The sequence below is a fragment of the Cronobacter sp. HA18006 genome (assembly GCF_011605445.1).
Taxonomy (GTDB): Bacteria; Pseudomonadota; Gammaproteobacteria; order Enterobacterales; family Enterobacteriaceae; genus Cronobacter; species Cronobacter sakazakii.
Genome location: NZ_JAANQB010000002.1, coordinates 1 through 89000, shown reverse-complemented (window position 1 = coordinate 89000; position 89000 = coordinate 1). Strand labels below are relative to the sequence as shown.

77 protein-coding genes and 6 tRNA genes are annotated in these 89000 nt (G+C 57.6%); 22 read left to right on the top strand and 61 right to left on the bottom strand.

The features are described from left to right. Positions 1–165: 165 nt before the first annotated feature. From hemG to pepQ, 4 genes are read right to left on the bottom strand one after another with little or no spacing between them, the layout of a single operon-like run. Positions 166–699: a menaquinone-dependent protoporphyrinogen IX dehydrogenase gene (hemG, locus tag G9X48_RS00820; protein ID WP_097641362.1), complete on the bottom strand. Its 534-nt coding sequence runs from the start codon at positions 697–699 to the stop codon at positions 166–168. A gap of 10 nt (positions 700–709) precedes the next feature. Next, the gene (gene trkH, locus G9X48_RS00815) at positions 710–2161 is read right to left on the bottom strand and encodes a Trk system potassium transporter TrkH (protein ID WP_012126021.1); all 1452 of its coding nucleotides are present in this window, start codon (positions 2159–2161) and stop codon (positions 710–712) included. Between the two features lie 39 nt (positions 2162–2200). Further along, the gene (locus tag G9X48_RS00810; RefSeq protein WP_097641361.1) at positions 2201–2812 is read right to left on the bottom strand and encodes an IMPACT family protein; all 612 of its coding nucleotides are present in this window, start codon (positions 2810–2812) and stop codon (positions 2201–2203) included. Beyond that, positions 2812–4143, bottom strand: a complete 1332-nt coding sequence (pepQ, locus tag G9X48_RS00805; protein WP_014729798.1) for a Xaa-Pro dipeptidase — start codon at positions 4141–4143, stop codon at positions 2812–2814. Before pepQ ends, G9X48_RS00810 begins: the two co-directional genes overlap by 1 nt. A gap of 189 nt (positions 4144–4332) precedes the next feature. On the opposite strand from pepQ, the gene fadB reads away from it, so the two are divergent. From fadB to G9X48_RS00790, 3 genes are all read left to right on the top strand, one after another. After that, positions 4333–6522 carry a fatty acid oxidation complex subunit alpha FadB gene (gene fadB, locus G9X48_RS00800; RefSeq protein WP_097641360.1) on the top strand — a complete coding sequence of 730 codons (2190 nt, stop codon included), beginning with the start codon at positions 4333–4335 and terminating at the stop codon, positions 6520–6522. A 10-nt stretch (positions 6523–6532) separates the two neighbouring features. Further along, positions 6533–7696: an acetyl-CoA C-acyltransferase FadA gene (gene fadA / locus G9X48_RS00795; protein WP_054625291.1), complete on the top strand. Its 1164-nt coding sequence runs from the start codon at positions 6533–6535 to the stop codon at positions 7694–7696. 135 nt (positions 7697–7831) lie between these two features. After that, positions 7832–8179 (top strand): hypothetical protein, encoded by a 348-nt coding sequence (locus G9X48_RS00790; protein WP_004385506.1) that lies wholly within the window; start codon positions 7832–7834, stop codon positions 8177–8179. A gap of 27 nt (positions 8180–8206) precedes the next feature. Here the strand turns inward: G9X48_RS00790 and fre are convergent, their stop codons facing one another. Both fre and ubiD read right to left on the bottom strand, forming a co-directional pair. Next, positions 8207–8908, bottom strand: a complete 702-nt coding sequence (gene fre / locus G9X48_RS00785) for an NAD(P)H-flavin reductase (protein ID WP_004385507.1) — start codon at positions 8906–8908, stop codon at positions 8207–8209. 45 nt (positions 8909–8953) lie between these two features. Beyond that, on the bottom strand, positions 8954–10438 hold the full coding sequence (ubiD, locus tag G9X48_RS00780) for a 4-hydroxy-3-polyprenylbenzoate decarboxylase (RefSeq protein ID WP_014729800.1): 1485 nt from the start codon (positions 10436–10438) through the stop codon (positions 8954–8956). Positions 10439–10621: 183 nt separating this feature from the next. On the opposite strand from ubiD, the gene rfaH reads away from it, so the two are divergent. Then, positions 10622–11110 (top strand): transcription/translation regulatory transformer protein RfaH, encoded by a 489-nt coding sequence (gene rfaH / locus G9X48_RS00775; protein WP_004385510.1) that lies wholly within the window; start codon positions 10622–10624, stop codon positions 11108–11110. Between the two features lie 47 nt (positions 11111–11157). Here rfaH and G9X48_RS00770 read toward each other — a convergent pair whose 3' ends face one another. From G9X48_RS00770 to udp, 10 genes are all read right to left on the bottom strand, one after another. Next, a complete protein-coding gene (locus tag G9X48_RS00770; protein ID WP_004385511.1) occupies positions 11158–11490 on the bottom strand; it encodes a glycine zipper family protein in 333 nt (110 codons plus the stop codon). A gap of 123 nt (positions 11491–11613) precedes the next feature. Next, on the bottom strand, positions 11614–12417 hold the full coding sequence (tatD, locus tag G9X48_RS00765; RefSeq protein WP_171964758.1) for a 3'-5' ssDNA/RNA exonuclease TatD: 804 nt from the start codon (positions 12415–12417) through the stop codon (positions 11614–11616). 28 nt (positions 12418–12445) lie between these two features. Further along, entirely contained in the window at positions 12446–13207 is a 762-nt protein-coding gene (gene tatC / locus G9X48_RS00760) for a Sec-independent protein translocase subunit TatC (protein ID WP_004385513.1), read from the bottom strand. Position 13208: 1 nt separating this feature from the next. After that, positions 13209–13769 (bottom strand): Sec-independent protein translocase protein TatB, encoded by a 561-nt coding sequence (gene tatB, locus G9X48_RS00755; protein WP_004385514.1) that lies wholly within the window; start codon positions 13767–13769, stop codon positions 13209–13211. A 3-nt stretch (positions 13770–13772) separates the two neighbouring features. After that, positions 13773–14036 carry a Sec-independent protein translocase subunit TatA gene (gene tatA, locus G9X48_RS00750; RefSeq protein ID WP_007704573.1) on the bottom strand — a complete coding sequence of 88 codons (264 nt, stop codon included), beginning with the start codon at positions 14034–14036 and terminating at the stop codon, positions 13773–13775. Between the two features lie 78 nt (positions 14037–14114). Next, positions 14115–15755 carry a ubiquinone biosynthesis regulatory protein kinase UbiB gene (ubiB, locus tag G9X48_RS00745; RefSeq protein ID WP_007891403.1) on the bottom strand — a complete coding sequence of 547 codons (1641 nt, stop codon included), beginning with the start codon at positions 15753–15755 and terminating at the stop codon, positions 14115–14117. Next, a complete protein-coding gene (locus G9X48_RS00740) occupies positions 15752–16357 on the bottom strand; it encodes an SCP2 domain-containing protein (RefSeq protein ID WP_097641359.1) in 606 nt (201 codons plus the stop codon). The genes ubiB and G9X48_RS00740 overlap by 4 nt, the downstream gene beginning before the upstream one ends. Before the next feature lie 11 nt (positions 16358–16368). Further along, on the bottom strand, positions 16369–17124 hold the full coding sequence (gene ubiE, locus G9X48_RS00735) for a bifunctional demethylmenaquinone methyltransferase/2-methoxy-6-polyprenyl-1,4-benzoquinol methylase UbiE (RefSeq protein ID WP_097641358.1): 756 nt from the start codon (positions 17122–17124) through the stop codon (positions 16369–16371). Between the two features lie 89 nt (positions 17125–17213). Further along, the gene (rmuC, locus tag G9X48_RS00730; RefSeq protein WP_007891401.1) at positions 17214–18647 is read right to left on the bottom strand and encodes a DNA recombination protein RmuC; all 1434 of its coding nucleotides are present in this window, start codon (positions 18645–18647) and stop codon (positions 17214–17216) included. Between the two features lie 146 nt (positions 18648–18793). Continuing rightward, positions 18794–19549: a uridine phosphorylase gene (gene udp, locus G9X48_RS00725; protein ID WP_004385520.1), complete on the bottom strand. Its 756-nt coding sequence runs from the start codon at positions 19547–19549 to the stop codon at positions 18794–18796. Between the two features lie 259 nt (positions 19550–19808). On the opposite strand from udp, the gene G9X48_RS00720 reads away from it, so the two are divergent. Next, complete coding sequence (locus G9X48_RS00720) at positions 19809–20627, top strand: dienelactone hydrolase family protein (protein ID WP_097641357.1); 819 nt, start codon at positions 19809–19811, stop codon at positions 20625–20627. A gap of 129 nt (positions 20628–20756) precedes the next feature. On the opposite strand, the gene metE is transcribed toward G9X48_RS00720, so the two are convergent. Next, positions 20757–23018 carry a 5-methyltetrahydropteroyltriglutamate--homocysteine S-methyltransferase gene (metE, locus tag G9X48_RS00715; protein ID WP_097641356.1) on the bottom strand — a complete coding sequence of 754 codons (2262 nt, stop codon included), beginning with the start codon at positions 23016–23018 and terminating at the stop codon, positions 20757–20759. A gap of 324 nt (positions 23019–23342) precedes the next feature. On the opposite strand from metE, the gene metR reads away from it, so the two are divergent. Continuing rightward, a complete protein-coding gene (gene metR / locus G9X48_RS00710; protein ID WP_012126034.1) occupies positions 23343–24296 on the top strand; it encodes an HTH-type transcriptional regulator MetR in 954 nt (317 codons plus the stop codon). Here the strand turns inward: metR and G9X48_RS00705 are convergent. From G9X48_RS00705 to pldB, 3 genes are all read right to left on the bottom strand, one after another. Beyond that, complete coding sequence (locus tag G9X48_RS00705) at positions 24184–25083, bottom strand: carboxylate/amino acid/amine transporter (RefSeq protein WP_097641364.1); 900 nt, start codon at positions 25081–25083, stop codon at positions 24184–24186. The two genes, metR and G9X48_RS00705, sit on opposite strands and share 113 nt — an antisense overlap. Before the next feature lie 112 nt (positions 25084–25195). After that, a complete protein-coding gene (gene yigL / locus G9X48_RS00700) occupies positions 25196–25996 on the bottom strand; it encodes a sugar/pyridoxal phosphate phosphatase YigL (RefSeq protein ID WP_004388405.1) in 801 nt (266 codons plus the stop codon). Positions 25997–26045: 49 nt separating this feature from the next. After that, positions 26046–27038 carry a lysophospholipase L2 gene (gene pldB, locus G9X48_RS00695; RefSeq protein ID WP_004388406.1) on the bottom strand — a complete coding sequence of 331 codons (993 nt, stop codon included), beginning with the start codon at positions 27036–27038 and terminating at the stop codon, positions 26046–26048. A gap of 109 nt (positions 27039–27147) precedes the next feature. On the opposite strand from pldB, the gene rhtB reads away from it, so the two are divergent. Then, positions 27148–27768, top strand: a complete 621-nt coding sequence (rhtB, locus tag G9X48_RS00690; protein ID WP_004388407.1) for a homoserine/homoserine lactone efflux protein — start codon at positions 27148–27150, stop codon at positions 27766–27768. Here the strand turns inward: rhtB and rhtC are convergent, their stop codons facing one another. The 3 genes from rhtC to pldA all read right to left on the bottom strand — a co-directional run bounded on the left by rhtC (position 27769) and on the right by pldA (position 31215). Then, on the bottom strand, positions 27769–28389 hold the full coding sequence (gene rhtC, locus G9X48_RS00685) for a threonine export protein RhtC (RefSeq protein ID WP_069683048.1): 621 nt from the start codon (positions 28387–28389) through the stop codon (positions 27769–27771). 59 nt (positions 28390–28448) lie between these two features. Beyond that, positions 28449–30278 (bottom strand): ATP-dependent DNA helicase RecQ, encoded by a 1830-nt coding sequence (gene recQ / locus G9X48_RS00680; RefSeq protein ID WP_007872621.1) that lies wholly within the window; start codon positions 30276–30278, stop codon positions 28449–28451. A gap of 67 nt (positions 30279–30345) precedes the next feature. Beyond that, complete coding sequence (pldA, locus tag G9X48_RS00675) at positions 30346–31215, bottom strand: phospholipase A (protein WP_004388410.1); 870 nt, start codon at positions 31213–31215, stop codon at positions 30346–30348. Positions 31216–31395: 180 nt separating this feature from the next. Between pldA and yigI the strand changes: the two genes are divergently transcribed. The 4 genes from yigI to G9X48_RS00655 all read left to right on the top strand — a co-directional run bounded on the left by yigI (position 31396) and on the right by G9X48_RS00655 (position 33852). Continuing rightward, positions 31396–31866 (top strand): acyl-CoA thioesterase YigI, encoded by a 471-nt coding sequence (gene yigI / locus G9X48_RS00670; protein ID WP_004388411.1) that lies wholly within the window; start codon positions 31396–31398, stop codon positions 31864–31866. Positions 31867–31918: 52 nt separating this feature from the next. After that, positions 31919–32812 carry an EamA family transporter RarD gene (gene rarD / locus G9X48_RS00665; protein WP_097641355.1) on the top strand — a complete coding sequence of 298 codons (894 nt, stop codon included), beginning with the start codon at positions 31919–31921 and terminating at the stop codon, positions 32810–32812. 189 nt (positions 32813–33001) lie between these two features. Next, positions 33002–33388, top strand: a complete 387-nt coding sequence (locus G9X48_RS00660; protein ID WP_097569821.1) for a hypothetical protein — start codon at positions 33002–33004, stop codon at positions 33386–33388. A 59-nt stretch (positions 33389–33447) separates the two neighbouring features. Further along, a complete protein-coding gene (locus G9X48_RS00655) occupies positions 33448–33852 on the top strand; it encodes a DUF2628 domain-containing protein (protein ID WP_004388413.1) in 405 nt (134 codons plus the stop codon). A gap of 57 nt (positions 33853–33909) precedes the next feature. On the opposite strand, the gene corA is transcribed toward G9X48_RS00655, so the two are convergent. From corA to G9X48_RS00620, 7 genes are all read right to left on the bottom strand, one after another. Further along, on the bottom strand, positions 33910–34860 hold the full coding sequence (gene corA, locus G9X48_RS00650; RefSeq protein ID WP_004388415.1) for a magnesium/cobalt transporter CorA: 951 nt from the start codon (positions 34858–34860) through the stop codon (positions 33910–33912). 479 nt (positions 34861–35339) lie between these two features. Then, positions 35340–37502 (bottom strand): DNA helicase II, encoded by a 2163-nt coding sequence (gene uvrD, locus G9X48_RS00645; RefSeq protein WP_004388416.1) that lies wholly within the window; start codon positions 37500–37502, stop codon positions 35340–35342. Positions 37503–37641: 139 nt separating this feature from the next. Beyond that, positions 37642–38358 (bottom strand): 5-amino-6-(5-phospho-D-ribitylamino)uracil phosphatase YigB, encoded by a 717-nt coding sequence (gene yigB / locus G9X48_RS00640; RefSeq protein WP_097641354.1) that lies wholly within the window; start codon positions 38356–38358, stop codon positions 37642–37644. Then, positions 38358–39263, bottom strand: coding sequence for a tyrosine recombinase XerC (gene xerC / locus G9X48_RS00635; RefSeq protein WP_004388419.1), 906 nt, complete (start codon positions 39261–39263; stop codon positions 38358–38360). Before xerC ends, yigB begins: the two co-directional genes overlap by 1 nt. Further along, a complete protein-coding gene (locus G9X48_RS00630; RefSeq protein WP_012126043.1) occupies positions 39260–39964 on the bottom strand; it encodes a DUF484 domain-containing protein in 705 nt (234 codons plus the stop codon). The genes xerC and G9X48_RS00630 overlap by 4 nt, the downstream gene beginning before the upstream one ends. After that, the gene (gene dapF / locus G9X48_RS00625) at positions 39961–40785 is read right to left on the bottom strand and encodes a diaminopimelate epimerase (RefSeq protein ID WP_004388421.1); all 825 of its coding nucleotides are present in this window, start codon (positions 40783–40785) and stop codon (positions 39961–39963) included. Before dapF ends, G9X48_RS00630 begins: the two co-directional genes overlap by 4 nt. A 32-nt stretch (positions 40786–40817) precedes the next feature. Continuing rightward, the gene (locus G9X48_RS00620) at positions 40818–41021 is read right to left on the bottom strand and encodes a lipoprotein (RefSeq protein ID WP_004388423.1); all 204 of its coding nucleotides are present in this window, start codon (positions 41019–41021) and stop codon (positions 40818–40820) included. 166 nt (positions 41022–41187) lie between these two features. Between G9X48_RS00620 and cyaY the strand changes: the two genes are divergently transcribed. Continuing rightward, complete coding sequence (cyaY, locus tag G9X48_RS00615; protein ID WP_007704482.1) at positions 41188–41508, top strand: iron donor protein CyaY; 321 nt, start codon at positions 41188–41190, stop codon at positions 41506–41508. Here cyaY and cyaA read toward each other — a convergent pair whose 3' ends face one another. Beyond that, positions 41509–44055, bottom strand: coding sequence for a class I adenylate cyclase (gene cyaA / locus G9X48_RS00610; protein WP_097641353.1), 2547 nt, complete (start codon positions 44053–44055; stop codon positions 41509–41511). A 282-nt stretch (positions 44056–44337) separates the two neighbouring features. Between cyaA and hemC the strand changes: the two genes are divergently transcribed. The 4 genes from hemC to hemY are packed head-to-tail and all read left to right on the top strand — an operon-like array spanning position 44338 to position 48429. After that, positions 44338–45279 (top strand): hydroxymethylbilane synthase, encoded by a 942-nt coding sequence (gene hemC, locus G9X48_RS00605; RefSeq protein WP_007872586.1) that lies wholly within the window; start codon positions 44338–44340, stop codon positions 45277–45279. Then, complete coding sequence (gene hemD / locus G9X48_RS00600; protein ID WP_097641352.1) at positions 45276–46016, top strand: uroporphyrinogen-III synthase; 741 nt, start codon at positions 45276–45278, stop codon at positions 46014–46016. The genes hemC and hemD overlap by 4 nt, the downstream gene beginning before the upstream one ends. A gap of 20 nt (positions 46017–46036) precedes the next feature. Beyond that, positions 46037–47233 carry a uroporphyrinogen-III C-methyltransferase gene (hemX, locus tag G9X48_RS00595; RefSeq protein WP_014729815.1) on the top strand — a complete coding sequence of 399 codons (1197 nt, stop codon included), beginning with the start codon at positions 46037–46039 and terminating at the stop codon, positions 47231–47233. After that, positions 47233–48429 carry a protoheme IX biogenesis protein HemY gene (gene hemY, locus G9X48_RS00590; protein WP_007704461.1) on the top strand — a complete coding sequence of 399 codons (1197 nt, stop codon included), beginning with the start codon at positions 47233–47235 and terminating at the stop codon, positions 48427–48429. The genes hemX and hemY overlap by 1 nt, the downstream gene beginning before the upstream one ends. 692 nt (positions 48430–49121) lie before the next feature. Here hemY and G9X48_RS00585 read toward each other — a convergent pair. The 19 genes from G9X48_RS00585 to trxA all read right to left on the bottom strand — a co-directional run bounded on the left by G9X48_RS00585 (position 49122) and on the right by trxA (position 70568). Next, positions 49122–53402 carry an Ig-like domain-containing protein gene (locus G9X48_RS00585; protein ID WP_234451535.1) on the bottom strand — a complete coding sequence of 1427 codons (4281 nt, stop codon included), beginning with the start codon at positions 53400–53402 and terminating at the stop codon, positions 49122–49124. Beyond that, positions 53288–54706, bottom strand: coding sequence for an Ig-like domain-containing protein (locus G9X48_RS21340; protein WP_237728441.1), 1419 nt, complete (start codon positions 54704–54706; stop codon positions 53288–53290). The genes G9X48_RS00585 and G9X48_RS21340 overlap by 115 nt, the downstream gene beginning before the upstream one ends. A 628-nt stretch (positions 54707–55334) precedes the next feature. Further along, positions 55335–55411: transfer RNA gene (locus G9X48_RS00580), tRNA-Pro, on the bottom strand. A 36-nt stretch (positions 55412–55447) separates the two neighbouring features. After that, a tRNA-Leu gene (locus G9X48_RS00575) sits at positions 55448–55533 on the bottom strand. Between the two features lie 22 nt (positions 55534–55555). Next, positions 55556–55631, bottom strand: a tRNA-His gene (locus tag G9X48_RS00570). 54 nt (positions 55632–55685) lie between these two features. Continuing rightward, positions 55686–55762 (bottom strand) — tRNA-Arg (locus G9X48_RS00565). Between the two features lie 102 nt (positions 55763–55864). Beyond that, positions 55865–57250: an amino acid permease gene (locus G9X48_RS00560; RefSeq protein WP_097641351.1), complete on the bottom strand. Its 1386-nt coding sequence runs from the start codon at positions 57248–57250 to the stop codon at positions 55865–55867. A 225-nt stretch (positions 57251–57475) separates the two neighbouring features. Further along, positions 57476–58216: a lipopolysaccharide N-acetylmannosaminouronosyltransferase gene (wecG, locus tag G9X48_RS00555; protein WP_029039575.1), complete on the bottom strand. Its 741-nt coding sequence runs from the start codon at positions 58214–58216 to the stop codon at positions 57476–57478. A 15-nt stretch (positions 58217–58231) separates the two neighbouring features. Then, on the bottom strand, positions 58232–59596 hold the full coding sequence (gene wzyE / locus G9X48_RS00550) for an ECA oligosaccharide polymerase (RefSeq protein ID WP_032988507.1): 1365 nt from the start codon (positions 59594–59596) through the stop codon (positions 58232–58234). After that, positions 59593–60669: a TDP-N-acetylfucosamine:lipid II N-acetylfucosaminyltransferase gene (locus G9X48_RS00545; RefSeq protein ID WP_097641350.1), complete on the bottom strand. Its 1077-nt coding sequence runs from the start codon at positions 60667–60669 to the stop codon at positions 59593–59595. Before G9X48_RS00545 ends, wzyE begins: the two co-directional genes overlap by 4 nt. Beyond that, complete coding sequence (gene wzxE, locus G9X48_RS00540; protein WP_004386373.1) at positions 60666–61916, bottom strand: lipid III flippase WzxE; 1251 nt, start codon at positions 61914–61916, stop codon at positions 60666–60668. The genes G9X48_RS00545 and wzxE overlap by 4 nt, the downstream gene beginning before the upstream one ends. 1 nt (position 61917) lies before the next feature. Further along, positions 61918–63048 carry a dTDP-4-amino-4,6-dideoxygalactose transaminase gene (gene rffA, locus G9X48_RS00535; protein WP_032988508.1) on the bottom strand — a complete coding sequence of 377 codons (1131 nt, stop codon included), beginning with the start codon at positions 63046–63048 and terminating at the stop codon, positions 61918–61920. 5 nt (positions 63049–63053) lie between these two features. Then, positions 63054–63737, bottom strand: coding sequence for a dTDP-4-amino-4,6-dideoxy-D-galactose acyltransferase (gene rffC, locus G9X48_RS00530; RefSeq protein ID WP_004386376.1), 684 nt, complete (start codon positions 63735–63737; stop codon positions 63054–63056). A gap of 21 nt (positions 63738–63758) precedes the next feature. Next, on the bottom strand, positions 63759–65021 hold the full coding sequence (gene wecC, locus G9X48_RS00525) for a UDP-N-acetyl-D-mannosamine dehydrogenase (protein WP_004386379.1): 1263 nt from the start codon (positions 65019–65021) through the stop codon (positions 63759–63761). Next, positions 65018–66148, bottom strand: coding sequence for a UDP-N-acetylglucosamine 2-epimerase (non-hydrolyzing) (gene wecB / locus G9X48_RS00520; protein WP_004386380.1), 1131 nt, complete (start codon positions 66146–66148; stop codon positions 65018–65020). The genes wecC and wecB overlap by 4 nt, the downstream gene beginning before the upstream one ends. A gap of 57 nt (positions 66149–66205) precedes the next feature. Continuing rightward, entirely contained in the window at positions 66206–67255 is a 1050-nt protein-coding gene (gene wzzE, locus G9X48_RS00515; RefSeq protein ID WP_004386381.1) for an ECA polysaccharide chain length modulation protein, read from the bottom strand. Between the two features lie 17 nt (positions 67256–67272). Next, entirely contained in the window at positions 67273–68373 is a 1101-nt protein-coding gene (gene wecA, locus G9X48_RS00510) for a UDP-N-acetylglucosamine--undecaprenyl-phosphate N-acetylglucosaminephosphotransferase (RefSeq protein ID WP_012126056.1), read from the bottom strand. 250 nt (positions 68374–68623) lie between these two features. Next, entirely contained in the window at positions 68624–69883 is a 1260-nt protein-coding gene (gene rho / locus G9X48_RS00505; RefSeq protein WP_004386383.1) for a transcription termination factor Rho, read from the bottom strand. 355 nt (positions 69884–70238) lie between these two features. Next, positions 70239–70568, bottom strand: coding sequence for a thioredoxin TrxA (gene trxA / locus G9X48_RS00500; RefSeq protein ID WP_004386384.1), 330 nt, complete (start codon positions 70566–70568; stop codon positions 70239–70241). 117 nt (positions 70569–70685) lie between these two features. Here trxA and rhlB point away from each other — a divergent pair, with 117 nt between their 5' ends. After that, positions 70686–71951, top strand: coding sequence for an ATP-dependent RNA helicase RhlB (gene rhlB, locus G9X48_RS00495; protein WP_007872554.1), 1266 nt, complete (start codon positions 70686–70688; stop codon positions 71949–71951). Positions 71952–71956: 5 nt separating this feature from the next. Continuing rightward, entirely contained in the window at positions 71957–73441 is a 1485-nt protein-coding gene (gene gppA / locus G9X48_RS00490) for a guanosine-5'-triphosphate,3'-diphosphate diphosphatase (RefSeq protein WP_007892208.1), read from the top strand. Positions 73442–73508: 67 nt separating this feature from the next. On the opposite strand, the gene rep is transcribed toward gppA, so the two are convergent. Next, positions 73509–75530: a DNA helicase Rep gene (gene rep, locus G9X48_RS00485; protein WP_007872551.1), complete on the bottom strand. Its 2022-nt coding sequence runs from the start codon at positions 75528–75530 to the stop codon at positions 73509–73511. A 118-nt stretch (positions 75531–75648) separates the two neighbouring features. Between rep and ppiC the strand changes: the two genes are divergently transcribed. Further along, positions 75649–75930 (top strand): peptidylprolyl isomerase PpiC, encoded by a 282-nt coding sequence (gene ppiC, locus G9X48_RS00480; RefSeq protein WP_001140255.1) that lies wholly within the window; start codon positions 75649–75651, stop codon positions 75928–75930. Positions 75931–76285: 355 nt separating this feature from the next. Here ppiC and ilvC read toward each other — a convergent pair whose 3' ends face one another. Next, positions 76286–77761 (bottom strand): ketol-acid reductoisomerase, encoded by a 1476-nt coding sequence (gene ilvC / locus G9X48_RS00475; protein ID WP_105629624.1) that lies wholly within the window; start codon positions 77759–77761, stop codon positions 76286–76288. Between the two features lie 260 nt (positions 77762–78021). Between ilvC and ilvY the strand changes: the two genes are divergently transcribed. Continuing rightward, the gene (gene ilvY / locus G9X48_RS00470) at positions 78022–78915 is read left to right on the top strand and encodes an HTH-type transcriptional activator IlvY (protein ID WP_004387273.1); all 894 of its coding nucleotides are present in this window, start codon (positions 78022–78024) and stop codon (positions 78913–78915) included. On the opposite strand, the gene ilvA is transcribed toward ilvY, so the two are convergent. The 6 genes from ilvA to ilvL all read right to left on the bottom strand — a co-directional run bounded on the left by ilvA (position 78912) and on the right by ilvL (position 85461). After that, positions 78912–80456: a threonine ammonia-lyase, biosynthetic gene (gene ilvA, locus G9X48_RS00465; protein WP_097641363.1), complete on the bottom strand. Its 1545-nt coding sequence runs from the start codon at positions 80454–80456 to the stop codon at positions 78912–78914. The genes ilvY and ilvA overlap by 4 nt on opposite strands. Positions 80457–80458: 2 nt before the next feature. Next, positions 80459–82309 (bottom strand): dihydroxy-acid dehydratase, encoded by a 1851-nt coding sequence (gene ilvD / locus G9X48_RS00460; RefSeq protein WP_007892212.1) that lies wholly within the window; start codon positions 82307–82309, stop codon positions 80459–80461. Between the two features lie 64 nt (positions 82310–82373). Next, a complete protein-coding gene (locus G9X48_RS00455; RefSeq protein WP_004387276.1) occupies positions 82374–83303 on the bottom strand; it encodes a branched-chain amino acid transaminase in 930 nt (309 codons plus the stop codon). 20 nt (positions 83304–83323) lie between these two features. Further along, positions 83324–83581 (bottom strand): acetolactate synthase 2 small subunit, encoded by a 258-nt coding sequence (gene ilvM, locus G9X48_RS00450; protein ID WP_004387277.1) that lies wholly within the window; start codon positions 83579–83581, stop codon positions 83324–83326. Then, positions 83578–85224: an acetolactate synthase 2 catalytic subunit gene (ilvG, locus tag G9X48_RS00445; protein ID WP_004387278.1), complete on the bottom strand. Its 1647-nt coding sequence runs from the start codon at positions 85222–85224 to the stop codon at positions 83578–83580. Before ilvG ends, ilvM begins: the two co-directional genes overlap by 4 nt. A gap of 138 nt (positions 85225–85362) precedes the next feature. Then, complete coding sequence (gene ilvL, locus G9X48_RS00440; protein ID WP_071601137.1) at positions 85363–85461, bottom strand: ilv operon leader peptide; 99 nt, start codon at positions 85459–85461, stop codon at positions 85363–85365. Between the two features lie 351 nt (positions 85462–85812). Here ilvL and G9X48_RS00435 point away from each other — a divergent pair, with 351 nt between their 5' ends. Next, positions 85813–87333, top strand: coding sequence for a YifB family Mg chelatase-like AAA ATPase (locus tag G9X48_RS00435; protein ID WP_097647808.1), 1521 nt, complete (start codon positions 85813–85815; stop codon positions 87331–87333). 79 nt (positions 87334–87412) lie between these two features. On the opposite strand, the gene G9X48_RS00430 is transcribed toward G9X48_RS00435, so the two are convergent. Beyond that, positions 87413–87751, bottom strand: coding sequence for a DUF413 domain-containing protein (locus G9X48_RS00430; RefSeq protein WP_004387280.1), 339 nt, complete (start codon positions 87749–87751; stop codon positions 87413–87415). A 107-nt stretch (positions 87752–87858) separates the two neighbouring features. On the opposite strand from G9X48_RS00430, the gene hdfR reads away from it, so the two are divergent. Further along, a complete protein-coding gene (hdfR, locus tag G9X48_RS00425) occupies positions 87859–88692 on the top strand; it encodes an HTH-type transcriptional regulator HdfR (RefSeq protein WP_087600399.1) in 834 nt (277 codons plus the stop codon). A gap of 98 nt (positions 88693–88790) precedes the next feature. Here hdfR and G9X48_RS00420 read toward each other — a convergent pair. Together G9X48_RS00420 and G9X48_RS00415 are read right to left on the bottom strand one after the other, a co-directional pair. Next, positions 88791–88866 (bottom strand) — tRNA-Trp (locus tag G9X48_RS00420). Positions 88867–88874: 8 nt separating this feature from the next. After that, positions 88875–88951: transfer RNA gene (locus G9X48_RS00415), tRNA-Asp, on the bottom strand. Positions 88952–89000: the final 49 nt, after the last annotated feature.

Here is an 89000-nt window from a genome sequence, read left to right as displayed (position 1 = left end):
AGTCAAGCGTTTATTTTCGCTTTCGTCTGCCTGACGGGCCGGCTCGTTTGCCGTTGTGCCGTGTCAGTGGAGGCGCATTATAGGGAGTTCTTTCCGCCTGACAACCCCTAATTTCAAAAAACTTTTCGTTCGCTTAATTTCCAGGCAATGCGCCGGAAAATGATACTAATCGCGGCTCAGACGGGCGATTTCCTGCGCAAAAAGGGCCACCTGAGGCCAGTCCGTGTAGACCACCTCTTTTGACGTATCGGTTTCCCCGCCTGTCATTTTCATAATCAGGCGAATCATGAAGCGGTCAAACCAGCGATAACGCGGATAACGCAGCGCGCCTGCAAAGACAGCGCAATGATCAGGCTGCCACGGCGAGTTCAACAGAAACTTGCGCGTATAGCTGTTGGTCTGCGGTGTGCGCTTCTCTGGCTTACGCGCCACAAGGTTTACCGAAAAGAACGCGCCCGGCAGCGCATTAAGCGCCTGTTGATACTGCTTCACAAACGCGTCCAGCGTCGGGTGAAAATGGCCGTAGCGAATCGACGCGCCTATCACCACCTTCTTATATTGCGTCCAGTCTGGCACTTCGGCGCGATGCAGGTTAACCACATCCACCGCCTCGCCCATTTCCTGTAGCTGGGACGCGATATAAAAAGCGATTTCGCGCGTTTGTCCGTCGCGGGTGGAAAACAGAATTAAGGTTTTCACATTTATCTCCTTATTCGCGCCAGAAAGTCGGGGTGAACAGCACCAGAAGCGTAAACACCTCCAGACGCCCGAAAAGCATATTGGCAATGAGTATCCACTTAGCGACGGGATTCATACTGGCGAAGTTATCCGCCACGACGCCAAGACCAGGCCCAAGGTTATTGAGCGTCGCCACCACAGAGGCGAATGCCGAGAAGTCGTCCACGCCGGTCGCGATAATCGCCAGCATGCTGACCAGAAACACCAGCGCATACGCCGAGAAAAATCCCCACACCGCTTCGAGGATACGTTCCGGCAACGCGCGGTTGCCAAGCTTAATACTGTAGACCGCGTTCGGGTGGACCAGTCTTTTCAGCTCGCGGTTGCCCTGTTTAAAGAGCAGCAGAATACGAATAACCTTGAGACCGCCGCCGGTTGAACCCGCGCAGCCGCCAATAAACGCCGAGCAGAGCAACAACACCGGCAGGAAGAGCGGCCACTTCGCGATGCTGTCCGTCGTAAAGCCTGCGGTCGTCGCCATCGACACCACCTGGAAAAACGCCTGGTTGAGCGTCGTTATCGCCGAATCGTAGGTATCGTGGAACCAGAGCACCAGCGTACAGATAAAGACCAGCGTCAGCTGCACGCCGATAAACATGCGAAATTCCGGGTCGCGGGAATAGACCTTCAGGCTACGCCCGCTGAGCAGCGAAAAGTGCAGGCCGTAGTTACAGCCGGAGATCAGCAAAAAGATAGCAATGATGGTGTTAATGGTCGGGCTGGCGAAATACCCCACGCTTGCGTCATGCGTGGAGAACCCGCCGATAGCGATAGTGGCAAAGCTGTGGCCAATCGCATCAAACGCGGGCATTCCGGCAAACCACAGCGCCAGCGCGCACGCCACCGTCAGCAAGACATATATCAGCCACAGCGTTTTCGCCGTTTCGGCAATACGCGGGCGCATTTTGTTGTCTTTGAGCGGCCCCGGCATTTCAGCGCGGTATAGCTGCATCCCACCGACGCCGAGAATAGGCAGAATCGCCACCGCCAGCACGATGATCCCCATCCCGCCGAACCATTGCAGCATCTGGCGATAAAAAAGAATGGCATGCGGCAGAGAATCAAGGCCCACCAGCGTCGTCGCGCCCGTGGTGGTCAGCCCAGAAAAGGATTCGAAAAAGGCGTCCGTAATGGTGAGGTTTGGCCGCTCGGAAAAGATAAACGGCAACGCACCGACGCTGCCCAGCACCGTCCAGAAGAGCACGACGATAAGAAACCCTTCGCGCGATTTCAGCTCGCGCTTCTGATGACGGTTCGGCCACCAGAGCGCCGCGCCGATAGCCAGCGCGACAAAAAAGGTTTGAGTGAAAGCGCGTCCCGCGCCGTCGCGGTATAGCAGGGCTACCAGGCCGGGAATGATCATTGTCCCGGAAAACAGGATAACCAGTAGACCAACGATTCGGGTAATGGCGCGAAAATGCATCTGCCGTTTCCTTTGGAATCAAAATGAAGGAGAGGATTATTATTCAACCGACAACAAATGCAATGCACCACGGCTAAAGTCGGCAAGCTTTGCCGAAAAAGCCGCCACCTGCGTATGCGGAAGCGCCACGCGCAACGCCACATTGGCCTGAAACGCGCTTTCCACCACCTTGCCGTTAAACTGACCGAGCAGCCCTTCCACACCCGCGAGCTGCGCGTAATCGCACAGCAAAGTATATTCCGTCAGCGTCACTTTGAGTGTCGTTTCAAGCCGCGTTAACGCCTGTTGAACGCCGCCACCATAGGCTTTGACCAGCCCGCCGGTGCCAAGCTTGATGCCGCCGAAGTAGCGCACCACCACGGCGGTAATCTCGCCGACGCCGCTGCCCATCAGCTGCGCCAGCATCGGTTTTCCGGCCGTGCCCGCCGGTTCACCGTCGTCCGAGAACCCGAGTTGCTGCGAATCATCGGGCGCGCCCGCTACCCACGCCTGACAATAATGCCGGGCATCCGGGTAATCGGCGCGCGCCTGCGCAACGAACGCTTTGGCCGCTTCCACGCCCTCGGTATGGTCGAGCAACGTAATAAAGCGGCTCTTTTTGATCTCTTCCGTAAAGATCACCGGCGAGGCCGGAACAGGCCAACTCTCCATCAGGCGAGCTTCAGATCCCGGGTCATGTTTTCCACGCCGTGCTCGTGAATCACCACGTTATCCTCAATACGGATACCGCCGAACGGCTTCAGCGCCTCGATTTTCTGCCAGTTGAAGTGCTTGCTGAACGGGCCCTCGCGCCACGGCGCCAGCAGCGACTCAATAAAGTAAATCCCCGGCTCAATCGTCAGCACCATACGCGGCTGCAATACGCGCGTGCAGCGCAGATACGGATATTTCGCCGGTGCAGCCAGATGCGTGCCGGTATCGTCCTGCATAAAGCCCGCGACATCATGCACCTGCAAGCCCAGCGGATGCCCGATACCGTGCGGCATAAACGGCCCGGTAATGTCGGCTTCCACCATTGCTTCTTCGCTGATGTCCGTGACAATCTGATGACGGCGCAGCAGCTTCGCGATGCGCTGATGGAACTGAATGTGGTAGTCGATATAACTGACGCCCGCTTTCATGGTGCCAATCAGCGCCAGCTGTTCTTCATTCACGTCTTTAATCAGGGCGGCGAAATCGCTGTCGCCGTCGGCCGCCCAGGTGCGGGTTAAATCGGCCGCATAACCGTTATATTCGGCGCCCGCGTCCAGCAGGAAGCTGCGCATCTCAGACGGCGCGCGGTGATCGAGCCGGGTGTAATGCAGCACGGCGGCGTGCTCATTAAGCGCCACGATATTGCTGTAAGGCACATCGGTATCGCGATGGCCGGTCGCGGTCAGGTACGCGAGGTTAATATCAAACTCGCTCATGCCGGACAGAAACGCCTCATGCGCGGCGCGGTGGCCATTAACTGCCGTCTTCTGCGCTTCACGCATGCAGGCCAGCTCGTAATCCGTCTTATACGCGCGGTAGAAATGCAGATAATCAATCACGCCTTTAGGGTTAATTTTATCCGCAGGGACGTCCAACTTCAGCGCGCGTTCCGGCACCGGGCCGATATAGGCTATGTTGCCACGCGCGGCAGGCAGCTGACCGCCGATGTCATCGGCTTTCGGCAGCGCGATAATGTCTATCTCTTCCGTCCAGAACGCGCTCGGCAGCGGCTCGACGTTATGCCAGTAATCCACCGGCAGATAAAACCACAGCTTCGGCTTGTTCACGCCATCCACCAGCAACCAGCAGTTTGGCACCTGCGTCACCGGCACCCACGCTTTGAACTGCGGATTCACCTTAAACGGATAGGGATGATCGTCTAAAAAGACGTTAAACAGCTCCCCGGAGTGGATAAGCAGCGCGTCCAGATTAAAGCGGGCAAGCACGTTGCGGGTACGCTCCTGGAGCGTATCCAGATGATTTTTATAGAGGGTGGTCAGCGAATCCATACTTTACCTTTAAAGTTTGAGCTCTCAACTCCGGCATCTTAGCACACCGGTTTATTCCCTGAGCGTTTTCCACCATCCGTGATCGCGTTTGCAAATATTTAAACAGTAATTTGCATTTCATTAACATCAACTCCACACTCCGCTTCATCTGGTACGACCAGATCCCCTTGCTGGATTCAGGAGACCGACATGCTCTACAAAGGCGACACCCTGTACCTTAACTGGCTGGAAGACGGCATTGCCGAACTGGTGTTCGATGCCCCCGGCTCGGTGAATAAGCTTGATACCGCGACCGTAGCAAGCCTCGGCCACGCGCTTGATGTGCTGGAAAAACAGCACGATCTCAAAGCCCTGCTGCTGCGCTCGGAAAAAGCCGCGTTTATCGCCGGCGCTGACATTACCGAATTCCTCTCGCTGTTCCAGGTGCCAGCTGAGCAATTAAGCCAGTGGCTGCACTTTGCCAACAGCGTATTTAACCGTCTTGAAGATCTACCGGTGCCGACCCTTTGCGCCATTAACGGCTACGCGTTAGGCGGCGGCTGTGAATGCGTGCTGGCGACCGATTTCCGTCTCGCCACGCCGGACGCCCGTATCGGCCTGCCGGAAACCAAACTTGGCATCATGCCAGGCTTTGGCGGCTCGGTACGCCTGCCGCGCCTGCTGGGTGCTGACAGCGCGCTGGAAATCATCGCGGCCGGTAAAGACATCACCGCCGACGCGGCGCTCAAAGTGGGCCTGGTTGATGCGGTCGTGAAACCGGAAAAACTGATCGAGGGCGCGCTGCGTATGCTGCGCCAGGCCATCGACGGCGAGCTCGACTGGCAAGCCCGCCGCCAGCCGAAGCTTGAACCGCTGCGCTTAAGTAAAATCGAAGCGACTATGAGCTTTACTATCGCCAAAGGCATGGTGATGCAGACCGCGGGCAAACACTACCCGGCACCGATGACGGCGGTGAAAACCATCGAAGCGGCCGCAGGGCTGGGCCGTGATGAAGCACTGGCGCTGGAGAATAAAAGCTTTGTGCCGCTGGCGCGCTCCAGCGAAGCACGCGCGCTGGTCGGCATCTTTTTAAACGACCAGTACGTCAAAGGCCTTGCGAAAAAACTGACCAAAGAGACCGAGACGCCGAAACATGCCGCGGTACTGGGCGCAGGCATTATGGGCGGCGGCATCGCTTACCAGTCCGCCTGGAAAGGCGTGCCGGTCATTATGAAAGACATTAATGAGAAATCACTGACGCTCGGCATCAGCGAAGCCAGCAAGCTGCTGAATAAACAGCTGGAGCGCGGCAAAATCGACGGGCTGAAGCTCGCAGGCGTTATCGCCACCATCCATCCGACGCTGGATTACGCCGGCTTTGAGCGCGCTGACGTGGTCGTCGAGGCGGTGGTCGAAAACCCAAAAGTGAAAAAAGCGGTGCTGGCGGAAACCGAAGAAAAAGTCCGCCCGGATACCGTGATTGCCTCCAATACCTCAACGATTCCTATCAGCGAGCTGGCAAGCGTGCTGAAGCGCCCGGAAAATTTCTGCGGCATGCACTTCTTTAACCCGGTGCACCGTATGCCGCTCGTTGAAGTGATCCGCGGCGAGAAAACCTCCGACGCCACAATTGCGAAAGTGGTGGCCTGGGCCAGCAAAATGGGCAAAACGCCGATTGTGGTGAATGACTGCCCTGGCTTCTTCGTTAACCGCGTGCTGTTCCCCTACTTTGCCGGTTTCAGCCAGCTGCTGCGCGACGGCGCTGATTTCCGCCAGATAGACAAAGTGATGGAGAAACAGTTCGGCTGGCCGATGGGCCCGGCGTATCTGCTGGATGTTGTCGGCATCGACACCGCGCATCACGCGCAGGCCGTGATGGCGGCGGGCTTCCCGCAGCGCATGCAAAAAGATTACCGCGATGCTATCGACGCGCTGTTTGACGCTGGTCGCTTCGGACAGAAAAACGGTAAAGGTTTCTATGCCTATCAGGAAGACAGCAAAGGCAAACCGCGCAAAGTGCCGGATGACGCGGTGGATAGCCTGCTTGCCGAAGTGAGCCAGCCGAAGCGCGCGTTCAGCGATGAAGAGATCGTGGCGCGCATGATGATTCCGATGGTCAACGAAGTGGTGCGCTGCCTGGAAGAAGGCATTATCGCAAGCCCGGCCGAGGCGGATATGGCGCTGGTCTACGGTCTCGGCTTCCCGCCGTTCCACGGCGGCGCGTTCCGCTGGCTGGATACGCAGGGCAGCGCGAAATACCTCGATATGGCACAGCACTATCAGCATCTCGGCCCGCTTTATGAAGCGCCGGCGGGGCTTCGCGATAAAGCGAGCCACAATGCGCCTTATTATCCCCAGGTTGAACCCGCCCAACCGGTGGGCGAACTGCAAACGGCTTAAGGAGTGACGAATGGAAAAGGTTGTAATTGTTGATGCTATCCGCACCCCGATGGGCCGTTCCAAAGGCGGCGCGTTCCGTCAGGTGCGGGCAGAAGATCTCTCCGCACACCTGATGCGCAGCCTGCTGTCGCGTAACCCGCAACTGGAAGCCAGCGCTATCGACGACATCTACTGGGGCTGCGTGCAGCAGACGCTGGAGCAGGGTTTTAACATCGCCCGCAACGCCGCGCTGCTGGCGGAAATTCCGCACAGCGTGCCCGCTGTGACGGTCAACCGTCTATGCGGTTCGTCAATGCAGGCGCTGCACGACGCCGCGCGGATGATCATGACCGGCGATGCCAGCGTTTGTCTGGTGGGCGGCGTGGAACACATGGGCCATGTGCCGATGAACCACGGCGTCGATTTTCATCCGGGTTTAAGCCGTAACGTCGCGAAAGCGGCGGGCATGATGGGGCTGACGGCGGAGATGCTTTCACGTATGCACGGCATCAGCCGTGAAATGCAGGACGCTTTTGCCGCTCGCTCGCATCAGCGCGCCTGGGCCGCCACACAGGCCGGGCATTTTAAACAGGAAATCATTCCGACCAGCGGCCACGACGCCGACGGCGTGCTTAAGCGCTACGACTTTGACGAAGTGATCCGCCCGGAAACCACCGCCGAAGGGCTGTCGCAGCTGAAACCGGCGTTCGACCCGGCAAACGGTACGGTCACGGCGGGCACCTCGTCAGCGCTCTCCGACGGCGCGGCGGCGATGCTGGTCATGAGCGAATCGCGCGCCCGCGAACTCGGCCTGACGCCGCGCGCGCGCATTCGCTCAATGGCGGTAGTGGGCTGCGATCCGTCGATTATGGGTTACGGTCCGGTGCCCGCCTCCAGGCTGGCGCTGAAAAAAGCCGGTCTGACCGCGAGCGATATCGATCTGTTTGAGATGAACGAAGCCTTTGCCGCGCAGATCCTGCCCTGCATTAAAGATCTGGGCCTCATGGAGCAGATCGACGAGAAGATCAACCTTAACGGCGGCGCGATAGCGCTCGGCCACCCGCTTGGCTGCTCCGGCGCACGTATCAGCACCACGCTGATTAACCTGATGGAACGCCGTGACGCCGAGCTTGGCCTTGCCACGATGTGTATCGGCCTGGGCCAGGGCATCGCGACGGTCTTTGAGCGGGTGTGAGTCAGACAACGCGCCTGGTATCAGGCGCATTGGTGAAAAGTTTAGTTGCCGTTCTTCCCGCCTGTCAGGGGCGGGTTTTTTATTTTCCACATTTGTGCCAGGCTTTTTTAACGACTCTACACTTCAGGGAAAACCATGAAGGGATGCTTTATCTTCGCGCCGCTTGCCGCTGCGCTTTTTTGCACCACTTCTGCACGGGCAGAGCTGTCAGAGGAGACGCTGGCGCAGCGCTGCCTGACCTCGCTTATCAACACATGGCAGGATCACGCGTATATGCAAAAAGTCCTGACTGAATCGCGCGTTGTACCGGAAAGCGTGGTGGTGGAACGGTATGACGAAAACGTCGGCCAACAGCATATCGCGACCCAGCTCACCGCGAAGCTCGATCATCCAGTGCGCAAAAACATTACGCTGCTTTGCCTGCTGGAAAACGATAAACCGTTATATGTCTGGTCAGGAAAGGAGATTGCCGCCAGCCCGTAAACAGGGCTGGCGTTATGCGGACACGACTCAGATAAACGCAAAGGCGTCGCCGAACAGGCGGTCTTCGCGCGCGCCGCGCTCATTGCAGAACAGGTCGCGGGCGATCTTCGCCATCTCGAAACGTCCCGCGATGTAGATATCGTGTCCGGCAAGCGTACCGAAATCCTGCATCACTGCCGTCAGTACCGTGCCGCTGCGACCGCGCCACGTCTCATCCGGCTGCTCGACCACCGGAACAATCTTCAGGTTCGGGTGGTCAACCGACAGCGCTTCCAGCTCTGACAAATCGTAAAGATGTTTCTCTTCGCGGCCGCCCCAGTAAATCGTGATATCGCGATTCGGGTTGCGCGCCAGCGCCGTCAGCAGAATCGAACGCGCGTAGGAGAAGCCCGTCCCACCGGCAATCAGGATCAGCGGACGCTCTTCGTCGTCGCGCAGCCAGGCGTCACCATGCGGAATATCGACCACGATTTCACGCTCTTTGAGAATGCGATCCATCACCGCCATCGCGTAGAGGTTAAGTTCCGACGCGCCGATATGCAGTTCGATAAAGCCCTGCTCATCCGGCGTGGAGGCCATAGAAAAAGGGCGCTTGTCCCGCTCATCCATTACCACCATCAGGTACTGACCTGCGCGAAACGAAAAGGCCGCTTCCGGCACTAAACGAACGCGATAAACGGTATCCGTGATGGCTTCTACCGAGGTCACTTTACAGCTTAAGGTTGTCATGCGTTCCCTCTGTCGGGTCAATAATGCAACTGCAACGGCGGCGCGTCAGGCGCCTTTTCCGTCATGAAAAATAGCGAGCTCATCCCAGATGGCGTCGATACGCGCCGTCACGCTGGGATCTTTCTTGATGGGGGTTCCCCACTCGCGCTGCGTTTCGCCCGGCCATTTGTTGGTCGCGTCGAGGCCCATTTTGGAGCCAAGTCCCGATACCGGCGAGGCGAAATCCAGATAATCGATCGGCGTGTTCTCCACCATCACCGTGTCGCGCGCCGGATCCATGCGCGTGGTGATCGCCCAGATCACATCGTTCCAGTCGCGCGCGTTAATGTCATCATCACAAACGATCACGAACTTGGTATACATGAACTGGCGCAGGAATGACCAGACGCCCATCATCACGCGCTTCGCGTGGCCCGCGTACTGCTTGCGCATTGTGACCACGGCAAGCCGGTACGAGCACCCTTCCGGCGGAAGATAGAAATCCACGATCTCCGGGAACTGTTTTTGCAGGATGGGCACCAGCACTTCATTGAGCGCCACGCCCAGCACCGCAGGTTCATCTGGCGGGCGGCCCGTATAGGTCGAGTGATAAATCGCGTTTTCACGCTGCGTCACATGCGTCACGGTAAAGACCGGGAAATTATCTATCTCATTATAGTAACCGGTGTGATCGCCATACGGGCCTTCCGGTGCCATTTCGCCGGGTTCAATATACCCTTCCAGCACGATTTCAGCGCTGGCCGGGATCTCAAGGTCGTTAGAAAGACACTTCACCACTTCGGTTTTGGTGCCGCGCAGCAGGCCCGCAAACGCATATTCGGAGAGCGTATCCGGCACCGGCGTCACCGCACCAAGAATCGTCGCCGGGTCAGCGCCCAGCGCGACAGCGACCGGGAAGCGTTCGCCCGGATGCGCCTGGCACCACTCCTGGAAATCGAGCGCGCCGCCGCGATGCGACAGCCAGCGCATAATGAGTTTGTTTTTGCCGATTAACTGCTGGCGATAGATACCCAGATTCTGGCGCTCTTTATGCGGGCCGCGAGTGACCGTCAGGCCCCACGTAATAAGCGGCGCGGCGTCATCCGGCCAGCACTGCATGATGGGAATGCGGTTCAGGTCGACCTCATCGCCCTGCCACACTTTCTCCTGGCAAGGCGCGTTACGCAGGCGCTTCGTCGGCATGTTCAGCACTTGCTTAAACTGCGGCAGCTTGTCGAAGAGATCGCGGAAACCGCGCGGCGGCTCCGGCTCTTTCAGGAACGCCAGCAACTTGCCGACTTCACGCAGCGCGGAGATATCCTCCTGCCCCATACCCATCGCCACGCGTTTCGGCGTGCCAAACAGGTTGCAGAGCACCGGCATGGTATGGCCTTTCGGGTTCTCAAACAGCAGCGCCGGGCCACCCGCGCGCAATGTGCGGTCGGCTATTTCCGTCATCTCCAGGTAAGGATCGACAGGCAATGTAATGCGCTTGAGTTCGCCTTGCTGCTCCAGCAGCGCCAGAAAATCGCGTAGGTCGTGGTATTTCATGCAGTTATTCGTGGCTTTAAAATAAGCTTTTTATTATACGGTGTTCGCCGCAGGCATGCCGTAATTTTGTTAAATTAACGTGAATCACCACCACAGGCTATAGCACTGCGCGGTATAATGCCCTTAGCGATCCTGAGGTGGTTTTGTTATGCTGGCGCGTCCGGCCATGTAAGAAGAGTCATTATGCAATCCTGGTATTTACTGTACTGTAAACGCGGGCAGCTTCAGCGCGCTAAAGAGCACCTTGAACGACAGTCGGTGAACTGCCTTACGCCAATGATTACGCTTGAAAAAATGGTACGAGGCAGACGCACCTCCGTCAGCGAGCCGCTGTTTCCGAACTACCTTTTCGTTCGCTTTGACCCGGAAGATATTCATACCACGACGATAAGCTCCACCCGCGGCGTCAGCCATTTCGTTCGTTTTGGTTCGCACCCGGCCGTGGTGCCGCAGACGGTCATCGAGCAGTTGCTCGACTGGCACCCGGAAAACGTGACTGATCCGGATACGCCGCATACCGGCGATCTGGTGGTGATTACCGAAGGCGCGTTTGAAGGGTTGCAGGCAATTTTTACCGAGCCCGATGGCGAAGCCCGTTCTATGTTGCTGCTGAATTTGCTGAACAAGCAGGTGCTGCAAAGCGTGAAGAACACCGAATTTCGTAAAGTCTGAGGCACAACGCAGACAGCAAAACGGCGGCTCAGTGCCGCCGTTTGTCATTAGTGCGTCGCTTCGCCAATAACGCCGCCCGCGCCTGCGCCAACCGCTGCGCCTTTCAGCACGCTTTTCCCGGTTGCCGCGGCAACGCCCGCGCCCACGACCGCACCCGCAACGCCACCTTTACGCGCCGCTTTGCCTTTATCGCCCTTTTTCAGCATCGCGCCGGTGCCTGCGCCAATGACCGCGCCGCCCACGGCGCTTTTGACATCTTTGCCTGCAATGGCACCCGCTGTCGCGCCAAGCACCGCGCCGGTCGCCGTTTTATCCATCGCCATCACCGGCGCGCTGGTGAGCAGCATCAGTGTCACAATGCCCGTAATTGTCTTTTTCATTATTGTCCCTCAGCTGTGTAATACAGGGGAAATCCCCGGCGGGAAGCATATCACCGGGCTTTGAGAGGGAAAGGCACCAGCAGCGTGCAAAAATCCACACTCTGCCGGTTTCAGCAGGCAGCGTTACGCAGGCGACGCGTTTTTCAGAAACAGCCGTGCGGCATTGGCATCCGTCGTGGCCTCAAGCCAGGCGGGATCTTCACCGCGCCACTGAGCGACTTGCTTAAGAATATGCGGCAGCCAGCATGGCTCGTTGCGACGCGATTTTGGCCTGGGGGCGAGATCCCGAGGCAGCAGATAAGGCGCGTCTGTTTCCAGCAGCAGGCGATCGGCGGGAATAACCGGCAGCAGGGCGCGTAGTTCAAGCCCGCGACGCTCGTCGCAAACCCAGCCGGTAATACCGAGGTAAAGCCCGCGTGCCAGTGTCTCCCGCGCCTCCTGTTCGGTGCCGGTAAAGCAGTGCAGTACCGCGCCCGGCAGTTTATCGAGCCACGGTTCGAGCAGCGCCAGAAAGCGCGCATGGGCATCGCGACAGTGCAAAAACACCGGCAGCGCCAGCTCTGCCGCCAGCCGCAACTGTTCTGTAAAGGCATGCTCCTGTTCGGCTGGCGTTGAAAAATTCCGGTTGAAATCGAGCCCGCATTCGCCAATCGCCACGACCTGCGCCTCTCCTGCGAGCGCACGCAGCCGCGCCGCGCTCTCATCATTCCAGGTACTGGCGTCGTGCGGGTGAACGCCCGCGGTCGACCAGCAGCCCTCGTAACGCCTGGCGAACGCGCAAGCCTTTTCGCTTTCCTCAAGCGACGTGCCGGTAAAGAGCATATTGCTGACGCCTGCCGCACGGGCGCGGGCAATCATCTCATCCCTGTCATGGTCAAACTGAGAGCTGGTTATATTCAGGCCAATATCAAACATTGCGCTTTCCATATGAAAACCGCCCTGACGGGCGGTTACGTTATTCTTCTGCTTCTTCTTCGGCATCCTGCTCTCGCGGACGCCGTTTACCGACGTAAAAGCGCGAGAAGAAAATCCCGACTTCAAACAGGCAGTACATCGGTATCGCCAGCAGCGTTTGCGAGAACACATCCGGCGGCGTGAGCAGCATGCCGACGACGAACGCGCCGACCAGCACATACGGGCGTTTGGCACGCAAGTCCTGCGGCGTGGTCACGCCCATCCAGCACAGCAAGACGATAGCGACCGGCACTTCAAACGACACGCCGAAGGCCATAAACAGCGCCATGACGAAATCGAGATAGCTGGTGATATCGGTCGACACCACAACGCCGACAGGCGCGGTTTTCGTTAAGAAGCCGAACGCCAGCGGGAACACCACGAAATAGGCGAAGGCCATACCGATATAAAACAGCAGCGTACTGGAAACCAGCAGCGGGATAATCAGGCGTCGCTCATGCTTGTACAGCGCCGGGGCGACAAACGCCCAGACCTGATACAAAATCACCGGTGCGGAGAGGATCACCGACACCATCATGGTCAGCTTGATAGGCGTGAAAAACGGCGACGCCACGTCGGTGGCAATCATGCTGGCGCCGTGCGGCATCTGGCTTATCAGCGGTGCAGCAACCAGCTGATAGATATCGTTGGCGAAGTAAACCAGCGCCAGAAAAATCACCAGCACCGCGACGATGCAGTTCAGCAGTCGCTTACGCAGTTCAATCAGATGACTGATTAGGGGTTGGGTATCTTCAACAGCCATGTCAGGATTTATCACTCACGGTGGATGCGGCTTCAGGTTTCCGCGTGCTGGCGGACGCGTCCGGCGACGTATCAACGCCATTTTCAGGCTCGACAGGCGCTGCCCCGGTCTCTTCCGCGTGCGCCGTCTCCGTCACAGGCTTCTGCGCAGGTGACTGCGCCTGATGCTCAGCTTTCGCTGGCGTAACGCCTTCATGCTGCGCTTCGTTGCCTTTCACCAGCGGATTATGAATGGTGTGGGCGTCGTCGCTCGCTTTTTCCGGATCGTTAACGCTGTAAGACCGCTTCATCGATTCCGCCGCTTCGCGCAGTTCGTCCATCGACGCTTTCAGCTCTGGCGTCAGATTATCGATGCTCGCTTTTTCCACTTTCTTCAGGCTTTCCTGAAACTCCTGAAGCTTAAGCTCCTGGGTCAGTTCATTCTGCACGGTGGTTGCAAGCGATCGCAGCGCACGAACCCAGCCTGCAACCGTGCGGACAGCCACAGGCAAACGCTGCGGCCCCAGCACGATAAGCCCGATAACAAAAACCAGCAGCAGTTCGCCAAAACCAATATCAAACACGGATTACACCTGCTCTTTATCACGTTTTTTCGCGTCGTCAGCGGTGACGTCGCTTTTGGTTTCGCCGATTTGTTTATCCTGCGCGGAAGGCGCGGTGAAATCCGCATCCTGTTGATGCTTTTGTTTGTCGTCGTCACCCATCGCTTTTTTAAAGCCTTTGATGGATTCGCCAAGATCAGAGCCCAGCGAGCGTAGTTTTTTGGTGCCAAAAAGCAGAACAACCAGAACCGCGATAATCAATAACTGCCAGATACTGATGCCACCCATACATTTCCTCAGTTACCAGTGATAATGGTATTCATCAGGCCACAGTATACCTGTGGCCGTTTCATAACAATGCCTGCGCTAGTCGGTACGCCGCCAGCCGATAAGCCAGACGAGAATACCGCCTGCCATCAGCCATCCGGGCGACATGCCCCAGTCAGGACGGTTGATAAAGAGCAGCGTGCTGCTCAGCATTAGCGTGGCGCCAATGCCGAACAGATAGCGCGACTGCCCTTGCTTCACACGATGCTCCTGCAGCTCATGGGCAATCTTATCAACACTTTGTTGCAGTTGTTTGCCTTGCCGCAGGCTGTTGTAGACCAGTTCAGGAATTTCCGGGATTTTTTCCGCCCAGAATGGCGCTTTCTCTTTAAAGGAGCGCACCAGCGCCGGGAAGCCCACCTGATCTTTGATCCAGCTTTCCAGAAAAGGTTTCGCCGTTTTCCACAAATCGAGCTGCGGATAGAGCTGACGCCCTACGCCCTCAATATACAGCAGCGTTTTTTGCAACAGCACCAGCTGCGGCTGCACTTCCATATTAAAGCGGCGCGCGGTGTTAAAGAGATTCAGCAGCACGTGGCCAAACGAGATTTCCGCAAGCGGCTTTTCAAAAATAGGCTCGCAAACGGTACGAATGGCGGATTCGAACTCTTCTACATTGGTATCCGGCGGCACCCAGCCCGAATCCACATGCAGCTCCGCCACGCGGCGATAGTCGCGGTTGAAGAAAGCGATAAAGTTTTCCGCCAGATAGCGCTTATCTTCTTTATTGAGCGAGCCCACGATGCCGCAGTCGATGCCAATGTATTGCGGATCGTGCGGGTGATCGTGGCTGACAAAAATATTCCCCGGATGCATATCACCGTGGAAAAAGCTATCGCGGAAAACCTGGGTGAAGAACACCTGAACGCCGCGCTCAGCCAGCAATTTCATGTCAGTGCCGTTGGCTTCCAGCGCCGCGACGTCATTGACCGGGATGCCATAAATGCGTTCCATGACCATCATCGTTGGGCTGCAGTAGTCCGAATAGACTTCCGGCACGTAGAGCATGGGGCTGTTTTCGAAATTACGGCGCAGTTGAATGGCGTTCGCCGCTTCGCGCAGCAGATCGAGCTCATCCAGCAGCGTTTTTTCATACTCGCGCACCACTTCCATCGGACGCAGGCGGCGACCATCCGGCAGCAGGCGCGGCACCCAGCGCGCGAGACGGTAGATAAGCTTCATATCCGCCTTGATAACCGGCAGGATATCTGGGCGGATCACCTTAATGACCACCTCTTTGCCGTTCTCTTTCAGCCGGGCGGTGTGCACCTGCGCGATTGAAGCGGAAGCAAGCGGCGTAATATCGAAATCATCAAACCACTCCTCGACGGGACGATCGCCCATGGCTTTTTCGATCTGCTGTTTAGCGAGCTTACCGTCAAAGGGTGCGACGCGATCCTGCAACAGTGCCAGTTGATCGGCGATTACCGGCGGAAAGAGATCGCGACGCGTCGACAGCATCTGACCGAACTTAATCCACACCGGCCCCAGCTCCTGCAACGCCAGACGAAGTCTCGTACCAAGCTCAAGATCTTTGTGCCGGTTCGGCATCCAGAACAACCCGCGACGCCAGATCCGCAGCGGCAGCGTCAGGCGCATGCGTGGAATCAGCTCATCCAGGCCGTAGCTCAGGAACGTTTTGATAATGAAATAAAGGCGCCGAATTTCACCTGGCGTCATTTGCCCTCCAGTTTATCCAACCGTTTGGTTAACGCTTCCAGTTGGCGCTCGACGGCCGAAATCTCTTCGGCAAACCAGGCGACTTCCAGCGCGCCCGGCGCGACGCGCCACTCTTCGGTAATCGCTTCCGCCAGATAGCGCTGATTACGCGTAAAGCCTTTTTGCAGCAGTTGCCCGCCGCGACGCATAACGCGCCCGATGCCTTCCGCGGCGATATCGCCGACCCACGGGGCCAGCAGCCCGGCGGGATCAAATTCGGCCATGTCCATCAGCGCCACAAAATTTTGCACCACCTGCAGATCGCCCTGCACTTCCAGCTCGCCGCTGCGGATAAGCGCGGTCAGCTGCTGGCGGTCCTGGAGCTTCGGCAAAACGGAAAGGCGTGTGATAACGGTACAGTCCGCCTCGCCTTCCCATTTACTGAGCACATCCAGTTGTTGCTCGCTGAACACCAGCACCAGCGGCGTGGAAAGCTCTTCAAGCGTGATGCGCAACACTTTGCCCTGCAAACGCTGGCGCGGCGCTTTCAGCGCGCTCTCGCGGTACAGAAAAGTGTTCAGCGCGCCTTCAATGCCAGCCATCATTAGCGGTGTGAAAGGCATCCGGCACCTCCTCAGAATTTGTAGCCGCGATGCAGCGCTACGATCCCGCCGGTCATGTTGTAGTAGTTGACGTTCTCGAAGCCCGCGTCGTTCATCATCGCTTTAAGGGTTTCCTGATCCGGGTGCATACGGATGGATTCAGCGAGATAACGGTAGCTGCCAGCGTCTTTCGCCACCAGCTCGCCGACGCGCGGCAGAATGTGGAAAGAGTAGGCGTCGTAGGCTTTGTTCAGCGGCTCGAACACCGGTTTGGAGAACTCCAGCACCAGCAGACGGCCACCCGGCTTCAGCACGCGAAACATGGAACGCAGCGCTTTTTCTTTATCGGTGACGTTACGCAGGCCGAAGGAAATCGTGATGCAGTCAAAGGTGTTATCCGGGAACGGCAGCGCTTCCGCGTTGGCCTGGACATACTCGACGTTGCCGACGATGCCGATATTGCGCAGCTTCTCGCGCCCCATTTTCAGCATCGAATCGTTGATATCCGCCAGCACCACTTTGCCGCTCTCACCCACCAGACGGGAGAATTTAGCGGTTAAATCGCCGGTGCCGCCCGCGAGATCCAGGACTTTCTGGCCGCGACGCACGCCGCTGCAATCGATAGTGAAGCGCTTCCACAGACGATGAATGCCGAACGACATCAGATCGTTCATGACATCATATTTCGCCGCCACGGAGTGGAAGACCTGCGCCACCATATCCGCTTTTTGCTCTTTCGCTACGGTCTGGAAGCCAAAGTGCGTTGTATTTTGTGAATCTTCAACCATCTCAGTGCCTGCTTATCAAGGAAATGTTTGTGAAGTGTAACAGATTGGCCGCAATTGCCCTACGATTCAAGGCGGCATTAGCGCGCCACTCAGCGCTCGCCCGCAACGCGAAACGCCGCTAAGTGGCTGTTTTCATCAGGAGCGCTGGCAAGCGCTTCGGCATCGGGGAGCGCAAACGCTTCATCATCCTGCACCGCCTGCTCGGCCAAATCCGGATTAATCTCGCGCTTTACCTCAACGCCCATACCGCGAAACGCCTCCGCCTGCGCAAGCAGGTTGCCGCGCCCGCTGGCGAGTTTTTTCATCGCCTGGCGGTAGCTGTCGCTCGCTTTGTCGAGGTTCTGGCCGATGGCGCTCATGTCGTCAACGAACAGTCGCATTTTGTCGTAGAGGCGGCTGGCGCGATCGGCTATCTGCTGGGCGTTGCGGCTTTGATGCTCATAGCGCCAGAGGTTGGAAATGGTGCGCAGCGCTACCAGCAGCGTGGTCGGGCTCACCAGCATAATATTGTTTTTTAACGCCTCGGTGATGAGTTCCGGCTGCTTGTCGATAGCCAGTAAAAAGGCGGGCTCGACCGGGATAAACATCAGCACGTAATCCAGCGTGCGCAGCCCCGGCAACTGCTGATAATCCTTGCGCCCCAGCAGACGAATATGATTGCGAAGCGAAGCGATGTGTTCGTTTAACGCCAGCTCGCGGCTGTAGTCATCTTCGGCGTTGAAGTAACGCTCATAGGCCACCAGCGTCATTTTGGCGTCAATCACCACATCTTTGCCCTGCGGCAGACGCACGATGACATCCGGCTGCATCCGGCTACGGTCGGCAAGCTGAATATTAACTTGTGTTTCATACTCATGCCCTTCGCGCAGGCCCGAGGCTTCCAGTACGCGCGCGAGCACCACTTCGCCCCAGTTGCCCTGAGCTTTGTTGTCGCCTTTTAACGCGCGCGTCAGGTTAATGGCTTCCTGCGCCATTTGCGCATTCAGTTGTTGGAGGTTACGGATTTCATGAGCCAGCGTGTGGCGCTCGCGCGCCTCCTGGCCGAAGCTCTCCTGTACCTGGCGGCGAAAACCGTCGAGCTGCTCGCGCAGCGGGGAAAGCAGGCCGTTCAGGCTCTGGCGATTTTGCTCATCGACCTGACGACGGCTCTGCTCAAAAATACGATTGGCGAGGTTTTCAAACTGTTCGCTCAGGCGCTGTTCGCTGCTCATCATCTGGCGCAGTTTTTCTTCGGCGTGGACCTGGGTGGCCTCCAGCCGCGTGGTGACTTCGCGCAGATCGGACTCCAGCGAGCTGTTGATCTCCCGCAGGTTGCGCAGTTCGTTATTGAGCAGATCGCACTCGTCACGCCAGTGCTGGTTATGCGCCAGCGCCTCGCGGGCCGCGCTGAGCTCGCCGTAGATATCGCGCTGCTGCGCCAGCAGATCCGCCTTTTGCTGGGCGGTTCGCAGGCCTGACATCAGCCAGCCCACCACAACGCCTGCCAGCGCAACCACGGCTAACACCAGATATGAGATTTCCACCACGCCTCCTGCCTGAACTGCTCATCACGCCAGAGGGGATTGTGCTGTACATAATTCCAGACGAAAAGCGTTTTTCTGTAAGGATCGTCAATCCTGCGAGACATTACGCAAAAAGGCCGGCGGAGCGCCGGCCTGAAAGGAAGCTATCAGAGAAGGCGGCGCGCCGCCTCTACCACGATTTTCACCGCGTGGCTTTCGGTTTGTTTCATGGTTTCCGCGTTCGGGATCTCTTGCTGGGTGCGGTTGACGATAACGCCCGCCACCATGCCCGCGCGCAGGCCCTGGCTTGAGCACATGGTCAGCAGCGTGGCCGATTCCATTTCATAGTTCATCACGCCCATCGCCTGCCACTCTTTCATGGAGCCGTTAAAGCGGCTGACCACACGGCCGGAGAAGGTGTCGTAGCGCTCCTGGCCCGGATAGAAGGTGTCGGAAGAGGCGGTTACGCCGATGTGCGTGGTCGCGCCGACCGCTTTGGCCGCTTCCACCAGTGCGGTGGTACAGGCGAAATCGGCAACGGCCGGGTATTCCATCGGCGCGAAGTGCAGGCTGGCACCGTCAAGGCGTACGGAGGCGGTCGTCACCAGCACGTCGCCGACGTTGATGTGCGGCTGGATAGCGCCAGTGGTGCCCACGCGCAGGAAAGTACGAATGCCAAGCTGCGCCAGCTCTTCTACCGCAATAGACGTTGACGGGCCGCCGATACCGGTTGAGCAGATGATGACCGCTTTGCCATCAAGCTCAGCGCGCCAGGAGGTGAATTCACGGTGGGAGGCCAGTTTGACCGGCTTATCCATCAGCGCGGCGATCTTTTCCACTCGCTCCGGGTCGCCCGGGACAATCGCTAATTCTGCGCCCTGAAGATCGCTTTTTTTAAGGCCGAGGTGAAAAACATCAGACATAGGTGACTCCTCTGTGGGTCGGTTTGTCAGGAGAAGCAAAACGGTACTTTACAGAACCTTTCCGGCGTTTTTCGTGACCGGATTCACTTCAAAAGAAAGGAGTTGCATTAATTTTCCATAATTTCGTGATTATGGTCACATATACAGCCCATGAATGGAAATCTCGCACGGCGAATGCCTGCTTTTGCCACCTCCACTCCCGCCGCACGCAGGCTATAGTTAGGGATGCGCTAAAACAATAACGGGTACGGAGAATGCCATGACCAACAACACTGACCATCCGGCGGGCTTTGCCGCTGCAGTTTCACCTGTCGCTTCAACGGTAGTGCATACGCCGCAGGATGCCATTATCGCGGGCGAAACCTCGATTCCCACGCAGGGCGAAAATATGCCTGCTTACCACGCCCGCCCGCGCGCTGCTGATGGCCCGCTGCCGGTGGTGATTGTGGTACAGGAGATTTTCGGCGTACATGAACATATTCGCGATATATGCCGTCGCCTGGCGCTGGAAGGGTATCTGGCGGTGGCGCCGGAACTCTATTTTCGTCAGGGCGATCCGAATGAGCATGACGATATTTCGTCGCTGTTGAGCAATCTGGTGTCGAAAGTGCCGGACGCGCAGGTGCTGGCGGATCTGGATCATGTGGCAAGCTGGGCGTCACGCAACGGCGGCGACGCGCATCGTCTGATGCTGACCGGTTTTTGCTGGGGCGGGCGTATCGCGTGGCTGTACGCCGCGCATAATCCGCAACTGAAAGCCGCCGTGGCGTGGTATGGCAAGCTGTTGGGCGACAAAACGTTAAACTCACCGAAGCACCCGGTGGATGTCGCTACCGATCTGACCGCGCCAGTGTTGGGGCTTTACGGCGCGCAGGATACGGGTATTTCGCTTGAGAGCGTGGAGACCATGCGTCAGGCGCTGCGCGCCGCCAATGCAAAGGCGGAAATTATCGTTTACCCGGACGCGGGCCATGCGTTTAACGCCGATTATCGCCCGAGTTATCACGAGGCGTCAGCGAAAGACGGGTGGGAACGCATGCTGGAGTGGTTCAAAACCTACGGCAGTAAGAAAGGATAAAAAAACGCCCGGGAAACCGGGCGTTTTTTGGTGGCGCGGTGGGTGCGCTGCGCTTACCCACCCTACGCAACGCATAACTGGCCTTATCGTAGGGCGGGTAAGCGTCGCGCACCCGCCATCACAAAACCGTTACGCCTGACGCAGGTTCTGCGCCGCTTTCACCATGTTGGCGAGCGCCGCGCGGGTCTCCGGCCAGCCGCGGGTTTTCAGGCCGCAATCCGGGTTCACCCACAAACGCTCCTGCGGAATGCGCTGCGCGGCTTTCTTAAGCAGCGCTTCAATCCACGCCACATCCGGCACGTTCGGCGAGTGGATATCATATACGCCCGGCCCGATTTCATTCGGGTATTCAAACTCCTCAAACGACTCCAGCAGCTCCATATCTGAACGTGACGTTTCGATGGTGATCACGTCCGCATCCAGCGCGGCGATAGAATCCATGATGTCGTTGAACTCGCAATAACACATATGAGTGTGGATCTGCGTGTCATCCTTCGCGACCGCCGCGTTCAGGCGGAACGCCTCCACGCCCCAGGCGAGATACGCGTCCCAGTCGCTGCGCTTGAGCGGCAACCCTTCACGCAGCGCCGGTTCGTCAATCTGGATGATGCCGATGCCCGCGGCTTCGAGATCCACCACTTCGTCACGCAGCGCCAGCGCAATCTGTTTGGCGATAGTTTCGCGCGAGACATCCTCACGCGGGAACGACCAGCAGAGAATGGTCACCGGGCCGGTCAGCATGCCTTTCACCGGTTTGTCGGTCAGCGACTGCGCGTACTTCGCCCACTCGACGGTGATCGGCGCAGGGCGACTGATGTCGCCGATAACGACCGGCGGCTTCACGCAGCGGGAGCCGTAGCTCTGCACCCAGCCGTTCTGGGTAAAGACAAAGCCATCAAGGTGCTCGCCGAAATACTCCACCATGTCGTTACGCTCGGCTTCGCCGTGCACCAGCACATCAAGACCCAGGCGCTCCTGCTCGGCGATCGCCTGCTTAATATGTTCGGCGATACCGGTGCGGTAGTTCGCCGCATCCAGATTGCCCTTTTTGAAATCCAGGCGCAGGCCGCGAATTTCGGTCGTCTGCGGGAACGAGCCTATGGTCGTGGTCGGCCAGGACGGCAGATTAAAGCGGGCGCGCTGCGCTTCGGCGCGTACCGGGTACGCATGGGCGCGCTGGCTGTCCTGCGGCGTAATGGCCTTAAGGCGCTGTTCCACCGCCGGGTTATGTACGCGGGCCGAGTGTTTACGGGCCTGAATCGGCGCGCTCCACTGCTCGATTTTTGTTGTGTCGCCGCTGTTCAGCGCATCGCGCAGCAGCGCCAGCTCTTCGCATTTTTGCAGCGCGAAGGCGAACCAGCTTTTCACTTCCGCATCCAGACGCGTTTCGACGCTCAGGTCGATAGGGCTGTGCAGCAGCGAGCAGGACGAGCCCACCCACAGCTCACGTTGGCCTGCGATCGCTTTCAGTTGGGCGTATTTTTCGGTGAGATCGGCGCGCCAGACGTTGCGGCCATTGATAACGCCCGCGGAGAGTAACCACTCCTGCGGCAGGCGGCGATGCAGTTCGTTGACATCGTCATGGCCATGAACCAGATCGACATGCAGCCCCTGCACCGGCAGCGCGGTGATGGTATCGAGATTATCACTCACGCCTTCAAAATAGGTGGTGAGCAGCAGCTTAGTCTGGCCTTTCAGCGCCTCGTAAGCCGGTTTAAACGCGTCCAGCCACGCCTGCGGCAGCTCCAGCACCAGCGCCGGTTCATCAATTTGCACCCACTGAATGCCGCGTTTCGCAAGTTCCGCGATCACCTGCTGGTAGACCGGCAGAATGTCGTTAAGCAGGGAAAGGCGGTCAAATTGTTCGCCCTTCACTTTGCCAAGCCACAGGTAAGTGACGGGCCCGAGCAGTACCGGTTTAACATGGTGACCAAGCGCCAGCGCTTCGTCGACTTCATCCAGCAGTTGCGTCCAGGTGAGGCTGAACTGCTGGCCTTTGGTGAATTCCGGCACCATGTAGTGATAGTTGGTGTTAAACCATTTGGTCATTTCAGCGGCGGCGGCAGGTTCGCCGGTCGGCGCGCGGCCACGACCGATGCGGAACAGCGTGTCGATATCCATCGTGCCGTCCGCATTCTGGTGGCGCGCCGGAACATTGCCGAGCAGCAGGCTGGTGGTCAGAACATGATCGTACCAGGCGAAATCGCCGACCGGCAGCAGATCGATGCCCGCCGCTTTTTGTTGTTCCCAGTGACGAGCGCGCAGCTCGCGGCCCACCGCCAGTAATTCTTCACGGGTGCTTTTGCCCGCCCAGTAGCTCTCTTGCGCTTTTTTCAGCTCGCGACGCAGGCCGACGCGGGGAAAACCGAGGGTGTGGTTATGGATAGTCATGATGTTCTGCCTCTCTTAAGAATGAATCCCGTGTCAGGAGATGAATCTGTTCGTTTTATCTGTTCATCTAATTAATTAATCCGTATGTATTTCGGATTCTCCCCGAGGAGGAGAACTCTAAATAATTCGGCTTGCAGAAAGGCGGCGACGCAGCGAGTCCCCAGGAGCTTACTCCAGTAAGTGACTGGGGCGAGCGAGGAAAGCCAACGCATCTGCAAGTCGAATTATGACGAGTTTGGACGTCCAGATGTTTACACATCCATAATTGGCAGTTACTGTATATTCCTCAAGCGCAAATTATTCATGCTGAAGTGAAGGACATTCATGATCGAGATAAAACACCTGCGAACGCTTCAGGCGCTGCGTAATTGCGGCTCACTGGCGGCGGCGGCGGCATCGCTGCATCAGACCCAATCCGCGCTTTCACACCAGTTCAGCGATCTGGAGCAGCGTCTCGGCTTCCGGTTATTCGTGCGTAAGAGCCAGCCGCTGCGCTTCACGCCGCAGGGCGAGATCCTGTTGCAGCTGGCAGCCCAGGTGCTGCCGCAGATAAGCCGCGCATTGCAGGCGTGCAATGAACCGCAACAGACCCGCCTGCGCATCGCGATTGAGTGTCATAGCTGTATTCAGTGGCTGGCCCCGGCGCTGGAGGCGTTTCGTAAACGCTGGCCGCAGGTGGAGATGGATTTCAAATCGGGCGTGACGTTTGATCCGCAGCCTGCGCTGCAGCAGGACGAACTCGATCTGGTGCTGACGTCAGATATTCTGCCGCGCAGCGGCCTGCACTATTCACCGATGTTTGATTTTGAAGTGCGTCTGGTGGTGGCACCCGATCATCCGCTGGCGACCAAAACGCAGGTGACGCCGGAAGATTTCGCCAGCGAAACTTTGCTGATTTACCCGGTACAGCGCAGTCGTCTCGACGTCTGGCGTCACTTTTTACAGCCGGCGGGCGTCAGCCCGACGCTGAAAAGCGTGGATAATACGCTGCTGCTTATCCAGATGGTGTCGGCGCGCATGGGCATCGCCGCGCTGCCGCACTGGGTGGTGGAGAATTTCGAGCGTCAGGGGCTGGTGGTCACACGTGCGCTGGGCGAAGGATTATGGAGCCGGCTGTACGCTGCGGTGCGCGATGGCGAGCAGCGTCAGCCGGTGACGGAGGCGTTTATTCAGCAGGCGCGTCAGCACGCCTGTGATTCCCTTCCGTTTGTGCGGAGCGCGGCGCGACCCAGCGTCGGTGGACCCACAGAGAAGCCACTATCACCGCTCCCCCAATGATAAAGCTCGGCCAGTGGGGCTGCTGCTGCCAGATGGCGAGGTTAACCAGCAGCCCGGCGGGCACATGCATGTTATTCATGATGCCGAGCGTACCGGCGTCCACCTGCGTGGCACCATAGTTCCACATAAAGTAGCCAAGCCCTGAGGCCACCACGCCAAGCCACACCAGAATGCCCCATTGCAGGCCGGTGGTCGGCAGTTTCTGCGGGTTGCCGAGTGCGAACCAGGCGATCACCGCCACCACGAACGCGCCAAGATAGAACCACGAAAACGCGCTGTGCTGCGGCATCGGATGCGTCTCCATCAGGCGTTTATAGCCCACCATCCCGATAGCGAAGCTGATATTCGCCAGCTGTACCAGCAGCAGCCCGGTCCAGAAGTGATCGCTCACTTTGTCATAGCGAATAATCGCCGCGCCGATGACCGCAAGCCCGGCGCTAAGCGCATAGCCCCAGCGCAGCCGACGGCGGCTCAGCAGATCGTAAATCAGCGTGATATAGAGCGGCGTAAGCACCGTAAACAGCAGAAATTCCGAGACGGTCAGGTAGAGATACGCCCGGAAGCTGAACAGGTACATCACGCCCAGCTGCAGTGCGCCCACCAGCATATAGAGCGCCAGCGTTTTCAGGCTCTGCCCGCGGGCGCGTAAGAACGGCAGGAAAACCAGCGCCGCCAGCCCGACGCGCATCAGCACAGAGAAGGTGCTGTCCACATGCCCCGCCAGATATTCGCCAATCAGGCTGAAAGAGAATGCCCACAGGATAGTGGTGATGATGAGTAACGCCACAATGATCATCTCAACAGAAAACAAAGACGGGCATTGTAGCGAAGGCGCTGGCGAAAAGTTGCACTATTTGGTTGACAAGTGGTTATAGATAAACCACTTGTCACCCTGATGGTTAATCCAGAAACAGTTTACGCAGGTAGTGTGGAACGGCATCTTCAGCGTTGGTGCCGATGACTTCGAGCTCCGGCAGCAGATCTTTGAGGCGCTGGTGCGCGTTGCCCATGATGCAGCCTTTGCCCGCCATCGAGAGCATCTCCGCATCGTTCATCCCGTCGCCAAACGCGATGCAGGACTCCAGCCCGAAGCCCATCGCTTTAGCGACCGCCTCCAGCGCGTGGCCTTTGGACACGCCGCCCGCCATCACTTCAAGGCAGGTGAGCGTCGAAAAGCTCACGTTCACGCGATCGCCCCAGCGGGCGTTGATGGCCTGCTCCAGCGGTAACAGCTTTTCGTGAACGTCGCAGGTGAAGAAGACTTTGCTCACGCCCTGCGGCTCCAGCAGCGCCGGTTCAAAGAGCGAATATTTAAAAACCGCCTCTTTAAAATATTTCAGCTCGTCCGGGCGCTCGCGGCTCATAAACCATTCGTCGTCGCGATAGACGTTAGTGATGATATCGGGATTATCGCGCACCACGCCGAACAGATCGGCGGCGATATCGGTATCAAGGTTATGGGTAAACACCAGATTGCCGTCGGTGTCGTGCACCCGCGCGCCGTTGGAGGTGATCATATAAGCCTTGATCTCAAGGCCGTCGCGGATCTGGCCGACGTCGATATGGTGGCGGCCAGTGGCGAACACAAAGTTCACGCCGCGGGCAGTCAGTAATTTGAGCGTTTGTTTGGCAAACGGCGTCAGTGCATGGTCAGGGGCTAAGAGTGTGCCGTCTAAATCAGACGCAACGACCTGATACATAATAAAAAAAACCTCTGGTGGAGCGACCGAACGCTCCGGTCGCGAGTAATCAGTTATGCTCGTCGAAAAAATCGACAATGGCATTCAGCGCTTCGGCGCGCATAGCGTCCTGCTCAAACAGGATCTCATGGTACGCACCTTTGATGACGTAAGGTTTACCCCCCCAACACGGGTGGCCCGCCGCGGCGCGAAGTTCACAGAAGCGGTCGTGCGAGCGGTTATCCACCACACGTTCCAGCTCTGCCTGGAGTAACAATAGCGGCGTGGTGCTGTCGGTGGCCCCCGCCAGCACCTGTTCTCCTGCCTGGATGCCTTCCCGCACCCAGTGATATGTCGGCCCGCCGACGCGCAGCTGCGGTTCATCGGCGTAAAAACGCAGATTGCGCCGGTAGCGCTCGTGGCTGTGCGTCAGCATGTTGAGGCTGAAGGGCAGCGGTCGCCAGCGTCCTGTGCCGATGGCGTAACCATCGCGCAGCGACGGATACTCTTCCGCCCAGTCGAGGATCGAGCGCAGCATCCAGTCCGGCAGACGGATAATAATGCCGAACATCGGGGCGCAGAGCGCCACGGCATCAAACGCTTTTGGGTTACGCAGCAGAAACAGCGTGCCAATCGCGCCCCCCATCGAATGCGCCAGAAGATAGCGTTTCCGCCACGGGCCGGTCGCCACCTCCTGCTGCCAGAAACGTTCGAAATCATCAACATAATCGCTGAAATTCACCACGTGGCCGCGATGGGTATCTTCCAGCAACCGCCCGGAACGCCCCTGCCCGCGGTGGTCGATAATCAGCACATCAAACCCGCAGTGGAACAGATCGTATGCCAGTTCCGCATACTTAACGTAGGTTTCGATGCGGCCGGGGCAGACGACAATAACGCGATCGTGGTTTTCCGCACGAAAACGCACAAAGCGCACCGGAATATCATCCACGCCCAAAAACTCATCTTCTTCGCGCTGTTGCCAGAAATCTGTCAGCGCACCCATGGTGAACGCCGCGAATCCGGCTTCCCGTGAAAACCAACTGTTCCTGTGTCTGGTCATGGTCCTTATTGCTCCGCATCCACGCCTGTCCGGGCTTTTTTGTGATTCGTAGCACATACCTCAACAATAGCGTATTGTGGCATAAAAGTGCGCAATCAGGGAGCTTCGCATGACCTTCGAGTGGTGGTGTACCTACCTTCTGACAACCCTTATTCTCAGCCTCTCGCCGGGTTCTGGCGCCATTAACACGATGAGCACCGCCATCAGTCATGGCTATCGCGGTGCAGCGGCGTCTATCGCCGGGCTACAGACCGGTCTTGCGCTGCATATCGTGCTGGTTGGTATTGGTTTAGGCGCGCTGTTCTCCCGCTCCCTGATGGCCTTTGAGATCCTGAAATGGGCGGGCGCCGCGTATCTTATCTGGCTTGGCATTCAGCAGTGGCGCGCGGCGGGCGCCATCGATCTCAACGCGCTCGCGCAGAGCCAGCCGCGCAGCAGACTGTTTAAACGCGCGGTGTTTGTGAATCTGACCAACCCGAAAAGCATCGTGTTTCTCGCCGCGCTCTTTCCGCAGTTTATCGTGCCGCATCAGCCGCAGGCGATGCAGTATGTGGTGCTCGGGGTAACGACTATCGTGGTGGATATCATCGTGATGATTGGTTACGCGACGCTTGCGACAAGAATTCGCGGCTGGATCAAAGGCCCGCATCAGATGAAGGCCTTAAATAAAATCTTTGGTTCGCTGTTTATGCTGATTGGCGCGCTGCTTGCCACCGCGCGCCGCGCCTGATTAGCGAGAGATAATGAGATGAATGCCGAAGCCGGTGAACAGCGCGCCGGCGGTGCCGTCGATCCACTTCGCCAGACGCTGATAACCCTGGCGCATTTTCGGCAGCGCAAAGACGCTTGCCACCAGCGCAAACCACGCGAAGGTTTCCAGCGCTATCAGCACGAAAATGCCCCAACGCGCGCTGGTGCCGACGCTGTCGCCGACGAACAGTGAAAAAACGCTGCCGAAGTAGATAACCGCTTTCGGGTTCGCCAGGTTGGTCAACATTCCTTTCAGAAAACTGCGCCCGCGCGCCGCCAGCTCAACCTGTGGCGTCTCGCCCGTCGGCGCGCTTTTCTTCAGCGCGCCGCGCAGCATCTGATACCCCATCCAGCACAGATAAAGCCCGCCGCCCACCACAATAATGTTATGCAGCCAGGCCATTTTTTCGAGGATCAGGTGCAGGCCGAGCAACGCCACGCCGGACCACACCATGACGCCTGCGGTAATGCCCAGCACGCCCATCAGCGCCTCTTTGCGCGAGCGGCTGGCCGCGGTCTGCGAGACAAAAAAGAAGTCGGGGCCGGGGCTTGCCAGCGCCACCAGATGTACCATCGCGACGGTAAAGAACAGCGTTAACATAGAGGTTTGCCAGGTCAGAATCAGAGAACATTCATCCTGGCATGTTTGGGCGGGGCTGACTACTCTTCGTCGTCGCCGTCGACGTGCTCGCGGATGAGCGTCATAAACGGCCTGCCGAAGCGCTCCAGTTTACGGGTGCCGACGCCGTTAATGCCAAGCATTTCGCCCGGGCTGAGCGGCATTTGCTCAGCCATTTCAATCAGCGTCGCGTCGTTAAAGACGACATACGGCGGAATGTTTTCTTCGTCGGCGATGGCCTTACGCAGTTTGCGCAGTTTCGCAAACAGCTTGCGGTCATAATTGCCGCCGTACGATTTTTGCGCCACGCGCGGTTTGAGCGCCGCGACGCGCGGCACCGCCAGCATCAGCGGCGCTTCGCCACGCAGGAACGGGCGCGCGGCTTCGGTCAGCTGCAACGCCGAATGCTGCGCGATGTTCTGCGTCACCACGCCCAGATGAATAAGCTGGCGGATAACGCTGACCCAGTGCTCCTGGCTTTGATCTCGCCCGATGCCGTACACCTTGAGCTTGTCGTGGCCCAGTTCGCGGATGCGCTGGTTGTTCGCGCCGCGCAGCACTTCCACCACATAGCCCATCCCGAAGCGCTGCTCCACGCGCGCGATAGCCGACAGCGCTTTTTGCGCGTCCACCAGGCCATCGTAGCGGCGCGGCGGATCGAGACAGATATCGCAGTTGCCGCACGGTGCCTGACGCCCTTCGCCGAAATAGTTCAGCAGCACCAGACGGCGGCAGGTTTGCGCCTCGGCGAACGCGCCCATCGCGTTTAGCTTGTGACGCTCGATATCCTGCAGCGGGCCTGGCGCTTTTTCTTCCAGGCAGCGGCGCAACCACGCCATATCCGCCGGATCGTAAAACAGCATCGCCTCGGCAGGCAGGCCGTCGCGCCCGGCGCGGCCCGTCTCCTGATAGTAGGATTCAATATTGCGGGGAATATCGAAGTGCACGACAAAGCGCACGTTGGGTTTGTTGATGCCCATACCGAACGCTACGGTCGCCACCACAATCTGTAAATCGTCGCGCTGGAATTTCTCCTGCACTGACGCGCGCACCTCATGCTCCAGGCCCGCGTGGTAGGCGGCGGCGCTGATGCCGCGGCTTTGCAGACGCGCGGCGGTGTCTTCCACTTTCGCGCGGCTGTTGCAGTAGATAATGCCCGATTTGCCGCGCTGCTCCTGCACATAGCGCATCAGCTGATCGAGCGGTTTGAATTTTTCCATCAGCATGTAGCGGATGTTCGGGCGGTCGAAACTGCTGATTTCAATCAGCGGATCGTCAAGGCCCAGAAGACGCACGATATCGCGCCGCGTCGTGTCATCCGCCGTGGCGGTGAGCGCCATAAACGGCACCGCCGGAAAACGCGCGCGCAGCTGGCCGAGCGCCGCGTATTCCGGGCGGAAATCGTGGCCCCACTGGGAGATACAGTGCGCCTCGTCCACCGCCACCATCGCCAGATCCCAGTAGCCCAGCGTGTCGATGAAGTTATCCATCATCAGTCTTTCCGGCGCGATGTAGAGCAGGCGCACCTGGCCGGTACGACAGCCCGCCAGCACCGCCTGCTGCTCCTCGCGGCTCTGCGTCGAATTGAGGCACGCCGCGGCCACGCCGTTCGCCAGAAGCTGATCGACCTGGTCTTTCATCAGAGAAATAAGCGGAGAAACCACGATGGTCAGGCCGGTTTTCACCAGCGCCGGGATTTGATAACACAGCGATTTGCCGCCGCCGGTGGGCATCACCACCAGGCAGTCGCGCCCTTCAAGCACCGCGTCGATAATGGTGGCCTGGCCTGGACGGAACTGCTGATAGCCAAAGGTTTCCTGTAAAACCTGCTTAGCCAGCGTTTCCTGACTGTAAACTTCCGCCTGCGCCACACTCACTCCAGATACTGAAAATAAAACAGGCGCTATTTTCAGCGCCTGCGTCGGAAACTGCAATGCCTCAGAAGAGATCGTTAAGCATAACCCCAAAGCCAAAGCGAGTCTGGTTAAAGTTGTAATCAATTAACGATTCGCCGTAGCCGCTGTAGAGCTGGGTGTAGAGGCGCACGTGTTTCGTAATCGGGTAGCTCAGGCCAAGCTCCGCGCCGCCGTAACCGGTGTTCCAGTTATACTGGCCCTTCACGCTCCAGATTGCCTCGCCCCACTGATAGCCCACCTTAAGCTGGTAGTAGCCCATATATTTGGTGATGTCCGGGTTGTCGTCGGTATTGCCCACCACATACCACGGCTTCACTTCCACCAGCCAGTCGCCATTCTGCGCCATCAGGCGCGTATAGAGACGGTTCCAGCTGCGGGAGGTTGGGTCCGAGCGGCCATTCGACTGGTGGTTATAGCCAAATTCCACATCGCGCAGCGTCCAGCCCGCCAGCTCGTAGTCGGTCGCAAAGCCCAGGAACAGCTGCGGCTCATAGTTGGTCTCGCGAAACGGCGACGACTGGCCGCTGTTAGAGAGCTGCCACCAGGATTTCTGCGTATAGGAGCCGCCCAGTACCGAGTTCGGGCCCATAATCCCACGCCAGAACGGAAACGCGAGGCTCAGCTGGAATTTCACTTCGTCTTTACGCGCATCATCCGCCCAGTCGTAAGACTTAATGGCTTCTTTATTGAGATCGTCGGTCACGGTGTAGAGCAGATAGTTGCTCTCGTACGGGTAAAGCGTAAACGGGTTATCGTGATCCTGAAGCAGGTTGGCGATGATGCTGCCGCGAACGGCAGGCGCATCATGCACCTCTTTAATCGTCGCTTCCTGTGCTAATGCTGTGCATGGCAGCAACGTTGCCGCCATAAACCAACCCAGAAACGTGCGCATTTGGCAGTGTTCTCCTGAACGAATATTTCGATGGTGAATTATTATCCGGCAGACATTCTACATATTTATTTCGCGTCTGCTTAGTCCTGCTTTCTTAAACTGGAAAGCAACAAATGGGAAGCATAAAATCAACATTCATTTAACCTTATGTGCCCACTCTTTTTGGACGAGGAAACCATCATGTCCGCAACTCTGCTGACCCCGGAAGCGGCTCTGCAACTGGTCGGCGAAATCTTTGTTTATCACATGCCGTTTAACCGTGCCCTGGGGCTGGAACTGGAACGTTACGAAAAAGAATATGCTCAGCTCGCCTTTAATAATCAGCCGATGCTGGTGGGCAACTGGGCGCAAAGCATTCTGCACGGCGGGGCGATTGCGTCGGCGCTCGACGTGGCGGCGGGCCTGGTGTGTGTCGGCAGCACGCTGACGCGTCATGACAGTATCAGCGAAGAAGAATTGCGCCAGCGGCTCTCCCGGATGGGCACGATTGATATGCGCGTCGACTATCTGCGGCCCGGCCGCGGCCAGCGCTTTACCGCCTCCAGCACGCTGCTGCGCGCGGGCAATAAAGTGGCGGTGGCGCGCGTCGAATTACATAACGAAGAGCAGGTCTATATCGCCAGCGCCACGGCCACCTACATGGTAGGGTAAGTCGTGCAATACTGATAAACTGCTCACACTTTTCTCATACCACGAGTTTCACATGGATGCTAAGCAGACGCGTCAGGGCGTATTCTTTGCGCTTGCCGCTTATTTTATCTGGGGCATTGCCCCCGCGTATTTCAAACTGATTCAGGCGGTTCCGGCCGATGAAATTCTGACGCACCGCGTTATCTGGTCCTTCTTTTTTATGCTGGCGCTCATCAGCCTGAGCCGCCAGTGGGGATCGGTGAAGCGGCTGTTCGCCACGCCGAAAAAAGTCTTTAGTCTGGCGCTCAGCGCCGTGCTGGTGGGCGGCAACTGGCTGCTGTTTATCTGGGCGGTGAATAATCATCACCTGCTGGAAGCGAGCCTCGGTTATTTCATTAATCCGCTGGTCAACGTGCTTTTGGGGATGATTTTCCTCGGCGAGCGTTTTCGCCGGATGCAGTGGCTGGCGGTGCTGCTGGCAGCCTGCGGCGTACTGGTGCAACTCTGGACGTTCGGCTCGCTGCCGGTTATCGCGCTGGGCCTCGCGTTTAGCTTCGCGTTCTATGGGCTGGTGCGTAAAAAGATCATGGTCGACGCCCAGACCGGCATGCTGATGGAAACCCTCTGGCTGCTGCCGGTTGCGGCGATTTATCTGTTCGGCATCGCCGACAGCCCGACCAGCCATATGGGCAGCAATCCGTGGTCGCTGAATCTGCTGCTGATGGCGGCGGGTGTGGTGACGACCATTCCGCTGCTCTGCTTTACCGCGGCCGCGACGCGCCTGCGCCTCTCCACGCTTGGATTTTTCCAGTATATCGGCCCGACGCTGATGTTCCTGCTGGCGGTCGTTTTTTACGGCGAAGTGCCGGGGCCGGATAAAATGGTCACCTTCGGGTTTATCTGGCTGGCGCTGGCGATATTTATTATGGACGCGCTTTATACCCAACGGCGTTTACGCCATCATTAATAAAGACTTTTATAACAGGGCGTTACTGACGCCCTGTTATCTTTCCTTACACCAAATAATCCTGTTTCTCACCTACTGATATTAGCCGGGACGCGCGCCTTGCAACCCGATGCCCCTTACCTATAATCCGGCCTTTATGCATTACGCCATCTGCTGTTTCGTGATAACAGAGGCGCAAAAGGTATTTTCATGTCAGCCCTGTTTGCTTTCTTTTTCCCGCCGCGCACGGCCACCCTGCGCCGTCTGCCTTATCTGGGATGGCTGTTCGGTTTGCTGTTCGGTCTGGGCCTGCTACTTGCGATTACGCCTGACGATGTGGCGCTGGCTCTCTTTTTAATGGCTCTCTTGCTCTATTACCGCGCCGGCGCGCTGCGTGCTCGTGACGCCGGTCTGAAAGCGCGGCGTTACCTTCTGCTTTCGCTGGCCATGTTTCTCATTGGGTTTGGGCTGGCCTGGCTGCGTGATTTCGGCGCGGACAGCATGCCGTTCATGAAATTCGGCGGGGGTTTTCAGGTAATAATGACGCTGCTCTTACTGGCCGCCCCGTCGCATCAAACAGTGACAAAGACCGCATAATATCGGGCGGCATCGTCGCCCGAATCAACGACTATTTCAGGCGTAAAGGAGCCTTACTGATGTCCAATATGGAAAACGACAAAAAGAATTACGACTACATGGCCGATCCGAAATTAAGCGACAAGTGGAAATTTCGCTTTAAGTTCATTGAAGATCACGGTTATCCGGCCGTGCTGGTTCCAACGCCCGCGTGGCGTGACGCGCTGAAAAAAATGAGCATTAAGGAACGTCTGACAGTATCCCTTAATTTCATCACCTATTTTTTCAGCTTCATCTATCTGGCCATTCTGGGGCTGTGGAAGAAAAGTATTATTTGCGTGCTGGCCATCTTTGTCGTTGCAATTATCAGCGACCTGCTGAATATGAGGTCGCTGATATATATCGTCCCGTTCTATTTCGCCTGTCGCACCAACGTCTGGTATTACGATCTTAAAGTCAAAGGCAAGCATGACTGGAGCCTGTAAGGTTCCGCGCCTTGCCCTGTAAAAAAAAGCCTCTTTATGGAAGAGGCTTTTTTGTTTTTATAACCAGTTCTTACGCTTGAAGTAGAGATAAGGCGCCAGCCCCGCCAGCAGCATCGCGACAATCGCGCCGGGGTAGCCATAGCTCCAGTGCAGTTCGGGCATAAACTCGAAGTTCATCCCGTAGCTGGAGGCCACCAGCGTCGGCGGCAGGAAGACCACGGACACCACCGAGAAGATTTTGATAATGCGGTTCTGCTCGATGTTGATAAAGCCCATCGCCGCCTGCATCAGGAAGTTCACCTTCTGGAACAGCGATTCGTTATGCGGCAGCAGGGATTCGATATCGCGCAGGATCTCACGCGCCTGCTCCAGCTGACCGCCCGGCAGACGCGCCTTGCGCACCAGGAAGTTTAGCGCGCGCTGGGTATCCATCAGGCACAGACGCACTTTCCAGCCGGTATCCTCCAGCTCAGCCAGCGTCGAGAGCGCCTCGTCATATTCATCGCCCTGATGCCCTTCCATAATGACGCGGCTCAGGTTTTCGAGATCGCTGTAGATGTTTTCTATCTCGTCCGCCAGCTGTTCGATTTTCGTTTCAAAGAGATCGAGCAGCAGTTCGTAGGCGTTGCCGTCCATCATCGACTGGCTGCGCGCGCGCATGCGGTACAACCGAAACGCCGGCAGCTCGCGTTCGCGCAGCGTAAACAGCCGCCCGTTACGAATGGTGAACGCCACGGTGGAGTTGCCGCCGTGATCTTCCGCGTCTTCATAAAAGAAAAACGAGTGAATATGCAGCCCGTCTTCATCTTCGAAGAAGCGGGCGGAGGCTTCAATATCCTCCAGTTCCGGGCGTGTCGCCAGGCTTTGACCAAGTTCCGTTTGCACGCGCTGTCGTTCGCTCTCTTCCGGCTCCACCAGATCAACCCAGATGGAATCTTTCAGCGAAACGGCCTCGTCAACTTCGAGGCGGGACAGTTTGTTATTTTCCAGTTGAAATGCGCTCAGCATGACCGGGACTCCCAAAAAACAAATTCTGGACAGTTCGGTTGGGCACACAGAAACAGATTGGGTTTCAGACCATTAAACAGCCTGACTCAGCGCGACGGGAGAGAAAACGGTCGCTGACAACCACTAAGGCCATCAGCGTAAGAGGATAGCCTTAGGAGTTGTTCCTGTTTGACAGGTTTTTGAGCCAGCATCTACTGGGTGTGTCCAAGGCGAATGTCCTCTTAGCGTAATCGTGGGCGCATGTTACGCCACCAAAAATTAGGCGTCAACACGTACACTTAAGATAAAACACCTCAATGATTGACAAGAATTATAGTGCCTGAGAGCGCCTTTTGCCGGACCGTTTTCGCGCTCCGCTTCCTGCCATTCCCGGGCGATTATCGCCGCGCCAGATGACAGAAAATCCAGCGCGCGATGAAGAAATAAAAAAGCCGCCGACGCGACGCGCCAGCGGCCTGAGTGCCCTGCACAGAAAGACGTCAGACGGTTTCGAGGCGCGCGTAAGCGGCCACCAGCCATTTGATGCCCTGACCGTTGAACGCCACCTGCAACCGGCTATGTTCGCCGCTGCCTTCGAGATTCACGATGGTGCCTTCACCGAATTTCGGGTGGCGCACGCGCTGGCCAAGCTTATAACCGGAGTCGTTCTGCGCTATCGGCGCGCCCAGCTGCTTATGGCTGACCGGACGGCTCACGCTCGCGCGCAGGCGCACCTCTTCCACACAGCCTTCCGGCAACTCAGCGATAAACCGCGACGGACGGTGATACGCCTCTTTGCCGTACAGTCGACGGGTTTCCGCATAGGTGAGCGTCAGCTTCTGCATGGCGCGGGTAACGCCCACATAGGCCAGGCGTCGCTCCTCTTCCAGACGCCCGCCTTCATCAAGCGACATCTGGCTTGGGAACATCCCCTCTTCCATCCCGACGATAAACACCTGCGGGAATTCCAGCCCTTTGGCGGAGTGCAGCGTCATCAGCTGCACCGCGTCCTGCCAGGCGTCGGCCTGCCCTTCGCCCGCTTCCAGCGCCGCGTGGGACAAAAACGCCTGCAGCGGCATTAGATCTTCGTCTTCTTCGTTGTAGCTGAACTGGCGCGTCGCCGTCACCAGTTCTTCTAAGTTTTCGATACGCGCCTGGCCCTTCTCGCCTTTTTCCTGCTCGTACATCAGCCACAGGCCGGAATCTTTAATTACCCGGTCAGTCTGCACGTGCAGCGGCATATCGATGGTTTCATGCGCCAGCGCTTCGATAAGCTCAAGGAAACGCTGCAAAGCGCTGGCGGCGCGGCCGGCCAGGGCTTTTTCCTGCAACAGCTGGCGGCACGCCTGCCAGAGCGTCAGCTGGCGGTCGCGCGCGGTCTGGCGCACGACATCCAGCGTGCGGTCACCGATGCCGCGCGTCGGCGTGTTCACCACGCGCTCAAAGGCCGCGTCGTCGTTGCGGTTGGCGATAAGACGCAGATAAGAGAGCGCATCTTTGATTTCCTGGCGTTCGAAGAATCGCATGCCGCCGTAGATGCGATACGGCATGCTCGCCTGTAACAGCGCCTCTTCCAGCACGCGCGACTGGGCGTTACTGCGATAGAGAATGGCGCAATCCTGCAACGCGCCGCCGTTCTCCTGCCACACCTTGATACGGTTGACCACAAAGCGCGCTTCATCCAGCTCGTTGAACGCGCAGTAGAGAGAGATAGGCTCGCCGTCGCTGCCGTCGGTCCACAGCTCTTTACCAAGACGCCCGGCGTTATTGGCGATCAGGGCGTTCGCGGCGTTAAGAATATTGTTGGTGGAGCGGTAGTTTTGTTCGAGACGAATGGTCTGTGCGCCCGGAAAGTCATTCAGGAAGCGCTGAATATTCTCCACCTGCGCGCCGCGCCAGCCGTAAATCGACTGGTCATCGTCACCCACGATCATCACTTTGCCCGTGTCGCCCGCCAGCAGGCGGATCCAGGCGTACTGAATGCCGTTGGTGTCCTGGAACTCATCCACCAGAATATTGGTGAAGCGCTCGCGGTAGTGATTCAGGATATGCGGTTTGTTGAGCCACAGCTCATGGGCGCGCAGCAGCAGCTCGGCGAAATCCACCAGCCCCGCGCGGTCGCAGGCTTCCTGATACGCCTGATACACCTTCTGCCAGGTCTGCTCTACCGGGTTGCCGTAGCTCTGAATATGGTGCGGACGCAGGCCGTCATCTTTTTTGCCGTTGATGTACCACATCGCCTGGCGCGGCGGCCACTGCTTCTCGTCGAGGTTCATCGCCTTGATGAGACGCTTGAGCAGGCGCAGCTGATCTTCGCTGTCGAGGATCTGGAAATCCTGCGGCAGGTTGGCGTCCATATGGTGCGCGCGGAGCAGGCGATGGGCGAGACCGTGGAACGTGCCGACCCACATGCCACCCTGGCTGGTGCCCATCAGCTGGCCGATACGGTGGCGCATCTCCGCCGCCGCTTTGTTGGTAAAGGTCACCGCCATGATGGAGTACGGCGAACAGTTTTCTACCATCATCAGCCAGGCGATACGATGCACCAGCACGCGCGTCTTTCCGCTGCCCGCGCCCGCCAGCACCAGCATATTGCTGCGCGGCGCGGCTACGGCTTCGCGCTGTTTATCGTTAAGGCTGTCGAGCAGGTAAGAAACGTCCATTGATTGGCACCGCCGCGTTAAAAACAGAAAAAACACAAAACGCCCGCAGGCGTCTCGCTAACCAGGCTTACGGGATATCAGGCAGCGATACACATGCCGCCTGCCGAAAAACCTGGAATTATATACAGAGTAGTGATGATTATATCAGCGAGGCCAGGGATGCCAACCGCGAAATCTCCAGATGCGGCAACAAGCGGCTGTCATCTATCTGCATCAGGTCGCCATCGAGCAGGTTTATCCAGCACGCCTGCACGCCGGAGCGGATAGCGCCCGCCACGTCGGTAGTCAAGTCATCGCCCACGTGCAGAATAGCCTCGGGCGCCACGCCAAGCTTCTGCGCGGCCAGATGATACATATCGCTGTACGGCTTGGCGCGGCCGTGCGGCCCGGCGCGCAGCACAAACTGAAACAGACCGCCTAAGCCGAACTGTTCCGGCTCGGCGTTACCGTTGGTGATGGCCACCAGCGGCCACTTTTTCGCGAGCTGCTGTAACGCCTCAAGATTTTCCTCAGGCACCTCGATGCGGCTGCGCCAGCGGGCGAAGTTCAGCATCGCCTCGTTCGCGCCTTCAGACGCCTCATGGCCAGAAAGCCCGGCCTCCAGCATCACGTGTTCAATAGCGCGCCGCCGCCATTCGGTCACATCGTGATAAATCTCCGGCTCCTGCTGGCGCAGCGCCGTTCGGGCGCGGTGCAAATCCGCGGCGGTGAACGCGCTGAGCCGCGGGTGATAGCGCTGCATAAACGCCAGCGTCTCTTGCTCGGTGCGGGCGATAACCGGACGGTTATCGTAGAGCGTATCGTCAAGATCGAACGTCAGGGCGGCAATCGCGCCCAGCGGACGGTAGAAGTACATTACGGTTTTCCTCGTCTTGCGCGTGGGTGCGCCGCGTCGTAGACCGAAGCCAGATGCTGGAAATCGAGATGCGTATAGATCTGGGTGGTCGAGAGATTGGCGTGGCCCAGCAGCTCCTGAACCGCGCGCAGATCGCCGCTGGATTCCAGCATATGTGTCGCGAAAGAGTGGCGCAGCTTATGCGGATGAACATGACTGTTCAGCCCCTGTTTGATGCCCCACTCCGCAAAGCGTTTTTGCACATTACGCGCCGAGATGCGTTTACCTTGCTTTGATAAAAATAGCGCGTCGTCGTCGGGGCCGAACAGCTCGCGCAGGTTCAGCCAGTGTTCAATCCAGGCAACCGCGCTACGCCCTATCGGCAGGCGGCGCTCTTTGCTGCCTTTTCCCATCACCCAGACTTCACCACTGGCGAGATCGAGATGATTGCAGTCGATATTAACCAGCTCGGACAGACGCAGCCCGGCGCCGTACATGATTTCCAGCATCGCGCGATCGCGGACCGCCAGCGGATCGTTAAGATCGATATCCAGCAGCCGGTTGACGTCATCCACGTCGATGTTTTTCGGCAGATGGCGCGGGGTTTTCGGTGTGCTGACGCCTTTTGCCGGGTTCGCTTTTAGCTCGCCCTGGCTCACCTGCCAGTCGAAAAAGCTACGCAGCGCAGAGAGACGCAGCGCCAGGCTCGACGGCCCCAGTCCGGCGCGACGGCTGCGTACCGCGAGCGATCGAACCATCGCCGCATCGCACTGCGCCCAGCTTTTAAGCCCCGCCTCGCCCGCCAGCCCGACAATCGCCGTCAGTTGCCGCTCGTAATTGAGCAGCGTCACGGGGCTTAACTGGCGCTCCACTTTCAGATAACGCAGAAAGCGCGCAATGGGCGGGTGCAGCGGCGAGTCGGTCATACGCGTTCAATCCAGCGGGCAAGAAGATCGGGCAGCATCAGCGACAGCTCATGCAGCAGTTGCGTGCCCTGCCCTTGTTGATAGTGCTGCGGGTCGCGGCTGCTGAAAATCAGCACCCCAAGCTCGCCATGTTCGCCAAGCAGCGACATCGCCACCGATCCGACGGCTTTCGCCTCCGGCAATACCACCAGCAGTTCCGGGCCGTTCAGCGTTCCCAGATAGTGCGTCTGCTGGCCAAGACGCTGGATACGCACCGGCTCAAACGCCTGACGCGACAGCGCCAGATGGGTAAAGCCGGAGGGCGCGCCAAGCCGCCAGCGCTCAGGGAACAGGCGAATGCTCGCGCCCGCAAGCCCCATATCGCGTGCCCAGCGGTTGAGCCGCTCCAGCATCTCCTGAAGACTGCCGGCGCAGGCGAGCCGCCCCTGTAATTTCAACAGGCGATAAAATAACCCTTCGTTGGCGCTCGCCTGCTCCATCAGCAACGTCATGTTTTCTTCCAGTTCGTTGATGTGGTTACGCGCGCGCGCCATGTGCCACTCCACCAGCGAAACCGTTCCGCGCACCGGGTGCGGCACGCGGATCTGCTCCACCATCGCGGCGTTGCGGATAAAAAAATCGGGATGGCGCAGCAGATAGTCGAGCACCGCGTCGTCATCAAGCGTTGCCAGCGTCTCCTGCTGTTCTCCAGCCTTACTCATAAGTGAATAAATCCATCATAAACGTGGGTGGCGGGGCCAGTCATAAAGAGCGGATTGCCAGGCCCTTTCCAGGCGATGTCGAGACGACCACCAGGTAAGTCGACGCGCACCTGGGCGGACAGCAGCCCCTGCTGAATGCCGACTGCGACCGCGCCGCACGCGCCGCTGCCACAGGCCTGCGTTTCGCCCGCGCCGCGCTCAAACACGCGCAGCCGGATGTGTTCCGTATTCATCACCTGCATAAAACCGATGTTGGCGCGCTCCGGGAAGCGCTCATGGCTCTCCATTAGCGGCCCGAGCGTCTCCACCGGCGCGGTGGCGACGTCATCGACCTGAATCACGCAGTGCGGGTTGCCCATCGACACCACGCCGCACAGCACCGTTTGCTCGGCAGCGCGCATGATGTACGTCTTCTCGGCTTTGTTGGCGCGAAACGGCACCAGCGAGGGTTCGAAAACCGGCTCGCCCATATTTACACGCACCTGCTCGTCTTCATTGACCGTTAACACCATGCGGCCATTCGCGGTGCTGACGCGGATTTCCCGCTTGTTAGTCAACCCTTTGAGGCGCACGAAACGGGCGAAACAGCGCGCGCCGTTGCCGCACTGCGCCACTTCGCTGCCGTCGGCATTAAAAATGCGGTAGTGAAAATCGAGATCGGGATCGTAGGGCGGTTCGACCACCAGCAGTTGATCGAACCCCACGCCCTGATGCCTGTCCGCCAGGCGGCGGATCATGTCAGGCGAAAAGAAGACGTTTTGCGTCACCGCGTCCACGACCATAAAGTCGTTACCCAGGCCATGCATTTTAGAGAACTGCATTGTTGTACTCCGTTTGCGCGGTTACGAGTCGGTTACTGCCTGCTGACCTGCGTCGGGCCATCGGTATCGCCACGGTTGTTGGTATCCGGGATGGTCGTCTCGGTTTGCTGTTCCGGCGCTTTCTGCGGCTGGGCTTTGCTGTCTGCTGGCGGGAAGTAAAGCGGGCCTTTCAGACCGCAACCGGTGAGGCTAAACAGGGTCAGCATCACTGCCAGAGAGCGAAAAATCGTTTTCATTTATCGGTGCCTGTTGTTCATTCATCTGTTTTCTATCATCGCAGGTGAAGATGCAAAAGCAAGAGTTTGCGTAACGCCGGATGACACAAAAGCCGTTCCGCCCGCCGGTTTCTATTCCCGGCTATTGCTTTTATACTGCCGCCATCGCGTACAACAGGAAACCAACATGAACGACAGTGAATTTCACCGCCTAGCCGACGGCCTGTGGATGACCATTGAAGAGCGTCTCGACGCGTGGGATGGCGACAGCGATATCGACTGCGAAATCAACGGCGGCGTGCTGACGCTCTCGTTTGAAAACGGCAGCAAAATCATTATCAACCGTCAGGAGCCGCTGCATCAGGTGTGGCTGGCGACTAAACAGGGCGGTTATCACTTCGATTATAAAAACGACGAATGGATTTGCGATCGCAGCGGTGAACGCTTCTGGGATCTGCTGGAAACCGCCGCCACGCAGCAGGCGGGCGAGGCGGTCAGCTTTCGTTAATCAGGACTGATATTGCTGTAACAGCGGCGTGGCGCTGTCGTCATCGTTGAGCGGCGTCACGGCTTTGATGGTCTGCGTGCGGAAGGGGATCACCTGCTGGCGGCCATCGACATTCACAATCTGGTAGAACTGCGGCAGGTTGAAGTTGACGAAGCTTGAACCGTAGGTAAAGCGGTCATGCGATGACGAGTAGAACCGGCTGACGTCGCGCACCAGCTCCTCTTTGCTGCCTTCGCAGTGGTGATACACCTCGGCGCGGTTGCTTTCATCGAGAATATAGATGTTAAAGCCGTCGTCGTTGGTCTCTTCAAAGAAGAACTGAATAATTCCTTCGCTCGCAAAGCCATCGACCACCGACGGCAGTTCGACGTGATCGGTTTCCACCTGAACAGACAGACCGTGCAGTTTGTTATGCGAAATCGCGCCGTAAAACTCAATGGCGTTTTCCAGCTTCTGTACCGAGACGTTAAGCCGCTCGAAGAACAGGCCCCAGGTCTGGCCCGCCACGCGCAGCGCTTTGAAGCGGCCCGGCTCCAGACGGGTGCTGGAGAGACGAAACTCAATACACTCGGACACCAGTTGCTGCACGCGGGTACGGATAAGCCCGCGCAGGTGCTGGCTATAGCAGAACACTTCGACGCTGTCCGGCGGCGCGGCGTCCTGATGCATTTTGCCAAGAATCGTTTTCAGCGCCTCGATCATCGCCTGTTCGCCGTTGAAATGCAGCGTACGCACTTCGTTCCACGAGTTGCGATACAGCAGGTCGATACTGCCGACCAGGCACTGCTGCTGCTCGCCGAAGCTGAACACATCAAGCTTGCGGAAATCGAAATGCACCACCTGATTGCGGAACGCCGTCGTCGGGTCATACTCCAGATTGACGATGATCGCCAGATGGCGGATTTCGCACGGGCTGTAGAGCGCTTTTGGCGTCGGTGCCGGTAACCGCAGCGGGAAATGGTGCGACACATCCGCCACCAGCTCCTGCAATTTCGGCAGATCGCAGATGCCGTTGCCCTTAATAAACAGGCGGGTGCGCGACGTCAGCAGGCCGTTAAACCACGCCCAGGCCACCAGCTTATTAAGATAACGGTTATATTCCAGCGGCTGATGGCTGATGATGGAATCCATGCTCGGCGCGCGGTTGTAGAGATACCACCCGGTGCGGTTGGCGCGGCCCGGCGGCACATGGATGAAGGTGAGCGTCGGCTCAGAGAGATCCGGCGAAATCTGCGGGTTCACCAGCGTCACTTTCCCCGGCAGCGCTTCAAACGCGGCATAGAGTTTGCGCGTCAGCACGCCGATATCCTGCGGGCTTGCGGAGACGCTCAGGTTATTGCGGCGCGCGAAGCGGATCAGGTTACGGTAGCTCTGCATCATCGCGTCGAGCAGCTCGTTATGCGCCTCGCGCACCTGGTCGATTTTCCAGTTGGCGCGATTATCAAGCATCGTCAGGCGCGCTTCATCCCAGCCCCACTCTTTCACCAGCTGGCTTACCACCTCGCGACGCCAGCCGACACAAGCGCGCTCGCGGGAGAGTTTTTCGCACACTTTCAGGTAGAAGCAGCGGCGCACGAGATCGAGGCGCGCGCTGTCGTCAATAGCCGTCAGATAGTGCGTGACGCGCTCCAGCATCATGCAGTAAGGATCGAGCCCGAACGAGACAATTTCGCCGTCGTGTAGCCGCTGTTTGATATCTTTCGCGAGCAGGCGAGTGTTCGGATATTCCCAGGAATAGGCTTCCAGCAGCAGCGTTTTCAGCACGGCTTTATACGGAGAATCGATGCTTTTATAGAGCTGCCAGAGGCTCGCGCCGAAATATTCTTCGGCGGAAAGGGAGCTTAAGCCGCCCAGATCAAGCCATTCGTTTGGCGTCAGCACGCCCTGCGCGTAGAGCGTCATCACGTAGTCGTCGTAATGCTCTTCTTCGTCGCACGGCACCATATTCCAGAGAATACGTTTGCCGGCCATGCGTACGGCGGTGCGGTAGAACTCATCCAGCAGCAAAATATGCTGCGTCGAGCCGCAGTCTTCGCCGCCGAGGCTGCCGCTTTCATTATGGCGGAAGCGGTTTTCATCAATCAGGAAGAAACTGACCTCGACGCCCAGCGATGCCGCCCAGCTTTCCAGCAGGCTGCATTTACGCTGCAACAATTGGCGCTCGTCGTTATCAAGCCAGGCCTGATGGCAGACCCAGATGTCGAGATCGGACGAACAGCTCTGCCCCACGGAGGAGGTGCTGCCCATCGAATAGATGCCGGTAATCGGCAGTTCGCCCTGTACCGTTTGCTGCGCAGGCATGCCGCGCTGGGTTTCCAGCTCGTTCAGGTAGTGGCGTTGGGTTTCATCAGGCGTGTAGAGGCAAATGCCGTAGGGAACGTTACCTTCAAGGTAACCCGGCATCAGCGGATGGTGATAATGCAGTAATGTTGGCAGCAGACTGTAGACCTGTTGGAAAGCAGGCCCCATGGCAGCAAGCGCGCGATCCACACGCAATTGATTGATGGCATCCAGTCTCTGCTTCAGTGTCTCAATATAGAGGTACAAGACGTATCGCCTGATGGTTACAGAATGTAAACAGTGTTCACCGTTGTGTCGCCCTTGTGATTATGGTGTGACGGGCAAACAAATGGCTCAAAACGTGATCAATCTAACACCTTGTAGATTGACCGTAAAGAAAGATGCGCTACAGATAATTATAGCACCGTTCCCCTGCCCTTAGCGCCTTTCTGTGTGGCGTCTGCACGCCGCGCCTCGCCGCCGTTTGACCTGACAGCCTTCCGCTAACAGTGGTAGGATGATCGGCAGACGACATTTACGGTATGAAGCATGTTAGACAATGTATTAAGAATTGCCACCCGCCAAAGTCCGCTGGCGCTCTGGCAGGCACAATATGTGAAGCAGCGGCTGGAGGCCTGTCATCCGGGTCTGACCGTTGAGCTGGTGCCGATGGTAACGCGCGGCGACGTCATCCTTGATACGCCGCTGGCGAAAGTGGGCGGCAAGGGGCTGTTCGTAAAAGAACTGGAGCTCGCCATGCTGGATGGCCGCGCCGATATCGCCGTGCACTCTATGAAAGATGTGCCGGTCGAATTCCCGGAAGGGCTTGGGCTGGTCACCATCTGCGAGCGCGAAGATCCGCGCGACGCCTTTGTGTCCAGGCAGTATAAAAGCCTTGATGAAATGCCTGCGGGCAGCATCGTCGGGACATCGAGCCTGCGCCGTCAGTGCCAGATCGCCGCGCGCCGCCCGGATCTTATCATCCGTTCGCTGCGCGGGAATGTCGGGACGCGCCTGAGCAAACTCGATAACGGCGACTACGACGCCATTATTCTGGCGGTCGCGGGCCTCAAACGTCTGCAACTCGACGCACGCATCACAAGCCCGCTCGCACCGGAGATTTCGCTGCCCGCCGTAGGCCAGGGCGCGGTCGGCATTGAGTGTCGCCTTGACGATACCCGTACCCGCGAACTGCTTGCCCCGCTCAACCACGAAGAGACCGCCGTGCGCGTGCGTGCGGAACGCGCCATGAACACTCGCCTTGAGGGCGGCTGTCAGGTGCCTATCGGCAGCTATGCGGAGCTGAAAGACGGTGAGCTGTGGCTGCGCGCGCTGGTCGGCGCGCCGGATGGCTCGCGTATCGTACGCGGCGAACGCCGCGGCGCGCCAGAGGACGCACGCCAGCTTGGCATCTCACTGGCGGAAGAGCTATTAAACCACGGCGCGCGGGAGATCCTCGCCGACGTTTATCAGGGGGATGGCCCCGCATGACGATTCTGGTCACCCGCCCCTCTCCCGCCGGGGAGGAATTAGTGAGCCGCCTGCGCGCACTGGGGCAGGAGGCCTGGAGTTTTCCGCTGATCGAGTTCTGCCCTGGCCGGGAGTTGCCGCAGTTGCCCGCGCTGCTCGACGCGCTCGCGCCGCACGATCTCCTTTTTGCGCTATCGCAACACGCGGTGAGTTTTGCGAACGCGCATTTACAGCGTCTGGGGCTGCACTGGCCTCGCGCCGTCGAGGCGTTCGCCATCGGGCGCACCACCGCGCTGGCGCTGCATCAGGTCAGCGGTTTGCACGTCCATTACCCGCGCGATCGGGAAATCAGCGAAGTCTTGCTACAATTACCTGAATTACAAAACGTTGCCGGTAAGCGCGCGCTTATCCTGCGCGGCAACGGCGGACGCGAACTGTTAGGGGAAACCTTAACGGAGCGCGGCGCGACCGTGACGTTTTGCGAATGCTATCAACGTAGCGCGAAAATTTACGACGGCACCGAGGAAGCGCACCGCTGGCATACGCGCGGCATTACCACGCTGGTGGTGACGAGCGGCGAGATGCTGCGCCAGCTGCATGACCTGATGCCGCCGTGGTATCGCGAAAACTGGTTGCTGCGCTGTCGGCTGGTGGTCGTCAGCGAGCGTCTGGCGACGCTTGCCAGGGAGCTTGGCTGGCAGAATATTCTGGTCGCTGATAATGCCGATAACGACGCGCTGCTGCGCGCGTTGCAATAACTTTTAAACGGGAAGCCACAATGACGGAACAACAACACACCCCTGCTACGGTTGAAGAAACCCCGCAGGTTGTGGAGACAACGCCACAGCCGGAACCGACCGCGAAAAAAGACCGCTCCGGCAAAACCGCGCTGGTGCTGAGCGCTGTGGCCATCGCCATTGCGCTGGCGACAGGCGCGGGCCTGTGGACCTGGAGTAAAAAGCAGGCCGATACGCAAAACGCCAACAGCGATACGCTCGCCACCCAGTTAACCTCGTTGCAAAATCAGCAGCAGGCGCAGAAAGCTGAATTTGAGAAAACCCTTAAGGCGCAGGCTGACGCGCTCGCGGCCGCCACCCGCCAGCAGGAAGCGATGGCGCGTGAACTGGATGAAGTCCAGAAGAAAGTCGCGACCATCTCCGGCAGCGACGCCAAAACCTGGCAGCTCGCCCAGGCGGATTTCCTGGTCAAACTCGCCGGGCGTAAGCTCTGGAGCGATCAGGACGCCACCACCGCCGCCGCGCTGTTAAAAAGCGCCGATGCGAGCCTCGCCGATATGAACGATCCGAGCCTTATTACCGCCCGCCGCGCGCTGACGGATGACATCGCCGCGCTGGCGAGCGTTACGCAGGTCGATTACGACGGCATCATTCTTAAGCTCAACCAGCTCTCCAACCAGGTCGATAACCTGCGCCTTGCGGACAACGACAGCGACGACGCCCCGATGGACAGCGACGGCAGCGAGCTTTCCAGCTCGCTGAGTGAATGGCGTCAGAATCTGGTGAAGAGCTGGCACAACTTTATGGACAGCTTTATTACCATCCGCCGCCGCGACGAGACCGCCGTGCCGCTGCTGGCCCCGAATCAGGATATCTACCTGCGCGAGAATATCCGCTCGCGCTTGCTGGTCGCCGCCCAGGCCGTGCCGCGCCATCAGGATGAGATCTACAAGCAGTCGCTTGATAACGTCTCGACGTGGGTACGCGCGTATTACGACACCAGTGACGCGGGCACCAAAGCGTTTCTGGAATCTATCGACAACCTGGCCCAGCAGAACATCAGCATGGATCTCCCGGAAACCCTGCAAAGCCAGGCGATTCTGGAAAAACTCATGCAGACGCGCGTGCGTAACCTGATGGCGCAGCCGTCAGTACCGGGCGATGCTGCCGTCCCGCAGGTTGACGACCCGCGGACCCAGGCTCCGGCAGATGCGGCACCGACGCAGGGAGAACAGTAATGCTGAAAGTCTTATTGCTGTTTCTGCTGTTGATCGCCGGGATCGTGGTCGGTCCGATGGTGGCAGGCCATCAGGGTTATGTATTGATCCAGACCGATACCTGGAATATTGAAACCAGCGTCACCGGCCTTGCGATCATCCTGATCCTCTCGCTGGTGGTGCTGTTTGCGATCGAGTGGCTGCTGCGCCGCCTGTTCCGCACCGGCGCACGTACCCGCGGCTGGTTCGCGGGCCGCAAACGCAGCCGCGCACGTAAGCAAACCAAACTGGCGCTGCTGAAGCTTGCCGAGGGCGACTATCAGCAGGTTGAAAAGCTGATGTCGAAAAACGCCGATCACGCGGAACAGCCGGTGGTTAACTATTTGCTGGCCGCGGAAGCCGCCCAGCAGCGCGGTGACGAAGCCCGCGCCAATCAGCATCTTGAGCGCGCGGCGGAGCTGGCGGATAACGATCAGATCCCGGTTGAGATCACCCGCGTGCGTCTGCAACTGGCGCGCAATGAAAACCACGCGGCGCGTCACGGCGTTGACCGTCTGCTGGAAATCACGCCACGCCACCCGGAAGTGCTGCGTCTGGCAGAACAGGCGTATATCCGCACCGGCGCGTGGAGCTCACTGCTGGATATTATTCCTTCGATGCAAAAGGCGGGCGTGGGCGACGACGAGCACCGCGACGCGCTGACGCGTCAGGCCTGGATCGGGCTGATGGATCAGGCGCGTGCCGATCAGGGCAGCGACGGTCTGAAAGCCTGGTGGCGTAACCAGAGCCGTAAAACGCGCCATCAACCGGCGTTGCAGGTGGCGATGGCGGAGCATCTGATCGAGTGCGACGATCATCAGACCGCGCAGGAAATTATTCTCGATGGCCTGAAGCGCCAGTATGACGATCGGCTGGTACTGCTGATGCCGCGCCTGAAAGCCGGTAACCCGGAGCAGCTCGAAAAAGCGCTGCGCCAGCAGATCAAAACCTACGGCGATCGCCCGCTGCTCTGGAGCACTTTAGGCCAGTTGCTGATGTCCCACGGCGAATGGAAAGAGGCGAGCCTCGCGTTTCGTGCCGCCCTCAAACAGCGCCCGGACGCCTTCGATTACGCCTGGCTTGCAGACGTACTCGACCGACTGCATCAGCCTGAAGAGGCCGCCACGATGCGCCGCGACGGCCTGCTGCTGACGCTACAGCAAAACACCCCGCAATAATCCCCACCCCTCTTCGGAGGGGTTTTTTGTCTCTGCGGTTTGAGTAAGTCGTTAACGTCAGTGACTGTGGTGAGCGCGCGCCGCTAACACAGCCACGGTGCGAAAGCCCCTTCGGCCTGTGGGTCAGATTTCGTGGTGTGGCAAGGCGGCAAGCAAGTGAATCCCCGGGAGCTTACACCAGTAAGTGACCGGGGTGAGCGCGCGCCGCCAACACCGCCACGGCACGAAAGATGCCCCACAGCGCAGGCAAAAAAATACCTGCCCGAAGGCAGGTATCAAAACAGGTCTGTTTGACAACAAATGTGGTGCTTCACTCAACGTTATGTCCATGGTGTTTGATGAGGCCGAAGCGACATCTGTCTGTGGACGATAAGCACCGTAAACGGCTCTGCGTCATTCCTGGGTTTATGAAGCCGGAGCAAACATAAGAAGTGGAATGAGCATCTACATTTCTATTGTAGCATTTATCGTGCCAGGTATGCAGCGTTTGTCTGCAACGGCTAACCCCTTGTTTCATCGCTACTGTGACCGAGCCGTAAGACTGTTTACCCGGCAGGCGCAGCCATCAGGTGTCATCAAATAGCGACACGGTTTCCAGCCCGGCTTCTTTCCTTATAGATATTAAAAACTTATATGTCTCCTGTGGGCGACACGTATAACGCAGAGTGTCGCTAAAACCCATCACTTCTCTCTTACATCAGTTTTACGTGGACATTTTCCTGAATCAGCAAATCGCCCAGCGTGTTGGTCGACCCCAGCGCGCTGTTGTGATAAACGTCGAACACGTGATCGCCGATAGTCTCGACGCCGCTCACCGACCAGATGCCTTCCGGCGTATTAAGCAGCGTCACTTCACCGCCGTTGTCCCCCGTAATACGCAACGGCTCGTGAGGATCGTCTTTCAGGTTCAGCGCGTTATCGAGATTCAGGGTCAGGCTGCCCTTGCCGCTGGTACCGAGATCGAGCACATCAATGTGCGCCACTTTGAAACCGAGCTGCGCGAGGTTAAGCGTCTGCAGCTTGTCGCCGAGGGTTAAGGTATCGACACCCGCGCCGCCATCAATCCGGCTGAAATCCAGACTGTTGAGAATAAAGTGGTCGTTACCGTCAGTGCCTGTCAGCGCCACGTCGCTGATAAGCAGCGGCTCAGCGAACAGTCCCATCAGCGCGGGTGGCGTCACGCCGTTCTGCAACTGCACTGTATGCTGTGTGGAAACCTGATTACCGGCGTCATCGCGCGACGTAATATCGAGCGTATAGCTCCCCTCGGGCTGGGCCAGGGCATCGGGTGAGATCGCCACGCTCCAGCTACCATCGCCAAGCACCGTCGTTGTCAGCGTGACGCTGCCAAAGAGGACAGTCACCTCCGCGCCGGGTTCGGAATCACCGCTGATAACCAGCCCGCCGCCTGCGCTCTCCGTCTGATCGATAATGTCATCGCCAGTCACGGGTAACACATCGACCGTGGGGATAACGGTATCGACGGTAGAGAAGGTCTGCCGGCTGCCCGCGTTACCCGCCACATCGGTTACGTCCACGCGAATCGGTACTGCGCCCTGCGGCAGCGCCTGAAGCTGTGTCGGCGTTAGCGTCACGCTCCAGGTACCGTTGCTGTTAATGGTGGGCGTATAGGCGATGCCGCCAATAGTGACCGTCGCTGACTCCACCAGCGCACTGGAATTCAGCCCCGTGGTGCCGGTAATCGTCTGATCCGTTTGTGATTCTGCCTGGCTCAGGAAGCCATCACCATACGCAAGCGTAATGGTCGGCGCGGGCAGCGTCCTCAGCACGCTGACTGGCGCGGTGTCGCTGCCGCTGTTGCCTGCGGCATCCGTCTGGGTTGCGCTGAGCGTGTAATCGCCATTCGGCACAGAGCCCAGCGCGCTGGCAGGCAACTGCACGCTCCAGGTGCCGTTCGCCAGCACCGTGGTGTTATAGGTTACGCCGTTAAGCGTCAGCGTTAATGGCAGGTCGGCTTCGCCGGTGCCGGTGATCGTCACGCCGCTTTGCGCCTCCGCCTGGTTGATGTAGCCGTCAGCAGCCAGCGGCTCGTTAATCGTGATAACCGGCGCGGTGAAATCAATCGTCAGCGGCACCGTCTCCGTGACGGTATTTCCCGCGTCATCTTCAGCGGTGACGACCATGTCATAAACATCATCCGCAAGCGATGCCAGCTGCCCTGCGGGAATATTGATACTCCAGTTGCCGTTACCGGCGGTCGTCACCGGGCCGTAAGTCTCACCGTTTAAGGTAAACGTCACGACGCTGCCCGGATCGGACGTGCCGGAGACCGCGATGACGCCAGCCGCCTCGGTCGGGTTAATCAGGTTGTCGCCGGTCACGTCATTGACCGTCAGCGACGGCGGAACGAAATCCGCGCTGAAGCTGTTATTCCCGTTGCCGCTATTGCCTGCGGTGTCGGTCACCGTCACGGTGATGGGAATTTGCGAGCCATCGGCGGGCATCGCCTGTAAATCCGCCGCGGGCACGGTGATCTGCCAGGTGCCGCTGGCATCAAACGTGGCGGTATAAGTGATGCCGTTAATCACGACTTCCACGTTTGCCGCGTGGGCGGTGCCTGTTGTGCCCGTCACGATTTGATCGGACTGTGATTCCACCAGCGACAGAAACGCATTGCCGAAGGGCAGCGCTTCGACCGTGGGCGCAGGCGGCGTCACCAGCATTTCAAACGGCCGGTTTGTTGCGCCGCTGTTGCCCGCAGCGTCGGTCGCCACCACGTTTGCGGTATAGTCGCCGTCTGCGAGTGCGGCGAGTGACACATCCGTCGTCCAGACGCCGCTGGCGTTGGTCGTGGCGTTAAAGGTCAGCGTGCCAATGGTGATCACCACCGTACTGTTGGCCTCTGCCGTACCGCTTAGCGTTACCAGGCCTCCCGCCTCCGCCGCGCTGACAATATCATCGGTCGCGATGGGATTGATGGTCACCACGGGCGCGGTGGTATCAAGCGTCACGAGATGATCGACAGACACCGCGTTGCCTGCGGCGTCGGTGAGCGAGGCGGTGACGGTCAGCTCACCGTCACTCTGTGCCTGAACATCTGCTGCCGGCACATCCACGCTCCACGTCCCGTCCGGCTGTACCGTCGCGTTGTAAGTATTGCCACCCAGTGTCACCGTGACGGTGCGCCCGGCGTCCGCGGTGGACGCTGTGCCGGAAATCGTCACGTCGCTTTGCGACTCCGCATCGCTGATGATGTCATCCACCGCAATAGTGTCTATCGTCAGCGTGACAGAGCTATCGACTGTCACCGTCTGTCCCGCAGATACCTGATTCCCGGCGATATCCTGCGAGCCCACCACCACACTGAGTGGCCCGTCGTTCAGGCCGCTCAGCGCCGTGGCAGGGACGGTGACGCTCCAGCTACCATCGCTCCCCACTTGCGCGTTATACGTCACGCCATTAAAGAGCACCGTCACTGGTTGGCCGGCTTCAATAGCCGTGCTGTCGCCGGTAATGGTCAGGTCGATGCCTTTTTCCGTCGCGTTAATGATGTTGTCTGTCGCAATCGGATCGACAGAAATCGTCGGGTTCGTCTGGGCGACGACCGTGAGATCGCCGCTGGCGGAGGCCGGGTTACCGCTGGTATCCGTGACGCTGGCGTTGACAGTCCACTGTTGATCGGTGAGCAACAGCACATCCGACGCGGGCACCTCCACGCTCCAGCTGCCATCGCTCTGCGTGGTGGCGGTATACGTTTTACCATTGAGCGTCAGCGTGACGGTCTGCCCCGCTTCAACGTTTGTGCTGGTGCCGCTCAGCAGAAGCGGTCGGGTATGCTCGAAGGCGTTCAGGTAACCATCGCCGGACAGCGGGTTGATGGACAGTACCGGCAGCGTGGCGGCACTGGCGTCGATCGTCACCGGATGGTTAATGGTGACGCTGTTACCCACGGCGTCGCTTAACGACACCGTTAGCGGCTGCTGGCCGTCAGCGAGCGCCTGAAGGTCTGCCGCAGGCAGATTGACAGTCCAGCTACCGTCCGGCTGAACGGTGGTGGTGTAATCCTGACCGTTAAGCGTCACGGTCACCGTCCGCCCGGCGTCTTCTACCGATGCCGTACCGCTCACCGGCACATCTCCCGCAATCTCCAGTGAGTTGATGATATCGTCGCCCGCGACAGGGTTGACGGTAAGAGCTACCTCGGTATCAACCGTGACCGTGCTCCCCGCCACGCCGCGGTTACCCGCCGCGTCACTGGCGCTGACGGAAATGGGCACATCGCCCTGAGGCAGCGCCTGCACATTCGCCGCCGGTATCGTCACGCTCCAGCTACCGTCGGCCCCGGCGGCCGTCACATAGGTCACACCGTTGATGAGCACACTGACGCTCTGACCGCTCTCCAGCCCGCTACTGGTGCCACTCACTACCACATCCGCGCCGCTCTCCAGCGCCGTGATGATGTCATCGCCGGTGACCGGCGTAACGGCAAGCGCCGGCGGCGTGGTGTCCACATCGAATGATTGCTGCGGCGCAGCACCGAAGTTCCCTGCGCCATCGACAGCGACCACGGTTATCGTTATTTCGCCATCCGCAAACTGCTGGAGCACATCGGGCGGCAACGCCAGCTGCCAGTTGCCGTTCTCATCGACGGTCGCCAGATAGTTATTACCGCCCGCCACGGGATCGACATTCAGCGACCACTTGCCATCGCTGCCCCGCACCGGCGTGGCGTGGCTTAGCACATCCAGCCCACCGATGTTGACGATCACCCCCTGAGAGCCGCCGAACGCACCGGTTTTCCCGGTGAGCAACTGCGTGACTTTGGTGTCGTTATTGTTCAGCAGATCGTCGCCAAACGGCGTGTTGAGTGTCGGCGCGGGCGGCGTCAGCGCCATGGTTACGGTTTCGCTGGTGGTGCCTGTATTGCCGGCTGCGTCTTTGGCGGTGACGGTGAGCGGATAGTTGCGTTTGCCATGCCATCGAGCGCATTGGCAGGGATTTGCACGCTCCATTTGCCGTCGGCACCCGTCGTGGTGGTGTATTGCTGATTGTTATAGCTCACGATGATTTGCGCGCCGGGCTCAGAGGTACCGTTTATCGCAATGGGCAGTTTGCTTTCAATGGCGTTCACCAGATTGTCGCCCGTGAGCGGTAACACGGTAACCGGCGGCGGAATGGTATCGACCGTGGCGATAATCGTATTACTGCCGGTATTGCCCGCCGCGTCGGTGACGATAACGCTTATCGGCAGTTCACCCTGCGGCAGCGTACTGAGCTGGGCAGGCGTCAGCGTCAGGCTCCAGTTGCCCTGGTTGTCGACCTCGACCGGGTACGAGACGCCGTTTATCACGACTACCGCGCTTTGGCCCGCGCCGGTAATGCCGGTCGTGCCGTTGATGGTCTGGTTGCCCTGGCTTTCGGTCAGCACCAGCATGTCATCGCCAAATACCGGGGCGATTTGCGGGTCGGGCAGGAATTGCGCCGCGACGTCCAATGACGATTCGGCGCTGATGGTATGGCCGGCGGTATCGGTCGTGGTCACGCGCACCGGCAGCGGGCCGTCCGGGAATGCCTGCACGTCGGCTGCCGGAACCGTCAGCGACCAGGTATTATCCGCCGCAACGGTAGTGGTGTAGGTTTTGCCGTTAATCGTCACCGTGACCGTCGTGCCAGGGGCCACATTCACGGTCTGGCCGCTGACCACCAGCGCGCTTTGCGCTTCCTGGGCATTCAGCATGCCGTCGCCGGAAAGCGTGTTGAGTTTGATGGTGCCATTGCTGCCGCTGTTCCCGCCATTGTCGCCGCCCCGGTCGTTATCGCCACCACCGCCACCGCCGGAACCTGCCGCGGCAATCACGCCGCCGAGCGCCACCGCGCCGAGAATTGGTCCCAGAATAGCCATCGTATGACTGTCGCCGATAAGCAGCGGCTCAATGCTGTCTACCGTCTGATATTCCGGCGTCAATCCAGGCGCGCTGGCGGCCATCGTTTCATTCGAGGGAAAGACGGCATGAACCGGCGGATGTTTTCCGTCATCAAATAATAATTCGCTGTGATAGCCGTCCTGCTCGGCAAAATAGTTTTTACAGACGACGATACTGCCGTTTTGCATATGCAGAATTAGGTCATCGCCCTGACGTTCGTAATGCAGCACCGCATCAGGCGTTGCCTGAATACGCACCACGGAAGGCTCCGACAGTATTAATGTCCGGGTGCCCTGCGCCTGTACGGTGGTAATTAATTCGCCGCCATGACGCGCCAGCGTTTGAATGGTTAATGCCTGCGCGGTTGCGCTGCCATCGAGAATTGTTGCCATAACCCCTCACTTATTTTTGTCACGTATGTCAAAACAGAACGTTCCGCAAACAACGGGAAGAGAAAAACGGGCTGTGCTCAGAAAAGGCGCACAGAGCAGGGAAGACGGCAACGCGAGGAAAATTCCAGGCATTCAGTCCCGACGGCTTAATTTCAGATATGTAATAGGTGTAATGGGTGTTGGGAAAATTTCAAATGGTCTAATTAAAAATTAGCAGTCAATTAATTCATGAGGATTTGCGCAGGGTTCTTTTAAAATCAATGCATTATATTTTTTCGCTCATCACCGAAAATTATATAAAAGCAATCTGGCTAATATTAATTGGCAACCACCAATCTTAAAGGCGGCTAAAATTAACAATGCATCACCAAAAATAAATCATTAATCATAAAAAACCCTCATTTCAAAATAAAAAGTGGTCAATAAAGCGCAGCGGCAGATTTAATCATTAGCACAGAAACTGATTAAAAACGCTAACCGAATTTTGTGAGCGCGATTACAGTACGGCAGGCAGATAACAACACGAGAAGTGTTTAAGAAACGAGAAAAGTTTCTGGAAAAATAAAGTACGGAAGTAAAGCGGCAGGAGGCGGAAAACAAAAAACCTCGCCGAAGCGAGGTTCAAAAGTGGTCGGCGAGAGAGGATTCGAACCTCCGACCCACTGGTCCCAAACCAGTTGCGCTACCAAGCTGCGCTACTCGCCGTATACTGCTTTTTGACTTTTTTGTTCAATCAAGTAGTGGTGCGAGGGGGGGGACTTGAACCCCCACGTCCGAAGGACACTAACACCTGAAGCTAGCGCGTCTACCAATTCCGCCACCTTCGCATCGCCACAAACTCTTAAATAATGGGGTGGCTAATGGGACTCGAACCCACGACAACTGGAATCACAATCCAGGGCTCTACCAACTGAGCTATAGCCACCACTGTATTCTTTCACGCGGTATTAAAACCACCGCAGCTCAAGCGCCGGTTAAATGGCGCGCCCGACAGGATTCGAACCTGAGACCTCTGCCTCCGGAGGGCAGCGCTCTATCCAGCTGAGCTACGGGCGCGTAGCGCCGTTGCGGGTGGGGATACTACGGACTTCGCGCCCTGCTGTCTAGTGCTTTTTTGAAGAAAATGCGCGTTTGGTTATGCTTTGCGCATTCTGGCGGTTATCCGTCCACTTTGGGGGGCGAACCGTAGCGATCGAACCCGAAAAGCTTATAAATAACGCTCACCAGTACCAGGAAAATCGCGCCGACAATCAGCGACATCCGCGTATCGTCGTTGAATCCCATGCCCACCAGCACGCAGACCAGGAACGCCATCGTCAGGTAATTCGCCCACGGGAATAGCACGGAGCGGAACGGATGCGAGGCAATCGCCGCCTGGTGCGTCTGGCGAAAGCGCAGCTGGCTAATCAGGATAACAAACCACGGCACCATACCCGGCAGCACGCTGGCGCTGTAGACATAAACAAACACGCGCTGCGGATTCGGGATAATGTAGTTCAGGCACGAGCCCACCAGCAGGATAACAATGGAGAGCGCGACCCCCGCCACCGGTACGCCGTTGCGGGAGACTTTGCCCATCGCCGCCGGTAACTGGCGGTTTTTCGCCAGCGCATAGAGCATACGCCCGCAGCTGTACATGCCGCTGTTGCAGCCGGAGAGCGCGGCGGTCAGCACCACGAAGTTGATAATGCCTGCCGCGGCGGTGATGCCGATTTTTGCGAAGGTCAGGACAAACGGGCTGCCGTTGCTGCCAATCTCATCCCACGGGAAGATAGTCACGATAACGAAAATCGCGCCTACATAGAAAATCAGGATGCGCCACAGCACTTTGCCAACCGCGCTGCGCAGCGTCACCTGTGGGTTTTTCGCTTCGCCCGCGGTAATGCCAATCAGCTCAACGCCCTGGTATGACGCCACGACGATACAGAGTGCTGTCAGAAAGCCTTTCCAGCCGCCTGCAAAGAAACCGCCGTGCGAGGTGAGATTGCCGAAGCCAATGGCATGTCCGCCGTTGCCGAAGCCAAAGAAAATCACGCCAAGCCCAACCACTATCATGACGATAATGGTGGTGACTTTAATCATCGCGAACCAGAACTCGATTTCGCCATACAACCGCACCGCTGCAAGGTTCGCCAGCGCGACCAGCCCCACGGCAATCAGCGCGGGTATCCACTGCGCCATCTCCGGGAACCAGAACTGGACGTAAACCCCGATGGCGGTGATTTCCGAAATACCCACCGCCATCCACATAAACCAGTAGGACCACGCGGTGAGATAGCCGAAAAACGGGCTCATATAGCGGTGCGCGTAAACGGCGAACGAACCGGTTACCGGCTCAAGGAACAGCATTTCGCCCATAGAGCGCATAATGAAAAAGACGAACAGCCCGGCGATGATGTAGGCCAGCAGCACCGACGGCCCCGCCCATTTCAGCGTGCTGGCGGCGCCCATAAACAGCCCCACCCCGATAGTGCCGCCGAGCGCAATCAGCTCGATATGTCGGGCCTCCAGCCCTCGCTGTAGTTCCGGTTTATTCTCTGCCATAGATCCTCTGTGTTGTGTTTCACGTGCGTCCAGGTGAACCTGGTTATTGTGATGGTGAATAACGACGCGCCTGCGGGCAGCGTAACCCTGCCGCGTCCCGGCAAGGGGCGGGCGAATGGTTCCGCAATTTGAGAGAAATGGCAAATAATGCGTGGTAAAAATGCGCTTACTGCGCAATAAATCATCAGAAGAGAAACGGCGGCATCGGCAGACGCCGCCTCAGGATTAGAGCCTGCCGGTATAGTGCCAGCCCAGATAGCGCAGCAGGCGCAGCTGGCGTTTGAGACGGCTCGGCTGGGAGAGCAAACGGTAGAGCCATTCCAGCCCCAGGTTTTGCCACGCTTTCGGCGCGCGTTTCACATGGCCCGTGAATACATCATAGGTGCCGCCGACGCCCATATACAGGGCGTCAGGGTGAACGAGACGGCAGTCGCGCATAAAAATCTCCTGGCGCGGCGAGCCCATCGCCACCGTGACAATCTGTGCGCCGCTGTCGCGGATGCGCGCAAACAGCGCCGCTCGCTCCTCTGGCTTAAAATAGCCATCCTGCGCGTCGACAATATTCACATTCCACTGCCGCTTGAGCTTTTCGATAGTTTGCGCCAGCACCTGCGGCTTGCCGCCCACCAGAAACACCGGCGTGCCTTCGCGTCCGGCGCGCGCCATCAGCGCCTCCCAGAGATCGGCACCCGCCACACGCGACACTTTCGCCTGGGGATACTTTTTACGGACCGAACGCACGACGCTAATGCCGTCGGCATATTTAAACTCCGCCGCTTCAATCAGACTGCGGACTTCGGCATCCGCCTCCAGCGCCAGCATCTTCTCGGCGTTAATCGCCACCAGCGTGCCGTGGCGCAGCGAGCCATCGGCATAGAGATAATCGAGCGCGTGTTGCATATCGCGCCACCCCAGCAGCGGCAGGCCGCGAAGCGTATAGACCGGGGCGGTGACCTGTTCAGACATTATATTCCCTTAACCTTAAAGCGTTTCCGTTGGCGACAGCGGCGCGGCACGACGACGGCGCGGCTGGATAAGCCCTGCGCTATCCAGCAGCCAGTAAATCAGTTTCGCGACGACCAGACAGGCACCGAAGACCACCATAAAAAAGATCACGCGCGACACAAAGGCATCCAGCCCTTCACGGGCCAACACAATCATGTTGAAGATAGCGCCGAAGCAGAAGCTGTGCAGAATCGCGGCCTTATAGCGGTTCGGTTCATGGTTGCCGCGCTCATACAGCCAGTCGAACCATTTAATAATCAACCCGACCACCACCGCGCCAGGCGGGATAAACCACACGCCGCCCATCACCACCAGCGAGCCAAGCAGCGTCGGGGAGATAGCCAGCCCCGAGTGGTTATTCAGCACTTCCCAGGTGAAATAGTTAGCGGTGTTGAGCACGATATGCGGCCTGTCAGGCCAGACCCATGACGGAATAAACACATAGAAATCGCGCGCAATCGGTGCCAGCCCCTGAAACTCAATGTCACCGTAGTGTTGCAACAGCAGCGCCAGGTTTTCCCACGGCGAGAAGGTGTCACGCGTGAGGTAAAGAAAGGTGTAAAACGCTTCGTCGCCGCTGACGTTAAGCCCATAGCGCTTCAGCGCCAGCCAGAACATCCCGACAATCCCCATCACGCCTGCCGCAGCCAGCATGCCAGGCGAGATCCAGCCGCGAATAATGCCGATAAACAGGAAGATTGCGAACGCAATAATGATATTGGCGCGCGTGCCGCCAACAATCATATACGTCAGCAGGCCAAACCCGACGGTACTGACGAGGAAAAAGAGCCACGCGCGGCTGCTCTGACGCAGGAAATAGACCACCAGCATCGCCGGTATAAAGAAGTAGAAAAAGCGCTTCAGCGCCACGCCGGAGACTTCGCTGGAGAAAATCTGGCTGTAGGAGTGCAGCCGGAACAGCAGAAAGCCGTTATGCATAAAGAAAATGCCGACGCTCACCAGCGCGACCGCCATCATGACCATCCACGCCAGATGGGTTTCAACGCGGTTCATGGTAAACAGCCCGCCGCCGGAGGACGCTGCCTGCGTCCGTGCCGTCCGCAACCGCGTTTTATAGGTGACGTAATAGACCGCGTAGAAACAGCCCGCTGAAAGCAGCGCCTGCAACAACACTTCCGCAGGCACCACCGCCACGTTAAAGCGAAACACCAGAATGCTAGTCAGCGGAAAGCCGAAGAAAAACGTCAACAGGAACAGCAGCGAGAAAAAGACGTTAAAGTTAAACCGCACCCGGCGGAACTCAAACCAGGTCAGCGTGCCGATAAACAGCGTCGCCAGCAGCCAGACGATAAACAGGCCGCTGAATTGCAGTAAGCTCATGCCACTTCTCCTGAAGCGATACGCAGCGCGCGGTGCCAGCCGGCCAGGTAGTTAGGCTTAAAGAACGCGATTTGCGATTTATCGACCATCTGCAACTGACGCTGCGCCTCGCGCACCGTCACCTCGTTAAGCTTATCGCCGGTAAACAATACCGGCAGATTTTGTTCCACCATATCCTGCCAGAACGGGTTCTCGCGGCTCAGCACGCACGGGACGCCCGCCTGAATGAGCAGGCACAGCGTGCCGATCCCCTGCTGGCGCGCAAAAATGAAATAGCCGAGATCGCACTGGCGCAGCAGCGTCAGATACGCGTCGAAATCGAGCTTTTCACGCAGGATGTTAAGGTTTTCCGGGCTGAACAGCGCCTGCCCGGCTCGCGTCACTTCGTCTATCCACGCGTCGTTATTCGAAGGATATCCCATCGGCACAATCACGTTGACGTTATCACCAAACTGCTGATGCACCGCCTGCAACGCCGCGATATGGTCATTGCTCCGATCGCCGGAGTTGCCCACCAGAATCGTTAACTTGCCGTCACGCTCAGGCGGCGGCAGCTGGTTTAACCCTTCATCCATGCGCGTCGGGAAATAGAGCAGCTCGCCCGGCACGCCGGGATGACGCTTCGCAAAGTGGCTGAGATCGCCACGCGTGGCGAACACCTGGCCTACACGCCCCTGCGCCAGTCGGCGCAGCCGGTAAAAGAGCTGAAACTTCAGGCTGCGCGAGGCTTCGTAGAGATCTGCGCCCCAGATATGCCAGCTCACCTGCGCGGGCTTCAGCCCGCCGCCAAGCAGCGCCAGCCAAAGCGGCGCATTAAACTGACCATGCAGAAAGAAGCGCTGCTGGCGGTTTTCACGCGCCAACGTCACCACTGCGCGGGCAAGCGATTTTTTATCGGGATAAATGCTCAGCGAAAGCGCCGGGTACTGCTGGCCGAGTTGTTCATCGGCGCTCACCACCATAAAGCGGCGCGCCTGTTCGTTAGCCTCTGCCAGCTCATCGTTAAAGAAACGCAGTACCGTCTGGTTATGATGGGGAATATCGGACCCCAGAACGTGAATCAATGCTGTCATGTCTGTCTGCGCCAGAGTAAAAATACGCCACAACAGAGGGCGAAATAGACAATATAGGTCGCCATATAGGCCTGGGCCGCCCCTGCCGCGCCGTGCGCCGGGATCAGCCAGTATGAAAAGCCGGTTAATAAAGCAAACTGGCTGACTTCCGTCAAAATATAAAAGCGCAGCGAGGCTTTCGCGATGATCAGATAGCCGAAGACGTAAGCGCCCACTTTCAGTACGTCGCCCACCAGTTGCCAGGCGAAGAGGTCACGCATCGCGGTAAACTGCGGCGAGAACAGCAGCCAGATGGCGAAATCACGCAGCAGCCAGACCGCGAAGCTCGCCGTCGCCACCGCAGGCAGCACAAACTTCAGCGCGCGTCCGATTTCGCGGGTGATGTCGCGCTTCGCCTCAAGGCGGGAGAGCGTAGGCAGCAGCCAGACGCTGAATGACGCGGTAATAAACTGTAAATAGGCGTCGGAGATACTGCTCACGCCCTGCCAGATGCCGACGGCATCCCACCCGTAGCGAGCGGCCAGCAGGTTTCGCATCATTACATACGCGACCGGCAGCGTTACCGCGGTCATCAGGGCCATCAGCGTGAATTTACCGAGATGGCGCGCCAGCGGGCCGTCCCAGGACGGTTTCAGATAGCGCAGCGGCACATGCTCGCGCCGCATCAGCATCCAGACCGCCGGGATGGCGACCAGCGCAGGCACCAGCGCCAGGCCCAGCAGCGCGCCTTCATACCCGCCGAGACGAAAACAGGCGTAATACGCTACCACGCCGATAAGACTGCCGATAATCAGCGCCAGCGCGTTGCCCGCCGCGTCGCGAAAGCCTTTGATAATGGCGAGCGTGAGGTTAGCCCAGGCGATCCCCATCTGGATAAAGGCCACCATGCGCACCACGTTTTCATAGCGAGCATGGCCAAACAGGCCAACGCTAATCGGCCCGGCCGCCAGCAGAAAAATTACCGCCAGTAACGTCGAGAAGCCCAGCACCATCGCCGATGCCGTGCCCGTGACGCGCTGCAGCCCAGCGGCGTCATGCTGATGTTGCGCGACCAGTTTCGTCACGCCGTTGAAAATGCCCGCCCCGGCCAGCACGCCGAGCACCGTAATCAGCTGGCGGAAATTCCCCGCCTGCCCGACGCCTGCAGGGCCAAACGCGACCGCCAGCAGTTTGACGACCACAAGCCCCGCGCCGATTTTGATAAGCGTGGACCCGGCGGTCCACACGGAAGCTTTAGCGAGCGACATATCAGCCGAAATAGCTCAGCAGCGTATTGATCACCGTGCGCTGGTTAACCGGCGCGAGGTTAAAGAACAGCGGCAGGCGCAGCAGGCGTTCGCTCTCGGCGGTAGTGAAACGGTCTTCGCCGTGGAACTCGCCGAATTTTTCGCCCGCCGGACAGCCATGCAGCGGAATGTAGTGGAACACCGCCAGGATTTCGGCCTCTTTGAGGTACGCGATGAGCTTGCTGCGGTCGTCGATATCGCGAAGCTTAATGTAAAACATATGCGCGTTATGGCGGCAGGTATCGGGGATCGACGGCAGCGTGATGCGTCCGGCGCGCGCCAGCGGGGCGAGCGCGTCGTAATAGGTTTGCCACAGCGTCAGGCGCTGCTGGTTAATGCGGTCTGCCGCTTCCAGCTGCGCCCAGAGATAGGCGGCCTGCAAATCGGACATCAGGTAGCTGGAGCCGATATCGCGCCAGGTATATTTATCTACCTGACCGCGGAAGAACTGGCTGCGGTTGGTGCCTTTTTCGCGAATGATCTCCGCACGCTCTATCAGCGCCGGATCGTTAATCAGCGTCGCGCCGCCTTCGCCACCGGCGGTATAGTTTTTGGTTTCATGGAAGCTAAAGCAGCCGATGTGGCCGATAGTGCCGAGCGCACGGCCTTTATAGGTCGACATCACGCCCTGCGCGGCGTCTTCCACCACATAGAGTTGGTGCTTTTCGGCAATCGCCATAATGGTGTCCATCTCGCAGGCCACGCCCGCGTAATGCACCGGCACGATGGCGCGGGTTTTATCGGTGATGGCCGCTTCAATCCGCGTTTCATCGATATTCATGGTGTCCGGACGCACATCCACAAAGACGATTTTCGCGCCGCGCAGCACAAAGGCGTTAGCAGTGGAGACGAACGTAAAGCTCGGCATGATCACTTCATCGCCCGGCTGGATGTTCAGCAGCAGCGCCGCCATCTCCAGCGACGCGGTGCAGGACGGCGTCAGCAACACTTTCGGGCTGCCGAAACGCTGCTCCATCCACTGCTGGCAGCGGCGGGTAAAACCGCCGTCGCCGCACAGCTTGCCGCTGCTCATCGCAGACTGCATATAGTCGATTTCCGTGCCAACCACGGGCGGTGCGTTAAATGGGATCATGATAGTTACCTGTATAACCAATAAGCGGTGCTTTCGATGTTGCCGCCGCTGGCAATATAGCGGCGCAGCGCGGCGCGGTTGCCCGCCTGCGTCGCAACCCGCAAGGTATAAAGCCCGCGCGTGACGCACCAGTGGCGCGCCGCCTGCATCAGGGCTTCTCCGGCGCCGCGACCGGCCAGCAGGCCGATACGGGCTTCTTGTTCGTTAAGCGCGCGCAGCGTCACGAAACCACGCAGCGCTCCCTGCGGCGTGCGCAGGATAAGACATTCGTGATCGAACGCGCCTTTAACCGCGTTTTCGACCCACTGCGCGTAAAACCGTCCGCTGGCGTCAGGCGCATACCAGGGCGCGCGAAACCGACTCATGGCAAACGCCTCCGCCGCCGCGTCGCGCAGCAGTGGAATATCATCGGGCGTGGCGGTGGTTATCTGCGCGTCGCGCGCGGGCGCATCAGGCGTGAGTGTCAGCGCGAAATCCACTTCGCCCTCCACCAGCTGAAAGCCGAGCTGCGCCAGGCCGTCCAGCAGATCGCAGCGGGCGGCGGGCACTTTCGCCTGCACGCGCGACCAGGCGTCTAATTGCGCCACGTCTAACTGTGGCGCGGTATCAGAGAAACGGACAATCGCGCTGTCGATGCCGAAAAAGTGGCTTTCCCACTCAAGAGGATCAAGGGTGGCGTGGACATGCATCGGGCAGCTCCAGCAAAGGGTTCACCGCCAGACGCCTTTGGTGTCGACGACCCAGGTGTGATTGAGCGTCGAGCCGTCAATCGCTTTGAACTGCTGATGGTCTACCAGCATCACCAGCACGTCGGCCTGCGCCAGCGCGTCATCAAGCGCGCTCAGTTTGCACTTGCCTTCAAGGCGTGTCGGCAGCGTATGGATGTTGGGCTCGACGACCAGCGTTTCACCGCTGTGCCAGTCGGCGATAAGCTCAGCGATTTCCATCGCCGGGCTTTCGCGTAAATCATCGATATTCGGTTTAAACGCCAGGCCAAAGCAGGCGATTTTCACTTCGCTGGCGCGGCGGTTGGTCGCAGCGAGGCAGTCCGCCAGCGTGCTTTTTACCTGCTGAATCACCCAGTGCGGTTTGTGGTCGTTCACTTCACGCGCGGTACGGATGAGACGCGCCTGCTGTGGGTTCTGCGCCACGATAAACCATGGGTCGACGGCGATGCAGTGGCCGCCCACGCCCGGCCCTGGTTGCAGGATATTTACGCGCGGATGGCGGTTGGCGAGGCGAATCAGCTCCCAGACGTTAATGCCCTGATCGGCACAAATCAGCGACAGCTCGTTGGCGAACGCAATATTCACATCGCGGAAGCTGTTCTCGGTGAGCTTGCACATCTCGGCGGTGCGGGAGTTAGTGACTACACACTCACCTTCCAGGAAGATTTTGTAGAGTTCGCTGGCGCGCGCCGAGCAGACCGGCGTCATCCCACCAATCACGCGGTCGTTTTTAATCAGTTCAACCATTACCTGGCCCGGCAGCACGCGCTCCGGACAGTAGGCGATATTGATATCCGCCGCCTCGCCCGCCTGCTGCGGGAAGCTGAGATCCGGACGCAGCGCCGCAAGCCATTGCGCCATCTGTTCGGTCGCGCCGACGGGCGACGTGGATTCCAGAATCACCAGCGCGCCTTTACGCAGCACCGGCGCGACAGATTCCGCCGCCGCCTGCACGTAGGCCATATCCGGCTCGTGATCGCCTTTGAACGGCGTGGGAACGGCGATGAGATACGCGTCCGCTTCAACGGGCGTTGTGCTGGCGCGCAGGAAGCCGCCTTCCACGGCGGTTTTGACAACCTTATCGAGCTCTGGCTCGACAATATGAATTTCACCCCGGTTAATGGTATCGACCGCATGCTGATTAATGTCGATGCCGATGACCTGTTTTTCACGCGACGCGAATGCCGCCGCGGTGGGTAAACCGATATAACCCAGACCAATCACCGAAATGGTATTAAAACTCATAGTGATACCCGATTATTTTTAAGTGCATGTAATATCCGTTCGCATGCCTGGCCGTCGCCATAAGGGTTATGGGCGTGGCTCATGGCCTGGTACGCCGCCTCGTCGTGCAGCAGTCGCGTCACTTCGGCAACGATACGCTGCGTGTCCGTGCCCACCAGACGCACCGTACCCGCCTCGACCGCTTCCGGGCGCTCGGTGGTTTCTCGCATTACCAGTACTGGTTTGCCAAGCGACGGTGCCTCTTCCTGAATGCCGCCGGAGTCGGTCAGGATCAGCCAGGCGTGGTTCATCAGCCAGACAAACGGCAGGTACTCCTGCGGCTCAATCAGCACTATGTTGTCGATGTGGCCCAGGATACGGTTGACCGGCTCGGTAACGTTGGGGTTGAGATGTACGGGATAGACAATCTGGACATCGCGGTTTTGCGCGGCGATATCCGCCAGCGCGCGGCAAATCTGCTCGAATCCTTCGCCGAAACTTTCGCGGCGATGGCCCGTTACCAGGATCATTTTCTTGTCGCCATCGAGGAACGGGTACTGCGTTTCGAGGCGCAGGCGCAGCGGTTCATCCGCCATCACGCGATCGCGCACAGCGATTAGCGCATCGATAACGGTATTGCCGGTGACAAAAATCCGCGCGTCCGGAATGTTCTCGCGCAGCAGATTCTGGCGCGACAGTTCGGTCGGGGCGAAGTGGTACATCGCCAGATGACCGGTGAGCGTACGGTTGGCCTCCTCCGGCCACGGCGAATAGAGATCGCCCGTACGCAGCCCCGCTTCAACGTGACCGACGGGAATACGCTGATAAAACGCGGCCAGGCTGGTCGCGATGGTGGTTGTCGTATCGCCATGCACCAGAACGACATCCGGGCGGAATTCGGTCAGAATCGGTTTCAGCCCTTCCAGAATGCGACAGGTGATCTCGGTAAGCCCCTGTCCGGGCTTCATGATGTTCAGATCGTAATCCGGCACAATGGAAAAAAGATGCAGCACCTGATCCAGCATCTGTCTGTGCTGAGCGGTGACGCAAACCCGGGTGTCGAACGCGGGATCCTGTGCCAGCGCATGAACCAGCGGTGCCATTTTGATGGCTTCTGGTCGCGTGCCAAAAACGGTTAGTACTCTCACAACGATTCTCTTCAGTTGGCGATGAAGGCGACGCGCGCCTTCATTCAGGACGCGTGCTTATGCGGTGCGACGGCGGCGGACCAGAGCCACGCCAGCGCCAGTCAACGCCCCAACAGCTCCCCACATGATCATCAGAAACGCGCGACGCGGGCTGTCGCGTTTAACCGGCTCTTCCGGTGTACGCAGATAGCGATAGGTCTGAAAGCGCGGATCCAGCGTCGGCCCGACGTTCAGCGTCGCCAGCATCGCCCGGTTCTGGTCGTAGTCGATGTCATAGGTCGGTCCTACCGCCTGGAGGTTTTCCAGACGCGCCTGCAACAGCGGGCGACCCAGCATAAACAGTTCAGAATCCGGCAGCTCATCTGCGGGAACATCCGTTTCGCTGCGAGAAATATTATGTTGTTCCGCCACCTGCAACGCCTGCTGAACGTTATGCACGCGGCGATCGAAAATCGATTTCGCGACGGCCTCCTGACGTTTCACCTGCGCTTTCATCTGCACGGTACGCGCCGCCCATGCGCCTTTCAGCTCATCATTAAGATGGCTGGCGGCACGCTGGCTGGCGAACGCGATGTACTGACGCAACAGGTTGTTGGCATCCGGCGCGGTTTCGGCAATCAGTCGAATGTTATCGTTTTGATTACGGGTGACGTCGCCTGCGGTGAACTGGATGTTGTCGATAAACTCATCCAGCAGCGCGGCGTCGGCTTTGCTGTTGCCGACCCGGCGCTGCTTGTAATAGTCCGTCTGCGACCAGAAATCGCGGCGGGTATCCCAGGCGGAGAGTTGCATGATGAATTCTTTATAGGCGTCGTCCATCACCGAAGGCTGGTCCACCGGCGTCAGGTTGGCTTTCGCATCCAGATTACGCAGGAACTGCTGCTGCGAATAGTAGCCGCCCAGCATATTGACGGTGGGTCTGTCGGTGATGGCCATCGCGCTCCACTCCTGGCGCGCGAAGAACGTGTAAGTGAGCGCGACCAGCGCAAACAGCACGGCCATGCCGACTATCCAGAATTTCCCTGCCCACAGCGTTCGGAACAGACCACGAATATCCAGTTCATTATCTGCCACTCCTGGCGGAGTGCCCGGCACTTTTTGATTCATCACGTCCCCGTTTTTCTTTAATTAGCGGTGGGCTTGTTGCTTCCGCGCTTGATACGACGCTTAACGCGTTTGATGAAGCGCGCCACTTTCCATGCCCGTTTGATACAGTAGCCGTAGAAGAAAAATGCTAGCAAGAATAATGCCAACATTACCCACTCAGGGATAATATGGGCCGCGTATTCTGATGCCACGCCAATACCGGCCAGCAGCGCGGCGGCGAGCGTAATAAGGACAAACGCCTGGCGAGAAGTAAAACCGGCGCGCATGATCAGATGATGAATGTGCTGGCGGTCCGGCGAGAACGGGCTCATGCCTTTACGCAGACGACGGTACATGATGGCAATCATGTCCATCAGCGGAATCGCGATGATCCAGAGCGCAGTCACCGGGCTAATCGGATGCGTTTTCCCCTGGGTGGTTTCCAGCAGGATCCAGATAACCGTAAACCCGATGAGCGTACTGCCCGCATCGCCCATAAAGACTTTATAACGCCGCCCAAACGCGCCGAGGTTTAGCAGGATGTAAGGGAGAATGGCGGCTATCATGGCAAAGCACCACATCGACAGGCTGGTCTGCCCGTCAAACCACAGGATCATCCCGATGGCCGCGAAAGAGACGCACGACAGGCCGCCCAGCAGGCCATCGATACCGTCGACCATGTTGAAGGCGTTAATCGCCGCCCAGACGGCGAACAGCGTGAGGAAATACCCAAACGGCCCCAGCACCATCTCCCACGAGCCGAAAATGTACCCGAGACTTCGCAGGTAGAGCCCGCCCACTGTCATCATGACCACACCGATAACGGCCTGGATCACGGCGCGAATTTTTACGCTAATGTCATAACGGTCATCCAGCGCGCCGACAAACACCAGCACCCCGGCGCTCGCGAGATATAACGCTGCATGAGGGATGTAGTAGTCCGCGATGAAAAAGGTAAAGCAGATGCCTGCGTAGACGGAGATGCCGCCCACGAGCGGGATAAGCCCCTGATGGCGCTTACGGAAGTTGGGTTTATCAACCAGACCCACTCTTTTGCCGATCTTTCGTGCGAAAAAAAGAAAAACAAATGTGAATAAAAAAATACTGAGTAGCTCAGTACCAACGGTAACTAAATTCACAGTGTGCGCTCTCTGCAAACGTTAAGTCCGGAGGAAGTATAACTGCGGCAGTCGGGCTTTCTAAGCACTCCTCCGCCCCTCATCCCTGAACAGACTAATTATTATTCAGTAAGATAAACATAGCTCAGGCCAGATAAAAACTGACGCGCCTCTACTGAAAATCGCGTAAAGATCACGCCCGTTGCCTATCGTATAGAGCAACAAAGAAAAACGCCACGTCGTGACGTGGCGTTCCCCGAGTTTCCGCTAACTACGAACGTTTCATCATATCGAAGAATTCGTCGTTAGTTTTGGTCATCGCCAGTTTATTGATGAGGAATTCCATCGCATCAATCTCACCCATTGGGTGAATGATTTTACGCAGGATCCACATTTTCTGCAGTTCTTCCTGCGTCGTCAGCAGCTCTTCTTTACGGGTACCGGAACGGTTGTAATCGATAGCCGGGAAGACGCGTTTTTCCGCGATCTTACGGGAGAGATGCAGTTCCATGTTACCGGTGCCTTTAAACTCTTCATAGATAACTTCATCCATTTTAGAGCCGGTATCAATCAGAGCAGTCGCAATAATGGTCAGGCTGCCGCCCTCTTCCACGTTACGCGCCGCGCCGAAGAAACGTTTCGGACGATGCAGGGCGTTGGCGTCTACACCACCGGTCAGCACTTTACCGGAGGCCGGCACAACGGTGTTGTAAGCGCGCGCCAGACGGGTGATGGAGTCGAGCAGAATGATAACGTCTTTTTTATGCTCAACCAGGCGCTTGGCCTTCTCGATAACCATCTCGGCAACCTGAACGTGGCGGGAAGCCGGTTCGTCGAACGTGGACGCAACCACTTCGCCTTTTACCAGACGCTGCATCTCGGTCACTTCTTCCGGACGTTCGTCGATAAGCAGTACCATCAGCACGCAGTCCGGGTGGTTATAGGCGATGCTCTGCGCGATGTTCTGCAGCAGCATGGTTTTACCGGCTTTCGGCGGCGCCACGATGAGACCACGCTGGCCGCGGCCAATAGGCGATGCCAGATCCAGGACACGTGCGGTCAAATCTTCAGTCGACCCGTTGCCGCGCTCCATACGCAGACGCGAGTTCGCGTGCAGCGGCGTTAAGTTTTCGAACAGGATCTTATTACGTGCGTTTTCCGGTTTATCGAAGTTAACTTCGTTCACTTTCAACAGCGCGAAGTAGCGCTCGCCTTCTTTCGGCGGACGAATCTTACCGGAGATGGTATCCCCTGTGCGGAGGTTGAAACGGCGGATTTGGCTGGGAGAAACGTAGATGTCGTCGGGACCGGCGAGGTAGGAGCTGTCTGCAGAACGGAGGAAGCCGAAGCCATCCTGCAATATCTCCAGCACACCGTCGCCAAAGATATCTTCGCCACTCTTCGCGTGCTGCTTCAGGATGGCGAAAATAATATCCTGTTTGCGCATGCGGGCCAGGTTTTCCAGTCCCATATTTTCGCCGAGAGTAATCAGCTCAGAAACCGGCGTATTCTTTAATTCGGTAAGATTCATAGTGGTGGGTTCTTAAACTCGGGGTAAATCTCGAACGTAATGTTGTGAATGGTATGGCAGGGTCATCCATGCCTGTTAACGGGCTTCATCTCATGTCTGTTCGTTGCCTGGTTGCAGGTAAGGAACGCAGAACTGAAACGACAAGACGGAATGAGCGATAAGTCCCGGAATTAATGCTCTTCTCGCCTACCGGTCTCGGTATTGACATTGTCACGGGCGGGAAGCGTCGGGTATTACAAGATTCAAACTAAAAGGTAAGTTTAAATTGAAGTCAAAAATTAAGTTAGCATGACTGAAGCCGGGCGTCCAGCGGTCCTGAATATTTAGGAACCGTGATCGCCCCGGCGGGGAACCATTACGCCAGGTTGGCGTCGAGGAACTCTTTCAGTTGGCCTTTAGACAGCGCACCGACTTTGGTCGCCGCTACTTCACCGTTCTTGAACAGCAGCAGAGTCGGGATACCACGGATGCCGTATTTCGGCGCGGTGCCCGGGTTCTGGTCGATGTTCAGCTTGGCAACCGTCAGTTTGCCCTGATATTCATCAGCGATTTCATCAAGGATAGGGGCGATCATCTTGCACGGACCACACCATTCTGCCCAGAAATCAACCAGCGTCAACCCGTCCGCTTTAAGTACATCCGTGTCGAAACTGTCGTCAGTCAGGTGAATAATTTTATCGCTCATGTTTTACTCCAAAGATTAGGCCTGTCATGTTGGTGTAGCATTAACCAACATAAGGTTGACTTTATTTCACCGGATACGCTTTCGTAAAGCAATAGTTAGCTGATATTCTACCACACTATGAGCAAAACACACTTGACTGAACAGAAGTTTTCCGACTTCGCCCTGCACCCTGTTGTAGTTCAAGCCCTTGAGAAGAAAGGGTTTTATAACTGCACCCCTATCCAGGCTCTGGCACTCCCGTTAACGCTCGCGGGCCGTGACGTTGCAGGGCAGGCGCAAACCGGTACCGGCAAAACGATGGCGTTTTTAACGTCAACGTTTCACTATTTACTCTCTCACCCTGCGGCGGAAAATCGCCAGGTGAATCAACCGCGCGCCCTGATTATGGCGCCGACCCGCGAACTGGCGGTACAGATTCACTCCGACGCAGAGCCGCTGGCTGAAGCCACCGGCATTAAGCTTGGTCTCGCCTACGGCGGCGACGGCTACGACAAACAACTGAAAGTGCTGGAAAGCGGCGTCGATATTCTGATCGGCACCACCGGCCGTCTTATCGATTACACCAAACAAAACCACGTTAACCTGGGCGCTATTCAGGTCGTGGTGCTCGACGAAGCCGATCGCATGTACGATCTGGGCTTCATCAAAGACATCCGGTGGCTGTTCCGCCGTATGCCGGCTGCCACAGAGCGTCTCAATATGCTCTTCTCCGCCACGCTTTCTTACCGCGTGCGCGAACTGGCGTTTGAGCAGATGAACAACGCGGAATATGTTGAAGTCGAGCCGGAGCAGAAAACGGGCCACCGTATTAAAGAAGAGCTTTTCTATCCGTCTAACGAAGAGAAAATGCGCTTGCTTCAGACGCTTATCGAAGAAGAGTGGCCGGATCGCGCCATTATTTTCGCGAATACCAAACACCGCTGTGAAGACATCTGGGGCCATCTGGCGGCAGACGGTCATCGCGTCGGCCTGTTGACTGGCGACGTGGCGCAGAAAAAACGCCTGCGTATTCTGGATGAATTTACCCGCGGCGATCTCGATATCCTGGTCGCAACGGACGTCGCGGCGCGCGGCCTGCATATTCCTGCCGTCACGCACGTCTTCAACTACGACCTGCCGGACGACTGCGAAGACTATGTGCATCGCATCGGCCGTACCGGTCGTGCGGGTGCCAGCGGCCACTCCATCAGCCTCGCCTGTGAAGAGTACGCGCTGAATCTCCCGGCGATTGAAACCTATATCGGTCACTCCATTCCGGTGAGTAAATACAACCCGGATGCGCTGTTAAGCGAACTGCCGCCGCCGAAGCGCCTGTCGCGTCCGCGTACCGGCAATGGCCCGCGTCGTTCCGGCGCGCCGCGTAACCGTCGTCGTACAGGATAAACGCTATGCCCGGCACCTCCTCACTGTATGCGGCAATCGACCTCGGTTCGAACAGCTTTCATATGCTGGTGGTACGTGAGGTGGCCGGGAGCATTCAGACGCTCACGCGTGTGAAACGCAAGGTCCGCCTCGCGGCGGGCCTCGGTGCCGACAATGCGCTCTCGGCGGACGCCATGGAGCGCGGCTGGCAATGTCTGCGTCTGTTTGCTGAACGGCTTCAGGATATTCCCCCGTCGCAAATCCGCGTGGTCGCCACCGCGACGCTGCGCCTTGCCACTAATGCCGATGTGTTTGTCGCCCGCGCCCAAGAGATCCTCGGCTGCCCGGTTCAGGTTATTGCCGGTGAAGAAGAAGCCCGCCTGATCTATCAGGGCGTGGCGCATACCACCGGCGGTGCCGACAGGCGTCTCGTTGTCGATATCGGCGGTGCCAGTACAGAGCTTGTCACCGGCACCGGCGCGCGCGCGACCTCGCTCTTCAGCCTGCCAATGGGCTGCGTGACCTTTCTTGAGCGCTTCTTTACCGACCGCAGCCTCACCCAGGAGCATTTCGCCAGCGCCGAACAGGCCGCCCGTGACATTCTGCAACCGGTTATCGCGCAGCTGCGCGGCCAGGGCTGGAAAATCTGCGTCGGGGCCTCCGGCACCGTACAGGCGCTGCAGGAAATCATGATGGCGCAGGGAATGGACGAGCGCATCACGCTTGCGAAACTTCAGCAGCTCAAGGCGCGCGCTATCCACTGCGGTCGCCTGGAGGAGCTTGAAATCGAGGGCCTGACGCTTGAGCGCGCACTCGTTTTCCCAAGCGGCCTCGCCATTCTTATCGCGATTTTCAGCGAGCTGGAAATCGAGTGTATGACGCTTGCCGGCGGCGCGCTGCGCGAAGGGCTGGTGTACGGCATGCTGCATCTTGCGGTGGATCAGGATATTCGCAATCGCACGCTGAAAAACATTCAGCGGCGTTTTATGGTGGATATCGCCCAGGCCGGGCGCGTGGCGCAACTGGCGGAACGTTTTGCCGTCAGCGTTGAACGTGAATGGGCGCTTGACGATCTCAGCCGTGCGCTGCTGCACAGTGCCAGCTTACTGCATGAAGTGGGCCTGGCGGTTGATTTCAAACGCGCGCCCCAGCACGCCGCTTACCTGGTGAATAATCTGGATTTGCCGGGCTTTACGCCCGCGCAGAAAAAGCTGCTGGCGACGCTCTTGCTGAACCAGACCGGTACGGTCGATCTCTCCGCGCTGCAACAGCAAAACGCCGTCCCGCTGCGCGTGGCCGAGCGTCTGTGCCGGTTGCTGCGTCTGGCGATTATTTTCGCCAGCCGTCGGCGCGACGACATGCTGCCTGACGTTACACTCACCGCGCATGACGACACGCTCACCGCATCGCTCCCGCAGGACTGGCTTTCCGTTCACCCGCTGGGCGCGGAGATGTTAGAGCAGGAACAGCTCTGGCAGAGCTACGTACACTGGCAGCTCGACGTTAAGTAACGTTTAGTGCATAAAAAAACCGCCTCCAGGGGCGGTTTTTTTATTGTCGGCTCAACGCGTAACGGTGTTATCCGCCGCGCGCTTTCGCCAGCATCGCTTTAATGTTCGCGACATTCGCCTGGCCTTTTTGCATCCGCTCCTGCGGCGTTACTACTTTGCGCTCGGTCTCCCAGTGTAAGTCGTCCTGTGGGAGTTCGAGCAGAAAGCGGCTCGGCTCGGGACGTACCAGCTCGCCATACTGACGGCGCTCTTTGCACAGCGTAAAGGTCAGCTCTTTCTGGGCGCGCGTGATGCCCACGTAGGCGAGACGTCGCTCTTCGTCGATATTGTCTTCATCAATGCTGCTCTGATGCGGCAGCAACCCCTCTTCCATACCGACCAGAAACACATACGGGAATTCCAGCCCTTTCGAGGCGTGCAGCGTCATGAGCTGTACCTGGTCGAGCTCTTCATCGCTTTCGCCGCGCTCCATCATGTCGCGCAGCGTAAAGCGCGTGACCACCTGCGTCAGCGTCATCGGCTCGTCGAGATCGGTGCCTTCGAGCATCTCCGTCATCCAGCTAAAGAGCTGATTAACGTTCTTCATGCGCATCTCCGCCGCTTTCGGGCTGGGCGAAGTTTCAAACAGCCAGGCTTCGTAATCGATACCGCGAATGAGATCGCGTACCGCCGCCACCGGTTCACGCTCAGACAGCACGGCCACTTCCTGCAGCCAGCTTGTGAAGCGCGTCAGCGACTCGTAACCACGCCCGGTCAGCGTCTGGGCAAGGCCCATATCAAAACTGGCGGTGAATAAACTTTTATTACGCTGATTCGCCCACTCGCCGAGTTTTTGCAGCGTCGCCGGGCCGATTTCGCGTTTCGGCGTGTTCACGATGCGCAAAAAGGCGCTGTCGTCGTCCGGGTTGGTCAGCACGCGCAGATAGGCCAGCAAATCTTTGATTTCCGGGCGCGAGAAGAACGACGTACCGCCGGAAATACGATACGGGATGCGGTTTTGCATCAGCATCTTTTCAAATACGCGCGACTGATGGTTGCCGCGATACAGGATGGCGTAATCCTTGTACTGGGTCTTATTAATAAAGTGATGCGCGATAAGCTCGCCGGTAACGCGCTCCGCCTCATGATCTTCATGATTGGCAGTCAGCACTTTCAGCTCCGTGCCGTAGCCCAGCTCGGAAAAGAGTTTTTTCTCGAAGACGTGCGGGTTATTGGCGATAAGAATGTTGGCGGCTTTCAGAATGCGCCCGGAAGATCGGTAATTCTGTTCAAGCTTAATCACCTGGAGTGCCGGGAAATCCTGGCTTAACAGCACCAGGTTTTGCGGGCGAGCGCCGCGCCAGGAGTAAATCGACTGGTCATCGTCACCCACTACTGTAAAGCGCGCGCGGTTGCCCACCAGCAGTTTTACCAGCTCATACTGGCTGGTGTTGGTATCCTGATATTCATCCACCAGCAGGTAACGAATGCGATTCTGCCAGCGTTCACGCACTTCTTCATTACGCTGCAACAGCAATGTCGGCAGCAGGATCAGATCGTCAAAATCGAGCACATTGCAGGCTTTCAGATGGGCGTCGTAAAGGCTGTAGCAATGCGCGAAAATGCGCTCGCGTTCGCCGATTGCGCGCGCGGCGGCCTGCGGGGGGCTTAGCAGATCGTTTTTCCAGTTCGAGATCGTGGAGATCAGTTGCTGTAACAGCACTTTATCGTTTTCGACCAGCCCTTCGGTCAGCTCTTTGATAAGCGCCATCTGATCGGTATCGTCAAACAGCGAAAAATTGGATTTCATGCCCAGCGCCGCGTACTCACGCTTGATGATTTCCAGGCCCAGCGTGTGGAATGTTGAAATCATTAGGCCACGCGCCTCTTTGCGTCCCAGCGTCTGGGCCACACGCTCTTTCATTTCACGCGCGGCTTTGTTGGTAAAAGTAACCGCCGCGATATGACGCGCCTGATAGCCACAGCCGCGGATGAGGTGCGCGATTTTGTTGGTGATAACGCGGGTTTTACCGGAGCCAGCGCCCGCCAGCACCAGGCAGGGGCCAGTGACGAATTCGACGGCTTGTTGTTGGGCGGGGTTCAGACGCATAAATTACTCAGTGAAAGTCAGAGGAGAAAGCGGCTCCCCACAGCAGGTACGACAGTACGAAGGGAGAAAAACGCGTGGTAGTATAGCCAGCGTTATCAACCCCACTCAAGGCACGATCATGGCAAAAACAGCAGCAGCACTGCATATCCTTGTTAAAGAAGAAAAACTGGCACTGGATCTGCTGGAGCAAATTAAAAACGGCGGCGATTTTGAAAAGCTGGCCAAGAAACACTCCATTTGCCCGTCGGGCAAAAAAGGCGGCCATTTAGGCGAATTCCGCCAGGGCCAGATGGTGCCGGCTTTCGATAAAGTGGTGTTCTCCTGCCCGGTGCTGGAGCCGACCGGCCCGCTGCATACGCAGTTTGGCTACCACATTATCAAGGTGCTGTACCGTAACTGATAAAAAGGCCTTCTCAAAGAGAAGGCCTTTTTTCTGGCGTTGATGGCAGGGAACGTCTCTTTGCGTCACGGCGGGTGCGCGACGCTTACCCGCCCTACAAAACTACGTTAACGCCGCTACATCAAAACGCTGGCGGCGGGTGCGCAGGGCTTATTCGCCCTACGAAACTACGTTAACGCCACTACTTCAAAACGCTGGCGGCGGGTGCGCGGCGCTTACCCGCCCTACAAAACTACGTTAACGCCACCACTTCAAAACGCTGGCGGCGGGTGCGCGGCGTACCCGCCCTACGAAACTACGTTTAACCGTATGTAGGGTGGGTAAGTGAAACGCACCCACCTTTTAACAATGCCGATTAACCCGCAACCGCGATACGCTTCATGTCGGTCATATAACCGCGCAGCTTCTGCCCCACTTTTTCAATCTCGTGGCTGCGAATCGCATCGTTAACGTCGCGCAGCTGCGCGTTATCCACCGCGGTGCCTTCTACGGCTTTACCCAGATCGCCCGGCTGCAGTTTGGTCATAAACTCTTTCAGCAGCGGAACGGCAGCGTTAGCAAACAGGTAGTTGCCATATTCCGCGGTGTCAGAGATAACCACGTTCATTTCATACAGACGTTTACGGGCGATGGTGTTGGCAATCAGCGGCAGCTCATGCAGAGACTCATAATAAGCTGACTCTTCAATAATGCCCGCGGCGACCATGGTTTCAAACGCCAGCTCAACGCCCGCTTTCACCATCGCGATCATCAACACGCCTTTATCGAAATACTCCTGCTCGCTGATTTTGCCTTCATACTGCGGCGCATTTTCAAACGCGGTTTTGCCGGTCTCTTCACGCCAGGTCAGCAGTTTCTTATCATCATTTGCCCAGTCCGCCATCATGCCGGAAGAGAATTCACCGGAGATGATGTCGTCCATATGTTTCTGGAACAGCGGTGCCATAATGGTTTTCAGCTGTTCGGAGAGCGCGTAAGCGCGCAGTTTCGCCGGGTTAGAGAGGCGATCCATCATCAGCGTGATCCCGCCCTGTTTCAGCGCTTCGGTGATGGTTTCCCAGCCGAACTGAATCAGTTTTTCCGCATACGCCGGGTCTGTGCCCTCTTCCACCAGCTTGTCGAAGCACAGCAGAGAACCGGCCTGCAACATACCGCACAGAATGGTCTGCTCGCCCATCAGGTCAGATTTCACTTCCGCTACGAACGAAGACTCCAGCACGCCTGCGCGGTGACCGCCGGTTGCCGCCGCCCACGCTTTCGCAATCGCCATGCCCTCGCCTTTCGGATCGTTTTCCGGGTGTACCGCGATAAGCGTCGGCACGCCGAAACCACGTTTGAACTCTTCACGCACTTCGGTGCCCGGACACTTCGGCGCCACCATCACGACAGTAATGTCTTTACGGATCTGCTCACCTACTTCAACGATGTTAAAGCCGTGGGAGTAACCCAGCGCGGCACCGTCTTTCATCAGCGGCTGCACGGCGCGTACAACATCAGAGTGCTGTTTGTCCGGCGTCAGGTTAACGACCAGATCCGCCTGCGGGATCAGCTCTTCATAAGTGCCAACCTGAAAACCATTTTCCGTCGCCTTGCGCCAGGAGGCGCGCTTCTCGGCAATGGCTTCTTTACGCAGGGCATAGGACACATCCAGACCGGAATCACGCATGTTCAGCCCCTGGTTGAGACCCTGCGCACCGCAACCCACGATGACTACTTTTTTACCTTTGAGGTAGCCTGCGCCGTCGGCGAACTCATCGCGCGCCATAAAACGGCATTTGCCCAGTTGCGCCAGCTGCTGACGCAAATTCAAAGTATTGAAGTAGTTAGCCATGGTGATACCTCGTGATGTTGTCGTGTCTTATTGTTTGTTTATCGCGTCGTCAAAAGCGACGGTACAGATTTCAGGTTACAGGAAGGCGACGTTTTCGCGAGCCTTGTGCCGCAGGGTTGCGAGCCCGGTCAGAGAAAGCTCTCATCCTTGTGACCTGAAACAGCGTAAAACCACTATATGACAGGAAATTCGTTGCGGAAATTGATATATTAACAACGTCACATTGCGTTTTATGCAACGTATTTTAGGGAGCCGCTTCTGTGGATTTACGCGATCTGAAAATGTTCCTGCATCTGGCAGAGAGCCGCCATTTTGGCCGTAGTGCGCGGGCTATGCATGTCAGCCCCTCGACCTTGTCGCGCCAGATCCAGCGGCTTGAAGAAGATCTGGGCCAGCCGCTGTTTATCCGCGATAACCGCGCCGTCACGCTGACCGAAGCAGGCGACGCGCTGCGCCAGTTCGCGCAGCAGACGCTGCTGCAATACCAGCAGTTGCGCCACGCTATCGATCAGCAGGGGCCGACGCTCTCAGGCGAACTGCACCTGTTTTGCTCGGTCACGGCGGCGTACAGCCATCTGCCGCCGATTCTCGATCGCTTTCGCGCAGAGCATCCTTCGGTAGAAATTAAGCTGACAACGGGCGACGCTGCCGACGCCGTGGAAAAGGTCAATTCTGGCGAGGCTGATATCGCTATCGCCGGTAAACCGGAAGCGCTGCCCGCGGCCGTCGCGTTTTCAATGCTGGAGAATCTCAGCGTGGTGCTAATAGCGCCAGCCCTGCCGTGTCCGGTACGCGCACAGGTTTCCGCACCAGAGCCGGACTGGACGAAAGTGCCGTTTATCATGCCAGATCAGGGCCCGGTGCGGCGGCGCATAGAGCTGTGGTTTCGCCGCCATAAAATCAGCAATCCGTTTATTTACGCGACCGTTGCCGGGCACGAAGCGATGGTATCGATGGTCGCGCTGGGCTGCGGCGTGGCATTGATACCTGAAGTCGTGCTGGAAAATAGCCCCGAACCGGTACGCAATCGCGTGCTGATACTTGAGCGCAGCGATGAAAAAACGCCGTTCGAGCTTGGCGTTTGCGCACAAAAAAAGCGGCTGCATGAGCCGCTTGTTGAAGCCTTCTGGAAACTTCTGCCGGGCTATCGTTAACCTGCCAGAAAAAAACGAAACGCCGGGTTGCCGGTTTCATCGTGGCATTCATAGCCGAGTTCGTTGAGCCGGGTTTCGAAATCCGGCTCATGCTCGCCAAGCTCAAAGGCAGCCAGCACACGGCCATAGTCGGTACCATGGCTGCGGTAGTGGAACAGCGAAATGTTCCAGTGTGTGCCGAGCGTGTGCAGAAAACGCAGCAGCGCGCCTGGCGACTCCGGGAATTCAAAGCTATACAGCCGCTCGCGTAGCGGCCGCGAGGGGCGTCCGCCGACCATGTAGCGGACATGCAGCTTCGCCATTTCGTCATCCGAGAGATCCACCACGCCATAACCGTCGCTGATGAGTTGCTCAATGATCTCATGCCGCTCTTCCATACCGCGGCTGATCCGCACGCCGACAAAAATGCAGGCGTCTTTGGCGTCGGCAAAACGATAGTTAAACTCCGTGACCGCACGTCCGCCCAGTAACTGGCAGAATTTCAGGAAGCTGCCTTTCTCTTCCGGAATAGTCACCGCCAGCAGCGCCTCTCGCTGTTCGCCAAGCTCACAACGTTCAGAGACATAGCGCAGCCCGTGGAAGTTCACGTTGGCACCGGATAGCACATGCGCCAGACGCTCGCCGCGAATATCATGCTGCGCGACGTACTTTTTCATACCCGCCAGCGCCAGCGCGCCGGAAGGCTCCGCCACCGCACGAACATCTTCAAACAGATCTTTCATCGCCGCGCAGATAGCGTCGCTATCGACGGTGATGATGTCGTCGAGATACTCCTGACACACACGGAACGTCTCGTCGCCGATGCGTTTCACCGCCACGCCTTCCGCGAAAAGCCCGACGCGCGGCAAATCGACCGGATGTCCGGCCTCCAGTGCCGCTTTCAGGCAGGCGGAATCAGCCGCTTCGACGGCGATCACTTTGATCTGCGGCATGAGTTGTTTGATCAACACCGCGACGCCAGCAGCGAGACCCCCACCGCCGACCGGCACAAAGACGCGATCGATATGCGCATCCTGCTGGAGCAACTCCAGCGCCAGCGTGCCCTGCCCGGCGATCACGGCCGGGTGATCGAACGGCGGCACATAAGTAAAGCCCTGCTGCTGCGAAAGGGAAATCGCATGGGCTTTCGCCTCGTCGAAATTCGCCCCATGCAGTAATACTTCGCCGCCAAAGCCGCGTACCGCATCCACTTTGATATCCGCCGTGGTGACCGGCATGACGATGAGCGATTTAATACCCAGACGCGATGCCGAAAGCGCTACGCCCTGCGCATGGTTGCCCGCAGAAGCGGTAATCACGCCACGCGCTTTCTGCTCACCGGTGAGATTCGCCATCATGGCGTAAGCGCCGCGCAGCTTAAAGCTGTGCACCGGTTGACGATCTTCGCGCTTCACCAGCACCACGTTATTTAACCGTGCCGACAGCTTCTCCATCTTTTGCAGCGGCGTGACCTGCGCCACTTCATAGACCGGAGAGCGCAGCACAGCGCGCAGATATTCCGCCCCGCAGGGGGCGGCAGAAAGGGGTTGCGACTCGGCCATCATCAGCCTCCCAGCTTCGATTTATCGCGTACCGCGCCTTTATCGGCACTCGTGGCAAGGCTTGCATAAGCGCGCAGCGCGAAGGAAACCTGACGCTCACGGTTACGCGGCGTCCAGGCATCTGCGCCCCGGGCTTCCTGCGCTTCACGACGCGCGGCAAGCTCTTGATCGCTCACTTCAAGCTGAATGCCACGATTCGGGATATCAATCGCAATCATATCGCCGTCTTCAATCAGCGCGATGTTGCCGCCGCTCGCGGCCTCTGGCGAGACGTGACCGATAGAAAGCCCGGACGTACCGCCAGAGAAGCGGCCATCCGTGATAAGCGCACAGGCTTTACCGAGGCCCATCGATTTCAGAAAACTGGTCGGGTAGAGCATCTCCTGCATACCCGGCCCGCCTTTCGGCCCTTCGTAGCGGATCACCACGACATCGCCCGCGACGACTTTACCGCCGAGGATGGCTTCTACTGCATCGTCCTGGCTTTCATAGACTTTCGCCGGGCCGCGGAATACCAGGCTGCCTTCATCAACACCCGCCGTTTTTACGATGCAGCCATTTTCCGCGAAGTTGCCATACAGAACGGCAAGGCCGCCGTCCTGGCTGTAAGCGTGTTCCAGCGAGCGGATGCAACCGTCCTGACGGTCATCGTCCAGCGAATCCCAGCGGCAGGATTGCGAAAACGCCTGCGTGGTGCGAATGCCTGCCGGGCCTGCACGGTACATCTCTTTTACCGCGCTATCCTGTGTGAGCATGACGTCGTACTGCTCAAGCGTCTGCGAAAGCGTCAGGCCCAGCACGTTATTCACGTCACGGTTCAGAAGACCTGCGCGGTCCAGTTCGCCGAGAATGCCGATAACCCCGCCCGCACGGTGAACATCTTCCATATGGTATTTCTGCGTGCTGGGCGCGACTTTGCACAGCTGAGGCACTTTACGGGAGAGACGGTCGATGTCGCTCATCGTGAAGTCGATTTCCGCCTCTTGTGCCGCCGCCAGCAGATGCAGAACGGTATTGGTGGAACCGCCCATCGCGATATCAAGCGTCATGGCGTTTTCAAACGCCGCTTTGCTCGCGATATTACGCGGCAACACGCTGGCGTCGTCCTGCTCGTAATAGCGTTTGGTGAGCGAAACGATACGTTTACCCGCGTTGATGAAGAGCTCTTTGCGATCAGCATGGGTCGCCAGCAGCGAGCCGTTGCCCGGCTGCGACAGACCCAGCGCTTCGGTCAGGCAGTTCATGGAGTTAGCGGTGAACATACCGGAGCAGGAACCGCAGGTTGGGCAGGCGGAACGTTCTACCTGATCGCTCTGCTCATCGCTGACGTTCGGGTTCGCGCCCTGGATCATCGCATCGACCAGATCGAGTTTGATTATCTGATCGGAAAGTTTGGTTTTACCGGCTTCCATCGGACCGCCGGAGACAAAAATCACCGGAATATTCAGACGCAGAGAGGCCATCAGCATCCCTGGGGTAATTTTGTCGCAGTTGGAGATACACACCATGGCGTCCGCACAGTGGGCGTTCACCATATATTCAACGGAGTCGGCAATCAGCTCGCGAGACGGCAGTGAATAGAGCATGCCGCCATGTCCCATGGCGATACCGTCATCCACCGCGATGGTATTGAACTCCTTCGCCACACCGCCAGCCGCCTCGATTTGCTCCGCAACCAGTTTGCCCAGATCGCGCAGATGCACATGGCCCGGCACAAACTGAGTAAAGGAGTTCACAACTGCGATAATTGGCTTGCCGAAATCGGCATCGGTCATTCCCGTGGCGCGCCATAAGGCGCGGGCGCCCGCCATATTGCGGCCGTGCGTGGTGGTGGCAGAACGGTACTTAGGCATGCTTTTCACTCCAGTCTCTACAAAAGCCGGGCGGCTCAGGCCGCCCGTGCAGGTGTTATTGTGTTTACGGGTTAACCTGGTCCAGCCAGCCCCATTTATCTTCTGTCTCGCCGGTGAACAGGCCAAAGAATGCCTGCTGAACGCGTTTGGTGACCGGACCACAGCGGCCTTCGCCTACCTGAATGCCGTCTACGCTGCGCACCGGTGTAATTTCCGCCGCCGTGCCGGACATAAACACTTCATCCGCCAGGTATAGGGATTCACGCGAAAGCACCTGCTCACGTACTTCGATGCCCATATCTTTGGCAAGCTTGATGATGGCATCACGGGTAATGCCTGGCAGCGCGGAAGACGTAAACGGCGGGGTGTAAATGACGCCATCTTTCACTTCAAACAGGTTTTCGCCTGCGCCTTCTGAGATATAGCCGTGAACGTCCAGCGCGATACCTTCCTGATAACCGTGACGACGCGCTTCGCTGCCAACCAACAGAGAGGAAAGGTAGTTACCGCCCGCTTTGGCGGCAGTTGGAATGGTATTAGGTGCCGCGCGGTTCCAGGAAGAGACCATCGCGTCGATGCCCTGATCCAGCGCTTCCGCACCCAGATACGCGCCCCACGGGAACGCAGCGATGATGACGTCTGTCTTGTAGCCCTCAGGAGGGTTAACACCCATACCGACATCGCCAACGAACACCAGCGGGCGGATGTACGCGCTGGTGAGTTTGTTTTCGCGAATGACCTGACGGCAGGCTTCCATTAACTCATCAACAGACTGGCTAACCGGGAAGCGGTAAATCTTGGCGGAATCACGCAGGCGCTGCATATGTTCACGATGGCGGAATACCACCGGCCCTTTGTGCGAGTCGTAGCAGCGGATCCCTTCAAAGACTGATGTACCGTAGTGCAACGCATGAGACATGACGTGAACTTTCGCCTCGCCCCAGGGAACCATCTCGCCGTTGAACCAAATGTAATCAGCTTTTTTCGTCGTCATTTTTCTTCTTCCTTTTGCGCTCAGGCGCGGATTTGTTGTGATGTGGGTTGCTGGATCTCGACGCATGCGACATCGACCAGTTTGCTTAGCTGACTAAACAGTAATTCGACTGGGCGAGGGCTGGCAACGGTCAGCTCAATATTTATATTTTCCGCATTAGCGCCAGTCGCCATATTCATGGCGCAAATTTGAAAACCACGGTGACGCACCACGCGCAACACACGTTCCAGGGTTTCCGGGCGAAAGCGAGCCTGTACGGCGAGTTGATGTTGCATCATGATATTTTCTCCAGCATTTGTGAGTTGCTGGCGCCAGGAGGCACCAGAGGCCAGACGTTTTCAGCTTCATCGATTGAAACGTGCAGCAAGTAAGGACCTTCGCTGTTGAACATGGTCTCCAGCGCGGCTGCCACCTGGTCTTTACGGGTGATGCGCTGACCGGCAATACCAAAGGCGCTGGCCAGCGTCAGAAAATCAGGGTTATCAGACAGATTTGTTTCACTGTACCGCTCCGAGAAGAAAAGCTGCTGCCACTGGCGCACCATTCCCAGACGCTGGTTATCCAGCAGAACGATTTTGAGCGGCAGCTGCTTGCGTTTCACGGTGCCCAGCTCCTGAATATTCATCATGAAGGAGCCGTCACCGGTTACACAGATAACGGTATCGTCAGGGCGAGCCACCTGCGCGCCGACAGCGGCTGGCAGGCCAAACCCCATTGTGCCGAGACCGCTGGAAGTGATGAAATTTTCCGGGCGGCTGAAGCGCATGTGCTGCGCCGCCCACATTTGATGCTGGCCTACATCGGTGGTCACCACGCTGTTTACCGGCTTGCGGTCCGAGAGCTGCTTTAACAACAGCGGGGCGAAAATGCCCTCACCCGGATGATCGTAACGCCAGTCATGATCGTGTCGCAGCGCGGCGACGCGATCGCGCCACGCATCGATAGCCATCGGGCATTGCAGCGCGGGTAATAACGCGTTGAGATCACCCTGCAACCCTACATGCGCCTGACGCAGCTTATTCAGTTCCGCCGGATCGATATCCATATGGATAACTTTGGCGTGGGGAGCAAAAGTATTGAGCTTGCCGGTGACGCGATCGTCAAAGCGTGCGCCAACCGCTATCAGCAAATCGCACTCCTGCACCGCCAGGTTCGCGGCTTTAGTACCGTGCATACCCAGCATGCCGACATACCACGGATAGCTCGCTTCTACAGCGCCAAGCCCTTTCAGCGTGACCGCGCAAGGGATTTGCGTTTGCGCCATAAATTCGCGCAGCGCAGGCACCGCCTGCGCCATGCCGACGCCACCGCCGACATAGAGCATGGGCTTTTCAGCCTGGCTCAGCAATGCACGAGCCTGCTCAAGCTCCGCCTGCGGTACGGCAAACGTGTCTTCAACACTGGAAAGCCACGGCTCAAGCTCACCGCTTGCCAGCTGAATATCTTTAGGAATATCGATCAGTACAGGGCCTGGCCGCCCCGAATTCGCCAGATGAAAAGCCTGGGACATGATTTCTGGCAGCTCGTCCAGAGACGTTACGAGGAAGCTGTGTTTGGTGCAGGCAAGCGACAGACCGAGTACGTCAACTTCCTGAAAGGCATCGGTACCGATAAGCGGCGCCGCGACCTGGCCGGTGATAGCCACAACGGGAACCGAATCCAGCAGCGCATCCGCAAGGCCTGTTATCAGGTTGGTCGCGCCCGGCCCGGAGGTAGCGATGCACACGCCGGTTTTACCGGTAGCCCGCGCATAACCGATGGCCGCCATTGCTGCGCCCTGCTCATGCCGACACAGTAGGTGTTCCACGCCGCCGTCGTATAACGCATCATAAACCGGCATTATCGCCCCGCCCGGATAGCCAAATACGGTATCCACTCCCTGAGCTCGCAAAGCATGTACCACCCACTGTGCACCATTCATAGTTAGTTCCCCGCCTTACAATGCGGACAACAGAATTTTATGCTACTACTCATTCTCTGTTCCTCGCTTAAGTTTTAGGTCATAAAAAAACCCCCGGACCTTTCGGTGCGGGGGTTTTCGATGATTCAGGCTTGATTTCTAAGCCTTTCTTCTTCCGAGTGCAGCCCCGCACGGTGGGTTAATAATCACCACCACGCTAATCACGACCAGGCTAATCACTAGTAGAAGGGTTGTCATTTCTGTATGCACTTACGTCATTTTCGAAGGAATACCTAAAGAGTTATCACAGAGAACAAAGCTGTGACAAGAAATATTTATGACGTGACACTGCAATACATTCAGCAAATCTATTAAAACCCAGCGTAATCAACCGGTAACGCGCATTGAAAATTTTTCAGGATTTTTCGCCATCGCAATGATAAGCACAATGCCTTTTCGAAGGGTGATTACGCTTTTGCGAGAAGTCTCGTGTAAATTGAGAATTTGCAATTTTTTACTCTAAAAGGTTGCTATCTGCACCGAAAAAACACGAAATTCAACTCGATATGGCACCTCATTCTGACGATGATTTTGCTCTCAGGAGGAGTTATGTCGTTATCAGTTATTCATACCCGTGCTGCGCTTGGGGTTAAGGCGCCGCTCGTGACAGTTGAAGTACATATCAGCGCCGGGCTGCCCGGCCTGACTATTGTCGGCTTACCGGAAACCACCGTTAAAGAAGCCAGAGATCGCGTACGCAGCGCGCTTATCAATAGCGGTTATGAATTTCCGGCTAAAAAGATAACCATCAATCTGGCACCGGCGGATCTACCTAAAGAAGGTGGGCGATATGATCTACCTATCGCCATCGCGCTTCTGGCCGCCTCTGAGCAATTGAGCGCATCCCATCTTGGTGAATATGAATTTGTAGGTGAGCTGGCGCTTACAGGCGCGCTGAGAGGCGTTCCCGGCGCAATTTCAGCCGCCATCGAGGCTCTGGGTTGTAAAAGGAAAATTATCGTCGCGCATGATAATGGCCCTGAAGTAGGACTCATCAATAAAGAGGGTTGCCTTGTGGCTTATCATCTACAGGAGGTCTGCGCCTTCCTGGAAGGAAAAACACAGCTGGAATGCGCTGAGCCATCCGGCTTTGAATTCAGAGAGCCGGCGGGAGATCTGAGCGAGGTTATCGGTCAACCACAGGGAAAGCGCGCGCTTGAGTTAACCGCAGCGGGTGGGCATAACCTGCTTTTTATTGGGCCCCCTGGTACAGGTAAAACCATGCTTGCCAGCAGACTCAATGGGTTACTGCCGCCTCTGAGCGACCAGGAGGCGCTGGAGAGCGCTGCGATACTCAGCCTGGTCAACCCCGTCTCTTTACACCATCAATGGCGTCAGCGTCCATTCAGGGCCCCTCACCATAGCGCATCGCTTAACGCCATGGTGGGCGGAGGAGCAATTCCTGCGCCAGGAGAGATCTCACTTGCCCATAACGGCGTGCTTTTTCTGGATGAATTACCTGAGTTTGAACGTCGCGTACTGGATGCTTTACGCGAGCCGATTGAATCAGGGCAAATCCATCTTTCACGAACCAGGGCGAAATTAACCTATCCCGCGCGTTTTCAGCTTATTGCTGCCATGAATCCTAGTCCGACAGGGCACTACAGAGGCAATCACAATCGCTGCTCACCGGAACAAACGCTGCGCTATCTTGGACGGCTTTCCGGGCCATTTCTAGACAGGTTTGATCTCTCCCTTGAAATCCCGCTTCCCCCGCCGGGTATGCTTAGCCAGGCAGGACAGACCGGTGAAAGCAGCGCGCAAGTAAGGGAACGAGTCATTGTTAGCAGAGAGCGTCAGTTTGCACGTCAGGGAAAACTCAACGCCATGTTGGATAACCGGGAAATACGTCAGTTTTGTGTGCTTAGTCCGGAGGACGCGCAGTGGCTGGAGGCAGCATTAATCAAACTGGGGTTGTCGGTTCGCGCCTGGCAGCGTTTACTTAAAGTGGCACGCACAATTGCAGATTGTGAACAGAAACAAAGGATTAGTCGTGAGCATCTTCAGGAGGCACTGAGCTATCGTGCAATAGACAGGATGCTGGCCCATTTACAGAACATGATGGCGTAGCGCTCATGAAAACTTTCAGCACACCCCACGCAGACAGCAAGCGATACATAAAACAATGGGGCTTACGCCCCATGAGTAATTAGTCATCCGTTTCCACGAAATCATCCATCCCTTCCATTTGCGGCTTGCCGCCGGACAGGGTATGAAAACGCTTGGGACGTTTGATGCGGGTCATGTATTTAGACCACACGCGTTCTGCTTCAGTAGCAGGTTCGCGAATACCGCGACAGACTTCAACAAACTGTTTTTCTTCAGCAGTCACAGGCTCACGCTTGCCGAGATCCAGTTCATTAAAGGCATAGCCGTGACGCTCAAGCAGCTGTGCTTCTTTAATGGTGAAATCGCCATGGCGAGAGAACCCGCGCGGATAATATTTGTTGTCGAAAAATCGATTAGTCGTCGTAAAGCTTTCCGCCATCCTACACGCTCCTAATTCTCTTGGCCGAGCTATTTATGGCGCGGAGTATTAGTTACGCTTGACAGAGTGTAAAACAAAACATTTAAATCATTACGACAAATTTTTTTGTGGAGAAGGATGTGGATACCGACTTGCTGAAAACCTTTCTTGAAGTCAGCCGAACGCGCCATTTTGGCAGAGCGGCCGAAGCGCTGTACCTGACGCAGTCAGCGGTGAGCTTTCGCATCCGTCAGCTGGAAAACCAACTGGGTGTTAATCTTTTTACTCGTCATCGCAATAACATACGCCTGACGGCTGCGGGCGAAAGGCTTTTACCGTATGCCGAAAACCTGATGAATATCTGGCAGACTGCACGCAAAGATGTTGCGCAGACATCACGGCATAATCTCTTCTCTATTGGTGCCAGCGCATCGCTCTGGGAATGTATGCTCTCAGGGTGGCTGACAAGGCTTTATCAGGAAAAGAGTGGAATGCAGTTTGAAGCACGTATCGCCCAGCGTCAGTCTCTGGTGAAACAGTTGCATGAGCGTCAGTTAGATCTGCTTATTACTACTGAAGCACCCAAAATGGATGAATTCTCCAGCCAGCTACTGGGACATTTTGCATTAGGCCTTTACTGCGCGCTGCCAGACCAGAGTAAAAGTAGTCTTCATTATTTACGACTTGAATGGGGGCCTGACTTTCAGCAGCACGAAGCAGGGTTAGTTACGCCAGAAGATATTCCCGTACTGACAACCAGCTCCGCTGATATCGCCAGAAAAATGCTGCCGGAGCTACACGGCTGTACCTGGTTACCGGTGAATTGGGTCAAAGAGAAAAGTGATTTACATCCGGTGGTGGATAGCGCAACGCTATCTCGTCCACTTTATGCTATCTGGCTGCAGAACAGTGATAAAAACAGCAGCATAAAAGATCTCTTAAAGATCCCAGTTATCGCTTAGCGTTCTGTGATTAATTGCAAAGGAAAGATCGGGCAAAAGGGGGATATTGTGCGGAAAAAAGATAAAAAAAATCCTTAGCCGAAGCTAAGGATAATTTCTGGCAGGGGCGGAGGGACTCGAACCCCCAACACCCGGTTTTGGAGACCGGTGCTCTACCAATTGAACTACGCCCCTAAATAGGGTGGCGGAACGGACGGGACTCGAACCCGCGACCCCCTGCGTGACAGGCAGGTATTCTAACCGACTGAACTACCGCTCCACCGAATTTCTTCACACCACCGGATTATCGTTCCGGCTTACTGCTTAAT

Excerpts from the sequence above, each read along its gene's own strand:
- rep (WP_007872551.1), bottom strand. The coding sequence starts at position 75,530 with ATGCGTCTGAACCCCGCCCAACAACAAGCCGTCGAATTCGTCACTGGC.
- ilvG (WP_004387278.1), bottom strand. The coding sequence starts at position 85,224 with ATGAATGGTGCACAGTGGGTGGTACATGCTTTGCGAGCTCAGGGAGTG.
- pepQ (WP_014729798.1), bottom strand. The coding sequence starts at position 4,143 with ATGGATTCGCTGACCACCCTCTATAAAAATCATCTGGATACGCTCCAG.
- fadB (WP_097641360.1), top strand. The coding sequence starts at position 4,333 with ATGCTCTACAAAGGCGACACCCTGTACCTTAACTGGCTGGAAGACGGC.
- metR (WP_012126034.1), top strand. The coding sequence starts at position 23,343 with ATGATCGAGATAAAACACCTGCGAACGCTTCAGGCGCTGCGTAATTGC.
- rfaH (WP_004385510.1), top strand. The coding sequence starts at position 10,622 with ATGCAATCCTGGTATTTACTGTACTGTAAACGCGGGCAGCTTCAGCGC.
- pldB (WP_004388406.1), bottom strand. The coding sequence starts at position 27,038 with ATGACCAGACACAGGAACAGTTGGTTTTCACGGGAAGCCGGATTCGCG.
- G9X48_RS00770 (WP_004385511.1), bottom strand. The coding sequence starts at position 11,490 with ATGAAAAAGACAATTACGGGCATTGTGACACTGATGCTGCTCACCAGC.
- G9X48_RS00720 (WP_097641357.1), top strand. The coding sequence starts at position 19,809 with ATGACCAACAACACTGACCATCCGGCGGGCTTTGCCGCTGCAGTTTCA.
- G9X48_RS21340 (WP_237728441.1), bottom strand. The coding sequence starts at position 54,706 with ATGGCAACAATTCTCGATGGCAGCGCAACCGCGCAGGCATTAACCATT.
- ubiD (WP_014729800.1), bottom strand. The coding sequence starts at position 10,438 with ATGAAATACCACGACCTACGCGATTTTCTGGCGCTGCTGGAGCAGCAA.
- ilvA (WP_097641363.1), bottom strand. The coding sequence starts at position 80,456 with ATGGCCGAGTCGCAACCCCTTTCTGCCGCCCCCTGCGGGGCGGAATAT.
- wecC (WP_004386379.1), bottom strand. The coding sequence starts at position 65,021 with ATGAGTTTTAATACCATTTCGGTGATTGGTCTGGGTTATATCGGTTTA.
- cyaY (WP_007704482.1), top strand. The coding sequence starts at position 41,188 with ATGAACGACAGTGAATTTCACCGCCTAGCCGACGGCCTGTGGATGACC.
- xerC (WP_004388419.1), bottom strand. The coding sequence starts at position 39,263 with ATGACCGACTCGCCGCTGCACCCGCCCATTGCGCGCTTTCTGCGTTAT.
- G9X48_RS00435 (WP_097647808.1), top strand. The coding sequence starts at position 85,813 with ATGTCGTTATCAGTTATTCATACCCGTGCTGCGCTTGGGGTTAAGGCG.
- G9X48_RS00545 (WP_097641350.1), bottom strand. The coding sequence starts at position 60,669 with ATGACAGCATTGATTCACGTTCTGGGGTCCGATATTCCCCATCATAAC.
- G9X48_RS00655 (WP_004388413.1), top strand. The coding sequence starts at position 33,448 with ATGTCCAATATGGAAAACGACAAAAAGAATTACGACTACATGGCCGAT.
- G9X48_RS00740 (WP_097641359.1), bottom strand. The coding sequence starts at position 16,357 with ATGCCTTTCACACCGCTAATGATGGCTGGCATTGAAGGCGCGCTGAAC.
- rho (WP_004386383.1), bottom strand. The coding sequence starts at position 69,883 with ATGAATCTTACCGAATTAAAGAATACGCCGGTTTCTGAGCTGATTACT.
- rhlB (WP_007872554.1), top strand. The coding sequence starts at position 70,686 with ATGAGCAAAACACACTTGACTGAACAGAAGTTTTCCGACTTCGCCCTG.
- hemX (WP_014729815.1), top strand. The coding sequence starts at position 46,037 with ATGACGGAACAACAACACACCCCTGCTACGGTTGAAGAAACCCCGCAG.
- G9X48_RS00810 (WP_097641361.1), bottom strand. The coding sequence starts at position 2,812 with ATGGAGAGTTGGCCTGTTCCGGCCTCGCCGGTGATCTTTACGGAAGAG.
- ubiE (WP_097641358.1), bottom strand. The coding sequence starts at position 17,124 with ATGGTTGAAGATTCACAAAATACAACGCACTTTGGCTTCCAGACCGTA.
- trkH (WP_012126021.1), bottom strand. The coding sequence starts at position 2,161 with ATGCATTTTCGCGCCATTACCCGAATCGTTGGTCTACTGGTTATCCTG.
- ilvL (WP_071601137.1), bottom strand. The coding sequence starts at position 85,461 with ATGACAACCCTTCTACTAGTGATTAGCCTGGTCGTGATTAGCGTGGTG.
- gppA (WP_007892208.1), top strand. The coding sequence starts at position 71,957 with ATGCCCGGCACCTCCTCACTGTATGCGGCAATCGACCTCGGTTCGAAC.
- wecG (WP_029039575.1), bottom strand. The coding sequence starts at position 58,216 with ATGTCTGAACAGGTCACCGCCCCGGTCTATACGCTTCGCGGCCTGCCG.
- G9X48_RS00560 (WP_097641351.1), bottom strand. The coding sequence starts at position 57,250 with ATGGCAGAGAATAAACCGGAACTACAGCGAGGGCTGGAGGCCCGACAT.
- fadA (WP_054625291.1), top strand. The coding sequence starts at position 6,533 with ATGGAAAAGGTTGTAATTGTTGATGCTATCCGCACCCCGATGGGCCGT.
- yigI (WP_004388411.1), top strand. The coding sequence starts at position 31,396 with ATGTCCGCAACTCTGCTGACCCCGGAAGCGGCTCTGCAACTGGTCGGC.
- tatC (WP_004385513.1), bottom strand. The coding sequence starts at position 13,207 with ATGGCTGTTGAAGATACCCAACCCCTAATCAGTCATCTGATTGAACTG.
- rarD (WP_097641355.1), top strand. The coding sequence starts at position 31,919 with ATGGATGCTAAGCAGACGCGTCAGGGCGTATTCTTTGCGCTTGCCGCT.
- rhtC (WP_069683048.1), bottom strand. The coding sequence starts at position 28,389 with ATGTTAACGCTGTTCTTTACCGTCGCGATGGTACATCTGGTGGCGCTG.
- G9X48_RS00585 (WP_234451535.1), bottom strand. The coding sequence starts at position 53,402 with ATGGAGCGTGCAAATCCCTGCCAATGCGCTCGATGGCATGGCAAACGC.
- fre (WP_004385507.1), bottom strand. The coding sequence starts at position 8,908 with ATGACAACCTTAAGCTGTAAAGTGACCTCGGTAGAAGCCATCACGGAT.
- G9X48_RS00660 (WP_097569821.1), top strand. The coding sequence starts at position 33,002 with ATGTCAGCCCTGTTTGCTTTCTTTTTCCCGCCGCGCACGGCCACCCTG.
- G9X48_RS00430 (WP_004387280.1), bottom strand. The coding sequence starts at position 87,751 with ATGGCGGAAAGCTTTACGACGACTAATCGATTTTTCGACAACAAATAT.
- corA (WP_004388415.1), bottom strand. The coding sequence starts at position 34,860 with ATGCTGAGCGCATTTCAACTGGAAAATAACAAACTGTCCCGCCTCGAA.
- G9X48_RS00455 (WP_004387276.1), bottom strand. The coding sequence starts at position 83,303 with ATGACGACGAAAAAAGCTGATTACATTTGGTTCAACGGCGAGATGGTT.
- hemY (WP_007704461.1), top strand. The coding sequence starts at position 47,233 with ATGCTGAAAGTCTTATTGCTGTTTCTGCTGTTGATCGCCGGGATCGTG.
- trxA (WP_004386384.1), bottom strand. The coding sequence starts at position 70,568 with ATGAGCGATAAAATTATTCACCTGACTGACGACAGTTTCGACACGGAT.
- metE (WP_097641356.1), bottom strand. The coding sequence starts at position 23,018 with ATGACTATCCATAACCACACCCTCGGTTTTCCCCGCGTCGGCCTGCGT.
- wzzE (WP_004386381.1), bottom strand. The coding sequence starts at position 67,255 with ATGAATCAAAAAGTGCCGGGCACTCCGCCAGGAGTGGCAGATAATGAA.
- tatA (WP_007704573.1), bottom strand. The coding sequence starts at position 14,036 with ATGGGTGGCATCAGTATCTGGCAGTTATTGATTATCGCGGTTCTGGTT.
- G9X48_RS00620 (WP_004388423.1), bottom strand. The coding sequence starts at position 41,021 with ATGAAAACGATTTTTCGCTCTCTGGCAGTGATGCTGACCCTGTTTAGC.
- dapF (WP_004388421.1), bottom strand. The coding sequence starts at position 40,785 with ATGCAGTTCTCTAAAATGCATGGCCTGGGTAACGACTTTATGGTCGTG.
- yigL (WP_004388405.1), bottom strand. The coding sequence starts at position 25,996 with ATGTATCAGGTCGTTGCGTCTGATTTAGACGGCACACTCTTAGCCCCT.
- udp (WP_004385520.1), bottom strand. The coding sequence starts at position 19,549 with ATGTCTGATGTTTTTCACCTCGGCCTTAAAAAAAGCGATCTTCAGGGC.
- yigB (WP_097641354.1), bottom strand. The coding sequence starts at position 38,358 with ATGTACTTCTACCGTCCGCTGGGCGCGATTGCCGCCCTGACGTTCGAT.
- hemC (WP_007872586.1), top strand. The coding sequence starts at position 44,338 with ATGTTAGACAATGTATTAAGAATTGCCACCCGCCAAAGTCCGCTGGCG.
- ilvC (WP_105629624.1), bottom strand. The coding sequence starts at position 77,761 with ATGGCTAACTACTTCAATACTTTGAATTTGCGTCAGCAGCTGGCGCAA.
- ilvM (WP_004387277.1), bottom strand. The coding sequence starts at position 83,581 with ATGATGCAACATCAACTCGCCGTACAGGCTCGCTTTCGCCCGGAAACC.
- G9X48_RS00630 (WP_012126043.1), bottom strand. The coding sequence starts at position 39,964 with ATGAGTAAGGCTGGAGAACAGCAGGAGACGCTGGCAACGCTTGATGAC.
- ilvD (WP_007892212.1), bottom strand. The coding sequence starts at position 82,309 with ATGCCTAAGTACCGTTCTGCCACCACCACGCACGGCCGCAATATGGCG.
- wzxE (WP_004386373.1), bottom strand. The coding sequence starts at position 61,916 with ATGTCGCTCGCTAAAGCTTCCGTGTGGACCGCCGGGTCCACGCTTATC.
- wzyE (WP_032988507.1), bottom strand. The coding sequence starts at position 59,596 with ATGAGCTTACTGCAATTCAGCGGCCTGTTTATCGTCTGGCTGCTGGCG.
- G9X48_RS00790 (WP_004385506.1), top strand. The coding sequence starts at position 7,832 with ATGAAGGGATGCTTTATCTTCGCGCCGCTTGCCGCTGCGCTTTTTTGC.
- hemD (WP_097641352.1), top strand. The coding sequence starts at position 45,276 with ATGACGATTCTGGTCACCCGCCCCTCTCCCGCCGGGGAGGAATTAGTG.
- rffA (WP_032988508.1), bottom strand. The coding sequence starts at position 63,048 with ATGATCCCATTTAACGCACCGCCCGTGGTTGGCACGGAAATCGACTAT.
- rhtB (WP_004388407.1), top strand. The coding sequence starts at position 27,148 with ATGACCTTCGAGTGGTGGTGTACCTACCTTCTGACAACCCTTATTCTC.
- uvrD (WP_004388416.1), bottom strand. The coding sequence starts at position 37,502 with ATGGACGTTTCTTACCTGCTCGACAGCCTTAACGATAAACAGCGCGAA.
- ppiC (WP_001140255.1), top strand. The coding sequence starts at position 75,649 with ATGGCAAAAACAGCAGCAGCACTGCATATCCTTGTTAAAGAAGAAAAA.
- pldA (WP_004388410.1), bottom strand. The coding sequence starts at position 31,215 with ATGCGCACGTTTCTGGGTTGGTTTATGGCGGCAACGTTGCTGCCATGC.
- ubiB (WP_007891403.1), bottom strand. The coding sequence starts at position 15,755 with ATGACGCCAGGTGAAATTCGGCGCCTTTATTTCATTATCAAAACGTTC.
- tatD (WP_171964758.1), bottom strand. The coding sequence starts at position 12,417 with ATGGAAAGCGCAATGTTTGATATTGGCCTGAATATAACCAGCTCTCAG.
- rffC (WP_004386376.1), bottom strand. The coding sequence starts at position 63,737 with ATGCATGTCCACGCCACCCTTGATCCTCTTGAGTGGGAAAGCCACTTT.